The sequence below is a fragment of the Streptomyces sp. NPDC038707 genome, assembly GCF_040636485.1.
Taxonomy (GTDB): domain Bacteria; phylum Actinomycetota; class Actinomycetes; order Streptomycetales; family Streptomycetaceae; genus Streptomyces.
Map to the genome: position 1 here is coordinate 171,523 of NZ_JBEZUP010000002.1, position 95,270 is coordinate 266,792.

Consider the following 95,270-nt stretch of genomic DNA (forward strand, 5'->3'; position numbering starts at 1 on the left):
CGTCGTCGGGTCGAGCGCCATCATGCTGATCGCCCTGTACCTGTGTCACGGCCTGTCGGCCCGTACGTCGGTGGCGGTGCTCGGCACGCTGACATCGCTGGCGCTGATCGGTGTGCTCGGCTCCCTGTTCATCGGCTGGGCCGCGCTGACCGGCAACACGGACGACAACACCGGCCTGATCCACGGCCTGTATCCGTCGATCGACATGAGCGGTCTGCTGCTGGCCGGGGTCATCATCGGTTCGCTCGGTGTCCTGGACGATGTGACGGTGACCCAGACGTCCGCGGTCTGGGAGCTGCACGAGGCGAATCCGTCGATGGGCTGGCGCGGGCTGTACCGGGCGGGCATCCGGATCGGCCGCGACCACATCGCGTCCGTGGTCAACACCCTGGTGCTGGCCTACGCCGGCGCCGCGCTGCCGTTGCTGCTGCTGTTCTCGATCGCGCAGAGCAGCGTCGGTACCGTGGCCAACAGCGAGCTGGTGGCCGAGGAGATCGTGCGCACGCTGGTGGGTTCGATCGGCCTGGTCGCCTCGGTCCCGGTCACCACGGCGCTGGCCGCGCTGGTCGTGTCCGCCGACCGGACCGCCCCGGGCGCCGGGGCGGCCGGGGCTCCCCTCGGGGTCCGCGCCTCGCCGGTGCGCGGCGGCCGGGGCCGGCGCCGGAAGCGGTGAGCGCCGACGGGACCGGCGCCCGTCGCGCAGAAGCGTTCCTGCGCAGCCCCGCCCGGGACCGGCGGAGCACCCCCGTGCCGTGACACCTCAGCCGGCGCTCTGCTCCTCGGCGAGGATGCGGTCCAGCGCCTCGTCCAGATGCGCGTCGAAGTCGGCGAGTGCGCCTTCCTGACCGAGTGGCACCAGCTTGTCCGTGCGGTCGAGGAAGGCCACGAGCGGGGGCGTCGACGAGCGGAAGAGGGCGTGGTCGCCGCCGACCTGAAGACGGATCAGCACCTCGCCCAGCACCTCGGAATCGGCGGGGGAGATGCGCACGTCTCCCTCCCCGCACGGACGGCCGACTCCGTCGACCAGCAGCTCGCGCCCGAAGGCCCAGGTCACGGGGGCGTCGCCGGGCAGATGAAAGGTGAGCCGCACGGCATACGGATCACTGGTCTCGTAGCGCAACTCCACCGGGATGCGGAAGGAGAGCTCCTCGGACACGAGAAAACTCATCATGACTTCTGCCTGTACGGACTCGCGCATTGACTACCCCGTCATATGACGTCGACTGGCCGGGATCGATCCCTCTGACCGTGCTCAAATCTTGCTGAACGTACACGATGAATTACAAGGAGTGAGTTTTCAGATACTGATAGAGAGTGTGAGCGACCCCAGATGGCGCCCCATCTCCGTCTGCAGCCGACGGGCCGCGGGCAGCAGCCGGTCGGCCTGGTCGGCGGGGAGTGAGATGGCCAGGGTGGCCGCGGTGGTGCCGACCGTGATCGGGACCGCCGCGCAGACCGTCCCGACGGCGTACTCCTGGCGTTCCACCGTCGGTGCCATCCGGCGGGTCCGGGCCAGCCGCCGCAGCAGCGCGTCGTCGTCCCGCACGGTGTACGGCGTGACGGGCCGCACCGGGTACCGGGCGAGATGGTCGCGGCGCGCGTCCTCGTCCAGCTGGGCGAGCAGACACTGCCCGATGGCGTGCGCATGGCCGGTCTCGCGGAAGTCCGCCCATTCCTCGACCGCCGGGGCCTGTGGGGAGGCGGAGACGCACATGACCTCGATCTCGCCGTCCCGGTACATCGCGTAGTACACCGGAACACCGATGGAATCGCGCCAGTGCGCGAGAGTGTCCGTCACCATGCTGCGACGTTTCTGCTGGGCTCCACCTCGCGCCAGGCGTTCCGCTGCGTCACCGAGGAAGAACAGCCCCTTGTCCCGGTGCAGGTAGCCCTCGTGCACCAGGGTGCGCAGCAGGTGGTAGGTGGTGGGCAGGGCGAGCCCGGTCTCGCGGGCGAGTTGTTTGGCGGGGGCGCCGTAGGCGTGCGAGGCGACGGTCTCCAGCAGGCGCATGGCGCGCTGGACGGAGCCGATGAGGGTCGCGGTGGACGCGGCGTCGGACCGCGGTGCCGGCCGGCCGGCGAAGGACGGTGGCCCGCAGGCGTCCGCGGCGGAGGGGAGGCCGGGGCCGGCCGCCGTAGGTGCGGAGACCTGGCCGGGGACGAGCGGGGCCGGTGGCCGCTGGAGAGGGGCTGCGCAGGGGCGCGGGGCGACGGCGGGTGCGTGCGGTGCCGCCGGTGCGGTGTCGACGATGGCCAAGGGGTCACTCCCGAAGCGCGAGGGGAGCCCGTGCGAGGGGGAAGGGCACGGGGAGGGGACGCCGCCCACGGAGCCGGAGCCTGTGGGGGGTTCCGGACTTTAACCGTCCGCCACCGCGCCGGAACCGCCCCGGGCCGAAACTTCCCTCCCCCGAGGGAACCGCCCCCGTCACTGCTGACCGGCGGCCGGGTGGCTCACCAACCGCCGCGCGACGAGGAACTGCCCGTGAACTTCCGCACGATGTAGATCAGTCCGCCCACCAGCGCGACGAACACCAGCAGCTTGAAGAGGAGGCCGATCACGAATCCGACCACACTCGCTATCAGGCCGCCGAACACGACCAGGGCGATGACCGGCACCGCGACCCACTTCACCCACCACGGCAGCCCCGCGAAGATCTTTCGCATCGCCTCGTCCTTTGCGTTCTCATGCGTTGTCTGTAGTACGCACTCGATGCTAGGGCCGCGAGGGGTCCGAGCGGGGCCCTCGCATCCCTTGTCCTGCCCTGACCTGTCCCCTAGGGAACGCGGGGGCCGGCTCACGCCTCGGGGGGAGAGAACACGACGAGCACCCTGAGGTCCTCGCTGATGTGGTGGAACTTGTGCGGCACCCCGGCGGGCACGTACACCACGCTGCCCCGCGCCACCTGGGTCGTCTCCAGACCGACCGTGAGCGAGGCCCGGCCGCTGACCACGAAGTACACCTCGTCCTGGTGGTGCGGCTTCTGCGGGTCGTGGTCGCCCGCGTCGAGGGCGTACAGACCGACCGACATGTTCCGCTCGCGCAGGAACTGCAGGTAAGCACCCTCGTTGGCGGCGCGTTCCGCCTCCAGGTCGTCCAGCCGGAATGCCTTCATCGCCGCCGCCGTCCTCGCCTCACTGCTCGCCGTTCCCCTGCTCCTCGCGGTCCGCTCACCGCCGACCGGGCCGGGCCCGGCCCGGTCTGCCACGATCAGACACATGAGGAATTTCCTAGTCAAGACGATCGCCAACGCGGGGGCCCTGGCGGTCGCGGTATGGGCACTCGACAAGATCACCCTGACCGGTGACGGCACCGCCAAGAAGGCCGGCACGCTGATCGTCGTCGCGTTGATCTTCGGCTTGGTCAACTGGCTGGTCAAGCCGATCGTGAAGGTGCTCACCTTCCCGCTGTTCATCCTGACCCTCGGCCTGATCACCCTGGTGGTGAACGCGCTGATGCTGCTGCTCACGTCCTGGGTGTGCGGGAAGCTCGATCTCAGCTTCCACGTGCAGGGTTTCTGGACGGCCGTCATCGGCGGCCTGATCATCTCCGTCGTCTCCTGGGCGCTGCATGTCGTCCTGCCCGACGAGGACTGAGCGCGCCATGACCTACCGCGTCTGTTTCGTGTGCACCGGCAACATCTGCCGCTCCCCGATGGCCGAATCCGTCTTTCGCGCGCGCGTGGCGGAGGCCGGTCTGGACGACCTGGTGGTGGTCGACAGCGCCGGCACCGGCGGCTGGCACGAGGGGGAGCCGGCCGACCCGCGCACCGTCTCCGTCCTCGAGGAACGCGGCTACGACAGCGAGCACACGGCCCGCCGGTTCCTGCCGTCGTGGTTCGCCCGGCTCGACCTCGTGATCGCCCTCGACACCGAGCACCTCAGGGCCCTGCGCCGGCTCGCGCCCACCGAGGAGGACGCGCGCAAGATCCGCCTGCTGCGCTCCTACGACCCTGGTGCCGGCGCCGGTCTCGACGTACCCGACCCGTACTACGGGGGCCGGGACGGCTTCGAGGAGTGCCTTGAGATGGTGGAGGCGGCGAGCACCGGGCTGCTCGCCGCGGTACAGGACGAACTGGAAGGACGGGCCGCATGAGCGAGGACACGAAGGACGAGGGCCGCACGGGCGATGGCACGCGCGCGGTACGGGCGGGCCTGCCCGAGCCGGTCAAGCACGAGCCGACCCTGCCCGGCCCGGTGTTCGCGGCGCACTTCCACCTGCCCGGCGAGGTGACGGGACCGTACTCGTACGGCCGGGACGACAATCCGACCTGGACCCTGCTGGAGAGGGCCATAGGCGAGCTGGAGGCGCCCGGACGGGAGGAGCACGTCGAGACGCTGGTGTTCGCCTCCGGCATGGCGGCGATCTCCGCCGTGCTGTTCTCGCAGCTGCGCGCCGGTGACGCGGTCGTGCTGCCTTCCGACGGCTACCAGGTGCTGCCCCTGGTCCGTGCCCAGCTGGAGGCCTACGGCATCGAGGTGCGTACCGCGCCGACCGGAGGCGACGCCCAGCTGGAGCTGCTCGACGGGGCGCGGCTGCTGTGGATCGAGTCCCCGTCGAACCCCGGGCTCGACGTCTGCGACATCCGGCGGCTGGCCGAGGCGGCACACGCGCGTGGCGCGCTGGTCGCCGTGGACAACACCCTCGCCACCCCGCTCGGGCAGCGCCCGCTGGAGCTGGGCGCCGACTTCTCCGTGGCCAGCGGCACCAAGCAGCTCACCGGGCACGGTGATGTCCTGCTGGGCTATGTCGCCGGCCGCGACGCCGAGGCGATGGCCGCCGTACGCCGCTGGCGCAAGATCGTCGGCGCGATCTCCGGGCCCATGGAGGCGTGGCTCGCGCACCGGTCCATCGCCACGCTCCAGCTGCGCGTCGACCGGCAGAACGCCACCGCCCTCGCGGTCGCCGAGGCCCTGCGACAGCGGCCCGAGGTCTCCGGTCTGCGCTACCCGGGCCTGCCCGATGACCCCTCGCACCCGGTCGCGGCGCGGCAGATGCGCCGCTACGGCTGTGTCGTGTCCTTCACGCTGCCCACGCGCGCACGGGCCGAGCGTTTTCTCGAGGCCCTGCGCCTGGTGGAGGACGCGACGAGCTTCGGCGGGGTACGGTCCACGGCCGAACGCCGCCGCCGCTGGGGCGGGGACGACGTCCCGGAGGGGTTCATCCGGATGTCCGTCGGTGCCGAGGACCCGGATGACCTGGTGGCCGACATCCTGCGGGCTCTGGACGAGTCCGCCGAGTAGGTCCTTCCCGGCGGCCGCCGAGTTCCGGGACGGTCCGAGCCTCCCCCCCTCGCGGCTCGGACCGCCTGCGGTCCTGAGTGAAGGTCCGCCCTGGCAAGGCTAGTTGGCTCCGCGTCAGTGTCCAGTCACGGTAGCGCCAGAGATCTGTCGGCATTTCTCCGGTTGGCGCTTGTCCGACGGCCGGCGAACGGCGCGGTCCTTCGCCCCCGTGCGCGGGGCGCCGCTCGGGTGGGGTGCACGCACAGCGGTCCGCCCGTGGCGCTTTGTGATGTTTCACGTGGAACCAGCGGGGCCACATTTCTCCCATGACCGTCCGACCCGTGGTCAAGCGCACCGCCCGCGCCGTTCTCCTGGACGGTGACGACCTGATCCTGATCAAGCGCACGAAGCCCGGCATCGATCCCTACTGGGTCACTCCCGGTGGCGGGGTCGAGCCCGGGGATTCGACCGTCGTTGACGCCCTGCACCGGGAGGTGCACGAGGAACTCGGCGCCAAGATCACCGACGTGGTGCCGTGTTTCGTGGACACGGTGGAGCACATCGGCGAGGACGGCGGCGCGACCGGCGTGAAGGTCCAGCACTTCTTCGTCTGCCGACTGGAATCCATGGACCCGGCCCTCCGGCACGGTCCCGAGGTGGACGAACCGGTCGGCGAGTACGAGATCGTCCGTGTCCCGTTCACCCGTGTCGGGATCGCCTCCGTGCACCTCGTCCCGCTGTCCCTGCGTCACTACCTGGACGGGAACATCGAGGGCGTCCGTGCCATGCACGCCCCCGACCTCGGGTGAGAGGGACGTACGCGCCTACGAGCAGAACCTCCACCGAGTCGCGCGGTCCGCGCACTACTGTGCCGGCCCGACCAGTTCATAGGCTTCCCACAGGTCCCGTCCCGCGTAGGAGTGGGTGGCGAGGCCGGCCACGTGGGCATCGGCGTTGACCGCCACGGACACCGGCACGACGGCGAACAGCTCCTTGTCCGACGCCGAGTCGCCGTACGCCACGCAGTCCGCGCGGGTCACTCCGAACTCCGCGCAGAGCCGTTCCGCGATGGTCACCTTGGCGGTGGCGTTGAGCACTCCTGACGGGTCGACGGGCTCGGTGAACGGCACGGCCGGGAATCGCGAGCCGTGGGCCGCGTGGGCACCCCAGTCCAGGAGGCGTTCGACGAAGAAGGACGGCGAGAGGGACACCACCGCGCAGTACTCACCCGCACTCCTGATCTCCGCCCACACCTCACGGATCCGGGCCAGCCAGGGAGCTGCCTCGAACGCGGCCCGTACATGCGCGTCGGTCAGACCGGCCCACAGGTCGTACACCTGCGCGGCATACTCCGGCGGACCGATCCGCCCGTCCGCGATCGCCCGCTCCAATGCCACCGTCTCGGCCTCCAGGCCCAGCTGGCGCGATATCTCCAGGGGAGCGGTCGTCCCGTGCAGCAACGTACCGTCCATGTCGAAGAGGTGGAGTCTGGTCATGGCGCTGAGGCTAGTGCGCTTGCGGTGTTTCACGTGAAACACCGGACAGCTGTCCGATGGTTGTACGGATGGCCATCAGATGGCCAAAAGCACGTGCGTCTGCATCGAAACAGGTGGACGGCAGGGGCGCCGTTCGGACAGCCTGACCTGCGTGCCGACTCCTTCCCTCACCACTCTGCCCATCCGCCGTCTGACGCTTCGCGATCTCACCGCCTGCGCCGACCTGTCCGAAGACCGGGGGTGGCCACGCGAGGAACACAAGTGGGGCTTCCTCCTCACCGCCGGAAAGGGGTACGGCATCGACGACCCGGAGGGCGGTCTCGTCGCCGCGTGCGTCGTCACGGAGTACGGCGGGTGGGGGCGGCCGGATCTCGGTGCCATCGGCATGGTCCTGGTGGCGGAACGGCATGCCCGCCAAGGGGTCGGACGCCGTCTGATGCGGCACGTCGTCTCCGCCATGGGGACGACCCCGCTGACCCTGCACGCCACACCCAATGGCCGGCCCCTCTACGAGGAACTGGGCTTCAAGGTGACGGGCCGGGCCGAGATGCTGATGGGCCGCTTCGCTTCCGGCGGCCCGGAGTCGGGGGTCGTCACGCGCGCCGCCACCGCGGAGGACCTCCCGGCGATCGTGCGCCTCGACGAGGAGGTGTTCGGTGCCGATCGGACGCCTCTCATCACCCGGTTGCCCGCCTTCGCCGATCAGTTGCGGGTGGCGGAGGAGGCCGGCCGGCTCATCGGTTACACCGCCGCGTGGCCCAACATGGACACCTATGTCGTCGGCCCGCTGATCGCCCGGGACACGGAGACCGCCAAGGCACTCATCGCCTCGCTGGCGGCCCGTACCGAGCGTCCGCTGCGCACCGACATCGACGTGCGCCACGAGGAACTGCTGGCCTGGGCGAAGGAGCGGGGGCTGGCCTCCGTGGCGTTCAACTCGGTGATGACCTACGGCATCCCGGACCTGCCGGGGGACTGGACCCGGCGCTTCGCACCGTTGACCGTCGCCGCGGGCTGACCGCGTACGAACGCCCGCAGGCCCCGCCGTTCTGAACGGCGGGGCCTGCGTCACCGGATCGGTTGCCCGGTCAGACGAGCGCCTGTACGGCCGCGGTGGCGAAGCCGTGATCCTGCTCCGGCGCTCCCCCGCCGACGCCGATGGCGCCGATCAGCCGGCCGTCCCGGTGGACGGGGAGGCCGCCCGCGATGAACAGCAGGGGCCGGTCGAGGGCGGTGGGCAGGGTGTGGAAGAGGCCGCCGGGCTGGACGGCGTCGACGAGATCGGCGGTGGGCGCGTTCAGCTGGAGGGCGGTGTAGGCCTTGCGGGTGCTGGTCTCGCCAGAGATCAGCACGGCCCGGTCGTCCCGGCGGAACGCGAGCAGGTGGCCACCGGCGTCCAGGACGGTGACGCTGACGGTGACTCCGGCGTCCTCGGCCGCCCGACGGGCCGAGGCGACGAGCAGTTCAGCGTCCTCGGTGGTGAGCGGGGCGACGGCGGTGGTGCTCATGGAGCTGTCTCCTTGGATGGTGCTGGGGTGAGTACTTGCCGTGCCGGGACGGCGTCCCGGCACGGACGTCTGAGGGTGGGAGCGCCCGGAGTGCGGGGGCTCAGTGGTGGACGGGGGCCCGCCGCCCGGCGGGCGCACCGGAGGCGACCACGGTGCCGTGGGTACCGTCCCGGCGTTCCAGGGCGGCCGAGAGAACGGCGAGGAGGAGGGCGGCGGCGGCGAGGGCGGCACCGACCCAGTTGGGGGACGTGTAGCCGAATCCGGCCGAGATCACGACGCCGCCGAGCCAGGCGGACAGGGCGTTGCCCAGGTTGAAGGCGCCGATGTTCACCGCCGAGGCGAGCGTCGGGGCGCCGTGGGCCTGGTCGAGGACGCGCTTCTGCAGCGGCGGCACGGTGGCGAAGCCCAGGGCGCCGATCAGCGCGATGGTCACCGCTGCCGCGATCTTGTTGTGGGCGGTGAGCGTGAACAGTGCCAGGACGACGGCCAGGGCGCCCAGGGAGATGTACAGCATCGGCATCAGGGCCCGGTCGGCGAACTTGCCGCCGACGAGGTTGCCGCCGACCATGCCGAGGCCGAACAGGACCAGCAGCCAGGTGACCGATCCGTCGGAGAACCCGGCGATGTGGGTCATCATCGGCGCGATGTAGGTGATGGCCGCGAAGACTCCGCCGAAGCCCAGGACGGTCATCGCCATGGCGAGCAGGACCTGGGCGTTCTTGAAGGCGGCCAGCTCGTGGCGCAGCCGCACGCCCTGCGGGCGGGGCAGCTCGGGAACGAGCTTGGCGATACCGGCGAGACCGACGACGCCGAGCGAGGCGACGATGCCGAAGGTGACGCGCCAGCCGACGCTCTGGCCGATGAGCGTGCCCAGCGGCACGCCGATGACGTTGGCGACGGTCAGGCCCGTGAACATCATGGAGATGGCGCCGGCCTTCTTGTCCGGTGCGACCAGCTCGGCGGCGACGACCGAGCCGATGCCGAAGAAGGCGCCGTGGGCGAGGGAGGCGATCACTCGTCCGAGAAGCATGATCGCGAAAGCGGGGGCCAGGGCGGAGAGCAGGTTCCCGGCGATGAAGAGGCCCATCAGCAGCATCAGCATGCGCTTGCGCGAGATCTTGGTGCCGAGCACGGTCATGATCGGGGCACCGATGACCACGCCGAGCGCGTAGCCGGTCACCAACAGGCCCGCCGTGGGGATGGAGACCCCGAAGTCGCCCGCGACCTCGGGCAGCAAACCCATGATCACGAACTCGGTCGTTCCGATGCCGAAGGCCCCGATCGCGAGGGCCAGAAGCGCGAGAGGCATGTGGGGGTACACCTTCCCAAACGATTGCAGGAGCGCTTTGCGTGCGTCCACAATAGTTGCACACGCGGGGTACTGGCAAACGCCGACTATTGCGCTGGTGCTCTACTCTGGTGTGAGCCGCTCCGGGACGGAGGAAACGCCAATGACAGCGACGGACCCAGCGCTCACCGCCCTCGCGCAGGGCTGGTGCGCCCTTTCTGCGCTGCACGGAAGGATCGAGGCGCACATCGAGCGCGCCCTGCAGGCCAAGCACGATCTGAGCGTGCGCGAGTACTCGCTGCTGGATGTGCTCAGCAGGCAGCACGCCGGCGAGGGCGGACATCTGCAGATGAAGCAGGTCGCCGACGCGGTCGTGCTCAGCCAGAGCGCCACCACCCGCCTGGTGAGCCGGCTGGAGGACCGCGGCCTGCTGGAGCGCTACCTCTGCCCCACCGACCGGCGCGGCATCTACACCAACGTCACCGAGGCGGGTCTGCGCCTGCTGGAAGAGGCGCGGCCCACCAATGACGCCGCCCTGCGCGAGGCCCTGGACGACGCCGCGAGGAACCCCGAACTGGTGCCGCTGGTCCGGGTGGTGGAGTCGCTGAACATGCCCGCATAGGGTGCGCGTATGGGAGATCTCGAGATACGCGCCGCGGCCGCCGGCGACCTTCCGGCGATCGTCGCGATGCTCGCCGACGATCCGCTCGGGGCCCAGCGCGAGTCGCCCGACGACCTGACGCCGTACCGGGCCGCGCTGGCACGCCTCGTCGCCGACCCGAACCAGCACTTGGTCGTCGCCGTGCGCGAGGGCCGGGTCATCGGCACCCTGCAACTCACGATCATCCCCGGGCTCTCGCACCAGGGGGCCACCCGCGCGCTCATCGAGGCCGTGCGCATCCACGCCGACGAGCGGGGCAGCGGGCTGGGCAGCCATCTGATCGAGTGGGCGGTCGACACCGCCCGGCGGCTCGGCTGCCGGATGGTGCAACTGACGTCCGACAAGACCCGCACCGACGCCCACCGCTTCTACGAACGGCTGGGCTTCACCGCCTCGCACGAGGGCTTCAAGCTGCCGCTCTGAACACGCTCCGGAGCGCCATAACGGCCAGAGGGGTGTGTTTCACGTGAAACACACCCCTGACCGGCTCGCAACTAGCCGATGCCCCGCCATCCCTCCGGGTCCACTCCTCCGGGCACCGTGGCCTGAGGGTCGTACGGCTGCCGAGTGAACACGAACGAGCCGAGGTCGAGATGGCTCACGGCCCCGTCCGGGCGCCGTACGGGCCGCAGCAGCTCACCCGCGTAGTAGCCCTCCAGCCCGGTCCAGGTGCCGTCACCGTTGGGTCGGAAGCGGGCCCTGCGGCCTCCTCCGGTCAGCGGCGCCAGGAGAAGCAGGCCGTCGGCGGTCGCGCGCAGGCCGACGCCGTGGGTGCCCCAGTACCACTGCCCCACCAGTTCCAGCACCGCCGGGCCGACCTCACGCAGGGGTCGCCAGGGTTCGGGGATACGGGGTTCCGTCTCGGCGACGATCCGGACCAGGTCCGCCGCCACGGCACCCAGGAGCGGTCCGCTGGTGCAGTTGGCGAGCACCACCGCGGCGACGTCGTCCGCGACGCTGATGGTGAGGTTCGCCAGGAATCCCGGCAGCGAACCCGAGTGCCCGACGAGCAGCCGGCCGTCCCGGTGCTGGATCTGCAATCCGAGGCCGTACGTGACCCCGTCCACCACGTCCGCGCTCTCGGCCGGTGCGGCCGGCGTCCGCATCTCCTCCAGCGACCGAGCGCTCAGGACCCGGTCGTCTCCCCGGGCCAGAAACGCGGCGAACCGCGCCAAGTCACCGCTGGTCGACCAGAGCTGGCCGGCCGGCGCCATCCGGCCCAGGTCCTCCATCGGCTCGGGCAGCATCGCGTCGGCCCATGGGTGCACGGCCCAGCCGCCCGCGTGCGGAGCCTGGGGGTGCGTACTCGTCCGGTGCAGGCCGAGCGGGTCCAGGATCTCCTCGCGCAGCACCTCCTCCCAGGGAGCACCGCGCACCTCCTCCACCAGGGCGCCCAACAGGGTGTACCCCGGATTGGAGTAGTGGTGCCGTCGCCCGGCGGGATGCAACAGCGGCTGCTCGCCCAGCACATCGCTCAGCCCCGGCCGCAGCGAGCCGGGCGTCCGCTCCCACCAGGGCGCGGGTGACTCGGCCGCCAGCCCCGCGGTGTGGGCGAGCAGTTCCGCGATGGTCGCCTCCCCCACGCCGGTGCCCGGCAGATGCTTCTCCAGCGGATCGCCGAGGTCGACCAGGCCCTCGTCCCGCAGGCGCAGCACCAGTACGGCGGTGAAGGTCTTGGTGATGGACCCGATCCGGTACTGCACGGTCTCGTCCGGCCCGTGACCGTCCACCGAGGTCCGCGCCCCGTGCCACACTGCCCGCCCGTCCCGTACGACGGCGGCCACCAGCGACGGGGCCCGCCCCTCCGCCTGCGCGACGGCGATCCGGTGCAGCAACGCCCTTTGCGTGCCGGGCAGCAGCGATTCCTGATGTGTCGTCATGCGCCCAGTCCACCCCGTGACCACGACGGCCGTCGAATCCATTTGCCCGCGCCGGGCATCAGCGGCCCGTCAGTCGAGGCAGAACTCGTTGCCCTCGATGTCCTGCATCACGATGCACGAGTCATGGCCGTCGTACAACAGCCGCACGCGGACCGCGCCGAGCGGGATCAGCCGTGCGCACTCGTCTTCGAGCGCGGCCAGGCGCTCTTCCCCCACGAGTCCGGTGCCGACCCGCACGCACAGGTGCACCCGGTTCTTGACGACCTTCTCCTCGGGGACACGCTGAAAGAACAGCCGCGGGCCCACTCCCGAGGGATCCACGCACGCGAACCGCGACCCCTGGGCCTCGGGCGGCAGCGAGCGATCGAAATCGTCCCAGGAAGCGAACCCCTCCGGCGGTGGCGGCACGACATACCCCAGCACCTCGCACCAGAAACGGGCAACACGCTCCGGTTCCGCGCAGTCGAAAGTGACCTGGAACTGCTTGATCGACGACATCGGCCCACCATAGTGGCGCGTGCCGTGCGCCGGAACCCTGGAACCATCACCGGATCAGGGCTCACATGACCAGCTGTAGGTTCTCACTTTCGGTGTCCTGCGCCGACGCTGTGACCTGAACGTTCCCCCTCAGTCTCACAACGTGTCGGCAGGCGGCTGTCTCAGATCGATGTCATTGCCTCAGACTGCCCAGTCGACTGCGCCGGACCTCCTGAACCTGCATCGGTGACCGTCCGTTCCATCCACTCCCGCACCTTCACCGCTTGCTCGATGCGATTGACGATGTCCTTCTCGGACTCCGTGTCCAAGGTCTCCGGGATCTTGCCGAAGGTGTCGGGAAGGACGTCGAGGAGGCCCCAGATCTGCTCACCGGTGCTGACGGTCAGCAGTTGCTGGCACCTCCACTGCAGCGGCACCTCGGGACGGTGCGTGAGCCGCTGCACGAGGGTCGGGAACAGGTAGTGCGTCGCTTCTGCGGCGAGGTGCTCTCGCAGCCAGTCGACCGGGAGCCGCTGGCTGAAGCCATGCATGGCGGCCTCCTGGGCCAGGTCCAGAAGCTGAGCGGTGTCGACGGCTCGGACGGTGCGAGGAAGGGGCGGGGTCATGTCGCGATGATGCCAAGAAGCCGGTGCGGCGCCGAGAGGTCAGCTGGGCCGGGATGCGATCTGCTGTCGGGCAGGGCCCCAGACATCCTCGAACTCCTCGAAGGTGAGTTGTTCGGGGTCGTGGCCTTCCCATTCCGGGACGGGCAGCTCGGCAGTGATCCCGAATCTGCTGTCGTAATCACCGAGGCGGCCCGCGTCGCGGTCCCGCTGCCACTCGGCGAGGGAGGCTGCTGCGATCGGGTTCAGCTCAGGCCCTTCGAGTTCGACCTGCCGGATCACCCAGCCTTCGGCGTCGACCTCGAAGTAGAACCAGGTGTCTTCCTCGTCCCAGTAGCAACGCATCCATGTGGTCACCAGGCCATGATGCCGGGCCAGTCTCACAGCGATGTCGTATCCGGCATTCATCCGACATCGACCGTGAGACTCCGACACGAGATATGAGGCCCTGAACCAGCAGGGCGTCAGGTCTGGGCCATGTCCACGAAGCGGGAGTAGTGGCCCTGGAAGGCGACCGTGATGGTGGCCGTGGGGCCGTTTCGGTGCTTGGCGACGATCAGGTCGGCCTCGCCCGCACGCGGGGACTCCTTCTCGTACGCGTCCTCGCGGTGCAGCAGGATGACCATGTCGGCGTCCTGCTCGATGGAGCCGGACTCACGCAGGTCGGAGACCATCGGCTTCTTGTCGGTGCGCTGCTCGGGGCCGCGGTTGAGCTGGGAGAGCGCGATGACCGGGATCTCCAGCTCCTTGGCGAGCAGCTTGAGGTTACGGGACATGTCCGACACCTCCTGCTGACGGCTCTCGGCGCGCTTGGAGCCGCCGGACTGCATCAGCTGGAGGTAGTCGATGACGACGAGCTTCAGGTCGTTGCGCTGCTTCAGACGCCGGCACTTGGCCCGGATCTCCATCATCGAGAGATTCGGGGAGTCGTCGATGTAGAGCGGTGCGGCGGACACGTCCGGCATCCGCCGGGCGAGCCGCGTCCAGTCCTCGTCCGTCATCGTGCCGGACCGCATGTGGTGCAGGGCGACCCGGGCCTCGGCGGACAGCAGACGCATCGCGATCTCGTTGCGGCCCATTTCGAGCGAGAAGATCACGCTCGGCAGGTTGTGCTTGATGGACGCGGCGCGCGCGAAGTCCAGCGCGAGGGTCGACTTACCCATGGCGGGACGGGCCGCGATGACGATCATCTGCCCGGGGTGGAGGCCGTTCGTGAGGGAGTCGAAGTCGGTGAACCCGGTGGGTACGCCCGTCATCTCGCCGCTGCGCGAGCCGATCGCCTCGATCTCGTCGAGGGCGCCCTCCATGATGTCGCCCAGCGGTAGGTAGTCCTCGCTGGTGCGCTGCTCGGTGACGGCGTAGATCTCGGCCTGGGCGCGGTTGACGATCTCGTCCACGTCGCCGTCGGCCGCGTACCCCATCTGTGTGATGCGCGTACCGGCTTCGACCAGGCGGCGCAGGACGGCACGCTCGTGGACGATCTCGGCGTAGTACTCGGCGTTGGCCGCCGTCGGCACCGTCTGGACCAGGCTGTGCAGGTACGCGGCCCCGCCGACCTTGTTGATCTCGCCGCGTTTGGTCAGCTCGGCGGCGATGGTGATCGGGTCGGCCGGCTCGCCCTTGGCGTAGACGTCCAGGATGGCCTGGTAGATCGTCTCGTGCGCGGGCTTGTAGAAGTCGTGGCCCTTGAGGATCTCCACGACGTCGGCGATGGCGTCCTTGGAGAGCAGCATGCCGCCCAGCACGGACTGCTCGGCGTCCAGGTCCTGCGGCGGCACCCGCTCGAAGGCCGAGGCTCCGCCGTCCCAGGTGCCGTTCTCCCGGCCCCGGTCGTGCTGCTCGTCCCGCCCCCGGCCGCCGTCACCCCGCCGGCGGGAGGCCGGCAGACGATCGCTGGGCCCGCTGTCGGCCCACGGATCGTCCAAGGGCTCGGAAATGCTCACCGAGCCACCTCCTCCCGTCCGCACGGCGGACCTCGCCGTGGCCTCTTTTGTACGGCACGACACTGACAAATCGAGAAGCCCGACTCCGGTTCTCGCGCGTCGGATTTGTGACGGTTCCCGAGCCGGAAGAGGGTCACTCGCCGGCCCGTGGGAAGGAGCGGGCGCCGCACCACGGTAGGCCCGTCGGCACCGTCAGCCAATCTGGTTATCCACAGGCCATGTGGACGACCGCCCCGATGCTGTGGAGAACTCGCCGAAACCTGTGCACGACCCGGTGGACAGCCCTGTGAACAAGCCCTCGATCTTGCCGGCGACACACCCCTGACCTGGTCATTTGCGATCCACCGGCTGTGCAGAAGAAAAACTTGCCCGGTAGGGCCAAGATCGCTTCGAACGGTGCCCGAAAGGACACGGCCCGAGACGAAAGGTAAGGATCACAAGGCAGTTGTATCACTTACCTGTGGACGATTAGATTGATGCGCATGACACAGGCTCCCGACATCCCCCAGGCCACCCGGCGGCGGCACGACCGAGAAATCGTCGCGCTCGCCGTCCCGGCCTTCGGCGCGCTCGTCGCCGAGCCCCTTTTCGTCATGGCCGACAGTGCGATCATCGGCCACCTCGGGACCGCCCAACTGGCCGGTCTCGGCGTCGCCTCGGCGCTCCTCACCACCGCCGTGAGCGTGTTCGTCTTCCTCGCCTACGCCACCACCGCCGCCGTGGCCCGCCGGGTCGGCGCCGGTGATCTCCCGGCGGCGATCCGGCAGGGCATGGACGGCATCTGGCTGGCCCTGCTGCTCGGCACCGCCGTCATCGCCGTCGTCCTGCCCCTGGCCCCCGGCATCGTGGACCTCTTCGGTGCCTCGCCCACCGCGGCCCCTTACGCCACCAGCTATCTGCGCATCTCCGCGCTGGGCATCCCCCCGATGCTCATCGTGCTGGCCGCGACCGGAGTCCTGCGCGGTCTCCAGGACACCAGGACACCGCTCTACGTCGCCATCGCCGGCTTCGTCGCCAATGCCGCCCTCAACGCCGGACTCGTCTACGGCGCCGGACTCGGCATCGCCGGTTCGGCCTGGGGCACGGTCATCGCGCAGTGCGGCATGGCCGCCGTATATCTGACGGTGGTCGTCCGCGGGGCACGCCGGCACGGCGCCTCCCTCCGGCCCGACGCCGCCGGTATCCGCGCCTCGGCCCAGGCCGGCGTTCCCCTCCTGGTCCGTACGCTCTCCCTGCGCGCGATGATCATGATTGCCACGGCGGTCGCGGCCGGGCTCGGGGATGCCGACATCGCCGCGCACCAGATCGTCCTCTCGCTGTGGAACCTGCTGTCGTTCGCGCTCGACGCGATAGCGATCGCGGGACAGGCCATCATCGGCCGCTACCTGGGCGCGGACGACGCCCAGGGGGCCCGCCAGGCCTGCCGTCGCATGGTCCAGTGGGGCGTCGCGACCGGAGTCGTTCTGGGCGTGCTCGTAGTGGTCGCGCGGCCGATCTTCCTCCCGCTGTTCACCGGCGACTCCGGGGTGAAGGAGGCGGCGCTGCCGGCCCTGCTGCTCGTGGCGCTTGCGCAGCCCGTCTGCGGGATCGTCTTCATCCTCGACGGGGTGCTGATGGGCGCGGGCGACGGCCCCTATCTGGCCTGGGCCATGGTCGGCACCCTGGCGGTGTTCGCCCCGGTGGCCCTGCTGGTGCCCACGCTCGGCGGCGGGCTCACCGCGGTCTGGGCGGCGATGGCCCTGATGATGACGGTCCGCATGCTGACGCTGTGGCTGCGGACCCGGTCCGGCCGCTGGATCGTCACCGGCGCGACCCGCTGACGTCGCGCGTCACCGGACACGTGATCACCCGGCCGATCCGCCGGCCACATCGTTCCCGTTGACCGTTTCACGTGAAACATGCCGCGGTGACCGCCCTGGCAAGGGACGCGCCGACATGCCGAAGGGGCCGCATCCTGCACAGATGCGGCCCCTCTCAACGACTCCGACGAGCGTTGCGATCACGCGGCGGTCAGGCCGCGACGACCTCGATGTTGACCTTGGCGGCAACCTCGGGGTGCAGACGCACGGACGTCTGGTGGGCGCCCAGGGTCTTGATCGGAGCGCCCAGCTCGATGCGGCGCTTGTCGACCTCGGGGCCACCGGAAGCCTTGATCGCGGACGCGATGTCGGCCGGGGTGACGGAACCGAAGAGACGGCCGGCGTCGCCGGAGCGGACGGCCAGGCGGACCTTGACGCCCTCGAGCTGGGCCTTGACCTGGTTGGCCTGCTCGATGGTCTGGATCTCGTGGATCTTACGGGCGCGACGGATCTGCTCGACGTCCTTCTCGCCACCCTTGGTCCAGCGGATAGCGAACTTCCGCGGGATCAGGTAGTTGCGAGCGTAACCGTCCTTGACGTCGACGACGTCGCCCGCGGCACCGAGGCCGGAGACCTCGTGGGTGAGGATGATCTTCATGAGTCGGTCACCCTTCCCTTATCGCGCGGTGGAGGTGTAGGGCAGCAGCGCCATCTCACGGCTGTTCTTGACGGCCGTGGCGACGTCACGCTGGTGCTGCGTGCAGTTGCCGGTCACGCGGCGGGCACGGATCTTGCCGCGGTCGGAAATGAACTTCCGCAGCATGTTCGTGTCCTTGTAGTCCACGTACGTGACCTTGTCCTTGCAGAAAGCGCAGACCTTCTTCTTCGGCTTGCGCACAGGCGGCTTCGCCATGGTGATTCTCCTGTGTGATCAAGAAGTGGGGGTACGACCCGCCCTCGGCCCGGACCGGCCCGGAAGGCCTGGCCCGAAGGCTTAGAAGGGGGGTTCGTCCGAGTAGCCGCCACCGCCGCCGGAGCCGCCGCCCCAGCCGCCGCCACCCTGGTTGCCGCCACCGGCGGGAGCGCCGGTGGCCCACGGGTCGTCGGCCGGAGCGCCGCCCTGACCGCCGCCGGGGCCACCGCCCCAGCCGCCGCCCTGGCCGCCACCGCCGCCGTAACCGCCCTGGCCACCGCGGGCACCGCCACCGCCACCGGCGGTCTTGGTGACCTTGGCCGTGGCGTTGCGCAGGCTGGGGCCGACCTCGTCGACGTCCAGCTCATAGACCGTGCGCTTGACGCCCTCGCGGTCCTCGTAGGACCGCTGCTTCAGCCGGCCCTGCACGATGACGCGCATGCCTCGCTGAAGCGACTCGGCGACGTTCTCCGCCGCCTGGCGCCAGACCGAGCAGGTCAGGAAGAGGCTTTCGCCGTCCTTCCACTCGTTCGTCTGGCGGTCGAAGGTGCGGGGAGTGGACGCGACGCGGAACTTCGCGACCGCCGCACCGGACGGGGTGAAGCGCAGCTCGGGGTCGTCGACAAGATTGCCGATGACCGTGATGACGGTCTCGCCTGCCATGGGGGAACCTCTCGGCGGGTTTGCTGCTCTGGCTGCTTGGTTGCTGCTACTCGAATCCCGGGATCAGCTGAGCGCGGGGCTCAGTGGGTCTCGGGGCGGAGGACCTTGGTCCGGAGGACCGACTCGTTCAGGTTCATCTGGCGGTCGAGCTCCTTGACGACCGCAGGCTCGGCCTGCAGGTCGATGACCGAGTAGATGCCCTCGGGCTTCTTCTTGATCTCGTAGGCGAGACGACGACGGCCCCAGGTGTCGACCTTCTCAACCTTGCCGCCGCCGTCACGGACGACGGACAGGAAGTTCTCGATCAGCGGGGAGACAGCGCGCTCCTCGAGATCGGGGTCGAGGATGACCATCACCTCGTAGTGACGCATGTGGAACCCACCTCCTTTGGACTCAGCGGCCACGGTCGTTCCGTGGCAGGAGGGTTGTGATGCGTACGCAACGGTATCGGCCGCCACTGACAATCGGGATTCCCCCGAGGGGGGCCGGTCAGTGTGACCCGGACAGGCCTGGGCAGACACCAGTGCAGACGGTACAGACTACCCGCACACCCGCTTCCGGTTGAAATCCGGCCGTCGGGCCGGACAATCTGTACACAACGGGTGTGTGCGGCGCTACGACGCGCCGCCTTCCGCAGGAGGTGCCCATGGCACAGGCATTGCAGCCCAACACAGCCGGTTCCCTCTTCGCTTCGGACGGCAAGCCTCATCCGCTGCAGGACGCCCTGATGGCGGTGACGCTGGCCCTGGGCGTGCTGTCCTTCGTCACGGCCTTCTTCCACAGCCTCCACCTGCTGACCTCGTGGGCGGGCCTGGTGGCGCTGTGCACCGGCGTGTACGGCCAGTGGATCTCGGTGACCACGCGGCAGCGCTTCGGCCTGATCTTGGGCCTCGGTGCCGCGGGGGTCGGTTTCCTGATCGGCATGGCGCACGGTGGTCTGTTCGGCGGTGTCGTCGGCTGACTCCCCGGGCTGAAGGCCCGTATGCCCAGTCGGGGCGCTCGCGAGGCGCAGTAGGCTTCGGCGCGAGAGCCGGAGCCCCTGAACCCATGGGGACACACCAGCCCGAGGAGCGCCCCGAATGACCCTGACCCTGAGGACCATCAGTCGCGAGCAGCATCTGGCCTTCATCCAGAGCCTGCCGGCGGCGAGCCACATGCAGGTCCCGGCCTGGGCCGATGTCAAGGCGGAGTGGCGCTCGGAGAACCTCGGCTGGTTCGACAAGAGCGGACACCTGGTCGGCGTCGGTCTGGTCCTCTACCGCCAGCTGCCCAAGATCAAGCGGTACCTCGCCTACCTGCCCGAGGGCCCGGTCATCAACTGGTACGCGCCGAACCTGGACGACTGGATCCAGCCGATGCTCGCGCACCTGAAGCAGCAGGGCGCCTTCTCGGTGAAGATGGGTCCGCCGGTGATCATCCGTCGCTGGAACGCGGACACCATCAAGCGGGGCATCCAGGACCCGGACGTCAAGCGGCTGCGCGACCTCCAGGCCGACTACATCGAGCCGCGCGCCTTCGAGGTGGCGGACAAGCTGCGACGCATGGGCTGGCAGCAGGGCGAGGACGGCGGTGCCGGCTTCGGTGACGTGCAGCCCCGCTACGTCTACCAGGTGCCACTGGCCAACCGCTCCCTGGAAGAGGTCCACAAGAACTTCAACCAGCTGTGGCGCCGCAACATCAAGAAGGCGGAGAAGGCCGGCGTCGAGGTCGTCCAGGGCGGCTACCAGGACCTGCCCGAGTGGCAGCGGCTGTACGAGATCACGGCGGTCCGTGACCAGTTCCGGCCGCGCCCGCTGTCGTACTTCCAGCGCATGTGGACCGCCCTCAACACCGAGGACCCCAACCGCATGCGGCTGTACTTCGCGCGCCACAACGGCGTGAATCTCTCCGCGGCGACGATGCTGATCGTCGGCGGGCACGTCTGGTACTCCTACGGCGCCTCCGACAACATCGGACGCGAGGTCCGGCCGTCGAACGCGATGCAGTGGCGGATGCTGCGCGACGCCTACGCGATGGGCGCCACCGTGTACGACCTGCGGGGCATCTCCGACTCCCTGGACGAGACCGATCACCTCTTCGGTCTGATCCAGTTCAAGGTGGGTACCGGCGGTCAGGCTGCCGAGTACCTCGGCGAATGGGACTTCCCGCTGAACAAGCTGCTCCACAAGGCGCTCGACATCTACATGTCGCGCCGCTGAGTCGCGTGGGCGTTTGATTCCATAGCCTTCACAGCTTTTCCCTCTCTGATCCACCCCAGCCACGAGAAAGGTCCCGGGTCCGGCCATGGCGCTCACGCTCTACGTCGACACCGCGCGCTGGCGGGCGCACCACAAGCATGTGCAGGAGCAGTTCCCGGGGCTCGTCCCGGTCTGCAAGGGCAACGGCTACGGCTTCGGACACGAACGGCTGTCGGAGGAAGCCACTCGGCTCGGTGCCGACCTGCTCGCCGTCGGCACCACGTACGAGGCCGCGCGCATCAAGGACTTCTTCAGCGGTGATCTGCTGGTGCTGACGCCGTACCGGCGCGGCGAGGAGCCCGTCCCGCTGCCCGACCGGGTCGTCCGCTCGGTGTCGTCCGTCGACGGCGTCTACGGCCTCGTGGGCGCCCGGGTCGTCATCGAGGTGATGTCCTCGATGAAGCGGCACGGCGTCAGCGAGCACGAACTGCCGCAGCTGCACCAGGCCATAGAGAACGTCCGGCTGGAGGGCTTCGCCATCCATCTGCCGCTGGACCGCACCGACGGCTCGGACGCCGTCGAGGAGGTCATCGGCTGGATGGACCGGCTGCGCGCGGCCCGGCTGCCGCTGCACACGATGTTCGTCAGCCACCTCAAGGCGGAGGAGCTGATCCGGCTCCAGCAGCAGTTCCCGCAGACCCGCTTCCGCGCGCGTATCGGCACGCGGCTGTGGCTGGGGGACCACGAGGCCACCGAGTACCGCGGTGCGGTCCTCGACGTCACGCGTGTGGCGAAGGGCGACCGGTTCGGCTACCGGCAGCAGAAGGCGGCCTCGGACGGCTATCTGGTGGTGGTCGCTGGAGGGACGTCGCACGGTGTGGGCCTGGAGGCCCCGAAGGCCCTGCACGGCGTCATGCCGCGCGCCAAGGGGGTCGCCCGGGCCGGCCTCGCCACGGTCAACCGGAACCTCTCCCCGTTCGTCTGGGGCGGCAAGCAGCGCTGGTTCGCCGAGCCGCCGCACATGCAGGTGTCGATCCTGTTCGTGCCCTCGGACGCCCCCGAGCCGCACGTGGGCGACGAGCTGGTGGCCCATCTGCGGCACACCACGACCCAGTTCGACCGCATCGTGGACCGCTGAGGCGGTCCCGGCAGCGCGAAGGCCGTATCCGCAGTGCGGATACGGCCTTCCGTGTGCCCGCGCGCCGTCGGGTGCGCGGGGCTCTCAGAGCGAGCGGTCGCCGGGGGACGGTGTTCCGGGGCGGCCCCAGTCCACCGGCGGCGTCCCGAACCGGGCGTCCTGCTCCGGCGGACCGACCGCCGCCGCGCCGGGCGCGAAGACGTCCGGCGCCCCGTCGAGCACCCCGCCCGAGGGGTCGTCGTCCCCGGACCGGCGCACCACGTCCCGTTCCGGCATGAGGATGTCCCGTACGACGACGGCACACAGGTACAGCGTGCCCAGCAGGTGCACCGCGATCGCCCAGTGGTAGCCCTGCGTGGGCAGTCCTTTGTGGGCGTCCCCGCTGGTCGTGTAGGCGAGGTACATCCAGATGCCCAGGAAGTACGCCACCTCGCACGCCTGCCAGACCAGGAAGTCCCGCCACTTGGGACGGGCGAGGACCGCCAGCGGTACCAGCCACAGGACGTACTGCGGCGAGTAGACCTTGTTGGTGAGGATGAAGGCGGCCACGATCAGGAAGGCCAGCTGGGCGAAGCGCGGCCGGCGCGGTGCGGTGAACGTCAGGGCGGCGATGCCGAGGAAGCACAGCACCACGAGCACGGTGGCCGCGTTGTTGACGAACCCGGTGGTGGGCGGGTCGCTGGAGTTCTGCGCCCAGATCAGCCAGAAGGAGCCGAAGTCGACACCGCGCTCCTTGCTGAAGGTGTAGAACTTCGCCCATCCCTCGCGGATGTGGAAGCCCGTCGCGTCGTGCGTGAGCATCACGGGCAGGTTCACCACCAGCCAGGCACCCACCGCGCCCGCCAGGGCCTGGAAGAACGCGCGCCACTTGCCGGCCCGCCAGCACAGCACCAGCAGCGGGCCGAGCAGCAGGAAGGGATACAGCTTGGCGGCCGTGGCGAGACCCAGGAGGACGCCGAAGGCCAGCGCACGCCCCCGCGCCCACATCAGCATCGCGGCGGCCGTCAGCGCCACCGCGAGCAGGTCCCAGTTGATCGTCGCGGTGAGGGCGAAGGCGGGCGCCAGGGCGACCAGCAGGGCGTCCCAGGGGCGCCGGCGATGGGTGCGGGCCACGCACACGGCGATGACGGCGGCGCACGCCATCAGCATCCCGGCGTTGACGAACCAGTACCACCGCTCCTGGTGCTGGATGGAACCGCTGTGCGGGGTCAGCCAGGAGGCCACCTCCATGAACAGCCCGGTGAGCACCGGGTATTCGAGGTAGTCCATGTCGCCGGGGAGTTTGTCGAAGTACGGCACGAGATCATCGGCGAATCCGCGGCCCTGGTAGAGGTGCGGGATGTCCGAGTAGCAGGCGTGCGTGTACTGGCTGCTCGCGCCGAAGAACCAGGCGCCGTTGTAGCAGGGCGCCTTCTGGACCAGGCCGAGGGCGAACATGCCGATCGCCACGAGCGCAACGACCCGCACCGGAGTCCACCAGGAGGTCCCGAGCAGGGCGCGCCGCCCCAGGGGGCCGCCGATCAGCTCACTGCCGGCGGCGGCGACCTCGTCCTCCCGCGTCGGCTGCACCGGTTCTGCCGCGGCGGGCCGCACGGGCTCGGGCTCGTGCTGGCTCGCGGGCGTCGTCTCTGCACTGGGCATGGGGCACATCCTGCCGTACGTGTCTGAGAAGCCGTACCCGTCCAGGGATACGCCAAGGGCCGCCGCACCTCGTGGGTGCGACGGCCCATGTTTCACGTGAAACACTCCTGGCGCCCCATACCGCGCCAATCAACGGGAACCGGGCTAACCCTCCTGGCCCGCGAACCAGCCTCCGCCGTTGTTGCCGTTGCCATTGCCGTTGCCGTTGCCCCGGCTGTTCCCGGATCCGGGGCTCTCCGTGCCGGAGGGCGTCGGAATGGTGCCTCCGTCGGTGGTGCCGCCCGTTTCCGTGCCTCCGATGCCGTCGCCGCCACCGCCGTCGTTGCCGCCGCCGATACCGCCGTCGTTGCCGCCACCGGTTCCGTTGCCGTTGCCGTTGTCCTCACAGTGGTCGCCCGACCCGACGCCGCAGGTATCGCTCGCCGAGGGGGACGGCGTGGTCGATTCCTTGCTGGGGGTCGGGGTCGGCGTGTCGCTCGCGGACCGGCTCGGCGTCGGGATGACGCTCGGAGTCGGCGAGGGAGCCCCCGCCTGGTCCTGGACCGTGCCGATCGGGGAGGCCTTCGGGAAGCCCGGGTCGCTCATGCCCTTGAGGGCCGCCTTCATGTAGTCGGTCCACACCTGCGTCGGGATGTCACCGCCGTGAATGGAGTCCGTGTGCGCGGTGCCGTTCATGGACAGGAGCTTGTGGTCCTTGGGGTTCTCACGGAACATCGCCACCGAGGTCGACAGCTGCTGGGTGTAGCCGACGAACCAGGCCGACTTGTTCTTGTCGGTGGTACCGGTCTTGCCCGCCGCCGTGCGACCGAGCTCGAGGGCCTTCTTTCCCGTGCCGTTCTGGATGACGTTCTCCAGGACGTCAGTGATGTTGTTGGCGATGTTGGGGTCCATCGCCTCCTTGGGCGCGGGCTTCGGCTTCACGAAGCTGGGCGCGTCCGAGCCGTTGTACTTGACGGCGGTCACGGAGTAGGGGTCCGTCTGCCGGCCGGACGCGGCGAAGGTCGCGTAGGCGTCGGCCATGCGGATCGCGCTGGGCGTGGAGGTACCGATGGCGAAGGACGGGTTGAGGTCCGGCGACATGCTCTGCTCGAGGATGCCGGCCCGCCGGGCGACATCCCGGACCTTGGACATCCCCACGTCGACACCGAGCTGCACGAAGGGAGTGTTGATGGACTGCTCCATCGCCTTGCGCAGGGTGATGTAGCCCCAGGGGCGAGGGCCTTCGTTGTTCTGGAAGAAGAAAGAGTTGTCCTTGTTGAGGTAGTACGTCCCGTCCGGCTTGCGGACCTTGAGGTGGTCGTTGCCGTTGTACTTGCTCAGCGGGGAGATCCCCTGCCCATCGGACTTGTACGTGCCGTACTCCATGGCGGCGGCGAGCACGAAGGGCTTCCAGGTCGAGCCCACGGGGACACCGGAGGAGTCCGCGTTGTTGGTGAAGTGCCCGTTCTCGTAGCCGTCCCCGCCGTACAGCGCGACGATCGCGCCGTCCTTGGGCTTCACCGAGGCCGCGCCGAACTGGACGTACTTGTCCCGTTCCCAGTGCTCCGGATCGAGCTTCTCGTCCCGCACCCTCTTCACGGCCTTGGCCAGCGCGCTGACCTTGTCCTTCTCGAAGGTCGTGTAGATCTGGTAGCCGCCCCGGTCGAACTGCGCCTCGGTGATGTCGGAGTGGGCGAGGACGTACTTCTTCGCCGTGTCGACCAGATAGCTGACCTGGCCGGTCATGCCCCTGGTCGCCTTGCGTCCGTCGGGCTTGGGGTACTGGGCGATGGCCTTCTGGTAGTCGGCGTCGCTGAGGTGCTTGTCCTTGTGCATCTCGCCGAGGATCCAGGCCCAGCGCTCCCTGGAGCGCTTCTCGTTGGCCTGCGGGGACGCTGCCTTGTCGAGGTCCTGGTTGCCCGCCGGGTCGTAGTACGTCGGGCCCTTGAGCAGCGCGGCGAGGACGGCACACTCGCTCGGCTTGAGGTCGACCGCGTCCTTGCCGTAGTAGGTCTGTGCCGCGGCCTGGATGCCGTACGCGCCCCGGCCGAAGTACGAGGTGTTGAGGTAGCCCCGGAGGATCTCGTTCTTTTTGAGCTTCGTCCCCACCTTTATGGAGATGAACATCTCCTTGAACTTGCGGGTGACGGTCTGCTCCTGGCTCAGGTACGTGTTCTTCACGTACTGCTGGGTGATCGTCGAGCCACCCTGCGTCTGACCGCCCCGGGCCATGTTGGCCATGGCGCGCGCGATGCCCATGGGGTCGACGCCGGAGTCTTCGTAGAACGACTTGTTCTCGGCCGAGATCACCGCCCACCGCATCGCGTGGGGGATCTGGTCGATGCTGACGTTCTGCCGGTTGACGCCGGTGCCCGTGGCCACCATCTGGGTGCCGTCGGCCCAGTAGTACACGTTGTTCTGCGACTTCGCCGCGTCGTTCTCGTTCGGGATCGAGACCATCGCGTAGCCGACGCCGACCATCACCACCAGGGCGCCGACGAATCCGACGAACAGCCCGCTGACCAGCTTCCAGGACGGCACCCAGCGCCGCCAGCCGTCCTTGCCGGCCCGGGGGTAGTCGATGAACCGCTTCTTGCCGGGTGCCGTCGACGCGCGGCCCTTGCCGCGTCCGGGACCGGTCGCCCCGCCCGGTCCGCCGGAACCCGGGCGGTCGGCCCCTCTGCGCCGGCCGCCTCTCTGCGCGGCGCGGCGTGCCTCGGCCCGGCCGCCGTAGGGTCGCTCCTCGCCCCCCGGGCCAGGGGGCGCCGGCTCATAGGAACGGGACCCATAGGAGTCGGCAGGAGACCCGGTGGCGCCTCGCGGTGCCGCACGGCGACCGGAGGACGAGCCGGACTGGCCGCGTCGGGCCGCGGCACGTCCGCCTTCCTGCGGCTGCGGCGGTTTGCGACGGTGCTCGCTCATCGAACGATTACTCCTCGGGCAGGCGCACCCGTGCGCGCCTGGAACGGCGGCTGGTTTCCGGTCCCCCCGAAGTACGGATGTGGTCGGTTCCGCATCCACCCGTACTGCACCGGGGAGGTGGACGCTCCCCAGGCGTCACGCGGTTCCCGGTGGTGTCCATGCCGCACAGACTACGCATCGCCAAAACCTGCTGAGCCCCGAAGTTCACCCCAAAACAGGCAACTTGCCTCCTACGAATCGGTGATGTGATCCCGTTCACCGCCGTCCCCCTTGTCGCATGTGACGAGCCGTTCTATCGTCGTGATGTATCGAACCGATACATCAGCGCGAGATAAGACGCTGACAGGCACGGCGAGACCTGCGGGACTGCCCCGCGGGGCCGGGAGGAGGCGACGATGAGCCGACGTTCCGGCATCCTCGAGTTCGCCGTGCTCGGCCTGCTGCGGGAGTCCCCGATGCACGGCTATGAGCTGCGCAAACGGCTGAACACGTCGCTGGGTGTGTTCCGTGCGTTCAGCTACGGGACGCTCTATCCCTGCCTCAAGACGCTGGTCGCCAGCGGCTGGCTGGTCGAGGAGCCCGGGAACACGCATGACGACGCCCTCGCCGCTCCCCTCGCCGGACGCCGCGCCAAGATCGTTTACCGGCTGACGGCGGAAGGCAAGGAACACTTCGAGGAACTGCTCTCGCAGACCGGCCCCGACGCCTACGAGGACGAGCACTTCGCCGCGCGGTTCGCCTTCTTCGGGCAGACCTCCCGCGATGTGCGCATGCGCGTCCTGGAGGGCCGGCGCAGTCGCCTGGAGGAGCGCCTGGAGAAGATGCGCGCCTCACTGGTGCGCACCCGGGAGCGCCTCGACGACTACACGCTCGAGCTCCAGCGCCACGGGATGGAGTCCGTGGAGCGCGAAGTGCGCTGGCTGAACGAGCTCATCGAGAGCGAGCGGGCCGGGCGGGACCTGAGGGGTTCCGCGTCCGGGGGGGCCGCTCAGCAGGACACCACCACTGGATCGACGGGCGGCCTGCCCCGTCGCGGGGAGGCCCCCCGCACGGATACGCCCGACGACACCGCCACGTGAGACCCAGTCAGGGCCTCACTCGTACACACAGGGAGCAACCGGAATGGGTTCGGTTCGCGTAGCCATCGTCGGCGTGGGCAACTGCGCCGCGTCGCTGGTGCAGGGCGTCGAGTACTACAAGGACGCCGACCCGGCGTCCAAGGTGCCCGGCCTGATGCACGTGCAGTTCGGTGACTACCACGTGCGCGACGTCGAGTTCGTCGCGGCGTTCGACGTCGACGCCAAGAAGGTCGGTCTGGACCTCGCGGACGCCATCGGCGCCTCCGAGAACAACACCATCAAGATCTGCGACGTGCCCAGCACCGGTGTCACCGTCCAGCGCGGCCACACCCTCGACGGCCTCGGCAAGTACTACCGCGAGACCATCGAGGAGTCCGCCGAGGAGCCGGTCGACGTCGTCCAGGTCCTGAAGGACAAGCAGGTCGACGTCCTGGTCTGCTACCTGCCCGTGGGTTCCGAGGACGCGGCGAAGTTCTACGCCCAGTGCGCCATCGACGCCAAGGTCGCCTTCGTCAACGCCCTTCCGGTCTTCATCGCCGGCACCAAGGAGTGGGCGGACAAGTTCACCGAGGCGGGCGTCCCGATCGTCGGTGACGACATCAAGTCCCAGGTCGGCGCCACCATCACGCACCGCGTCATGGCGAAGCTGTTCGAGGACCGCGGTGTCATCCTCGACCGCACGATGCAGCTGAACGTCGGCGGCAACATGGACTTCAAGAACATGCTCGAGCGCGAGCGCCTGGAGTCCAAGAAGATCTCCAAGACCCAGGCCGTCACCTCTCAGATCCCCGACCGGGACCTCGGCGAGAAGAACGTCCACATCGGCCCGTCCGACTACGTGGCCTGGCTGGACGACCGCAAGTGGGCCTACGTCCGCCTGGAGGGCCGCGCCTTCGGTGACGTCCCGCTGAACCTGGAGTACAAGCTGGAGGTCTGGGACTCCCCGAACTCCGCCGGTGTCATCATCGACGCCCTGCGCGCCGCGAAGATCGCCAAGGACCGCGGCATCGGCGGCCCGATCCTGTCGGCCTCCTCGTACTTCATGAAGTCCCCGCCGGTCCAGTACTTCGATGACGAGGCCCGCGAGAACGTCGAGAAGTTCATCCGCGGCGAGGTCGAGCGCTGAGGCGCTGAGAACCGCTCGCACGAAACGCTCCTGCCAGGGCTGTGAAGGTCCCCGGGCCACGTGACCCGGGGACCTTCCGCGTGTGTGAGGCTGTCGCCCATGCCCGTCGTACGTGACCTGCGCCTGCTGTGGGGCCTGCGGAACTTCCGGCGCCTGCTGTGCGTCCGCCTCCTGTCCCAGGGCGCCGACGGTGTCTACCAGGTCGCGCTCGCCGCGTACGTCGTCTTCTCCCCCGAGAAACAGACCTCGGCCGCGGCCATCGCCTCGGCCATGGCCGTGCTGCTGCTTCCGTACTCCCTGGTCGGCCCGTTCGCCGGTGCCCTGCTGGACCGCTGGCGGCGCCGGCAGGTCTTCGTCCACGGCAATCTGCTGCGGGCCCTGCTGGCGGCGGCCACCGCGGTGCTGATCACCAGCCGTGCCCCCGACTGGCTGTTCTACGGCTCCGCGCTGTGCGTCACGGCCGTCAACCGCTTCGTGCTCGCCGGGCTCTCCGCCGCCCTGCCCCGGGTCGTCGACGCCCCGCGCCTGGTGCTGGCCAACTCGCTCTCCCCGACGGCCGGCACCCTCGCCGCCACCGCCGGAGGCGGCCTCGCCTTCGGCGTACGGATGGTGGCGGCGGATTCGGACGCGGCGGTGGTCCTGTGCGGAGCCCTTCTGTATCTGGCCGCGAGCCTCGCGTCCCTGCGCCTGGCCCCCGGCCTCCTCGGTCCCGACCGGCGCCCGGCCCGTCCCCGTCTCGGCACGGCGCTCGCCGGCACCGCGCGCGAGTTGCCGGCGGCCCTCCGCCACCTGACGGCCCCCCGTCGCCGCGAGGCGGCCTGGGCCCTGGCCGCGATGACGTTGATGCGCTTCTGCTACGGGGCGCTCCTCGTGCTGCTGCTCATGCTCTGCCGGTACGCCCTGGCCGACAACCCCAGCGAGGGACTGCGCCTACTGGGGGTCGCACTGGCGCTGTCCGGTGCCGGGTTCTTCGCGGCGGCCGTGGTGACGCCCTGGGCGGCGGGACGGCTCGGCCCCCGTCGCTGGATCGTCGTGTGCTCCGGCGCGGCCATGGTGCTGGAACCCGTCCTGGGGCTCCCGTTCGCCACCGCACCGCTCATGATCGCCGCCTTCGTCCTGGGGCTGATCACCCAGGGAGCCAAGATCGCCACGGACACGATCGTCCAGGCGTGTGTGGAGGACGGCTTCCGCGGTCGCGTCTTCGCCGTGTACGACGTCCTCTTCAACGTCGCCTTCGTCGGCGCGGCGGGGGTGGCGGCGCTGATGCTTCCACCGGACGGCCGCTCAGCGGTGCTGGTGGTGCTGGTCGCCGTCGTCTACGGCGTGATCGCCGCGTCCCTGGCCCGCTCCGGTCGCCACTGAGCCGACGGGCCCGTCCGGACACCGCGAGAGGACAGCGAAAGGGCCGATGTTTCACGTGAAACATCGGCCCTCGGTGTTCCGTCCCGGACGGACGTTTCACGTGAAACATCGCCGGGGCCCGGCTCAGCTCTGTGCGGCCCACCATTCCTTGAGGGCCGCCACCGCGGCGCCGTGTTCCATGGGGCCGTGCTCCAGGCGCAGCTCCAGCATGTGCTTGTACGCCTTGCCGACGGCCGGGCCCGGGCCGACCCCCAGGATCTCCATGATCTGGTTGCCGTCGAGGTCGGGCCGGATGGCGTCCAGCTCCTCCTTCTCCTTCAGCTGGGCGATGCGCTCCTCCAGGCCGTCGTAGGCCCGGGAGAGCGCCACCGCCTTGCGCTTGTTGCGCGTGGTGCAGTCGGAGCGGGTCAGCTTGTGCAGACGGTCCAGCAGCGGGCCCGCGTCACGGACATAGCGGCGGACCGCCGAGTCCGTCCACTCCCCGGTGCCGTAGCCATGGAACCGCAGATGCAGTTCGACCAGCCGGGAGACGTCCTTCACCAGCTCGTTGGAGTACTTCAGAGCGGTCATGCGCTTCTTGGTCATCTTGGCGCCGACCACCTCGTGGTGGTGGAAGGAGACCCGGCCGTCCTTCTCGAAACGGCGGGTGCGCGGCTTGCCGATGTCGTGCAGCAGCGCGGCCAGCCGGAGCGTGAGGTCCGGACCGCCCTCCTCCAGCGCGATGGCCTGCTCCAGGACGATCAGCGTGTGCTCGTAGACGTCCTTGTGCCGGTGGTGCTCGTCGCTCTCCAGCCGCAGCGCCGGCAGCTCGGGCAGGACGTACTCGGCGATCCCGGTGTCGACCAGCAGCGTCAGCCCCTTGCGCGGGTGCGTGGACAGAAGGAGCTTGTTGAGCTCGTCCCGGACCCGCTCCGCCGAGACGATCTCGATCCGTCCGGCCATCTCCGTCATGGCGGTCACGACCTCGGGAGCCACCGCGAAGTCCAGCTGGGCGGCGAACCGGGCGGCCCGCATCATGCGCAGGGGATCGTCCGAGAAGGACTCCTCGGGCGTGCCCGGGGTCCTCAGCACACGGGCGGCGAGGTCCTCCAGGCCCCCGTGCGGATCGATGAACGTCTTCTCCGGCAGCGCCACGGCCATCGCGTTGACCGTGAAGTCGCGGCGGACCAGGTCCTCCTCGATGGAGTCGCCGTACGACACCTCCGGCTTGCGGGAGGTGCGGTCGTAGGCCTCCGACCGGTAGGTGGTGATCTCGATCTGGTAGCCGCCCTTCTGCGCACCGACCGTGCCGAAGGCGATTCCCACCTCCCAGACGGCGTCCGCCCATGGCCGGACGATCTTCAGTACGTCCTCGGGGCGGGCGTCAGTGGTGAAGTCCAGGTCGTTGCCGAGCCGGCCGAGCAGCGCGTCACGGACGGATCCGCCGACCAGGGCGAGCGAGAACCCGGCTTCCTGGAATCGGCGGGCGAGGTCGTCGGCCACGGGGGCCACCCGCAGCAGCTCGGCGACCGCGCGCTGCTGCGCCTGGCTCAGGGCGGAGGGAGTGTCTTCGTTGGGGTTCGGCACAACAGAAGAGGGTACGTGCCCGGGCGCCGGGGGGCGGCGTGACCGGTGCCGGTCATCGCCGGGCGGGCGCTCCGGGGCACCCCGTCGAAACGGTGGGACAGCTCCCGGCATACCCCCCACAAGCGCAGCTCTTGCGGCGTACGACCGCTCTCCCCTCGATACTGGATATAGAGGACGGGTCACGGCCCTTGGCCGATCTTGTGAAGGAGACCGCGGCACTTCCCTTCAGCGCGCATCGTTACCATGCGTGGACGCACATTCCGACGACCACTGACGACGAGGGACGGGCGAGCGCGTGGCCGAGGCGGCTGACTTCCAGGGGACCAGTGCCTCACCTGCCCGCCGGTGGCTGCGGCGCGCCGGAGCACTGCTCACCGGCGCGCCCCTGCTGGCCGGTCTGCTCCAGCTGCCCGCCGCCGCCCCGGCACAGGCCGCCTCTTCGGACACAGTGTCCGTCTCCCTGGACTCGTTCAGCCCCAGTGCCCCCACGGACGGTGACACGCTGACCGTGTCCGGCACGGTGACCAACGACGGCAAGCAGGCCGTCACCGACGCCCATGTGGGCCTTCGGGTCGGCCCCCAGCTGACCACCCGCTCGGACATCGACTCCGTCGCCCGGCACTCCGACGACCCGCAGGCCGGCACCGGCGCCGAAGTCGGCGACAAGTACGAGGAGAAGTTCGACAAGCTCGCTCCGGGCGTCACCGAGCACTTCAGCATCTCCGTCCCCGTCGACAAGCTCGACCTCGGCGACGACGGGGTCTACGAGCTCGGGGTCGCCCTCTCCGGCGAGACCTCCGCCCAGCCCTGGTCCCGGGTGCTCGGCATCCAGCGGACCTTCCTGCCGTGGCAGCCGTCGAACGCCGACACGAAGACGAAGACGACGTTCCTGTGGCCGCTGCTCTCCACGGTCCACATGACGGCCAAGACCGGCGCGGGTGATCTCCAGACACCGGAGTTCCTCGACGACGACCTGGCGAAGGACCTGGTGCCCGGCGGCCGCCTGGCCCAGATGGTGGACCTGGGCAAGGACCTCGATGTCACCTGGGTGATCGACCCGGACCTGCTGGCCTCGGTCGACGCGATGGCCGTGGGCAACTACCGGATCCAGGCCGCGGACGGCACGAGCACGCCCGGCCCGCGCGAGCACCAGGCGGCCGCGAAGCAGTGGCTGGCCGCCCTGCAGAAGGCGGTGGCCGGCAAGGAGGTCGTCGCGCTGCCCTTCGCCGACCCCGACCTGGCCTCCCTCGCGCACCACGGCACGAGCGTCACCGGCTCGCTCAGCCACCTCAAGGACGCCACCGACGTCGCCGCGACCACCGTCAAGACCGTGCTCCACGTCACACCGAGCACCGACTTCGCCTGGCCGGTCGAGGGCGCCGTGGACCGGTCGATCATGAAGGTCGCGACCTCCGCCGGAGCGGACCGGGTGATCGCCCGCAGCGACAGCCTCCAGGAGACCGCCGGGCTGCCGTACACGCCGTCCGCAGCCCGCCCGGTCGGCGGGGGCACCACGGTGGTGGTCGCCGACAGCCGGCTGTCCACCGCGTTCGAGGGCGACCTGACGAAGGCGGGCGCGACCACTCTGGCCGTGCAGCGGTTCCTGGCCCAGAGCCTGGAAGTGAACACACAGACCGACAAGCAGCGCAGCATTCTCGTCGCCCCGCAGCGCATGCCCACGGCGAGCCAGGCGCAGGCGATGGCGGCAGCCGTGAAGGCCCTCCAGGGCGGCACCTGGGCCCAGCCCCAGGACCTCACCGCGACCTCGAAGGACAAGCCCGACCCGGCCGCCACCACCCGTATCCCCCCGGCGTCCGCCTACCCCTCCTCGCTGCGCCGGCAGGAGCTGCCCCGCACGGCCTTCGAGCAGATCACCCGCACCCAGGCCAAGCTCGACAACTTCCGTGTGATCCTCAGCGACCAGTCCCGCGTCGTCACCCCGTTCGGACGGGCCATAAACCGGGACATGTCCACCTCCTGGCGGGGCGAGCGAGGCGCGGCCGAGGACTATCGCGACGGCGTGAAGGCGTGGCTCGACGAGCTGGCCGTCCAGGTGAAGCTGATCGACAAGTCCGAGACCAAGCTCTCGGGCCGCAGCGCCACCATCCCGGTCACGGTCCAGAACAACCTGGTCCAGCCCGTCGGCCATCTGGTGCTGCGCCTGGAGTCGACCATGCCCACCCGACTGGAGATCGGCGGCAAGGCCTACTACGAGCAGCCCGTGGAGATCTCCGGCGGGCACAGCCAGTCGGTGAAGTTCACCACCTCGGCCAACGCCAACGGCCGCGTCGCGGTCGTCGCCCAGCTGTACACCGAGGACGGCCGCGCCTACGGCGAGCCTGTCACCTTCGATGTGAAGGTCACCGAGGTCACCCCCACCGTGATGCTGGTCATCGGCGGCGGCGTCCTGCTCCTCGTCCTCGCGGGCTTCCGGATGTACACCCAGCGCAAGCGCGCCGCCGCCCGGCAGCCCGAGGACGACGGCCCCGACACGGCCGCGAAGGACCCGGCCGATCCCGGGAACCCCGGGGCACCCGAGGGCCGTCTCCCGCAGGAGTCCGACTCCGCCTCCGGGGCAGACGACCCGGAGCAGCCGAGTGACCCTGCGCCGGACACCGCACCGGAAAGCGCCGACCCGTCCGGGACGGGTGAGAGAGTGGACCGTTGAGCGATGTCGTGGCCGGTGTGGCCCGGGACGATGAGGTGGGGTAAGCATGAACGCGCCGTACGACGGTGACCGCGGCCAGGGCGCGGCCGGCTCGGGCTACCCCGAGCCGCCGCCCGAGCCCGGCCAGGTGCCGCCGCAGCACGCGGCGGACATGTATCTCCAGGACGCCTACGAACAGGACCCCTACCGGGCGCACGACCTGTCCGCCCAGGACCCGGTCGCCGAGGCGCTCTACGACCGTGCCGCGCACCCGCCGCCGCCCCCGGGCTCGTACGACCCCCAGCAGCCGCCGTACGCACCGCCCGCCCAGTCGCCGTACGCGCCCGACCCCCGCGTGTGGGCGCAGCCGCCCGCGCCGGAGCCGGGAGGCGCCACCCAGTACCTGCCGTACGGCGAGGACCCGCGCACGACCCAGTTCGTGGGTGTGGACGATCTGGTCACCCACTCCGGCGAGGAGTACCACGAACCGGACGCCTTCGCGCATCTCTTCAAGGACCAGCAGCAGAGCGGCGGGCACGCGCCGCTTGATCCCCCGGCCGCCGCCTACGGGGGCGGTCCGTACCCGCAGCAGTACGGGCAGGGCCAGGCGTACGCGGACGGCGGCTACCCGACTGCTCCCTCCGCCCCCGGACACCCGGCCCACTCCCCGGTGCCCGCGCCCGCCGTCGCCGCGGACCCCGGCTCCGTGCAGCAGGAGGTCCCCGCGGCCGGCGACACCCCCGCCGCCGTGACCCCCGTGGCACCCGCGGCCCCCGCGAAGAAGGGCGGGAAGGCCGCCGGGCTGCTCAAGTCCAGCGCCGTCATGGCGGCGGGCACGATGGTCTCCCGCCTGACCGGCTTCATCCGCTCCGCGCTGATCGCCGCCGCGCTCGGCCTCGGCTTCCTCGCCGACTCCTTCCAGGTGGCCTACCAGCTGCCGACGATGATCTACATCCTCACCGTCGGCGGCGGTCTGAACTCCGTGTTCGTGCCCCAGCTCGTACGCTCCATGAAGGAGGACGAGGACGGCGGCGAGGCCTTCGCCAACCGGCTCCTGACGCTGGTGATGGTCGCGCTGGCCGCGCTGACCGGACTCGCGATGTTCGCCGCGCCCCTGCTGGTGCGGCTGCTGGCCAACCCCGTGGCCAGCAACCCGGCGGCCAACGACGTCGCGGTCACCTTCACCCGCTACTTCCTGCCCTCGATCTTCTTCATGGGCATTCACGTGGTGATGGGGCAGATCCTCAACGCGCGCGGGAAGTTCGGCGCGATGATGTGGACGCCGGTCCTGAACAACATCGTCATCATCGTGACGCTCGGCATGTTCATCTGGGTCTACGGCACCGCCGCCAACTCGCACATGGACGTCACCAGCATCCCGCCGGAGGGCCAGCGGCTGCTCGGCGTCGGTGTGCTGCTCGGCCTGGTCGTCCAGGCCCTGGCGATGATCCCCTACCTGCGCGAGACCGGCTTCCGGATCCGGCTGCGCTTCGACTGGAAGGGCCACGGCCTGGGCAAGGCCGCGATGCTCGCCAAGTGGACGGTCCTGTTCGTCCTCGCCAACCAGGCGGGCGCCATGGTGGTGACCCAGCTGTCGACCGCCGCCGGCGCGGACTCCGGCATCAAGGGCGCCGGCTTCGCCGCCTACGCCAACGCCCAGCTGATCTGGGGCCTGCCGCAGGCGATCATCACCGTGTCCCTGATGGCGGCGCTGCTGCCGCGCATCTCGCGCTCGGCCTCCGAGAACGACACGGGCGCCGTCCGTGACGACATCTCCCAGGGCCTGCGCACCACCGCCGTCGCCATCGTGCCCATCGCGTTCGGGTTCGTCTCGCTCGGCGTCCCGATGTGCACGCTGATCTTCGGTTCCGCCGGCACGGGCGCGGCCACCAACATGGGCTACATGCTGATGGCCTTCGGCCTCGGCCTGATCCCGTACTCGGTGCAGTACGTCGTCCTGCGCGCCTTCTATGCGTACGAGGACACCCGCACCCCCTTCTACAACACGGTCATCGTGGCCGCCGTGAACGCCGGCGCCTCGGCGCTGTGCTACTTCCTGCTGCCGGCCCGCTGGGCGGTCGCGGGCATGGCCGCCGCCTACGGTCTCGCCTATGCCATCGGGGTGGGCGTCGCCTGGCGCCGGCTGCGCAAGCGGCTGGGCGGGGACCTGGACGGCTCCCGGGTGCTGCGCACGTACGCGCGCCTGGGCATCGCCTCGGTGCCGGCCGCCCTGCTCAGCGGTGCGGCCTGCTACGGCGTCGGGCACACACTGGGCCTGGGCGTCCTCGGCTCCTTCGCCGCGCTGATCGCCGGCGGTGCCGTCCTGTTCGGCGTCTTCTTCGTCGCCGCCCGGCGGATGCGCATCGAGGAACTCAACTCGCTCGTCGGAATGGTGCGGGGACGTCTGGGGCGCTGAGGCAAGGGTAGGCGCACAACCATCGTCCGCCGCCGCGTGTCGTGCATAGCGGCGGACTGTGGGCACAATTGGTTTCGGCGTCGGACAGCGTGCAACGGATGGGGAGGCAGGGACGACGGTGGCGGAACGGAGCACAGCTGCCGTCGACGTGGCAGACAACAGCGGTGAGCAGCCGCTGACCGCCCAGGCGGACCAGTCCACGGCCGACGGGGTGGCCAAGAACCCGGAGCGGGACACGGACAGCGACGAGGCACAGGGCAGCGGCGGTACCGAAGGACCCGGACGGAAGGCCTCCCCGCCGGAGTTGCACAGCGGTCACAAGCTCGCCAGGCGCTACCGGCTGGAGGAGTGCGTCACCCGTCTGGACGGGTTCAGCAGTTGGCGGGCGGTCGACGAGAAGCTCCGCCGGGCCGTCGGCGTCCATGTCCTGCCCGCGCACCACACCCGGGCCCGCTCCGTCCTCGCCGCCGCCCGTTCCTCCGCACTCCTCGGCGACCCCCGCTTCGTCCAGGTCCTCGACGCCGTCGAGGAGAACGACCTCGTCTACGTCGTCCACGAGTGGCTGCCCGACGCCATCGAGCTGTCCACTCTCCTCACCGGCGGCCCGCTGGAGCCGCACGACGCCTACCAGATGGTCCATCAGGTCGCGGCGGCCATGGCCGCCGCGCACCGGGAGGGCCTCGCCCATCTGCGGCTGAACCCGAACGCCGTCCTGCGCACCTCCACCGGCCAGTGGCGCATCCGCGGCCTCGCCGTGAACGCGGCGCTGCGCGGCGTCAGTTCCGCCACCCCGCAGCGCGCCGACACCGAAGCGATCGGTGCCCTGCTGTACGCGGCACTGACCCAGCGCTGGCCGTACGAGAACGACGCCTACGGCCTGGCCGGCCTGCCCAAGGACATCGGTCTCATCCCCCCGGACCAGGTGCGGGCCGGGGTGCACCGCGGGCTGTCCGAGCTGTCCATGCGTGCCCTGGTCAACGACGGGGCCACGGCGTCCCGGCACGAGGCACCGTGCACCACGCCGGAAGAACTCGTGAAGGCGATCGGCGAGATGCCGCGCATCCGCCCGCCCGAGCCGGCGTTCACCACTCCGGCGGACTACCAGCGCACGACCTACCAGCAGGGCAGCTACGGTCACCCGGCCCCGCACGCCGGTGTCACCGCCCCCATCGTGCCTCCGCCGCCCCCGCTGCAGAGCCGTACCGGCAAGGCCCTGAAGTGGGCGGTGTCGGCCCTGCTCATCGCCGCGCTGGGCCTGGGCAGCTGGCAGCTGGCGGACGCCCTGATGGACCGGGGCGACAAGTCGGACGACACCAACAAGAGCCAGACGACGGACGGCGGCGGCAAGGACGCCGTGAAGCCGAAGCCGGTTCCGATAAAGATCCAGAACGGCCAGGAGTTCGTCGCCAAGGGCGACCCCCAGAGCCCCGGGAAGGTCCCCAACACCTACGACGGTGACGCATCGACGTACTGGAAGACCAAGAGCTTCAACGAGGGCCCGCCGATCGCGCCGTTCAAGCCCGGCGTCGGCATCGTGTACGACCTCGGCTCGGCCAGGAAGCTCAGCACGGCCACCCTCGATCTGCGCTACGGCGGCGACCACACGACGGTCGAGCTGTACGCCACGGACTCTCTGACCCCGGTCTCGATGGACTCCATGACGAAGATCGGCAGCGTGACGACCACGGGCACCAGCGCCACGGTGAAGGTGACCAAGCAGATCAAGACGCAGTACGTCCTCGTCTGGCTGACGGCCGTACCGAATTCGGGCTACGACTCCACCCTGTATTCCAGGGCGGGTTACAAGCAGGCCATCGGCGAAGTGAAGTTCACGGGCTGACGTCTCGCCGGGACCGGAGGGGGCAGATGGCGGAGGGCGCCGGATACGACGGGGTGGACGACCGGGACCTGCTCGCCCGCCACGTGGAAGGCGACCCGGAGGCCTTCGGTGAGATCGTGCGACGGCACCGGGACCGGCTCTGGGCCGTGGCCCTGCGGACGCTGGGGGACCGGGAAGAGGCGGCGGACGCCGTTCAGGACGCCCTGGTGTCGGCCTACCGGGCCGCCCACACCTTCCGGGGCCAGTCGGCCGTCACGACCTGGCTGCACCGGATCACGGTGAATGCCTGCCTGGACCGGGCGCGGAAGGCCGCATCCCGGAAGACCGCCCCGGTCGACGACACCGAACGGCTGGAGCAACTGCTGGAGCCGCACGAGTCCGCCTCGGCGCCGGCCGAGCGCAAGGACGTGCACCGTCAGCTTGTCGAAGCGCTCGGCACCCTTCCTCCGGAACAGCGCGCGGCCCTGGTCCTGGTGGACATGCAGGGCTATCCCGTGGCGGAGGCCGCGCGAATCCTGGAGGTGCCGACGGGGACGGTGAAGAGCCGGTGCGCCCGCGGCCGGGCCAGGCTGCTGCCCCTGCTCACCCACCTGCGGATCGGAGGCACCGAAGACCCGGGGCCGGGCGGTGCCGGGACCGGGACCGGGAAGGAAAACGGTCCGGGACGGAACCGGCGGCAGAAGCCATCCGTCCCACCGGCGACGGGATCACCGAGCGAACCCCCCAAGGGCGCGGGGCCGAGCGATGCAGCCGTAGTGAAGGGCGGAGGTGGGCGAGCATGACCTCGATGACGGACACCGCCGGGCACCCGGACATCGCGGAGATCTCCGACCTCACCGAGGGCCTGCTCGCACCGGACCGGGTCAGGGACGTGCGGCGCCACCTGGACGTGTGCGCCTCGTGTGCGGACGTGTACGCCTCGCTGGAGGAGATCCGGGGTCTGCTCGGCTCTCTGCCCGTGCCGGAGCGCATGCCGGATGATGTCGCGGCGCGTCTCGAGGCCGTCCTCGCCGCCGAGGCCACGCCCAGCGTGAGCACCGAGGACATCGCGAGCGATGTTTCACGTGAAACATCGCTCGCTGCGGATCACCACGCTGACCGCTCAGCCGGGCGTCCCGCCGATCGCCCCACCGACCGCCCCGCAGGACGCCCCCGTGCCACGGCCGGACCGGGACGCAAGGGGGCCGGGCGCGGCCGGCGACGTGGCCGGTTCGTCCTGGGTGCCGTTCTCACGGCCGCGGTCCTGGGTGCCGGAAGCCTGCTCATGACGTCCCTCTCCGGTTCCTCCGACCACTCGTCGGCCCATGGCACCCCCAGCGCCTCGGCCAGTGCCTTCTCCGGCGACAGCGTGGAGAATCAGGTCCACTCCCTTCTCGCCGCCCAGAAGATGCTGCCGCACGGCGGCGACGGGCCTCGGCAGCGCCCGGACGACGGGTCACGCTCATCCGGAACCACCGAGGGGCCGAGCACCTTCCTCCGGACCGCGGTCCCCGTCCCCGACTGTGTCCGGCAGACGCTCCGGCAGGACGTCGATGTGCTCGGCGCCAAGACGGGAACCTACGCGGGCAGGTCCGCCTATCTCGTCGTGGTGGCCGACATCCATGACAACGAGCGGGTCACGGCCTATGTGGTCGACGCGTCCTGCGTACAGCGCCAGCCCTCGTCGGCCGGCACGGTTCTGCTGAAGCAGTCCCTCGCGCGTCCCTGAGGCCGCTGGGCCACCCCTTCGGCCGCTCTGGGGCGGGCGTGTGCCCGGACACACCGGGAATGCGCGCCCCGTAGGATCCGTTGGGTGGGGTGAGAGTCCCGAAAGGGTCTTTCACCGGTCGACTGACGCAGACCAGAGACGAGGAATCAAGCCGTGAGCGATGTCCGTAATGTGATCATCATCGGCTCCGGGCCCGCAGGCTACACGGCGGCGCTGTACACCGCCCGTGCATCGCTGAAGCCCCTGGTGTTCGAAGGCGCCGTCACCGCGGGCGGCGCGCTGATGAACACCACCGAGGTGGAGAACTTCCCGGGCTTCCGCGACGGCATCATGGGGCCGGACCTCATGGACAACATGCGCGCCCAGGCCGAACGCTTCGGCGCGGAGCTCGTCCCGGACGACATCGTCTCCGTCGATCTGACCGGTGAGATCAAGACCGTCACCGACACCGCGGGCACCGTCCACCGGGCGAAGGCCGTCATCGTGACCACCGGCTCCCAGCACCGCAAGCTGGGCCTGCCGAACGAGGACGCGCTCTCGGGCCGTGGCGTCTCCTGGTGCGCCACCTGTGACGGGTTCTTCTTCAAGGACCACGACATCGCCGTGATCGGCGGCGGTGACACCGCGATGGAGGAGGCCACGTTCCTCTCGCGGTTCGCCAAGTCGGTGACCATCGTCCACCGCCGGGACACCCTGCGCGCCTCCAAGGCGATGCAGGAGCGTGCCTTCGGTGACCCGAAGATCAAGTTCGTCTGGGACAGCGAGGTCGCCGAGATCCAGGGCGACCAGAAGCTCTCCGGCCTGAAGCTGCGGAACCTCAAGACCGGTGAGCTGTCCGAGCTGCCGGTGACGGGCCTGTTCATCGCGATCGGTCACGACCCGCGCACCGAGCTGTTCAAGGGCCAGCTGGACCTGGACGAGGACGGCTACCTGAAGGTCGCCTCGCCGTCCACCCGTACCAACGTGACCGGTGTCTTCGCCGCGGGTGATGTGGTCGACCACACCTACCGCCAGGCGATCACCGCGGCCGGTACCGGCTGCTCCGCCGCTCTGGACGCCGAGCGGTTCCTCGCCGCCCTCGCGGACGAGGACCAGGCGGAGCCCGAGAAGACGGCTGTCTGAACCTCCCCCTTTCCCCGCCCCACTGCCTAACCGAGGTAAGGAGCCCACTGTGGCCGGCAACGTGAAGACTGTGACCGACGCGACCTTCGAGGAGGAGGTCCTCAAGAGCGACAAGCCCGTTCTGGTGGACTTCTGGGCCGAGTGGTGCGGCCCCTGCCGCATGATCGCCCCGTCCCTGGAGGCGATTGCCGCAGAGCACGGTGACAAGATCCAGATCGTCAAGCTCAACATCGACGAGAACCCGGACACGGCCGCCAAGTACGGCGTCATGTCCATCCCCACCCTGAACGTCTACCAGGGTGGCGATGTCGCCAAGACCATCGTGGGCGCCAAGCCCAAGGCGGCGCTCCTGCGTGACCTCGACGAGTTCATCACCAAGTGACGTTTCACGTGAAACACGAGGGGGCCGACCCGAGCGGGTCGGCCCCCTCGTGTTTCACGGCCTCTCTTCAGAGCGGCCTCAGCGCGGGTTCCTTCTGGACCGCGCCCAGGAGCCGGTCGAGTGCCATCTCCACGTCTTCCTTCCAGGAGAGCGTGGACCGCAGGTCCAGCCGCAGCCGGGGGTGCGTGGGATGCTGCCGGACCGTCTTGAAGCCCACGGCCAGCAGATGGTCGGCCGGCAGCAGACAGGCGGGTTGTTCCCAGCGGGCGTCGCCGAACGCCTCGATCGCCTTGAAGCCCCGCCGCAACAGGTCCTTGGCGACCGTCTGCACCAGCACCCGCCCCAGACCCTGCCCCTGATAGCCGGGCAGAACGAAGCCGGTGATCAACTGGACGGCGTCCGGCGACAGCGGGCTGGTCGGGAAGGCCGTCGAACGCGGTACATAGGCCGGCGGGGCGTAGAGCGCGAAGCCCGCCGGGACATCGTCGACGTACACCAACCGCCCGCACGATCCCCAGTCCAGCAGAACGGCGGAGATCCAGGCCTCCTTCTCCACCGCGGCGGTGCCCGCCGTCACCGCCGCTTCGCCGCTGACGGGATCCAGCTCCCAGAAGACACAGGAGCGGCAGCGATGGGGGAGATCCTGAAGGTTGTCCAGCGTGAGCGGCACGAGCCGACGCCCCATGAAGGCTGATCCTCGCTTCCTTCGCCCGTCGCATCGCGAGCGACTGTCAGCTGCTGACCGGTGGATATGCCCTAGCTGATCGCATCGTATCCACGATCGGATTCGCTCGATACCGTGCCAAAGCAAAGAGCGGGCCGTGTTCCGGTACACACCGGACACGACCCGCTCCACTGCCCCGGCAGGCGCGCACGCCCGGGGATCAGTCCTGCGACTCCTCGCTGCCGTCCTGGAGACTCTTCTGGAGAGCCAGCTTCTCACCCGGGGCGAGCGTGCTGAGGATCCTTTCGAGATCCTCGGCGGAGGCGAACTCGACGGTGATCTTGCCCTTCTTCTGCCCCAACTCGACCTTCACCCGGGTCTCGAAGCGGTCCGAGAGCCGGGTGGCCAGCTCGTTGAACGCCGGGGAGGGCACGGAACCGGCCCGGGGTCCCCGGGAGCGCGGAGCCTTCTGAGGCCGTGACTCCATCAGCTTCACGATCTCTTCCACGGACCGCACCGACAGCCCCTCGGCCACGATCCGGTGCGCGAGCCGGTCCTGCTCCTCGGAGTCCTCCACGCCGAGCAGCGCCCGTGCATGGCCGGCCGACAGCACCCCTGCGGCCAGTCGCTTCTGAACGGCCGGGGACAGTCTCAACAGACGCAGCGTGTTGGAAACCTGAGGGCGGGAGCGCCCGATCCGGTCGGCCAGCTGGTCATGGGTGCAGTCGAAGTCCTTCAGCAGCTGGTCGTAGGCAGCGGCCTCTTCGATCGGGTTGAGTTGCGCACGGTGCAGGTTCTCCAGCAGTGCGTCCAGGAGAAGTTTCTCGTCCTCCGTGGCCCGCACGATGGCCGGGATGGCCTCCAGACCGGCCTCGCGGCACGCGCGCCAACGGCGCTCACCCATGATCAGCTCATAGCGCCCGGGGCCCAGCTGCCGCACCACGACGGGCTGCAGGAGACCGACCTCCTTGATGGAGGTGACCAGTTCCTGCAGCGCTTCCTCGTCGAAGATCTCGCGCGGCTGGCGCGGGTTCGGCGTGATGGCGTCCAGGGGGATCTCGGCGAAGTGCGCCCCCATCGGCGGCGCGGGCACCTCGTCGGCGGGGCTCGCCGGAACCACCTCGATGTCCTGGGCGGCGGGCGCCAACGAGGCCACCTTGGCCGCGGCCACTCCACGGTCGCCGGTCAGCACCGGGACGGCCGCGGGGGAGGTGGACCCTCCGCCCAGCGCCGGCGAGGCCGGCGTCCTCTCGGTCGGGGCAGCGGGGATCAGTGCGCCGAGACCACGGCCCAGCCCCCTCCGTCGCTCACTCACTGAATCCCCTCCACCATGCTCTGGTCTTTCTGGGCGCCGATGTGGGCCTGGCTCGCGTCGTAGCTGATGCCGACGCCCCTCAGCGCGATTTCCCGGGCCGCCTCGAGGTACGAAAGGGCACCGCTCGATCCTGGATCGTAAGTCAGCACCGTCTGCCCGTAACTCGGCGCCTCCGAGATACGGACCGAGCGGGGGATGCTCGTCCGCAGCACCTCGTCGCCGAAGTGGCTGCGCACCTCTTCCGCGACCTGGGAGGCGAGACGCGTCCGGCCGTCGTACATGGTGAGCAGGATGGTCGACACATGCAGGGCGGGGTTGAGGTGCCCCCGCACCAGATCGACGTTGCGCAGAAGCTGACCGAGACCCTCCAGCGCGTAGTACTCGCACTGAATCGGGATCAGCACCTCGGCCCCCGCGACGAGAGCGTTGACCGTCAGCAGGCCCAGCGAGGGCGGGCAGTCGATGAGGATGTAGTCCAGCGGCTGCTCGTACGCCTGGATGGCCCGTTGCAGCCGGCTCTCCCGGGCCACCAGGGACACCAGCTCGATCTCCGCACCTGCGAGATCGATGGTGGCCGGGGCACAGAAGAGTCCCTCGACGTCGGTGACGGGCTGGACCACCCCGGCGAGCGGCTTGCTCTCCACCAGGACGTCGTAGATGGAGGGGACTTCCGCGTGGTGGTCGATCCCGAGGGCAGTGGACGCGTTGCCCTGGGGGTCGAGGTCGATCACCAGGACCCGGGCGCCGTGCAGAGCCAGCGAGGCGGCGAGGTTGACGGTCGTGGTCGTCTTGCCCACGCCGCCCTTCTGGTTGGCGACCACGATGACTCGGGTCTGCTCCGGTCTCGGCAGGCCGGCGCCGGCGCGGCCGAGAGCCTCCACCGCCAGTTGGGCCGCTCGACCGATCGGTGTGTCGTCCATCGGAGGCGGTGTTTCACGTGAAACATCCGCCCCCATCGACTCGGTACGGGGACCGGGGACCGGATCGGTCATCGGTCCCGCGATGTTGGCGTCGGACCGCAAGGATTCACTCTCCTCGACTTCAGGCTCGCGATGAACAGAGCCTCCCATGTCTTCGGGGTCGTGAACCAGTGAGGCCTGGCGATCTGTGGAGAAATCCACCTCTGTGGACAACTCCGTGCCCCTGGAGAGGGACAGGCCCTCCAGGAGGAGGGCCGGCCCTTCCGAGGAGAGGGACGGGGCCTCCGGGGAAACGGGATCCTCTCCGAGTGCGCCGAGAGGCTTCCGGTCGCGCGGTTCGGCCGCAGCGCGGCCACGACTGATGATGCCGTGCAGCAGTGAGCGACGTTTCACGTGAAACACGATGCACAGGGGCTGCGACCGGACCTTTGCGACACTCCGGCTTGCCGGGGCCGGCAGCTTGTGTGGAGTACGTTCCGTCGTCAGGACGGGTCAGCGACCGCCTGCCTCACGGCACACGGACGCACACCCGCCCTCCGGCTCACCGGCGTCGACGGGCCCGGCCGGTGCGGGCCGCCTTGGCTCGCTTGGCGGCGAAGCGCACACCGCCCGGACTCTCTCCGACCTCCACGCGCACCACGGTGGACGGCGGATCCACCACGTTCTCACCCACATGCAGGATGGATGTCTCCACTGCCCCCAGCTTGCTCAGCGCGGTGGCCGCCGCCTTCAGTTCCTCCTCGGCCGTGTCGCCCTTGAGCGCGAGCATCTCGCCGTACGGGCGCAGCAGCGGGATGCCCCAGGTGGCCAGGCGGTCCAGCGGGGCCACGGCCCGTGCCGTCACCACATGGACCGGTGGCAGCTTGCCCATGACCTCCTCGGCCCGGCCCCGCACCACGGTGACATGGTCCAGGCCGAGCAGCTCGACGACCTCAGTGAGGAAGTTGGTGCGCCGCAGCAGGGGCTCCAGCAGGGTGATGTTCAGGTCGTCGCGGACCAGGGCCAGCGGGATGCCCGGCAGCCCCGCGCCGGAGCCGACGTCGCAGACCGTCACCCCCTCTGGAACGGCCTCGGAGAGCACCGCGCAGTTCAGCAGGTGCCGCTCCCACAAGCGGGGCACTTCCCGCGGGCCGATCAGGCCGCGCTGCACGCCTGCCTCGGCGAGCAGCTCCGCATAGCGGACCGCATCGGCGAAGCGCTCACCAAACACTTCCCGCGCCTGCTCGGGTGCGGGGGGAAGCTCCGCTGCCTCCGTCACGGGGACCGTCCTTCCGTACAGCGCCGGCGCTTCGCGCACCGGCCACCAGAACTACCAGGCTGACAAAGTTCGGCCCCGCCTGCTCAACAGACGGGGCCGGTGGAACGGGGGCCGATCAGGCGGGCAGCACGACGACGAAGCGCTGCGGCTCCTCGCCCTCGGACTCGCTGCGCAGCCCCGCGGCCTTGACCGCGTCGTGCACGACCTTGCGCTCGAACGGGGTCATCGGCTTGAGCTTCACGGGCTCGCCGGTGCTCTTCACCTCGGCGGCGGCCTTGGCGCCCAGCTCGGACAGCTCGGAGCGCTTCTTGGCGCGGTAGCCCGCGATGTCCAGCATCAGGCGGCTGCGGTCACCGGTTTCACGGTGCACGGCCAGCCGCGTCAGCTCCTGCAGGGCCTCCAGCACCTCGCCGTCCCGGCCGACCAGCTTCTGCAGGTCGCGGCTGCCGGTGTCGCTGACGATCGACACGGAGGCGCGGTCGGCCTCGACGTCCATGTCGATGTCACCGTCGAGGTCGGCGATGTCGAGCAGACCCTCCAGGTAGTCCGCCGCGATCTCGCCCTCCTGCTCCAGGCGGGTGAGGGTGTCTGCACCCTCGGCAGCGGCGGAGGTGGTGCCTTCCGTCACGGGATGGGCTCCTTCTTACTTCTTGGACGGGGACTTGGGCCGCTGCGGGCCACCCTTGCGCTGGCCGGACTGGGCCTTGCTGCGGGTGCCGGAGCCGGGCTTCTGGGGCTGCTTGGCAGCCGCGGGCTTGGTGTCCTGCGGTGCGTCGGACTTCTCCAGCGACGGGGAGTCACCCGCCTTGGTCCCGCCCGTCTGCCGCTGGGACTTGCTCTGGCGCTTGGGCTGCTGGCGCCGGGCGGTGGCGGCGGTCGTGGCGGTGCCGGCGTCCGTGCCCTCCTCGGCCTGCGCCGCGGCCTGGGCCGCGCTCTTCGTGACGGTGCCGTCGGCCTGCGCGGCGAGGCCGGCCTTGGTCAGCGCGTTGACGAACTTGCGCTCGAACTCGTTGCGGTCGCGGCCCTTGGCGACGATCGCCTTGACGATGGCCTTCTCGCTGCGGCGGCGGACCTTGCCGTGCTGCGTGACGTGCTTGGTCAGCCGCTCCAGGTAGGCCGCCTGGGCCTTCGAACCCGGGGTCGGGTTGTTGCGGATGACGTACATCTGCTGGCCCATGGTCCACACGTTGGTGGTCAGCCAGTAGATGAGGACACCGACCGGGAAGTTCACACCGAGGACGGCGAACATGATCGGGAAGACGTACATCAGCATCTTCTGCTGCTGCATGAACGGCGTCTTCACGGTGGTGTCGACGTTCTTCGTCATCAGCTGGCGCTGCGTGTAGAACTGCGACGCCGACATCAGCACGATCATGATGGCGGTCACGACACGGACGTCGGTCAGCGAGGCGTGCAGGGCGCTGACCTGGCTGTCGCTGCTGAAGAACTTGGCGGCCAGCGGGGCGCCGAAGATGTGCGCGTTCCGGGCGCTCTCGAGCAGATCGGCGTTGATGACGCCGATCTTCTTGCCCGACGCGATGGCGGCGAGCACGTGGTACAGGGCGAAGAAGAACGGGGACTGCGCCAGGATGGGAAGGCACGAGGAGAGCGGGTTGGTGCCCGACTCCTTGTACAGCTTCATCATCTCTTCGGACTGACGCTGCCGGTCGTTCTTGTAGCGCTCCTGGATCTTCTTCATCTCCGGCTGGAGCGTCTGCATCGCGCGGGTCGCCTTGATCTGCTTCACGAAGAGCGGGATCAGGCAGATGCGGATCAAGATCACCAGGGACACGATGGACAGGCCCCAGGCCCACCCCGTGTCAGGTCCGAAGATCGCCCCGTACACCCTGTGGAACTGGACGATGACCCAGGAGACGGGCCAGGTGATGAAACTGAAAAGGCTGGCAATCTTGTCCACTAATCATGCTCCTTGGGCATGGGACGAGGTCTCTGCGGCCGGGCTCGAAGGAGACTCCGTTGGTGGCTTCGCTTCGGTGGCCGCTTCGGCGGCGGAGGACCCGCCCCTGCGTGCGCGCCAGGCGTCGCGCAGCATTTCGTGCCACCGCGGACGCTTGCGCGGCGGAACATGGTCCACGCCACCCAGCGACCACGGATTGCACCGGAGGATGCGCCAGGCGGTCAGCGCGGTCCCCTTGACCGCACCGTGCCGGTCGATGGCCGTGTAGCCGTAGTGGGAGCACGACGGGTAGTACTTGCATACCGGCCCCAGCAGCGGACTGATCGTCCACTGGTACAGCTTGATCAGAGCCAGTAGCGGGTACTTCATCGCGCGCCCCCTCCCAGCAGCCGCTGCAGGGCGGCGTCCAGGTCTTGGGCCAGCTGTGCGTGGTCCGCGTCGCCCGATCCGGGCAGCGCTCGTACGACTACCAGGCTACCGGGAGGAAACAGGCCGACTCGGTCACGCATCAGGTGACGCAGTCTGCGCTTCACTTTGTTGCGCACGACCGCACCACCCACGGCCTTGCTCACGACGAAACCCGCACGCGTCGGGGGAGCGCTCTCCCCAGGCGCGTGCGGGTCCGTGGCACCGCTACGAAGGTGGACGACGAGAGTCGGGCGACCTGCCCGGCGACCTCGTCGTACCGCGGTCGCGAAGTCCTCGCGCCGCCTCAGCCGGTTCTCGGTGGGCAGCACGATGTCATGACCTGACCGGGATCAGGCGGACAGACGGGCGCGACCCTTGCTACGGCGGGACGCGAGAATCGCGCGGCCGGCACGGGTGCGCATACGCAGCCGGAAGCCGTGGGTCTTCGCGCGACGACGGTTGTTCGGCTGGAAGGTGCGCTTGCTCACTCGGGGGCTCCAGAAAATCGGTAGTGGCGGGGTGCCGTCCTGGCTGTCACCGTGCGCCCACGAGTAGCTCTCGTCACGCCCGAGTGCACCGCTTCCCGATCACCTGACGTGACCTGTGCCCATCGGAGGCAGGCGGCAGCAGCCATCGACAACTCGACCTGGTTACGGTACGCGGGGCTGCGCCATCCGGTCAAACCGAGGGTCGCCGGGAGAGACTGTCCACAGGCTGGGGACAAAACTTGAACCGCACCCGCCGCGCTGACTACCGTGGCTGGACTCCGATTCGTTCCCTTATCCCCGCCCGACCCGATTTTCATCCCGACCCGTCCCTGAACCACACGTTCGTGGGACCTGTGAGAGAGCGTGCCCTGTGGCTGACGTACCTGCCGATCTTGCCGCAGTGTGGCCGCGCGTACTGGAACAGCTGCTCGGTGAGGACCGCGGTCAGGGTGTGGAGGCCAAGGACGAGCACTGGATCCGGCGCTGCCAGCCGCTCGCGCTGGTCGCGGACACCGCCCTTCTCGCCGTGCCGAACGAATTCGCGAAGGGCGTACTGGAGGGGCGTCTGGCGCCCGTCGTCAGCGAGACCCTGAGCCGGGAGTGCGGCCGTCCCATCCGGATCGCGATCACCGTGGACGACTCCGCGGGCGAGCCTCCGGCGCCTCCCGTCCAGCAGCCGGCGAAGCCGCGCTACGAGGAACCCGAGCTGCCCTCCGGACCGTACGAGGGGTACGGGCGGTCCCGTGGCGGCGAGCCGCGCTCCGAGCAGCCCCCGGCCGCCCGCCCCGACCAGCTCCCCACGGTCCGCCCGGTCTACCCGGCCGAGTACCAGCGGCCCGAGCCCGGCGCCTGGCCGCGCCCCGGGCAGGACGAGTACGGCTGGCAGCAGCCCCGGCTCGGCTTCCCCGAGCGGGACCCGTACGCCTCGCCGTCCTCCCAGGACGGCTACGGCTCCGGCGCGGACGCGTACGGCGCACCGTCCCAGGACTACCGCCCGCAGGGCATGGACCGGCCGCCGTACGAGCAGCAGCGCGGCGAGTACGACTCCGCGCGCCAGGACTACGACTCCGCGCGGGGCGAGTACGACCCGTCCCGCACCGAGTACGACCAGCGCGACCCGGTCCGCCGGGAGCGGCCCGACCCGGCGGCGCACCGCGGCGGCCCCGGCCGCCCGGACGGGCCGTCCACCGGCGCCCCCGGCCCGCTGGCGGCACAGCCGGCGCCGGCGAGCGGACCGGGCGAGCCGACCGCGCGGCTGAACCCCAAGTACCTGTTCGACACGTTCGTCATCGGCGCCTCCAACCGCTTCGCGCACGCGGCGGCGGTCGCGGTCGCCGAGGCGCCGGCGAAGGCGTACAACCCGCTGTTCATCTACGGGGAGTCCGGGCTCGGCAAGACCCATCTGCTGCACGCCATCGGGCACTACGCGCGCAGCCTGTACCCGGGCACGCGCGTGCGGTACGTCAGCTCGGAGGAGTTCACCAACGAGTTCATCAACTCCATCCGCGACGGCAAGGGCGACAGTTTCCGCAAGCGCTACCGCGAGATGGACATCCTGCTCGTCGACGACATCCAGTTCCTCGCGGACAAGGAGTCGACGCAGGAGGAGTTCTTCCACACCTTCAACACGCTCCACAACGCCAACAAGCAGATCGTGCTCTCCAGCGACCGGCCGCCCAAGCAGCTGGTCACGCTGGAGGACCGGCTGCGCAACCGTTTCGAGTGGGGCCTGATCACCGACGTCCAGCCGCCCGAGCTGGAGACGCGGATCGCGATCCTGCGCAAGAAGGCGGTGCAGGAGCAGCTGAACGCGCCCCCGGAGGTGCTCGAGTTCATCGCCTCCCGGATCTCGCGGAACATCCGTGAGCTGGAGGGCGCGCTGATCCGGGTGACGGCGTTCGCGTCGCTCAACCGGCAGCCGGTGGACCTGGGCCTGACCGAGATCGTCCTGAAGGACCTCATCCCCGGCGGGGAGGACAGCGCGCCGGAGATCACCGCCACGGCCATCATGGCGGCCACCGCGGACTACTTCGGGCTGACGGTGGAGGACCTGTGCGGCACCTCGCGCGGGCGCGCGCTGGTGACCGCGCGGCAGATCGCGATGTACCTGTGCCGCGAGCTGACGGATCTGTCCCTGCCGAAGATCGGCGCGCAGTTCGGCGGCCGCGACCACACCACCGTGATGCACGCCGACCGCAAGATCCGTGCGCTGATGGCCGAGCGGCGCTCGATCTACAACCAGGTCACGGAGCTGACCAACCGCATCAAGAACGGCTGAGCCGGCCGTACGCCGGCGCGGAGGGCGCTCCGGGGCACACACCGCCCCGGGGCGCCCTCCGGCGTCTGCGGGCGCACCCGGCACACCGGCCGGGCCAACTGCGTCCTGGTCCGCTCCGCCCGGACGGATCTCCGCCGCGACGACCGCCCTTCCGGCCGCCCGGAGAGGCACCCTGGCCGGCGCCCCCGCGTTCCCCTCGGCGTTCCCTCACGGTGCCCGGCATCCCCATGCGTTCAGAGGGCGTCTCCGGACGTACCCGCACGCGCCCTGGGCCGCGGGCGCTCCACGGTCGGCCCCTCGCCGCGCTCACAAGGGGCTTGGGCGGCTCCATCGGGCCCTTCTCCGGCCCTCATCGGCCCCGCATCCGGCGTCCCGGGCGCCCGCGACGCCGGTTGAGGTGCCTGTGGGCCGTTTCCTCCCCGTCACCCCTTGTTCGATTAGCTGCCTGGTTACGGCCTTCCTCCACAGATTCGGCGACTTTCTTCCGTCCACAGACTGGGGACTGCGGAGTTGTCCCGAACTGCGTCCACAGGGAGGCTGGCCTCTTGGCGTCTGCCCAGCTCAGGGGCCTGTGGATTCGTGGACGAACGATCTCCACAGACTGTGGACAACCGCATCGTCCCCAAGCCGGGCGTCGCGTTTTCCACCGGTGCCCCACAGGCTGGGGGCGGTTGTCCCCAGCGAACCGGGGCTTCTCCACATGGCTGTCCACTGTTCGGCAACCCGACGCCCCCGCTCACCGCGTCGAGTGAAAGGCGTCACAGGAAGCTGCCGGATTGGGCTGTGGGAAACGTGGGTATTCCTGGGGACACAGCTGGGGAGAACTGCCCCCAGCCTGTGGGCGGTGTGTGCAGAACTTTCCGTTCTCCACAGACGGCCCTGGTTGTCCACCGCCTCCACCCACAGGACCGGTGGATAAAAAACCCGTGCTGAGCTGGGCAAACGTGGTTATCCACGGTATCCACAGGCCCTACTACTACTCCCGACTAGAGAGAGCTCGGCAATCGTTTGGAAGCGGGGCCTGTGCACAACTCGCCCTCTCGCGCCCGGCTGCCCCTCGGACCGACTTGACCCCGACGGGCACCTACTGTCAGTGCCGTGCGTCAGACTGGTCCCCGGTGTCCTTCCCGTCGCAGAGGGCGGTGACACCGAGTCGGAGGACTCAGTAGCAACAGCAGGAGGCGGCTTACGGTGAAGATCCGGGTGGAACGCGACGTACTCGCGGAGGCAGTGGCCTGGGCGGCACGCAGCCTCCCGGCCCGTCCGCCGGCGCCTGTCCTCGCCGGCCTGCTGCTCAAGGCCGAGGACGGCCAGCTGAGCCTGTCGAGCTTCGACTACGAGGTCTCCGCGCGGGTGAACGTCGAGGCGGAGATCGAGGAGGAGGGCACCGTCCTGGTCTCCGGCCGGCTGCTCGCCGACATCTCGCGCGCCCTGCCCAACCGCCCGGTGGAGATTTCCACAGACGGTGTACGGGCGACCGTGGTCTGCGGCACCTCCCGGTTCACCCTCCACACCCTGCCGGTGGAGGAGTACCCGGCCCTGCCGCAGATGCCGAACGCGACCGGCACCGTCCCCGGAGAGGTCTTCGCCGCGGCCGTCTCCCAGGTGGCCATCGCCGCCGGCCGTGACGACACGCTGCCGGTGCTCACCGGTGTGCGCATCGAGATCGAGGGCGACACGGTCACCCTGGCCTCCACCGACCGCTACCGCTTCGCCGTCCGCGAGTTCCTGTGGAAGCCGGAGAACCCGGACGCCTCCGCCGTCGCCCTGGTCCCCGCCAAGACGCTGCTGGACACCGCCAAGTCGCTGGGCGCAGGGGACAGCGTCACGCTGGCGCTGGCCGGTGCGGGCGCCGGTGAGGGCCTGATCGGTTTCGAGGGCGCCGGGCGGCGTACGACCACGCGGCTGCTGGAGGGCGACCTGCCCAAGTACCGCACGCTGTTCCCGACCGAGTTCAACTCCGTCGCCGTGATCGAGACCGCGCCGTTCGTCGAGGCGGTCAAGCGTGTGGCCCTGGTCGCCGAGCGGAACACCCCGGTGCGGCTGAGCTTCGAGCAGGGCGTGCTGATCCTGGAGGCCGGCTCGAGCGATGACGCACAGGCTGTGGAAAGGGTCGACGCCCAGCTGGAGGGCGACGACATCTCGATCGCCTTCAACCCGACGTTCCTGCTGGACGGCCTGAGCGCGATCGACTCGCCGGTGGCGCAGCTGTCGTTCACCACGTCCACGAAGCCGGCGCTGCTCAGCGGGAAGCCCGCGGTGGACGCCGAGGCCGACGACGCGTACAAGTACCTGATCATGCCGGTCCGCCTCAGCGGCTGACGTTTTCCACAGCTGTGCACGGTGCCGGGCACCCCTGTGGGTATCCGGCACCGTGGACGCGGGTGGCGGCTGCATCACCGCAGGTCAGCGGGGTCCTCGCATGAGCGCGTATGCCCACAGCTGTGCGTGAGCGCCCGGGTTTAGGCTCGGCTCGGCACCTCGGTGCCTCTCACGCCACACAGCGACCTAAGGAACACAACTGATGGAGCTCGGTCTCGTCGGCCTCGGCAAGATGGGCGGCAACATGCGCGAGCGGATCCGCCGCGCGGGCCACACCGTCATCGGGTACGACCGCAACGCGGACGTCGCGGATGTCCACAGCCTGGAAGAGCTTGTGGACAGGCTCAGCGGCCCGCGCGTGGTCTGGGTGATGGTCCCGGCGGGCGAGCCCACCCAGTCGACCATCGACCGGCTGGCCGAGCTGCTGGAGCCCGGCGACGTGGTCGTGGACGGCGGCAACTCCCGCTGGACCGACGACGAGCGGCACGCCGGGGAGCTGGCCGCCAAGGGCATAGGCTTCGTCGACTGCGGCGTCTCCGGCGGCGTGTGGGGCCTGGAGAACGGGTACGCGCTGATGTACGGCGGCGACGCCGAGAACGTCGCCAAGGTGCAGCCGGTCTTCGACGCGCTCAAGCCGGAGGGCGACTTCGGCGCGGTGCACGCGGGCAAGGTCGGCGCGGGCCACTTCGCGAAGATGGTCCACAACGGCATCGAGTACGCCATGATGCAGGCCTACGCCGAGGGCTGGGAGCTGCTGGAGAAGGTCGACTCCGTGGAGAACGTCCGCGAGGTCTTCCGCTCCTGGCAGGAGGGCACGGTCATCCGGTCCTGGCTGCTGGACCTCGCGGTCAACGCCCTCGACGAGGACGAGCACCTGGACGACCTGCGCGGTTACGCACAGGACTCCGGTGAGGGACGCTGGACGGTGGAGGCGGCCATCGACAACGCCGTGCCGCTGCCGGCGATCACCGCCTCGCTGTTCGCGCGGTTCGCCTCCCGGCAGGAGGACTCGCCGCAGATGAAGATGATCGCCGCGCTGCGCAACCAGTTCGGCGGGCACGCCGTAGCGAAGAAGTAAGCCGCAGCACAAGCAGGGAGGTCGGCGGACGACCATGCACGTCACGCATCTTTCGCTGGCCGACTTCCGCTCGTACGCCCGGGCCGAGGTCCCGCTCGACCCGGGTGTCACCGCCTTCGTCGGCCCCAACGGGCAGGGCAAGACCAACCTGGTGGAGGCGGTCGGCTACCTGGCCACGCTCGGCAGCCACCGGGTCGCCTCCGACGCTCCGCTGGTGCGCATGGGCGCCGAGCGGGCGATCGTGCGGGCCCAGGTCCGCCAGGGCGACCGGCAGCAGCTGATCGAGCTGGAGCTGAACCCGGGCAAGGCCAACCGCGCCCGCGTCAACCGGTCCTCGCAGGTCAGACCGCGGGACGTGCTGGGGATCGTACGGACCGTGCTGTTCGCACCCGAGGACCTCGCCCTCGTCAAGGGCGACCCGGGCGAGCGGCGGCGGTTCCTCGACGAGCTGGTCACCGCGCGGTCCCCGCGGATGGCGGGCGTGCGCTCCGACTACGAGCGGGTGCTCAAGCAGCGCAACACCCTGCTGAAGTCGGCCGCCCTCGCGCGCCGGCACGGCGGGCGCTCCATGGACCTGTCCACGCTCGACGTGTGGGACCAGCACCTCGCGCGCGCGGGTGCCGAGGTGCTCGTCCAGCGTCTGGACCTCGTCGCCGCCCTCCAGCCGCTGGCCGACAAGGCCTACGAGCAACTGGCTCCCGGCGGCGGGCCGGTCGCGCTGGAGTACAAGCCGTCGGCGCCGGGCGAGGCCCACACGCGCGAGGAACTGTACGCCCAGCTGACGGCGGCCCTCGCGGAGGCGCGCAAGCAGGAGATCGAGCGCGGCGTCACCCTCGTCGGCCCGCACCGCGACGACCTGGTGCTCAGACTCGGTCAGCTGCCCGCCAAGGGCTACGCCTCGCACGGCGAGTCCTGGTCCTACGCCCTCGCCCTCCGGCTGGCCTCCTACGACCTGCTGCGCGCGGAGGGCAACGAGCCGGTGCTGATCCTGGACGACGTCTTCGCCGAACTGGACGCCCGCCGCCGGGAACGGCTCGCGGAACTGGTCGCCCCCGGCGAGCAGGTGCTGGTCACCGCCGCCGTGGACGACGACGTACCCCCTGTGCTGGCCGGCGCCCGGTACGCGGTGGCCGGCGGGACGGTGGAGCGCGTATGAACTTCGACGACTCCGTACCGGACATCCCGAAGGCCCCCGGCACCCCCAGGGCGGCGAACTCCAAGGAGCCCTCCGGCGTCGACCTCGCGCGCGTGGCGTTGCGCGCCGCGAAGGAGCAGGCCCGCGCGCGCGGGGACGCGGCCCGGCAGAAGAAGCAGGCCCGGCGCGGCGGCGGTCTGCGCTCCGGCGCGCGCGCCGACGGACGCGACCCGCTCGCGCTGGGCGCGGCGATCAACCGGCTGATCACCGAGCGCGGCTGGGAGACGCCCGCCGCGGTGGGCGGGGTGATGGGCCGCTGGCCGCAGATCGTCGGCGAGGACCTGGCGAAGCACTGTGTGCCGCAGCGGTACGACGAGGACGAGCGGGTGCTGGTCGTGGGGTGCGACTCCACGGCCTGGGCGACCCAGCTGCGCCACCTCGCGCCCGCGCTGGTGGCCCGGCTCAACGAGGACCTGGGGCACGGCAGCGTACGGATGATCAAGGTGCTCAACCCGGGCGGCCCGGCCCGCCGCTACGGCCCGCTGCGGGCGCCGGGCAGCACCGGACCCGGCGATACGTACGGGTGACGTACCTCACGTCCGCGCGGGCGCGGGAGAGGGCCGTCACCGCCGTGCGAGCCGGGCGGGAACGCGTCCGGATCGTCCCCGGACGCCCTTCTGACCCGCCGGTAGCCACGGGTTGACGACGCGAAGCGCTGAGTGCCGCTGTGAGCCCCTTGGAGCCCCCATCCGTATATCGGGACCCGGCCGAGACCGGTTCAGGGCGGCACATGGGAGCTGAGGTGCCCGCAAACCCCCATCGATGTCAGTGCTACCGGTAGACTGGAAGACAATCCCGCCCCAACGTGGGGACCGCCCGGGAAAAGCTGAGCAACGCTGATCAAGGCTTACCAACGCAACATGCCGCAGCCGCTCCGGCAACCTGCCGACGAGCCCGGCTCGTGCTGTGCCAGAAAGGGCGCTTCGTGGCCGATTCCGGCAACCCCAACGAGAACATCCCGTCCACCGACGCCGGCGTGAACGGCGAGGCCACCGAGTCCGGCGCGGCCTCAGCCTCGTACGACGCCAGCGCCATCACCGTGCTCGAAGGGCTGGACGCGGTCCGCAAGCGGCCCGGCATGTACATCGGCTCCACGGGCGAGCGCGGTCTGCACCACCTGGTGTACGAGGTCGTCGACAACTCGGTCGACGAGGCGCTGGCCGGTTACGCGGACACCATCGACGTCACGATCCTCGCCGACGGCGGAGTGCGCGTCGTCGACAACGGCCGTGGCATCCCGGTGGGCATCGTGCCCTCCGAGGGCAAGCCGGCCGTCGAGGTCGTGCTGACCGTGCTGCACGCGGGCGGCAAGTTCGGCGGCGGCGGCTACGCCGTCTCCGGCGGTCTGCACGGTGTCGGCGTGTCCGTGGTGAACGCGCTGTCCACGAAGGTCGCCGTCGAGGTGAAGACCGACGGCCACCGCTGGACGCAGGACTACAAGATGGGCGTGCCGACGGCCCCGCTGGTCAAGCACGAGGCGACCGAGGAGACCGGCACGTCGGTCACCTTCTGGGCCGACCCGGAGATCTTCGAGACCACCGAGTACTCCTTCGAGACGCTGTCCCGGCGCTTCCAGGAGATGGCGTTCCTCAACAAGGGCCTGACGATCCGGCTCACCGACGAGCGCGAGTCGGCGAAGGCCACCAGCGGCGCGGACGAGGCGGGCGCCGACGAGAAGGCCGAGGTCAAGACCGTCACGTACCACTACGAGGGCGGCATCGTCGACTTCGTGAAGTACCTCAACTCCCGCAAGGGGGACGCGGTGCACCCGACGGTCGTCTCGCTGGAGGCCGAGGACAAGGACAAGAGCCTGTCCCTCGAGGTCGCCATGCAGTGGAACAGCGGCTACAGCGAGGGCGTGTACTCCTTCGCGAACATCATCCACACGCACGAGGGCGGCACCCACGAAGAGGGCTTCCGCGCGGCGCTGACCAGCCTGATCAACAAGTACGCGCGCGACAAGAAGCTGCTGCGCGAGAAGGACGACAACCTCACCGGCGACGACATCCGCGAGGGTCTGACCGCGATCATCTCGGTCAAGCTGAGCGAGCCGCAGTTCGAGGGCCAGACGAAGACCAAGCTGGGCAACACGGAGGCCAAGACCTTCGTGCAGAAGGCGGTCTACGAACACCTCAACGACTGGCTGGACCGCAACCCGGTCGAGGCCGCGGACATCATCCGCAAGGGCATCCAGGCGGCCACCGCGCGCGTGGCGGCCCGCAAGGCCCGCGACCTGACCCGCCGCAAGGGCCTGCTGGAGACCGCGTCGCTGCCGGGCAAGCTGGCCGACTGCCAGTCCAACGACCCGGCCAAGTGCGAGATCTTCATCGTCGAGGGTGACTCCGCCGGCGGCTCGGCCAAGTCCGGCCGGAACCCGCAGTACCAGGCGATCCTCCCGATCCGCGGCAAGATCCTGAACGTGGAGAAGGCGCGGATCGACAAGATCCTGCAGAACCAGGAGATCCAGGCGCTGATCTCGGCCTTCGGCACGGGTGTGCACGAGGACTTCGACATCGAGAAGCTCCGCTATCACAAGATCATCCTGATGGCGGACGCCGACGTCGACGGCCAGCACATCAGCACCCTGCTGCTGACCTTCCTGTTCCGCTTCATGCGGCCGCTGGTCGAGGCCGGGCACGTGTACCTGTCCCGCCCGCCGCTGTACAAGATCAAGTGGGGCCGGGACGACGTGGAGTACGCCTACTCGGACCGCGAGCGCGACGCGCTGATCGAGATGGGCCGCCAGCGGGGCAAGCGCGTGCGCGAGGACTCCATCCAGCGCTTCAAGGGTCTCGGCGAGATGAACGCCGAGGAGCTGCGTGTGACCACCATGGACCAGGAGCACCGGGTCCTCGGCCAGGTCACCCTCGACGACGCCGCCCAGGCCGACGACCTGTTCTCGGTCCTCATGGGCGAGGACGTGGAGGCCCGCCGCCAGTTCATCCAGCGCAACGCCAAGGACGTCCGCTTCCTCGACATCTGAGTCGGTCTCAGCTGACCGCACCAGGAAGGATCTTCACCAGCAATGGCCGACGAGAACACCCCCGTCACCCCGGAAGAGGGCGGCGAACTCGCGATGCGTGTCGAGCCCGTCGGGCTCGAGACGGAGATGCAGCGCTCGTACCTCGACTACGCGATGTCCGTCATCGTCTCCCGCGCGCTGCCGGACGTCCGGGACGGTCTCAAGCCCGTCCACCGCCGTGTGCTGTACGCGATGTACGACGGCGGTTACCGCCCCGAGCGCGGCTTCTACAAGTGCGCCCGCGTCGTCGGCGACGTCATGGGCAACTACCACCCGCACGGCGACTCCTCCATCTACGACGCCCTGGTGCGCCTCGCCCAGCCGTGGTCGATGCGGATGCCGCTGGTGGACTCCAACGGCAACTTCGGCTCCCCGGGCAACGACCCGGCGGCGGCCATGCGGTACACCGAGTGCAAGATGGCGCCGCTGTCGATGGAGATGGTCCGCGACATCGACGAGGAGACCGTCGACTTCACGGACAACTACGACGGCCGCTCCCAGGAGCCGACGGTCCTGCCAGCCCGCTTCCCGAACCTGCTGATCAACGGCTCGGCCGGCATCGCGGTCGGCATGGCGACCAACATCCCGCCGCACAACCTGCGCGAGGTCGCGGCCGGCGCCCAGTGGTACCTGGAGAACCCCGAGGTCTCCCACGAGGAGCTGCTGGACGCGCTCATGGAGCGCATCAAGGGCCCGGACTTCCCGACCGGCGCCCTGGTCGTGGGCCGCAAGGGCATCGAGGAGGCGTACCGCACCGGGCGCGGCTCCATCACGATGCGCGCGGTGGTCGAGGTCGAGGAGATCCAGGGCCGCCAGTGCCTGGTGGTCACCGAGCTGCCGTACCAGGTGAACCCGGACAACCTGGCGCAGAAGATCGCCGACCTGGTGAAGGACGGCAAGATCGGCGGCATCGCGGACGTCCGCGACGAGACGTCGTCCCGTACGGGCCAGCGCCTGGTGATCGTGCTCAAGCGCGACGCGGTCGCCAAGGTGGTCCTGAACAACCTGTACAAGCACACCGACCTGCAGACCAACTTCGGCGCCAACATGCTGGCGCTGGTGGACGGCGTGCCGCGCACCCTCTCGCTGGACGCGTTCATCCGGCACTGGGTGACGCACCAGATCGAGGTCATCGTCCGCCGGACCAAGTTCCGGCTGCGCAAGGCCGAGGAGCGGGCGCACATCCTGCGCGGCCTGCTGAAGGCGCTGGACGCCATCGACGAGGTCATCGCGCTGATCCGGCGCAGCGACACCGTCGAGATCGCGCGCGGCGGCCTGATGGACCTGCTGGAGATCGACGAGATCCAGGCCAACGCGATCCTGGAGATGCAGCTGCGGCGCCTGGCGGCCCTGGAGCGGCAGAAGATCGTCCAGGAGCACGACGAGCTCCAGGCGAAGATCAACGAGTACAACCAGATCCTGGCCTCGCCGGTCCGCCAGCGCGGGATCGTCAGCGAGGAGCTGGCCGCGATCGTCGAGAAGTACGGCGACGACCGCCAGACCAAGCTGATCCCGTACGAGGGCGACATGTCCATCGAGGACCTGATCGCCGAGGAGGACATCGTCGTCACCGTCACGCGCGGCGGCTACGTCAAGCGGACGAAGACGGACGACTACCGGGCGCAGAAGCGCGGCGGCAAGGGCGTGCGCGGCGCGAAGCTGAAGGAAGACGACATCGTCGACCACTTCTTCGTCTCCACGACGCACCACTGGCTGCTGTTCTTCACGAACAAGGGCCGGGTGTACCGGGCGAAGGCGTACGAACTGCCCGAGGCCGGCCGGGACGCGCGCGGCCAGCACGTGGCGAACCTGCTGGCCTTCCAGCCGGACGAGGCGATCGCGGAGATCCTGGCGATCCGGGACTACGAGGCGGCGCCGTACCTGGTCCTGGCGACCAAGTCCGGTCTGGTCAAGAAGACGCCACTGAAGGATTACGATTCGCCCCGCTCCGGCGGTGTCATCGCGATCAACCTGCGCGAGCGGGAGGACGGCGGCGACGACGAGCTGATCGGTGCCGAGCTGGTCTCCGCCGCGGACGATCTGCTGCTGATCAGCAAGAAGGCGCAGTCGATCCGGTTCACCGCGTCGGACGAGTCCCTTCGCCCGATGGGCCGCGCCACCTCCGGCGTCAAGGGGATGAGTTTCCGCGAGGGCGACGAGCTTCTCTCGATGAATGTCGTCCGACCCGGTACGTTCGTGTTCACTGCCACCGACGGTGGGTACGCGAAGCGGACCGCCGTCGACGAGTACCGCGTCCAGGGCCGCGGCGGCCTCGGCATCAAGGCCGCCAAGATCGTGGAAGACCGCGGTTCGCTCGTCGGCGCGCTGATTGTCGAGGAGCACGACGAGATCCTCGCGATCACCCTCTCCGGCGGTGTGATTCGTACGCGAGTCAGCGAGGTCAGGGAGACGGGCCGTGACACCATGGGCGTCCAACTGATCAACCTGGGCAAGCGCGATGCCGTGGTCGGCATCGCACGTAACGCCGAGGCCGGGCGCGAGGCGGAGGAAGTCGACGGCGACGTGGCCGTGGACGAGACCGCCGAGGATGCCGCGACCACCGGCACGGACGAGGGTGAGGCACCCTCGGCCGAGTAGCACGAGGAGTGAGTCATCGTGAGCGGAGCCACGGGCGCCGGATCGGCCGGTACCTCCACGGGTACGGAAACGGACGGCGGCGGCCGTGGCTCCGCCGCGCGTACGGCAAGTGCGAGCGACCCGCACACGACGAACCTGAAGCCGGTGAAGGGCTCCGAGGCGGACCTTTCCCGTACGTCTGCATCCCAGGGGGGAACGGTGACGGACACCCGAGGCCCGGCCGCGTCCGGCGAGACACGGGCGGCGTCGCCGCTGCCCGGCGAGCGGCACTCCGAGCAGCCCGCCGGCCCGTACCACCCGCCGCAGGCCTATCCGGCGCAGGGCGCGACGCGCAAGCCGCGCACGGGCCTGCGGCCGACGGCGCCGCGCACCCGCAAGGCCCGGCTGCGGGTGGCCAAGGCCGACCCGTGGTCGGTGATGAAGGTCAGCTTCCTGCTGTCCATCGCGTTCGGCATCTGCACGATCGTCGCCTCGGCGGTGCTGTGGATGGTCATGGACGCGATGGGCGTGTTCTCGACGGTCGGCGGCACGATCTCGGAGGCGACCGGCTCCAACGAGGCCAACGGCTTCGACCTCCAGGCGTTCCTGTCCCTCCCGCACGTCCTGACGTTCACGTCGGTCATCGCGGTCATCGACGTCGTCCTGGCGACCGCGCTGGCGACGCTCGGCGCGTTCATCTACAACCTCTCCGCGGGCTTCGTGGGCGGCATCGAGCTGACCCTCGCGGAGGACGAGTGACACGCCGGCCAGCGCTGTCCTGACGGTCCCCCGCCAACCGATTTTGGGACTGACGGTGTCGTGCGCTAATCTTCAGGAGTCAGCGCGCGGGACACACACCGCAGAGCGCGGCGGGGCTATAGCTCAGTTGGTTAGAGCGCATCCCTGATAAGGATGAGGCCACAGGTTCAAATCCTGTTAGCCCCACCAGCGAGAAGACCCCCGGTCCGATGGGCCGGGGGTCTTCTGGCATCCATCCTTGACACCAACAGCGGCGATCAGCCGATGAGCGGGTCCTCCAGCAGTTCGGCGAGCATCGCGGCCGGGGACTGGGCATGGGGCAGCGCCCTCGCCCACCGGGTCGTCGTCCACGACACCGACCAGGGCCGGACCGGCATCAGACGAGCCCTGCCGCGGGCCGAGTCCTGCACGGCTGATCTCAAAACCGGCCAGTCGTGCCAAGATGCTCAGATGGAGTCTCGATCTGTTGATCAGTTCATCTATATCGGAACTGCTGTTCGATATTTAGTCGATGTTCGAGAAGGGTGGAATGCCAAGAACAAGGGGGGCGTTCTCGTGAATTATCACAACCTCCTGAAGTGGCTGGAAGAAAACCGGATGCATGTCAGTCATCGGGCGGCGCGGTTGTACCTGGGGAAGGTGATGCGGTCCCTTGAGCGGTCGCCTGAAGGTGACCCGATACCTGAGGGAGGTTCCAGGCTAATTTCGAAGGACGAGGCGAGTGAAATCAAGGACGGTGCCAGTAAACTTCGCGACACCATGCTCGTGGAGACTAAGGGGTTCGAGTCGTTCGTGGTCACGGACAAAAGGTATCCGGTGGCTACCTTGCTCGACAGGCCTAGCGATCTCATGGCCCCTGGCGTCTACGATGCGCTGCCCGTGATCGCGCAGCACGACTTCAAGGAGGCGGGGCGCTGTATTGCTTTCGAGCTTCCCACTGCCGCGGCCTTCCATCTGATGAGGGGGACCGAAGATGTCTTGAAGTACTTCTATTGTAAAATTGTCAGGCAGAAGCGTGCCGCTCTGATGTGGGGCCCCATGGTCAAGTCCTTGAGGGAAAGGAAGCGTAACGCCCCGCCGTCTGTCCTTCTGAATAATCTGGACAATCTTCGAGTTGAGTTCAGAAATCCGACTCAGCACCCCGAAAAGGTTTACGACATTCATGAAGTGCAAGACCTCTTGAGTCTCAGCATCGATGTCGTGAACCGCATGATGAAGCATCTGGGTGAAGCGTGATGTGGTTGGTCGTGTGACCATGGCGCATCTCGTGGCCGGTCAGCGCGCCCGCCTGACACCAACAGCCCCGGACGGGAAAGACCCGACCGCTGGCGACGGGGGATGCACCAGCGATCGGGCTATGGCCAAGGGTAACAAGGTTGGCGGTTGCGTGGGGCCAAGTCCAGGGGAAATCAGGCAGGTTGGCCGATCATCGACCGCACGGAGGGTCGTAGGAGAGGCGGGACAGGTACTCCTGCCAGCGCTGCTTCGTCAGGACGCCCCGGGTGACCGAACAGATGTGGCGGATCGCCGTGCCGGCGTCCAGGCTCCACAGGCGGACCGTGTCGGTGCCGCTGGAGACGCCGAGGACGTGACTGTTGGGGCTGAAGGAGAGGAAGTGGCCGGTCTTGGCGTTGGGGCTCATGGACTGGCCGATCGGGGTCGCCCTGGCGGGGTCGGCGACGTTCCACAGGCGGACCGTGTTGTCGTTGCCGCCGCTGGCCAGGGTGTTGCCGACGGTGCTGAACGTCAGGGAGGTCACCGCCTCGGTGTGGCCGGTGAGGGGCCGGCCGAGCGGCTCGGCGCGGGCCGGGTCGGTGACGTTCCACAGGCGGACGGTGTCGTCGTCGCTGCCGCTGGCAAGGGTGTCCCCGTCCGCGCTGTAGGCGAGCGCGTTCACGGGGCCCGAGTGCTCGGTCAGCGGGGAGCCCACAGGGGTGACGTGCGCGGGGTCGGTGACGTCCCACAGCCGGATCTCGCTGTCCGCGCTGCCGCTGGCCAGGGTGTGCCCGTCGGGACTGAACGTCAGCGCGTTGACGTAGCCGCGGTGGCCGGTGAGCGGCCGGCCGAGCGGTACGGCGTGCGCGGGGTCGGTGACGTTCCACAACTGGACGGTGCGGTCGTCGTAGGCGGTGGCCAGGGTGTGCCCGTCCGGGCTGTAGGCCAGCGCGTCCGGTCCCATGAAGCGGGTCCGCAGGGCCAGCGGGGGGCCCGCGGCGACCGGGTGGGCGGGGTCGGAGACGTTCCACAGGTGCACCGTGCGCACCCCGGTGAGGACGGCCAGGACGCGGCCGTCGGGTGAGAACACCATGGAGCGCTGGTCGCCGTCGGCCCGCATGAACGGCCTGCCCAGCGGCACGGGCCGGCCGGGCCGCGTCACGTCCCACAGCCGCAGGCGGCCGTCCCGGGCGGCGGTGGCCAGTACCCGGCCGTCCTGCCGGAACGCCCCGCTCCGGCCGACCATGTCGGAGGTCGGAACCGACCACAGCCGCACCTTGCCGTCCCCGCTGCCGGTCGCGAGGGTACGGCCGTCCGGGCGGAACCCCAGGGCGTACATCTCCCCGCTGCTGCCCGCGAGCGGCTCGCCGACCTGGGACGGGCTCGCCGGGTCGGAGACGTTCCACAGGCTCGCCGTGCTGTCGGCGCTCGCGGCGGCCAGCCGGCCCCCGTCGGGGCTGAACGCCACCGACCAGATCGGCCCGGTGTGCCCGGTCAGCGGGGAGCCGAGCGCCGCCGCGCGGCGGGGCAGGCGGACGTTCCACAGCCGGATGGTGTCGTCCGCGCTGCCGCTGGCCAGGGTGGAGCCGTCGGGGCTGAAGGCCACCGAGTGCACCAGGTCCGTGTGCCCGCGCAGGGGCTCCAGCGGGACGGGCCGGCGCGGGTCGGCCACGTTCCACAGGCGGATCGACTTGTCGTCACCGCCGCTGGCGAGGGTGCGCCCGTCCGGGGCGAAGGCCACGCAGCGCACCGCGGCCGAGTGCCCGCGCAGCGTGGTCAGCGGCGCGGGCCGGCGCGGGTCGGTCACGTCCCACAGCCGTACGGTGCGGTCCTCGCCGGCCGTGGCGAGGGTGCGGCCGTCCGGGCTGAACGCCACCAGGTAGATCGTGCCGCGGTGGCCGGTGAGCGGCCGGCCGAGCGGTACGGCGTGCGCGGGGTCGCCGACGTTCCACAGCCGGACCGTGCCGTCGTCGCCCGCGCTGGCCAGGGTGCGGCCGTCCGGGCTGAACACGGCGCTGCTCACCCAGCTGGCGTGGCCGGTCAGCGGTCTGCCGAGCGGGGCCGGGCGGTGCGGGTCGGCGACGTTCCACAGCCGGACCGTGCGGTCGTAGCTGGCCGTGGCGAGGGTGCGGCCGTCCGGGCTGAAGGAGGTGAGGTAGACCGCGCCGGTGTGGCCGGACAGCGGGGTGGCCAGCGGCGCGTTCACGATCGACAGCAGGCGGCTGTACGTGCCCTCGTCCCCGGGGCGCAGCTGGTGCGCGACCAGGTCGAGCTGGGCGGCCAGCGACGGATCGGTGTGCTGGACCCGGTCGGCCTCGGCGAGGACCTGCGCGAACACGGCGTCGTCGCGCTGCTTCCAGGCGATCACGGCCGAACCGGCGGCCAGTACGGCCAGCACCACCAGCGCGGCCACCGCGGCCCGGCTCAGCCACACCGTCCGCTTGCGCAGCCGCACCGAGGCGGCCAGGAACTCCATCGCGCTGCGGGTCAGATAGGTGTCCCCGGCCGACCGGGCCCAGCTGCGGGCCTGTTCCAGCCGCGATCCCCGGTACAGCAGCGAGCTGTCCCGGCCCGAGCCCTCCCAGGCCCGGCCGTCCTCCTCCAGCCGCTGGCGCAGCAGATGATCGCCCCGGCCCTCGTCGATCCAGTGCCGCAGCCGGGGCCAGGCGTGCAGCAGCGCCTCGTGGGTGATCTCCACGGTGTCCGCGTCCAGCGTCACCAGCCGGGCCCGCACCAGGGCCTCCAGCGACTCCTCCGTCTTGCCGGGGTCCGCCGACTCCTCGGCCAGCTGCCGCCGGGTGCCGCGCCGCCGGGTGGCCTGGGTGTCCTCGCCCAGCCGGACCAGCCGCAGCAGCAGCAGCCGGGCGGCGGTGCGGGCCGCCGGGTCCAGCCCGGACCAGGCCCGTTCGGCGGTCGCCGCCACCGCGCCCTGGATGCCGCCCGCCGCGCGGTAGCCGGCCAGCGTCAGCTTCCCGGCCTTGCGGCGCTGCCAGGTGGCCAGCAGGGCGTGCGACAGCAGCGGGAGCACGCCCGCGTCGTGCGCCCCGCGCGGGCCGTCGGCGCTCACCTCGCGGACGATCAGCTCGGTGAGCCCCGGCTCCAGTTCCAGGCCCACCGCCTTGGCCGGCCCGGTCACCGCCTCGCGCAGCTCGGAGCTGGTCAGCGGGCCGAGCACCATGTGCCGGTGCTGGAGGGCGTCGGCCAGGTCCGGGTAGCCGAGGCACTGCTCGTAGAAGTCGGCCCGTATGCCGAGGACGACCCGGACGGGCGCGGGCCCGGCGGAGCCGGCCGGCGGGGTGCAGGCGGCGTGCAGGAACTGGATGAAGGTGCGCCGGTCCGCCTCGTCGGCGCAGAGGGTGAACGCCTCCTCGAACTGGTCCACGATGACCACCGGCCGGGTGTCCGGGGCCGCCGCCCGGCGCGCCCAGGCGGTGACCGCCGCCCGCACGGCCCGGGTGATGTGCGGGGCGTCGCTGCCCGGCAGCGCCGGGTTCCGTGCCGCCTCCCGTTCGGCCCGGCGTGCCTCGGCGGCGACGGGAGCCAGCTCGGGGATCCGGCGGACCAGCTCGCCCAGCGGATCGGCGCCGGGGACGAGCTGGAGGACGGGGTCGGGGGATGCCGCGGGCTCGGCGGGGGGTTCGGGGGACTCGCCGGCCGCCGGTGCGGTCCCTGTGCCCGGTGTGCCCGGCGCCGCGGGGTCCGTGCCGTCGTCGAGGGCGCCGCCGCGGAGGGCGGGGACGAGGCCGGCGTTGAGCAGCGAGGACTTTCCCGCTCCCGAGGCGCCGACCAGCATGACCAGGCCGCCCGACCGCTCGGCCGCGCGGAGCTGGCCGACGAGGGCCTTGGTGCTGCGCTCACGGCCGAAGAACCAGCGGGCGTCCTCCCGCCGGTACGGGGCCAGGCCCCGGTAGGGGCACACGCCCCCGGCGACCGGCGGGGCCTGGGCCGGTGGCCGCCGGTTCTCCTCCGCGGGCGGCGCGGCCCGGTCGCCGGCCGGACCGGCCACGGCCAGCTCCCACAGCCGCTGCCAGTGGGCGAGGTCGTACAGGCCGGCCGAGACCGGGGTGGGACGCAGCCGCCGGGCCTCCGGGATCAGGATGTGGAGGACGGCCGCGAGGGCGGTGAACTGGGCCGGTACGTTCCGGGCCCGCCGCCAGTCGCTGATCCGCTGCGCGGACACCCGCACGGGCCGGCCGCGCTCGTCGACCCGCTGGAGCCGGACGACCGCCTGGGAGACGCTCTTGAGGGGAGGATTTCCGGCCTCCTTGTAGAGCAGCGCGAGCCGCTCGGCGAAGGCTGTGCGTGCCCCTGAGTCGGAACTCAAGGTTCCACCCCTTACTTCCCCCGCGTGTCGGACGTCCGGACCGGAAAACTCACCCTATACGTCTGACCTGCGGTTAAGGGGGGGATCGAGGTCCGGAACCTCCCCCTCGGTGACGACAAATGGCAGGATCCGAACCCGGTAGCGGACTCGTCACACACCGTCCGGACAGGCCACCGGCTCAGTGCTCGGAAAGACAGCCCATGGCGCCGAACGTTCTCGGTCAATTTCGGCCACCCTGTGCCGCGCCCGGCGGATGAGTCCGCCGGGACCCCGGAAACCGTCCTCGCACTTCGACCCGCGCCGCGCCGACATGGCGTGGGTCGACGTTCCCGCACCGTTCGGCACCGGTCCCCGCGAGGGGAGGGACCGGTGCCGGGCGGGCGGGAAGCGGAACCGGACGCTCCCTGTGCCGCGGCTCGGCCGGATGCGCCCACCGGGCACCGGACGTGTGCGCCTTCGAGGACGGCTGCGGCGCCGTACGCCGTGAGGGCGCCGGGCCGTCGGGGACGCGCGGACACGGGCGGCGATCGCGGAGGACGCACTGAGCACGCGCGCTCAGGAGGGTTGAGTACGCGACAGGATCGCCGGGTGCGGGTCGGCCCGCTGGGATGGGGACATGAACACCGCCCCGCAGCCCGCCGCAGCCCGCACTGTCACCGGATGGTCCGTCGCCGGCCTCGTCCTGCTCGTGCCGACCGTCGTCGTCGCTTGGATCGCCGTACTCGCCACCTACCGCGGCAGCCGCTGCCTGACCTACGGCGAACAGTGCTCGACGGTCCCGGGCGAGGCTCTCTACGGTTGCTTCTGGGTCGCTCTCGCGGCCGGTCTCCTGGCACTGATGTGGCCCCGAGCCCGGTGGACGGGCGCCAGGACCGGGGTCGTACTCCTGCAGTGGGGTGCTCAGCTCACGCTGGGCGCGCTGATCCTCAGCGGCGCGTGATGCCGGCCCTCCGCAGGCCACGCCGCCAGAGAGGCCACCTGCCGCAGCGGACAGGCCGGCGGGTCCGGGGAGCGGGGTGCCGGTCCGGCGCCGGGGCAGTACGGGCCGTCACGCGGACGCGGGAGGCGGGGGCGCCGTCGGCGGGCAGGTCCAGCCGAGGGCGGCGAGCGCGCGGGCGCGGGCCTCGGCGACCGTCGTACGGGCCGCCCGCTCGGCGGGGTCCACATGGGCCGCCTGGCCCGTGACCTGTCCGTCCCACTTGCGGTACAGCAGCCCGGCCCGCGCCGAGAACCAGCCGCGGCTCACCGCGTCCAGCGCCAGCAGCAGCCCAGTGTCCTCGGAGGCCGGCAGCGCCATCCAGCCGCCCAGCGCGAGCAGCAGTTCCCGGCGCACGCACAGGGTCGCCGGGTGGACCGGCAGGCGGAAGTCGTTCCGCTTCCAGTGGCCGAGGACGGTGCCGCGTTCCAGCGGGCCCTCGTCGGGGTCGCCCGGGAAGCCGGCCGTGGAGCCGTCGGGCAGCAGGTCCAGCACGCGCGAGGTCGTCCAGCCGACCGCGGGATGCGCCTCCAGCACGGCCAGGTCGCGGGCGAGCGTGCCCGGGGTGAGCTGGTCGTCGGCGTCCAGCACCTTGACGTAGGCCCCCCGGGCGCGGGACAGCGCGATCGTCCGGGCCACGCCGGGGCCGCCCGGCCGCCCCTGACGGAAGGACACCCGCGCGTCGTCCGGGAGGTACGGGCGGACCTCGTCCGTCGTACCGTCCTCCTGTACGACCCACTCCCACTCCCACCCGGCGGGCAACTGCTGTGCGCACAGCGATGCGTACGCGTCCGGCAGGAACCGGGCGGACGGGCCGTGGACAGCGGTGACTACGGTGACGCGCCGGCTCACGGCAGCGCTCACCACCTTTCCGTGCGGTCGGGGCGTGTGTCGCTGCCAGCATGGCGCACGGCGGGCCCGGCCATCCGGCGGGCCCCGCGGCGGCGCGGGAGCCGCGGGCACCCGGCAGGCCCCGGAACAGCGCGAGACCCCCGGCCGGGGCGGCCGGGGGTCTTCCGTGTCGACTGGTGCGTACGCAAGTCGCCTTGTCGTCGAGACGTTGCGGTACTGCGTGCGGGGCGGGGGCTCAGCAGTCGAGCGCGGCCGGGGCGTGGTCGGGGCTCTGCGCCTGGGCCTCGGCCCGCGTCCGGGGCCGGGTCTGCTTCTGGAGTTCCGTCTCGCTCTGCTGGGTCTCGTCCGTCGGCCGGTGCCGGCAACTGGGGGACTTGCCGTGGGCCTCGGCCCGGATCCGCTGCTTCATCGTGGGGGGCAGGGCCCTGGCGTGGGACCAGGCCCAGTGGCGGGGCGCCGGGATCGTCGGGAGCGTGCGGTGCGCGGTGCCGGTGCTCGGGCTCTCGGTCCGGGGTCCGGCCGGAGCGGCGGCGGCGGTGGCGGCGCCGGCGGAGACGAGTCCGAGCGCCGTGCACAGCGCGAGGAAGGCGGTGACGATGGCGGTCCACAGCTTCATGACCTTGGTCCGGGTCATGGTCCCCTCACTTTCGGGTCGGGCGATTTGCGTACTTTGTTCATGATGTGTATGAGGGTCGCGATGTGGTGGACCGACGCCCGTGGCGCGTCGATGTTCCGATGAACACCACTCGGATGGACGCAAGAGCGGAGAAAAGCCTCTAAAAGCTGATGAAGGCGAGCGGAAGGGGAGCAAGGTAACGGACTGTGGGTGCGCGGTCACGCTCCGGCCGCTACGGGGTCCGGCCCGGCGACTGCGCCCTCGGGGGCGGGAGTTGGGCGCCGACGCAGGTCACCGACCGATATCGGGCGGTGTGTATAGTCGGGCGCCAGAGGTCCCCTACGTCAAGGAAAGACGAGGTCGCGCGGTGAAGAAGCTGCTCCTGGTCGCACTGGCCGCCATCGGCGGGCTCCTCGTGTACCGCCAGATCCAGGCGGATCGCGCCGAGCAGGACCTGTGGACGGAGGCGACTGACTCCGTGCCCACGGGTTCGTGAGCCCCCCTGCCGAAGCCGATACCGAATCTGTACAGACCCCGGTCGCCCGAGCGGCCGGGGTTCTGCGTTCTCCGGGGACGTTCCGGGTTGCGGGAAGCCGCGGGGCGGGGTAGCCGGGGCGGGGCGCGGTGCCGCGGGGGCCGGACGTTTCGGACGGGTGACCGCGTTGCCCGGATGGCGCAGGGCCGGCCGGGGCAGGATGGAGCCCGCGGCGCGGTGCGGTGATCCGACGAGTGGGGGTGGGCGCGTGCCGGGGCGAGGGGGTACGGCGTGGCGGCGGACGGGTGCCGCCCGGTGGGCGGCGGTCGTGCCGGCGGTGCTGTGGGCGGTCCTCGGTCTGCCGGCCGGCGCACGGGCCGGGGGACCGCCGGCCGGGGAGTCGTCGGCCTGGGGGTCGTCGGCCTGGGGGTCGTCGGCCGGGGGGTCGTACGGCTTCACGCCCGGCGCCCGCGCCGTCGCGGGCGCGCCGGACACCGCGGGCGCCGTCCCGCTGGACGCCCGCCACACCTACCGCAGCTCCCTCCCCCGGAACGGCAGGCTCTACTACCGCCTCCGGCTCACCGCCGCGGACACCGCCTACGTCCCCGTCACCGCCGTACCGCCCTCCGGCGCCGCCGTCGCCGCCACCGACGGCATCCGTGTCTCGCTCCGGAACGCGAGCGGCACCTCCTGCTCCTACGCCTCCGCCCGCTTCGGCGCCGGGATCAGCCCGCGCCCGGTCACGGCCCTGGGCCAGCGGGAGACCGGCAAGGCGCTGTGCCAGGGCGGGGGCACGTACTACCTGCTCGTCGAACGTCTCGACACCGGGCGCCCGGGCGCGACGGCGGGGACGGACGGGGCGTGGGAGCTGGAGATCGCGCCCGTCACGGAACCGGGACTGGTCCGGGCCGGCTCCACCACCCCCCCGCGCACCTGGGACTCCGCCACCCCCGAGCCCCCCGCGGGCCCGCCCCGTGAACGCCCCGGCGGCACCGGCTTCGCGACCGCGCGCCCCCTGGGCCAGGGCGTCTGGCGGACGGCGCTCGCACCCGGCGAGACCCGGTTCTACAAGGTTCCGGTGGACTGGGGCCGGCGGCTGCACGCCTCCGCCGAGCTGGGCGGCGCCGAGGGCCACGGCTACGTCGGCGGTGCCCTGACCCTCTCCCTCTACAATCCCGTCCGCGGTGCCGTCGACGACGCCTCGGCCGGTTACACCGGCACCGCCAGGCCCACCGCCCTCGCCCCGCTGCCGCCGGTGGAGTACGCCAACCGGTACGCCGTCCCGGCGAGGGTGACCTCCGTACGGTTCGCCGGGGACTACTACCTCGCCGTGCACCTCAGCACCCGGCTGGCCGAGCCGTTCGGGCGGGGGCCGTACGAGGTGACCCTGCGGGTGCGGCTCGACGGGCGGGCGCACGCGGGCCCCGCCTACGACGGCGGGCCGGTGCCGGCGGACGTCTTCACGATCACCGCCGCGGACCGTGCCGCCGCGCTGGCCGGGGGCTTCGGGAACGCGGCCGGCGGGGCCGCGCGGGAGGAGCCGGACGGTGCCGGGGACGGGACGATGCTGCTGGTCGCCGTCGGCGGGATCGGCTCGGGGACCGCGTTGCTGCTGGTCCTCGGCGGCTGGACGGTGGCGGCCCGGCGGGCGCACGCGCGGACCCGGTGACGGCCCGCCGGAGCCGCGAGAGGGCCGGCCGGCGACCCCTCGCGGTGGGGCCGGGTCTCAGAGCCGGGTGAAGGCCCAGATCCCGACGGCGTAACAGACGAGCGCCAGCAGCAGCATCGGGACCACGGCCTTCGCCGGCGGACCCGGGCGCCGGGGCGCCCGGCGCGCCCGGTGGCGGCGGCCGGCCGGGGGTGACGGTGCCGACTGGGGCGGGACGGTGGGCGCGGGGTGCGCGGCGCGGGCGGTGTAGGCGGCGGTGGTGGTGTCGACGGGCGGTGCCGGCAGGGGGTCCGGCAGCGGCCCGGGCACCTGGAGCGGGGACGGGGGTAAGGGTGCCGGCGGAAGGGGACGAGGGTCCGGAGTCGGGGTCGGGGGCTGCTCGGGCGGGGGCAGCCGGAAGCTCCCGGTGTCCGACAGGGAGCCGGTGGGGGAGGCGGAGGCACCGGAAACCGGGTCCGCGCTCGCGCCCGTACCGGTGGGCGTGCCCTCCTCCGGGGCTTGCCCGGCGCCCGGTGCCGGCTCGCCGTCCGGCACCGGGTCCAACGCCACGCCGGGGGCCTTGCGGAGGGGGCCGGCGGGGGCGAAACCGGGGGGCAGCGGGCCGAGTTGGTCGAAGATCTCGATGAGTTCGTCGTCGACGCCGGGTTCGGGAAGGAGTTCCGCGGCGGCGGCGAGCGCCTTGCGCGCCCCCGTGGCCGTACGGAAACGGTCCGCGGGATCGGGCTGGAGGAGGGAGGCGACGACCTGCCAGAGCGGTTCCGGGATGCCCTTGGGCGGGCCGGGCGTGCCGTGCTCCTCGAAGTACCGCACCAGTTCCCTGGCGTCCGGCTTGGCGCCCTCCAGGAGGTAGAGGGCGACCAGGCCGACCGCGAACAGGTCGGCCGGGAAGCCGGGTTCGGCGCCCAGCAGCTGTTCGGGGGCGAGGTAACCGGGCGTCCCCACCACGAGGTTGGTCTCCGTCAGGCGGGGCTCGCCGAGCCGCATGGCGATGCCGAAGTCGGACAGCCTCAGCCGGGGACGGCCGGTGCCGGTGGCCTCCAGGAGCACGTTGGCGGGCTTGATGTCCCGGTGGACGACGCCCTCGGCGTGGACGGCGGCGAGCCCGGACAGCAGCTGGTCGAGCAGGGTGCACACGAAGGCGGGCGGAAGGGGGCCGTAGTCGTTGACGAGGTGGACCAGGGAGCCGCCGGTGACCAGGTCCATGGTGAACAGCACCTTGTCGTCGTCGGCGGCCCAGCTGGCCGGTGCGACGACGTGCGGATGGTCGATGCGCAGCCCCTGCTCCCGGACGAAGCGGAGCAGGGAGTGGGCGTCGCGCTGCTGGAGGACCTTGGCGGCCACGTAACGCCGCCGGCGGTGGTCCCAGGCCCGCCACACCGCGCCCACGCCACCGCGTCCGATCGGGTCGGCCAGCTCGTACCGGCCGGCGAAGACCTCACCCATGGCAGCCGCGCTCCTCCTCCTGGCCCGCTGTGCGCCCCGCTGGTGAACCCTGTGGCCCGCGTGCCCCGTGCCCCGGCCGGTCCCCCCCCGGTGAACCGGCCGGGGATCAGCTCTGGTGGGACTGGTAGTGCGCGACGGCGTCGGCCGTGCGGCCGGCGCCGTAGACGCGGAGGAACTCGGCGAGTTCGGGGTGGCTCGGCGCGAGGGCGTCGGCGGCGTCGATGATGTCCCCGGCGGCGGCCACCGAGCGGAGCAGCGACTGGATCTCCCGGACCACGCGCTTGACCGTGGGCGCGCCCGAGCTGCTGGTGGTGTGGGTGGTGTTGCTGAGCACGGAGCCCCCTTGCGACTTCTTGATCTCCTCCATGCGCTCGGTCGCCTCGGCGGCGCTGACGCTGCCGTCCGCGACCTGGGAGGCCAACTCCTGCAGCAACTGGACGCGCTGGACGACGGCGGGATTGCCGATCTTGGCGCGCTGGCCGCTCATCAACTGGGACAGCATGGGGGCGGACAGGCCGAGGACCGCCGCGAGCCGCGCCTGGTTCAGCCCGAGATCGTCGATGAGCTTACGGAAAAGCGCCCCCAGCGGCTCCCCGTACCAGTTCCGCTGGAGCTCCCGCGCTCTGGCGGTGGCTTCCTGCTGTGCGGCGTCCATTGCGTCTCCCCATCGCTTCCCCTGAAAACCGCGGTTCGCTGTAGCGAACCACGTCGAGCATCTTACGGAGAGTGGTCATCCGCGGGGACCCCCAATCTTTTTGCGGGATACGGGGGGTGACCCGGTACTCTGGTCTGCGGCACCGCCGGAGCACGACCCGTCCGGCCGGCCGCCGCCTTCCCGGGGCCTTAGCTCAGTTGGTAGAGCGCCGTCTTTGCATGGCGGATGTCAGGGGTTCGACTCCCCTAGGCTCCACCCCGGATGCACCCCTCTGACCTGCGGAAACGCGGTCAGGGGGGTGTTCTTGTCCCGTCTGTCGCGGCAGGCGTTCGTACACGGTCACCCTGCGGCCGCGGTGCTGCAGGTCGGTCACCGGTGTGAAGTGCTTCTTCAGCACGGCGGCCTTCGTCCTGTCCGGTTCGGCCGTCACCGCCCGGGCGACCTGATCCGCGTCCGTCACCAGCAGGATCCGTCGCTGGGCGAGCATCGCGACGCGTATCCGGTCCGGGCTCGCCTCGGTGCCCTTGAGGTTCCCGGACTCTTCCGGGCTCCGCACAAGGGCGATGTCCCGGAGGCCGGCGAAGGCGTGCGGGGAGACGATCGCGGTGTCCCGGCGGTCCGCCGGGAGGAAGATCACCGCGCTCCCGGTCTCCTTCATCCGCTGGACGTCCGACGCGATCGCCAGTACGTCGTCCACCCTGCTGGCCGGGGAACGCTTGGCCAGCGACTGCGGCAGCAGCGCCACCGTCCCCGCCGCGAGAACGGCGGGGAGCAGCCACTTCGACGCCCCCGGCGCCCGGCGCCCGGCCGTCTGTACCGCGGTGCCGATGGCGGTGCCGATGAGCAGCGCCAGGCCGAGCATGCTGAAGAGGACGTACCGGTCCAGGAACAGCGGCCGGTACAGGGACAGCGCGGCGAGGCCGGTCTGCGGCACCGCCAGCAGCGGCAGCCCGACGGACGCGGCCGACAGCCGGCCGGTCCGGGGCCGGTCCAGCAGGGCGCAGGCGCCGCCGGCCGCCAGCAGGACGGCGGGCCCGATCATCATGTGCCAGGACAGCGGCGGGATCCACGCCACCTGCGCGGACTGGCCGCGGCTGAAGAGGACCAACGGCAGCGCACCGGCCGTGGCGGTGGTGGCGGCCGTCAGCCAGCGGGCCCACACTCCGCGTCCGGCCCGGGTCCACAGCAGGGTCACCAGGTGCGCCGGCAGCAGCATGAGGGACAGCCAGTTCAGCAGGGCGCTCACCAGGACGGTACCGCCGTACGCGGCCCAGCACGCCGTCCGGGCGGGCTCCCGGAGCACGGTGACGAGGAGCAGGGTGGAGATCCCGGCGCCGGCCGCGACCAGGGCGTACGGCCGGCCCTCCTGGAGGTGGAACTGGACGGCCGGCAGCAGCCCGAACGCCATCCCGCCCACCAGACCCGCCCGGGCCCCGGCCAGCCGGTGGCCCGTGACCGCCACGCAGGCCGCCGCCACCGCCATGGCGAGTACCGAGGGCAGCCGCAGTGTCGTGGTGCCGGGGCCGAAGCACTCGAACAGCACGTGCATCAGCAGGTAGTAGAGCCCGTGGACGGCGTCGATGTTTCCCAGCATGTGCCAGATCCCGGCCGGGGAGCGCTGGGCCGCCTGCCAGGTCGCGGCCTCGTCCCGCCACAGACTGTGCTGCCGGGACAAGCCCCACAGGCCGAGCGCCACGGTCCACAGGACCGGGACGAGCCAGACGGGCACGCGCCGGGGGAAGGGCCCCGGCCGGCGGTCGGTCGACATGAAGGGGGACTCCCGGGGTGGCCGCGGCGTGCAGAGAGCTGGTCGTCCTCTAGGACGGGGGGAAAGCGCCTTCGGTCACATGTCCGGGGCCGGCGGTCAGGTGCGGACCACCGGGGCCTGGAGTTCCGTCACCCAGTCGTCGCGGTTCTCCGGGCACTCCAGGCCGACCTCACGCGGGTGACCCGTCGCGCGGTACCCGTGTGCCTCGGTCCAGTGGGCCAGGGCCTGCTCCGTGGGCAGGACGGTGTCCATGGAACCGCGGTGCACGATGGTCGCCGCCCGGGCGAGGGGCGGCAGGTCCAGGACGCGGACGGTGCCGTCCTGGAGCGGGGCGCGGACCTGGACGGCGGCGTGGACGGTGATCCGGCCGCCGCCCTCCGGGGCGTCCTCGTAGGAGGCGATGCCGGGGCCCGTCGGGGCGATGCCCGCGGCGCGCAGGCGGCGGAACAGTTCGTCGTAGAGGGGGCCGATGACGGGACCGATGTCCTCGGGCCGGTAACTCGCGGCGGTCGCGGTCAGCTCCGCCACCCGGACGCTGGGAACGCTCTTGAGGACGACGTCGTTCGTGGGCATGTGCCCCTCGCTCTCGATGGCTCGGAGCCTCGCCTCGACCTGGACCAGCCGGGCCTCCGTGGCGGCCATGGCGGCCTCCAGCTCGGCCCGCCGCAGCCGCAGCATGCCGCGCAGTTCCCCGGCACCGACCTTCTCGTCCACGATGTCCCGCACCTGCCGGAGCGTGAACCCGAGGTCCTTGAGCGCGATGATCCGGTTGAGGCGCGCGAGTTGGGCGGCGGTGTAGTGGCGGTAGCCGCTGGCGGGGTCGACGTGGGCCGGGCGCAGCAGGCCGGTCGCGTCGTAGTGACGCAGCATCCGGACCGAGACGCGGCCGTGCCGGGCGAAGTCTCCGATGGTGAACATGACGTCTCCGAGTCGACCGCCTGACACGGTGTGAGGGTCAAGGAGGGGCGGGGCCGGTGGCAGGGGCACCGGCCGGCACCTATGATCACCCGACCATGGACGAACTCGGCAGGGACGAACTCCTGTCCGCCGCCGTGCGGTTGCGGGAGCAGGGGGAACCGGGACGCGCGCGGTCGCGGCTGCTGGAGCTGGGCGAGCGGTACCCGGACGACCCCGAGGTGGCCTATCAGACCGCCTGGGCCCATGACGTGCTCGGCATGGAGGCCGAGGCCGTTCCCTTCTACGAGCGCTGTCTGCGCGGGACCGGGCTGTCGGCTGAGGACCGGCGCGGGGCCCTGCTGGGGCTCGGCAGCACCTACCGTGTCCTGGGCCGGTACCCGGAGGCGGTCGCCACGCTGCGCCGGGGCGTGGCGGAGTTCCCCGACGACGGTGCCCTGCGGACCTTCCTCGCCATGGCGCTGTACAACACCGGCCGGCACGAGGAGGCCATGCGCCTGACGCTCACCCTGCTGGCCACGAGCAGCGAGGACCCCGGGGTACGGCGGTACCGGCGGGCCATCGAGGAGTACGCGCGCGATCTGGACGCCACCCTCTGACGGCAGCGGGTCACCGGCGGACGCCCTCCAGTGCCGGGGCCGCCTCGCGCAGGGCCTGTTCGGGGGTCAGACCGCTGCCGTGGCCGAAGGACCGGGTGAAGGCCGCGTCGCCCAGGACGGCGCGGGCCGCCCGTTCGATGCGGTCCACGTCGGTGCGCTCGGCCGGGGGCAGCGGCGCGCCCACGCTGCGCCGGGCCGCGTCCGCCGCGCCGAGCAGCAGGGCCGCGCAGGCCGCCGCGGACTCGGTGCCGCGCAGGGCCGCCGCGCCGGCCAGGCCCTCCAGGGACAGCGCGAGCGCCCGCGGCTCGTCTATCGCGCGGGCCACGTCCAGGCCGCGCAGATGGTGGGCCGCCGCCAGGTCGGCGTCGCCGCGCAGTTCGGCGACGAAGCCCAGTTCGGCGAGCAGCAGATGGTCGCCCGCCTGCGAGGACACATCGGCGTAGCCCTCGCGCAGCCGCCGCAGGTGCGCCTCGGCGGCGTCCAGGTCGCCGGAGCGGCGGGCGCCGAGCGCGAGGCCCATCCCGGCGTGGATCTCGCCGTACTTGTAGCCCTGCTCGGCGGCGCTGCGCAGGGCCTGTTCGTGCAGATCGCGGGCGCGGTCCCAGTCGTGGGCCAGCAGCGCGAGCCGGCCCAGGCCGGACAGCCGGGCCGACACCTCGGCCGCGAGGCCCAGTTCGCGGGCCATCCGCAGCCCCTCGTACTGGCGGTTCACGGCCTCCTCGTACTCGCCCTTGATCTCCGCGAGCGCCGCCAGCGGTGACACGGTCTGGAGTTCGCCCCAGCGGTCGCCCAGTTCGCTGAAGAGCGCCGCGCTGCGCCGGCCGTCGCGGCCCAGCCCGGCGAGGTCGCCGCGGACCAGCGCGAGCGTGGCCCGCAGGCCGAGCGCGGCGGCGGTGCCCCACTGGTCGCCCGCGGTGGTGAACAGCGTCAGCGCCCGGTCGTTCAGCTCCCCGCTGTCGGCCACCGCGCCCGCGCTGAACAGGCCGTACGCGCACAGCCACAGCGACCGGGCATGCCGTACCGGGTCGGGCACGGCGGTGTCGTCGGGCCCGGCGGTGTCGTCGGCCCCGGCACCCCCGCCGGCGAGGGCGGTGGCCGGGTCGCGGTCACCGGTGAGCAGGGCGAACGCGGTGTGCAGCAGGGCGAGTTCGCCGTGGCCGGCGGACGGAGCGGTGTCCAGGACCGCGCGCAGGCTGCGGCGGGCCTGGGCGAGCCGGCCGCGCAGCAGCCACCACCAGGCCAGCGCCGTGGCCAGCCGTGCCGCCTGGTCCGGGTCGCCCGCGGCGGCCCGGCGCACGGCCTCGTCCAGGGCCGCGCGGAGGTTGCCGGACTCGGCGTCGAGCCGGGCGAGCCAGGACCGCTGGCCGGGGCCGCGCAGCTCGGGCTCGGCGCGCTCGGCCAGCGCGAGGTAGTGGCGCAGATGCCGGTCGCGTACGGCGGCGAGGTCCTCCATCTCGTGCAACCGCTCGGTGGCGTACGCGGCGACGGACTCCAGGAGCCGGTAGCGCGGCCCGGCCGGCCCGGCCACGACCACCACCAGGGACCGGTCGACCAGCCGGGTGACCAGGTCGGGCACCTCGGGGCCGGCCACGCCGTCGCCCGCGCACACCGCCTCGGCCGCCCGGAGGTCGCAGCCGTCACTGAACGCGGCCAGCCGGCGCAGCACGATGCGCTCGGGCGCGCTGAGCAGCTCCCAGCTCCAGTCGATCACCGCGCGCAGGGTCTGCTGGCGCTCTGGTGCGCCGCGCCGCCCGGAGGTCAGCAGCTGGAACCGGTCGCCGAGCCGGGCCGCCAGCTCGCGTACGCCCAGCGCGCGGACCCGGGTCGCGGCCAGTTCCAGGGCGAGCGGGATGCCGTCCAGGCGGCGGCAGATCTCCGTGACGGCGGCCCGGTCCGCGTCGTCGCAGGCGTCCGGGGCGAGGGAGAAGCCGGGGGCCGCGGCGGCGGCGCGCTGGGTGAACAGCCGTACCGCGTCGTCGGTGGGCAGCGGCTCGACCAGGAACACCTCCTCGCCCGGCAGGCCCAGCGGCTCCTGGCTGGTGGCGAGCACGCGCAGCCCGGGCGCGGTGCGCAGGAGCAGGGTGGCCAGCTCGGCGGCGGCGTCGACCACGTGCTCGCAGTTGTCCAGGACGAGCAGGGTGCGGCGGTCGCGCAGGACGGCGGCCAGGTGGTGCGCGGGGGAGCGGGTGCCGGTGCCGGAGACCGGTACGGCGGAGGGCGCGTGGTCGCTGATGCCGAGGGAGGCGGCGACGACCTGGGCGAGGTCGGCGGCCGCCCCGCCGCGGACGCCGGAGAACTCCACGAACCAGGCGCCGTCGGGCAGTTCGGCGGCGGACGGCCCGCCGACCAGGGCGTCGGCGGCCGCCACCGCCAGCCGTGTCTTGCCCACGCCGCCGGGGCCGGTGAGGGTCACCAGGCGGGTGGCGCGCAGGAGGGCCGCGACCCCGTCGAGCGCGTCGCGGCGGCCGATGAGGGGGGTGAGGGACGCGGGCAGGTTGGACGGGGCGGGGGCGGGGGGTGCCGTGGCCTCCGGCGGTGCGGCGGGTGCCCCGGACCGGCCGGGGCCGGCGTCCGTGGGGCGGGGCGCGGCCGTCAGCGCGGGGTCCTGGCGGAGCACCGCCTGGTGCAGCGCGGCGAGTTCGGGGCTCGGCTCGACCCCCAGTTCGGCCACGAGCCGGGCGCGCAGGTCCTCGTAGGCCGCGAGGGCCTCGCTCTGCCGGCCCGCCGCGTACAGCGCGCGCATCTGGAGGGCGCGCAGGCGTTCGCGCAGCGGGTGCCGGGTCACCAGGTCGGCCAGTTCACCGGCGAGCAGCGCGTGTTCGCCGGCCGCCAGGCGGGCCTCGGCCTGTTCCTCCAGCACCGACAGCCGCTGGTCGGTCAGGCGCTGCGCCGCCGCGCGGACGAAGCCCTGGTCGGCGAAGTCGGCGTAGGCCGGCCCGCGCCACAGCCCGAGGGCCTCGGTGAGCAGCGCGGCCCGGTCCTGCGGGGACGCCGCGGAGCGGGCCCGGTCCACCAGGTCGCGGAAGCGTACGGCGTCCACCTCGTCGGTGTCGTCCAGCCGCAGCCGGTAGCCGGCCGGCTGGAGTTGCACCCGGTCCCGGCCCAGCACCCGGCGCAGCTGGGAGACCTTGGCCTGGAGGGCACCGGCGGGGCGGCCCGGCGGGCGATCGCCCCAGAGGTCGTCGATCAGGCGGTCCGCGGAGACCGGTCCGCCGTCGTGTGCGAGCAGGTCGGCGAGCAGCGCCCGGACCTTCGCCTCCGGAACCCTGACGGCCGCCCCCTCGTCGTCCCACACCGTCAGTGGGCCGAGCACCCCAAACCGCATGTGCGGCACTGTACGTCACGGCACCGATCCGACGGGGAGTCCACCGGGACCGACGCCGCCGGCCTGTGGATTCTTCCGGCACCGGCCGGCCGTGACCGGCGGCGGCGAGTCATAGGCCCTGGGCGTGAGCCGCCCGCCGGGGGTGCGCGATGGCCTCCGCTGCGGCGGACCGGCGTTCCCGGTGGTCTCCGGCAGGCCCGCGTTCCCGGTGGTCTCCGGCTGCCGGGTGTCGGCCAGGGGCTTGCGGAGCCTCACGTCCCGACAGCCACCGGATCGATCCCGGGCGCGCTCCGGCCGCCGGCCCGCTCGTCAGCGGTTTCGGCAGTCCGCCCGCCGTGGCCGTAAGCCCTTCGTCAGTCCGGCCCGGTGCCTCTGGGCCGGGCGTAAGCCGTTCGTCAGCCGGGGCCGTTCGCCCGTGAGGCGTCCGTAAGCCGTTCCGAAGGTTTTCCGAAGCGGGTGGGCGCAAGGTCGGTTCCACCGGGCCGTTGTGGCAGGTGCGGCGAAGGAAGAGGAAGCAGCATGACCAAGTACGCGGGCCGGACGGCCGTAGTCGTCGGGGAGGCCACCGCCATCGGGCTGGCCGTGGCCAAGCGTCTGGTGGAGGGCGGCGCCCACGTCGTGCTGACCGCCCGCACCACGGAGGAGCGGGACCGCCTGGGCGGGGAACTGGGCTCCGCCGCCAGGGTCGTCGCGCCCTCCGACGTGACCGCCTGCCTGGGGCCCGGCGGTGTCGTCGACCTGCTGTTCGCGGATGTCGTGGCCACCGCACGGCCGCTGCTGCCGCGCCTGCGGGACGGTGGCGCGGTCGTGCTGATGACCCCGGCGCCGTCCCCCGCCGCCGTGCACGCGCTGGCCGGCGAGCTGGTCTCCCGGGGCATCCGCGTCAACGCCGTGGCGCCGGGCTGTATCGAGGCGCCGGGCGGCGGGGTGCCCCTGCCGCCCCTGGGCCGCCTCGGCGCCGCCGAGGAGGTCGCCCGGGCCGCGCTCTTCCTGGCCACCGACGCCACCTTCACCACCGGGGCCCGGCTGCCGGTCGACGGAGGTCTGAGCCGGCCATGACGGCGTACCGGCGGACCCGGCCGACGCGCCCGGGGCCTCCCGGTCCCCCGGGCTCCCCGGCCCCACCCCGAGCGTTCACCCACCTCGTCCCCGAAACCCTGGAGCACATCCCATGAGCACCACACCCGATACCGCGGCCGGTTCGCCCGTGCGGACCGGCGCCGAGACGAGCCGGGCGGGCGCCGGCGAGCAGCAGAAGCTGCCCATGTTCGCCCTGCTGGCCCTCGCCACCGCCGTGTTCATCACGAGCCTCACCGAGACCCTGCCCGCCGGTCTGCTCCCGTCCATGAGCGACGACCTGAACGTGAGCGAGTCCGCGACCGGCCAGACGGTCACCATCTACGCCCTCGGCACCGCGCTGACCGCGATCCCGCTGACGGCGGCGACCGCCGGCTGGCACCGCAAGCGGCTGCTGCTGACCTCCATGGCCGGCTTCGCCGTCGCCAACACCGTCACCGCGCTGTCCTCCGTGTACGGGCTGACGATGGTGGCGCGCTTCGTCGCCGGTGTCGCGGCGGGCCTGGCCTGGGCGCTGCTCGCCGGGTACGCGCGCCGGCTGGCCCCGGTGCCGCTGCAGGGCCGGGCCATCGCGGTGGCGATGGCGGGCATCCCGGTCGCGCTCTCCCTCGGTGTGCCCGCCGGCACCTTCCTGGGCAAGGTGACCGACTGGCGCGTGGCGTTCCTCGCGATGACCGCGCTGACCGTCGTCCTGCTGGCGTGGATCGCCGCCGCCGTACCGGACTACCCGGGCCAGGAGCGCGGCGAGCGGCCGAAGATGCTGCACGCCCTGCGGGTCCCCGGTGTCGTGCCGGTGCTGTTCGTGACGCTGGTCTTCGTCCTGGCGCACACCATCATCTACGCCTACATCGCCACGTTCCTCGACGACCTCGGCATGGGCGGCAACACCGACCTGGTGCTGCTGGTGTTCGGCATCGCCTCGCTGGCCAGCATCTGGATCGTCGGCGCGCAGATCCACCACCGGCTGCGCGTGCTGACGATCGCCAGCTCGCTGCTGGTCGCGGTGGCCGCCGCGGTGCTGGCGGTGTTCGCGGACCAGACCGCGCTCGTCTACCTCGCGGCCGTGCTGTGGGGTCTGGGCTGGGGCGGGGTGCCGACCCTGCTGCAGACCGCGGCCGGTGACGCGGGCGGCGAGAAGGCGGCCGACGCGGCCCAGGCCATGCTGGTGACGCTGTGGAACGTGGCCATGGCGGGCGGCGGTGTCATCGGCGGTGTGCTGCTCGACCTGAGCGGCAGCGACTCGCTGCCGTGGAGCGTGCTGCTGCTGATGCTGCCGGTGATCGCCGTCATCGTGCTCGCCCGCGGCCACGGCTTCCCCGCCAAGCGCCCGGTGGCGTAGGCGCGGCGTACGGCGGCGGGGACGGTCACCTCCCCGCCGTGCCGCCGTACCCGCTGTCCCGTCTGCCCGGCGCGCCCGTTTGCCGACCTCACCACCCCTGTCCTCATCGAAGTGGAGCCATGACCGAAGAGACTGGACCGACCGAGACCGCCGTGAGGCCGAAGCCGGCGCGGCAGTTGCTGCACCACGTCGAGTTCGGCTCCGGCACGCCCGTGGTGCTGCTGCACGGTTACACCGTCGACCACCGGCTCCTGCTGCCGCTGGAACCCGTGTTCGCCGCGCGCCGCGGCTGGCGGCGGCTCTACGTCGACCTGCCCGGCTCCGGCCGCTCGCCCCGGCTGTCCGGGCCGGTCACGGCGGAGGCCATGGGCGAGGCGGTGCTGCGGTTCGTGGACAAGACCGTCGGCGACGAGCCGTTCGCGGTGGTGGGCATCTCCTACGGCGGCCAGCTCGCCCGTCACCTGATCGCCGAGCGCGGCGGGCGGGTGCTGGGCGCCGCGCTGCTGGCACCGCTGGTCAGGCCGGCCGGGGAGCGGACGCTGCCCGAGCGGCAGGTGCTCGCCCGGGACGAGGCGCTGCTGGCGGCGCTGGACCCGGCCGACCGCGAGGTGTTCACGAGCATCGCGCTGTACCAGGACGACGCCGGCTGGAACGCCTTCCGCGACCACGTGCTGCCCGGCTTCCGCGCCCATCACCGCGGGGACGCCGCCGAGCTGCTCAAGGCGTACCTGTTCCGGCAGGCTCCGGAGTCCCGTTCCGGCCCGCACGACGGCACGCACCTGGTGGTGACCGGCCGCCAGGACCACATGGTCGGCTGGCGGGACCAGCTGGAGCTGCTGGACCACTATCCGCGCGCCACCTACGCGGTCGTGGACGGCGCCGGGCACAACGTCCATCTCGACCAGCCGGACGCCGTGCACGGGCTGCTGGGCGACTGGCTCGACACCCTGGCGGCGCAACGCGACTGATCAGGCGCCGTACCGGCCTCCCGAACGGACCGCCGAAGGTATCCCCCGGCCTTCGGCGGTCATCGGCATGCCCGTCGCCAATGTTTTGTTCATAAGATTTTGACAAGCCCCCGATGTTGATCCACCGGGCGTATCAGGATTGGGTCAACCGGTATTTTCCGACCCCTGGCCAGGGTCCTCCACGCCCCTCGCCCCGCCATGTTTCCGCAGCTCAGCACGGGAAGTAGCGAAGTACGGTACGGACGACGGACAGAATTGTGGATCCGAGGGTATTTTGTGGCTCGGGCACATGCACGATGCACCGGCCTCAGTCTGAGCGTTACGAAATACGAGGGGACGTAGCGTTTATGTCGTCGAGTGAGACGCGCATGGCAACGAGTGACGGTCCGCGTATCCAGACGTTTGTGGAGGACGTATTCAGATCACTTCACAGAGTGGAACAGCACCGTTGGGCCCGGGCCTATCTGCGGGCCCTGCTCCAGGGCTCCGGAAAGAAGACACCGCGGCGCATGGCCCAGGAGGACTTCTTACCCACGGCGGCGCTGCGCGGTCTGCACCAGTTCATCAACGCCAGCTCCTGGGACTGGCGTCCGGTGCGCCGTGAACTCGCCCGGCGGGTGGCCGCGACGGCGGCGCCCTACGCCTGGACGGTCGCCGAGCTGGTCATCCCGAAGAACGGTGCGCACTCGGTGGGCGTGCACCGCCGGGTGGACCCCGCGACCCGGCAGACCGTCAACTGCCAGCGGGCGCTGGGCCTGTTCCTGGCCGGTGCCCAGGGCGCCTTCCCGGTCGACTGGAGCCTGATGCTCAGCGGCCCGTGGGACGGCGACCCGCAGCGCCGGCGGCGGGCCCGGATACCGGAGGGGGAGCGGGAGCGCCCGGTCGGCACCTACCTCCTCGAGTACGCGGCGGACGCGGTCACGCTGCCGCACGGCGCCGGGCTGCCCTGGGTCCTGGACCTGAGCCGGTGCCAGGAGGCGGCCGCGGTGCTGGGGGGCCTGGGCCGGGAACGGCTGGACGTGGTGGCCGAGGTCGATCCCGGCCAGGCCGTGCTCGTCGGCCGGCACACGCCGACCGTGCGCACGGTCGGCGGCCTGATGGGGGTCCGGCACGCCCGGCAGCCGCACGTGATGATGCGGCAGGCCCCCGACGGCCGCACCAAGGCCGTGACCATCCACACCTACACCGGCACGGTCCGGCTGCCGCGGCTGGCGGGCGCCGACGGCGGTTCGCGCGCCTACCGGATCCTGGAGCGGCCGGCCCTGGACGGCCGGCTGCCCGCCCGGTACTGGCTCACCAGCCTCACCGACCGGCCGGTGGACGAGGTGCTGTGCCTGGTGCGGGGCCGCACCGCCGCCCTGTCGGCCGTCTCCGTCCTGCAGAACCGTCTCGGCGTGCTGGACTTCGAGGGCCGCTCCTTCCCGGGCTGGCACCACCACATGACCATGGCTTCGGCCGCGTACGCCTACCAGTACCTCGACCCCGTCCCGGAGCACGCCTTCGCCCCGCCGCCGGCCGCCCGCGCGGCCGAGCCGAGCGGGGCCGGGGCGAGCTGACGGCACGAGGAGCGGAGGCAGAGCGATGAAGAGGGGACGGCAGGGGTGACGAACGTACTCGTGGTGGAACGGGACGCCGCCGCGGCCGAGGCGACCGAGCGCGATCTGCGCAGACAGGGCTACACCACGCGGAGCGTGCACACCGGGGCCGGGGCGCTGCGCGCGTACCACGACGCGGACCTGGTGCTGCTCTCGCTGGACCTGGCCGACATGGACGGACTGGAGGTGTGCCGGACGGTGCGCGGCGACGGCGACGTCCCGCTGATCGCCGTGACCGACGACGGCGAAGAACTGGAGCGGGTCCTCGCGCTGCGCGCCGGGGCCGACGACTGTGTGGTCAAGTCCTGGGGATTCCGGGAGATAGGCGCCCGCATAGAGGCCGTACTGCGCCGGGCGCACCGCGAACCGGGCCCGGAGAAGACGATTTCCCTGCGCCCGTTGCATATCGATCCGCGTACCCGGGAGGTACGTCTGCACGACCGGCTGGTGCCCGTCACCTCGAAGGAATTCGAGCTGCTGTACGTATTGGCGCGGAATTCCGAGACGGTGGTGTCGCGGAAGGAACTGATGGCGAAGGTGTGGGGCAGCAACTGGGCCTGCACCAGCCGCACCATCGACACCCATGTGAGCAGTCTGCGGTCGAAACTGGGCTCCAGCCGGTGGATCACCACCGTCCGGGGCGTGGGCTACCGGATGGGGTACGGCGACTGCCGTGCCGCCGAGCGTCCGCGGGAGTCCGGGTGGCCGGAGGTGACCGAGCTGTCCGAGGCGTCGTAGAGCCGAGGCGCCGGGCGGTCGCCGGTCCGGCGTGGGACGGGGCCCCGGCGCGCGTCGGCGGGTACGCGCCGGGGCCCCGTCGCGCCGGTCAGACCCGCACCGGCGTCAGCCGGCGCAGCAGCGGGTGCGCCGCGCCCTCGTCCCCGTCGGCCAGGGCGCGCAGGGCCCACCACGCCGACGCCAGGTTGGACGTGAGCAGGGTGCGGCCGGGCTCCCGCCGGGCCAGCTCACCGAGCGCCGCGAGGGTGCCCATGCCGGTGCCGGTGAACAGCAGGGCGGTGTCCGCGGGCAGGTCGGAGGCGGCCGTGCGGTCGAGTATCCGCGCGGTCGTGACCTGGTACGGATCGTGGTGCGGCTCCTCCCCGGGCGCCTCGCGCGCCGGGACCGTCACGACCCCGTCGACGGTGAGGCCGGCCTCCTCCCAGAAGGCGCGCGAGGTGTCGGTGAGCCAGGGCTGGTACGGCGAGACCAGGGTCAGCCGGCGTACGCCCAGGGCCGCGCAGGTGTTCAGGATCGCCTGGGTGGAGGACCACACGGGGTAGCCCGCGCGCGCGGACAGCTCGGCGCAGAAGGCGCGGTCGCCGTCCGGGCCGAGCAGGTAGTGGGAGGCGCTGCACGCCACCACGGCCCCGTCCAGCCGCATCCCCCCGAACCGGCCGAGGGTGTCGGGCAGGACCCGGTTGTAGGTCTCCAGCATGTCCTTCAGGCCGGCCCCGGGCGTGGTGGGGAAACGGGCCGTGTACACGTTCACCCGGCTGCCGAGCAGCGCGGCGAACTCCGGTTCAGCGGTCGGGTTCTCCGGCGGGACGACAAGCCCCAGCCGGGGCAGTGAGAGAAGGTCCATGCCTGGCACGGTAGGCGCCCCGCGCGCGCCCGGGGACCGTATTCCGGCGTCTCTTGCACACGCCGACACCCTTCTTGCAGACCCTGTACTTCTTGACATTCCCTGACACTTTTCCACGGCCTTCTGACGCGGAATTCGTTGCTCTGTGCCCCGGCGGCGCGGAAGCTATTGGGCAGCGCCAGCCGCAATCGTTCCCCGGATTGCGGTTCACCGAACTCGTCCGGAATGCAGGCCGTACCCCCTTTCCGGAACAAGGAGTGAACTGGAATGGCAGCAGCGGAAAACCACGAGAAACTTCCGAACCCGCCCCTGATATCCGACGCCACCCTGCGCGACTCCGCGCACATGGCGGGCGTCGAGTTCGGCCCGAAGGACGCGGCGGCCATCGCCGGCCTGCTGGTGCGCACCGGCGTCGAACTGGTCGAGGTGGGCATGGTCTCCGGCCCCGGCACCAAGGACGCGCCGCTGATCGAGGCCGTGCACGAGGCGGTGGGCCCCGAGCGCAGCATGACACTGCTGGTGGTGCGCGACCGCCAGCAGGTGGCCCGGGCCCTCGACGAGGCCGAGCGGCTGGGCGTGCGCCACGTCATGTACTCCATCCCCACCTCGGAGGAGCACGCCGTCCTCAAGCTGGGCACGCCCAGCGCCAAGTTCCTGAACGCCCTGGCCCGTTCGGCGGTCTCGCAGGCCAAGGAGCGCGGCTTCCACGTCACCTTCAGCGGCGAGGACGGCGCCCGCACCCCCCGGGAGCGGCTCGTCCCGTACGTCACCAACGGTTTCGAGGCCGGGGCCGACCGGTTCCGGCTCGCCGAGACCGTCGCCTACCTCTCGCCCTGGCAGATGGAGGCGAAGATCGCGGACCTCACCGCGATCGACGGCTCCGAGATCGAGATCCACTCGCACAACATGCTGGGCATGGCGGTCGCCAACTCGCTCGCCGCCGTCCGGGCCGGCGCCCGGTGGATCTCGGCGACCGTCGGCGGCATCGGCGAGCGCGGCGGCAACGCCCCGCTGGCCGAGCTGCTCACCTCGCTGCGGGTCGTGCACGGCGACACCCGCTTCGACCTGACCCACCTCACCGAGCTGTCCCGGACCGCCCTGAAGGGCTCCGGCCTCGGCACCGCCTTCCAGTCCGGCCCGACCACCCCGCACGCCTTCGCCTACGAGCTGCCCGGCCAGCTCAGCCACCCGGAGGCCTACGAGACCCTGCCGGCCGAACTCGTCGGCGGCTCCCGCGAGCTGCGGGTGCGCACCCGGCTGACCCCGGCCCTCGTGAAGTGGGCGCTGGCCGACTCCGGGGTCGAGGTCGACGTCGACGCCTTCACCGCCTGGCTGACCGAGCGCCAGGTGGCGGCCGGCGGACCGGTCCTGGACCGGGACGCGGTCCGCAAGGCCGCGGTCGACTTCCAGGCCGCCTGAACCATCCCTTCCCCTCCATCCCTCCTCCTGGAAACGGAGTCCACCATGACCACCGCCGCCACCCTCTCCGGCACCTGCCCCGAGTGCGAGACCGACCTGACCGTGCCGCCGGTCGTCCAGGGCGAGACCCTGTCCTGCCCCGAGTGCCTGCTCACGCTGCGGGTCGAGGACGTCTCCGACGGGCGGCTGACCCTGGAGACGGTCGAGGTCCAGCTGCGCGACTGGGGCCAGTGATGGGCAGCAGAGTCGCCGTCGTCGCCGACCGGATCGCCTGGGAGGAGCGCGAGCTGATCCAGCGGGCCGACGCCTTCGGGCTCACGGTCGACTGGGTCAACGACGAGTCGCTGTGCCTCGGCGATCCGGGCGCCCCCTCCGTGCGGGACCACGACGTCCTGCTGGTCCGCAGCCGCAGCTACACCCGCGGCGGCCTCGTCGCGAGCCTCGCCGAGGCCGCCGGGGCCCGCACCGTCAACACCTCCCGGGCGATCCACGCCTGCGAGAACAAGGCCGCGCTGCGCACCGTGCTGCGCGCCGCGGGCGTCCCGGTGCCGGACTTCCGGCTGGTGCTGTCCCGCAGGGACTTCACCCAGGCCCTCGCCGAGCTGGAGACCCCCGTCGTGCTCAAGCCGGTCTTCGGCGGCATGGGCAAGCGGGTCACCCTGATCCGGCACACCGACACCGCCCAGTCCGTGTACGACTACGTCGAGGACCTCGGCCACGCCTTCGAACAGGCCTGCCTGGTGGAGCCGTACATCGGCGGCGGCACCTCGGTGCGCTGCCTGGTCGTGGGCCACGAACTGGTCGGCGCCGCGGAGTTCGCGAGCGGCGGCACCGACTGGCGCAACAACGCCGCCCTCGGCAACGACAGCCGCGCCCTCGCCCACGACCCCGACATCGTCAAGATCACCGACGCGGTGACCGCGGAGCTGGGGCCCGGCATCTACGGCATCGACCTGTTCCGCACCGACGACGGCTATGTCGTCAACGAGGTCAACCACGCCCCCGGCTTCCGGGCCGTGGCCTCGGCCACCGGTGCCGACGTCCCCTCGGCCATCGCCCGCTACGTGCAGGAGCTGCTCGCATGATCCGCGCAGGAGTCGTCGGCGCCTCCGGGCTGGCCGGCGGCGATCTCATCCGACTGATCACCCAGCACCCCGACCTGGAGCTGACCTTCCTCGGCGGCTCCTCCAACATCGGCAAGCGCCCCGCCGAGCTGCACCCCGGCCTGCGCATCGACACCGGCCTGACCGTGCAGCCGGTCACCGACGACGTCGCCGACCGGGTCGACGTCCTGCTGCTGGCCACCCCCGCACCGGTCTCCGCCGAGCTGGCCGAGCGGTTCGCCGACCGGGTCCCGGCCGTCGTGGACCTCAGCGGCGCCTTCCGCATCCGCACCCCCGAGCGGCACGCCCGCTGGTACCCGAAGGTCGAGCGCCGCACCGACCTGGCCGACCGGTTCGTCTACGGCGTGCCGGAGCTGATCGGCGACCAGCTCGCCGACGCGGCGCTGATCTCGCTGCCGGGCTGCTACGCCACCGCGATCACCCTGGGCCTGGCCCCGCTCACCCTCGGCCTCGGCCTGGACCTGAAGACCGTGGTGGTGGACGGCAAGAGCGGCTCCAGCGGCGGCGGACTGCACCTGCGCACCGCCGACCTGCACCCCTTCCGCAACGGCGCCATCGCCCCGTACGCGCCCACCGGGCACCGGCACGCGGCCGAGGTCAGCGACTTCCTGGAGCGCAGCAAGCCCGGCTCGGTCGGCTCGCTGAGCATGTCGGCGTACGGCGTCTCGCACGTGCGCGGCCTGCTCACCAGCAGCTACGTCTTCACCGACGGCGAGATCGACCAGCGCACGCTGCAACGGGCGTACCTGCGCTTCTACAAGGAGCACCGGTTCGTGCGGGTGCGGCGGCACACCGAGACCCTGATCCCGGTGCCCGACCCGCAGGCCGTCCTCGGCTCCAACTACTGCGACGTGACGGCCCTGTACGACGAGGAGAGCGGCCGGATCGTCGTCCTCGCCGCGCTGGACAACCTGGTCAAGGGCGCCGCCGGCCAGGCCGTCCAGGCGGTCAACCTCCGGTTCGGACTGCCCGAGGAGACGGGCCTGACGATGCACCCGGTGATGCCCGCATGAGCGCCGCACAGCAGCCCGTGGACGCCCTGGCCGCCCCGGCCGTCGTCAAGCTCGGCGGCAGCGCGGTCGACGACCTCGACGGGGCCTGGTGGGACGACCTGGCCCGGCTGGGCCACCAGCGCCCGCTGGTCCTGGTGCACGGCTGGTCGAAGCCGCTGAAGAAGCTCAGCGCCCGCTACCGCGAGCCGTCCGCGGTCCTGCGCGACCGGTACGGCAACCAGAGCCGCTGGACCACTCCCGAGGTCATCGAGGACATCAAGACCGTCAGCACCCGGCTCGGCGAGGAGGTGCTCCAGCGGCTGCGCGACCGCGGCCTGGACGCCGGACGCCTCCTCGGCAGCGACGGAATCCTCGCGGCCGGGCAGGCCGAGCGCTGGTGGTGGCGGGACAAGCAGCTGGTCGAGCTGGAGAACCTGGTCGGCCCGGTCACGGACGCCGACCCGGCCCAGCTGAAGGACCTGGAGCCCGGCCGGGCCCGGCTCGTCACCCCGCTGGCCCGCAACCCCGAGGGCCGCGAGGTGAACACCGACGCCGACCGGGCCGCCGCCGCCCTCGCCGGTGCCGTCGGCGCACCCGACCTGGTGCTGGTCACCGACGTCAGCCATCTGCTGATCGACGGCGAGCCGGTGCGCGAGATCGGTGCCGAGGCCGCCGCCGCGTTCCGCGACAAGGGCGCCACCGGCGGCATGCGCAAGAAGCTGCGGGCGGCCGGCGAGGCCCTGGAACGCGGGGTGGACCGGGTCGTCATCGGCAGCGCGCCGGTCTCCGACCTGCTCGCCGCCCGCACCGGCACCGTCATCACGCGAACGTGAGGAGGACGCACATGGCGCAGCCCCGTGTCCTGGTCGTCAACAACGGAACCCTGTCCCTGCCCCAGCTGCGCCGCCGCTTCGAGGAGCTGGGCTCGGCCACCGACGCGGTCGACGCGGTGTCCGTCCCCGCCCGGCTCGACGGCCGCTACCAGGCGATCGTGCTGAGCGGCACCAAGGTGCGGGCGTACGACCAGGAACACTACAAGCCGCTCATCGACCTGGTCATGACCTCCGACGTGCCGGTGTTCGGCATCTGCGGCGGCATGCAGATCCTCGCCGTCGCGGCCGGCGGCGAGCTCGCCGAGGGCCCGCAGCGGGTCGGCGGCCACGAGGCCCAGGTCGACACGGAAGACCCGCTGTTCACCTACGTCAAGCCGACCGTGACGGTGTTCCACCGGCACACCCTCTACCTCCGTCAGGCGCCGGCCGGTTACCGCTCCATCGGCCGCTCCGAGCACGCGCCCGTGGAGTTCCTGCGCTCCGACGACGGACGCGTCTACGGCTCCCAGGCCCACCTGGAGTTCCGCAGCGACGGCCGGGAGATCCTGCGCGGTTTCACCCAGCTCTACCAGTGATCCACGATGTGAGGAGTTGGCAGTTGCCATGAGTTTCACGGAAGACAGCCAAGAGCCCGCGTTCGTCACCCACCTGAACGGCAGCGGGGGCGGCATCAAGGGCTGGGTGGTCGTCGACACCCTGGTCGACGGCCTGGCCATGGGCGGCGTGCGGATGACCCCCCACGTCACCGAGGAGGAAGTGCGCGGCCTGGCCCGCGACATGACCGACAAGTTCACCCTGGCCGGCCTGCGCATCGGCGGCGCCAAGGGCGGCATCGTCTCCGACGGAAGCGACCGCGAGCGGACGTTCCGCACCTTCGGCCGCACCGTCAAGCCCCTGCTGCACGGCGGAATCCACCTCGGCATCGACATGGGCGTCACCCCCGCCGACCGGGCCGTGTTCTTCGCCGAGGCCGGCTACGACCCGCGCTACCGCCCGGGCGCCCCGGACATGCCCGTCGACTGGCGTACGTACTACGAACCGCTCATCGATGTCACCGGGCACGGGGTCGGCGTCGCCGCGCTGACCGCGCTGGAGTCACGCGGCCGCGGCGAGGCCGCCCGGGTCGTGGTGCAGGGCTTCGGCGCGGTGGGCCGCGCGGTCGCCCGGTTCCTGGAGGACCGCGGCCATGCCGTCGTGGCCGTCGCCGACGTCCAGGGCACCATCAGCGCCGACCGGCTGCCGGTGGCCGGCCTCGTCGCGATCACCGACGAGTTCGGGCGGATCGACCGCACCCGGCTGCCGCAGCACGTCACCACCTCCGCCGAGCCGGACGCCTGGCTCGACATCGACGCCGACGTGCTGGTCCTCGCCGCCCAGAAGCACGCGCTGAACGCCGGCAACGTCCACCGGCTGCGCGCCGGCCTGGTCGTCGAGGGCGCCAACCTCGCCTCCGACTCCGAGGCGCGGGAGAAGGCCCGGGCCGCCGGTGCCACGCTGGTGCCGGGGGTCATCGCCAACATCGGCGGGGCCGGCGCGGCCGCCCTGGCCGTCACCCGGGTCGTCCCCTTCGACCTGGCCGCCGACGCCCGCAAGGCGTGGGTCTTCGACTGGATCGGCGACCGGGTACGGGAGAACACCCGGGCCCTGCTGGAGATCGCGGCCGGCCGGGCGGGCGACCCGCTGCCCGAGCTGCTCGCCACCCGCCGCAAGGAGCTGCAGCGATGACCGCCCCGGCCGAGACCCGGCGCCCGGCCGTCACGCCCGAGGAAGCCGCCGAGTACCTGCGCCGCGGCTGGTGGCGCACCGAGACCTTCCTCGACGACCTGCGCCGCCAGGTCCGCGAGCGCCCGCACCGGCTGGCCGTCGCGGGCCGGCGGGTCGCCGAGTCGCGCACCGACACCCTGGACTACGCCGAACTGACCCGGCTCACCGACCGGTTCGCGCTGGCCCTGCTCCGGCTCGGGGTGCGCCGCGGGGACGTCGTCGCCGTCCAGCTGCCCAACCGGTGGGAGATGGTGCCGCTGATGTTCGCGTGCATGCGCGTCGGCGCCGTCGTCTGCCCGATCTCCCCGGTCTGCCCCGAGGAGGAACTGCGGCACCGGCTCGGGCTGACCGAGGCCCGGGTGGCGATCACGCTCCCCGAGTGGACGGGCACCCCGCTGGCGAAGATCGTCACCGGACTGCGCGCGGAACTGCCCGCGCTCGCCCACGTCGCGGTGGTGGACGGGCCGGTGCCGGAGGGCGCGATGTCCTTCCACGACCACTTCGTGGCCGTGCCCCGCGAGGAGGAGCCGGGCGCCGGGCAGCGGCTGGAGGGGCTGGCCCTCGGACCCGACGAGCCGTTCGTGGTGCTGTTCACCTCCGGCACCACCGGCGAGTCCAAGGGCGTGCTGCACAGCCAGAACACCGTCCACTCGGCCGTGCGCGGCTACGTCGACGCGTTCCGGTCCGACGAGGACTGGGTGGCCGCGGTGTCCACCCCGCTGGTGCACTACTCCGGCTTCGCGCAGGGCGTCCTCGGGAGCGTCCTGCTCGGCGGCACCGTCGCCTTCCAGGATGTCCGCAGGAACGAGGCGCTGCTGGACCTGGTGGAGCGCTACGGCGCCACGCTGCTGTACGGCCCGCCGGCCACGCTCGCCGACGTGGCCGCGTCCCAGCGCGTGGAGAAACGGGACACCGGCACCCTGCGGCACGTCGTCATCGGCTCCGCGCCGGTGCTGAAGGAGCTGGCCGACGAGGTGCACGCGGCGCTGGGCGCCCGGACCTACTCGCTGTGGGGCATGTCCGAGAACGGCCCGGTGACGATGACCCGGCCCGCCGACCCCGAGGACTGGGCCGCGTACAGCAACGGCGGCCCCATCGACGCCATGCGGTTCCGCATCGAGTCGCCCGGCGCCGACGGCACGGGCCGGCTGAAGGTGCGCGGCGCCTCCCTCGCCCTCGGCTACTACCGGCGCGAGGAGGTCTTCGCCGCCGAGTTCGACGCGGAGGGCTGGTTCGACACCGGGGACCTGGCGCGGGACGACGGGCGCGGCGGCATCCGCATCGTCGGCCGGGCCCGGGACGCCATCGTCCGGGACGGGCTGGTGGCCCCCATGACCGAGCTGGAGGCGGTCATCGGCAGCCACCCCGATGCCGTCGAGGCCGCGCTGGTCGGCCTCCCGCCCGCCGGCGCCGGCGCCGGGCCGGTCATCTGCGCGGTCGTGGTCCCGCGCGCCGGGCAGGCCCCGGACCTGAACGGGATACGCGACCGGGTCCGCGCCTGTGGCCACGACGAGCGCTTCCTGCCGGACCGCCTCGAACTGGTCCCCGCCCTCCCCAAGACCCTGACCGGCAAGGTCCGCAAGGCCGAACTGCGCGCCCGCTACGGAACGGGGTGACCGGCATGCCGACCACTCCCGACACGGCGACGCCGCCGGTTCCGCCGACGGCCACTCCACCGGCCACGGAGCCGGTCCCGCACCCGGCTCCGCCGGCGGCGGCGCAGTCGGTCACGGAGGCGGGTCCTTCCGCGGCACCGCGGGCGGCCGGTTCCGTGGCTTCCCAGCCGCTCCGGCAGGCGGCGGCGCAGTCGGTCACGGAGGCGGGTCCTTCCGTGGCACCGCGGGCGGCCGGTTCCGTGGCTTCCCAGCCGGTCCGGCAGGCGGCGGCGCAGTCGGTCACGGAGGCGGGTCCTTCCGTGGCACCGCGGGCGGCCGGTTCCGTGGCTTCCCAGCCGGTCCGGCAGGCGG

General features: G+C 71.3%; 85 protein-coding genes, 2 tRNA genes and 1 pseudogene (1 of these 88 running past the window's edge). 50 read left to right on the forward strand and 38 right to left on the reverse strand.

The window, feature by feature from the left end:
* On the forward strand, positions 1-673 hold the final stretch of the coding sequence (locus AB0E62_RS03380; protein WP_362187325.1) for a YibE/F family protein. 773 nt of this gene lie to the left of the window's left edge; only the last 673 of its 1,446 coding nucleotides appear in the window; its start codon lies beyond the left edge, outside the window; its stop codon occupies positions 671-673.
* A gap of 87 nt (positions 674-760) precedes the next feature.
* Here the strand turns inward: AB0E62_RS03380 and AB0E62_RS03385 are convergent, their stop codons facing one another.
* The 4 genes from AB0E62_RS03385 to AB0E62_RS03400 all read right to left on the reverse strand — a co-directional run bounded on the left by AB0E62_RS03385 (position 761) and on the right by AB0E62_RS03400 (position 3,113).
* Positions 761-1,198 (reverse strand): SsgA family sporulation/cell division regulator, encoded by a 438-nt coding sequence (locus AB0E62_RS03385; RefSeq protein WP_362187327.1) that lies wholly within the window; start codon positions 1,196-1,198, stop codon positions 761-763.
* Positions 1,199-1,297: 99 nt separating this feature from the next.
* Positions 1,298-2,251 carry an IclR family transcriptional regulator C-terminal domain-containing protein gene (locus AB0E62_RS03390; RefSeq protein ID WP_362188082.1) on the reverse strand — a complete coding sequence of 318 codons (954 nt, stop codon included), beginning with the start codon at positions 2,249-2,251 and terminating at the stop codon, positions 1,298-1,300.
* 200 nt (positions 2,252-2,451) lie between these two features.
* A complete protein-coding gene (locus AB0E62_RS03395) occupies positions 2,452-2,664 on the reverse strand; it encodes a DUF5326 family protein (protein WP_362187329.1) in 213 nt (70 codons plus the stop codon).
* 131 nt (positions 2,665-2,795) lie between these two features.
* On the reverse strand, positions 2,796-3,113 hold the full coding sequence (locus AB0E62_RS03400; RefSeq protein ID WP_362187332.1) for a cupin domain-containing protein: 318 nt from the start codon (positions 3,111-3,113) through the stop codon (positions 2,796-2,798).
* Positions 3,114-3,216: 103 nt separating this feature from the next.
* On the opposite strand from AB0E62_RS03400, the gene AB0E62_RS03405 reads away from it, so the two are divergent.
* The 4 genes from AB0E62_RS03405 (at position 3,217) to AB0E62_RS03420 (ending at position 6,029) form a co-directional block, all read left to right on the forward strand.
* A complete protein-coding gene (locus AB0E62_RS03405) occupies positions 3,217-3,594 on the forward strand; it encodes a phage holin family protein (RefSeq protein WP_362187335.1) in 378 nt (125 codons plus the stop codon).
* A gap of 7 nt (positions 3,595-3,601) precedes the next feature.
* Positions 3,602-4,093 (forward strand): low molecular weight protein-tyrosine-phosphatase, encoded by a 492-nt coding sequence (locus AB0E62_RS03410; RefSeq protein ID WP_362187338.1) that lies wholly within the window; start codon positions 3,602-3,604, stop codon positions 4,091-4,093.
* A complete protein-coding gene (locus tag AB0E62_RS03415; RefSeq protein WP_362187341.1) occupies positions 4,090-5,241 on the forward strand; it encodes a cystathionine gamma-lyase in 1,152 nt (383 codons plus the stop codon). The genes AB0E62_RS03410 and AB0E62_RS03415 overlap by 4 nt, the downstream gene beginning before the upstream one ends.
* A 305-nt stretch (positions 5,242-5,546) precedes the next feature.
* A complete protein-coding gene (locus tag AB0E62_RS03420) occupies positions 5,547-6,029 on the forward strand; it encodes an NUDIX hydrolase (protein WP_362187344.1) in 483 nt (160 codons plus the stop codon).
* 54 nt (positions 6,030-6,083) lie between these two features.
* Here AB0E62_RS03420 and AB0E62_RS03425 read toward each other — a convergent pair whose 3' ends face one another.
* A complete protein-coding gene (locus tag AB0E62_RS03425) occupies positions 6,084-6,716 on the reverse strand; it encodes an HAD-IB family phosphatase (RefSeq protein ID WP_362187347.1) in 633 nt (210 codons plus the stop codon).
* A gap of 151 nt (positions 6,717-6,867) precedes the next feature.
* Between AB0E62_RS03425 and AB0E62_RS03430 the strand changes: the two genes are divergently transcribed.
* Positions 6,868-7,734, forward strand: coding sequence for a GNAT family N-acetyltransferase (locus AB0E62_RS03430; protein ID WP_362187350.1), 867 nt, complete (start codon positions 6,868-6,870; stop codon positions 7,732-7,734).
* 70 nt (positions 7,735-7,804) lie between these two features.
* Here AB0E62_RS03430 and AB0E62_RS03435 read toward each other — a convergent pair whose 3' ends face one another.
* Together AB0E62_RS03435 and AB0E62_RS03440 are read right to left on the reverse strand one after the other, a co-directional pair.
* On the reverse strand, positions 7,805-8,224 hold the full coding sequence (locus AB0E62_RS03435) for a heme-binding protein (RefSeq protein WP_362187353.1): 420 nt from the start codon (positions 8,222-8,224) through the stop codon (positions 7,805-7,807).
* A 100-nt stretch (positions 8,225-8,324) separates the two neighbouring features.
* Positions 8,325-9,533, reverse strand: coding sequence for an MFS transporter (locus tag AB0E62_RS03440; protein WP_362187356.1), 1,209 nt, complete (start codon positions 9,531-9,533; stop codon positions 8,325-8,327).
* A gap of 142 nt (positions 9,534-9,675) precedes the next feature.
* Here AB0E62_RS03440 and AB0E62_RS03445 point away from each other — a divergent pair, with 142 nt between their 5' ends.
* Both AB0E62_RS03445 and AB0E62_RS03450 read left to right on the forward strand, forming a co-directional pair.
* Positions 9,676-10,134 carry a MarR family transcriptional regulator gene (locus tag AB0E62_RS03445; protein ID WP_362187359.1) on the forward strand — a complete coding sequence of 153 codons (459 nt, stop codon included), beginning with the start codon at positions 9,676-9,678 and terminating at the stop codon, positions 10,132-10,134.
* Between the two features lie 9 nt (positions 10,135-10,143).
* The gene (locus AB0E62_RS03450; RefSeq protein WP_362187362.1) at positions 10,144-10,596 is read left to right on the forward strand and encodes a GNAT family N-acetyltransferase; all 453 of its coding nucleotides are present in this window, start codon (positions 10,144-10,146) and stop codon (positions 10,594-10,596) included.
* Positions 10,597-10,667: 71 nt separating this feature from the next.
* Here AB0E62_RS03450 and AB0E62_RS03455 read toward each other — a convergent pair whose 3' ends face one another.
* The 5 genes from AB0E62_RS03455 to dnaB form a co-directional block, all read right to left on the reverse strand.
* Positions 10,668-12,053, reverse strand: coding sequence for a serine hydrolase domain-containing protein (locus AB0E62_RS03455; protein ID WP_362187365.1), 1,386 nt, complete (start codon positions 12,051-12,053; stop codon positions 10,668-10,670).
* Between the two features lie 69 nt (positions 12,054-12,122).
* Positions 12,123-12,551, reverse strand: a complete 429-nt coding sequence (locus AB0E62_RS03460; protein WP_362187368.1) for a VOC family protein — start codon at positions 12,549-12,551, stop codon at positions 12,123-12,125.
* A 161-nt stretch (positions 12,552-12,712) separates the two neighbouring features.
* Positions 12,713-13,156 (reverse strand): hypothetical protein, encoded by a 444-nt coding sequence (locus tag AB0E62_RS03465; RefSeq protein ID WP_362187371.1) that lies wholly within the window; start codon positions 13,154-13,156, stop codon positions 12,713-12,715.
* Positions 13,157-13,195: 39 nt separating this feature from the next.
* Positions 13,196-13,510, reverse strand: a complete 315-nt coding sequence (locus tag AB0E62_RS03470; protein ID WP_362187373.1) for a hypothetical protein — start codon at positions 13,508-13,510, stop codon at positions 13,196-13,198.
* A 107-nt stretch (positions 13,511-13,617) separates the two neighbouring features.
* Positions 13,618-15,096 (reverse strand): replicative DNA helicase, encoded by a 1,479-nt coding sequence (gene dnaB, locus AB0E62_RS03475; protein WP_362187376.1) that lies wholly within the window; start codon positions 15,094-15,096, stop codon positions 13,618-13,620.
* A 449-nt stretch (positions 15,097-15,545) separates the two neighbouring features.
* Here dnaB and AB0E62_RS03480 point away from each other — a divergent pair, with 449 nt between their 5' ends.
* Positions 15,546-16,916, forward strand: coding sequence for an MATE family efflux transporter (locus AB0E62_RS03480; protein ID WP_362188085.1), 1,371 nt, complete (start codon positions 15,546-15,548; stop codon positions 16,914-16,916).
* A 190-nt stretch (positions 16,917-17,106) separates the two neighbouring features.
* On the opposite strand, the gene rplI is transcribed toward AB0E62_RS03480, so the two are convergent.
* The 4 genes from rplI to rpsF all read right to left on the reverse strand — a co-directional run bounded on the left by rplI (position 17,107) and on the right by rpsF (position 18,842).
* Positions 17,107-17,553 carry a 50S ribosomal protein L9 gene (gene rplI / locus AB0E62_RS03485; protein WP_362187379.1) on the reverse strand — a complete coding sequence of 149 codons (447 nt, stop codon included), beginning with the start codon at positions 17,551-17,553 and terminating at the stop codon, positions 17,107-17,109.
* Positions 17,554-17,571: 18 nt separating this feature from the next.
* The gene (gene rpsR, locus AB0E62_RS03490) at positions 17,572-17,808 is read right to left on the reverse strand and encodes a 30S ribosomal protein S18 (RefSeq protein WP_003949403.1); all 237 of its coding nucleotides are present in this window, start codon (positions 17,806-17,808) and stop codon (positions 17,572-17,574) included.
* 81 nt (positions 17,809-17,889) lie between these two features.
* Positions 17,890-18,471 (reverse strand): single-stranded DNA-binding protein, encoded by a 582-nt coding sequence (locus tag AB0E62_RS03495; RefSeq protein WP_362187382.1) that lies wholly within the window; start codon positions 18,469-18,471, stop codon positions 17,890-17,892.
* An 80-nt stretch (positions 18,472-18,551) separates the two neighbouring features.
* Positions 18,552-18,842, reverse strand: coding sequence for a 30S ribosomal protein S6 (rpsF, locus tag AB0E62_RS03500; protein ID WP_014673750.1), 291 nt, complete (start codon positions 18,840-18,842; stop codon positions 18,552-18,554).
* A 275-nt stretch (positions 18,843-19,117) separates the two neighbouring features.
* Between rpsF and AB0E62_RS03505 the strand changes: the two genes are divergently transcribed.
* The 3 genes from AB0E62_RS03505 (at position 19,118) to AB0E62_RS03515 (ending at position 21,786) form a co-directional block, all read left to right on the forward strand.
* Positions 19,118-19,432, forward strand: coding sequence for a hypothetical protein (locus tag AB0E62_RS03505; protein ID WP_362187385.1), 315 nt, complete (start codon positions 19,118-19,120; stop codon positions 19,430-19,432).
* A 118-nt stretch (positions 19,433-19,550) separates the two neighbouring features.
* Entirely contained in the window at positions 19,551-20,669 is a 1,119-nt protein-coding gene (locus AB0E62_RS03510; RefSeq protein WP_030615112.1) for a peptidoglycan bridge formation glycyltransferase FemA/FemB family protein, read from the forward strand.
* 85 nt (positions 20,670-20,754) lie between these two features.
* On the forward strand, positions 20,755-21,786 hold the full coding sequence (locus AB0E62_RS03515; protein WP_362187388.1) for an alanine racemase: 1,032 nt from the start codon (positions 20,755-20,757) through the stop codon (positions 21,784-21,786).
* Between the two features lie 84 nt (positions 21,787-21,870).
* Here AB0E62_RS03515 and AB0E62_RS03520 read toward each other — a convergent pair whose 3' ends face one another.
* Positions 21,871-23,436, reverse strand: coding sequence for a glycosyltransferase 87 family protein (locus tag AB0E62_RS03520; protein ID WP_362187391.1), 1,566 nt, complete (start codon positions 23,434-23,436; stop codon positions 21,871-21,873).
* Positions 23,437-23,571: 135 nt separating this feature from the next.
* Complete coding sequence (locus tag AB0E62_RS03525; RefSeq protein WP_362187393.1) at positions 23,572-26,328, reverse strand: transglycosylase domain-containing protein; 2,757 nt, start codon at positions 26,326-26,328, stop codon at positions 23,572-23,574.
* Between the two features lie 395 nt (positions 26,329-26,723).
* Between AB0E62_RS03525 and AB0E62_RS03530 the strand changes: the two genes are divergently transcribed.
* The 3 genes from AB0E62_RS03530 (at position 26,724) to AB0E62_RS03540 (ending at position 29,895) form a co-directional block, all read left to right on the forward strand.
* Positions 26,724-27,407 (forward strand): PadR family transcriptional regulator, encoded by a 684-nt coding sequence (locus AB0E62_RS03530; RefSeq protein WP_362187396.1) that lies wholly within the window; start codon positions 26,724-26,726, stop codon positions 27,405-27,407.
* Between the two features lie 43 nt (positions 27,408-27,450).
* Positions 27,451-28,533, forward strand: a complete 1,083-nt coding sequence (locus AB0E62_RS03535; protein ID WP_030615128.1) for an inositol-3-phosphate synthase — start codon at positions 27,451-27,453, stop codon at positions 28,531-28,533.
* Between the two features lie 99 nt (positions 28,534-28,632).
* Positions 28,633-29,895, forward strand: coding sequence for an MFS transporter (locus AB0E62_RS03540; RefSeq protein WP_362187399.1), 1,263 nt, complete (start codon positions 28,633-28,635; stop codon positions 29,893-29,895).
* A 123-nt stretch (positions 29,896-30,018) separates the two neighbouring features.
* Here AB0E62_RS03540 and AB0E62_RS03545 read toward each other — a convergent pair whose 3' ends face one another.
* On the reverse strand, positions 30,019-31,461 hold the full coding sequence (locus tag AB0E62_RS03545) for a CCA tRNA nucleotidyltransferase (protein WP_362187402.1): 1,443 nt from the start codon (positions 31,459-31,461) through the stop codon (positions 30,019-30,021).
* Positions 31,462-31,756: 295 nt separating this feature from the next.
* On the opposite strand from AB0E62_RS03545, the gene AB0E62_RS03550 reads away from it, so the two are divergent.
* The 7 genes from AB0E62_RS03550 (at position 31,757) to trxA (ending at position 41,576) form a co-directional block, all read left to right on the forward strand.
* Positions 31,757-34,129 carry a DUF6049 family protein gene (locus tag AB0E62_RS03550; RefSeq protein ID WP_362187405.1) on the forward strand — a complete coding sequence of 791 codons (2,373 nt, stop codon included), beginning with the start codon at positions 31,757-31,759 and terminating at the stop codon, positions 34,127-34,129.
* A gap of 46 nt (positions 34,130-34,175) precedes the next feature.
* A complete protein-coding gene (murJ, locus tag AB0E62_RS03555) occupies positions 34,176-36,524 on the forward strand; it encodes a murein biosynthesis integral membrane protein MurJ (RefSeq protein ID WP_362187408.1) in 2,349 nt (782 codons plus the stop codon).
* Between the two features lie 118 nt (positions 36,525-36,642).
* A complete protein-coding gene (locus tag AB0E62_RS03560; protein WP_362187410.1) occupies positions 36,643-38,364 on the forward strand; it encodes a protein kinase family protein in 1,722 nt (573 codons plus the stop codon).
* A 26-nt stretch (positions 38,365-38,390) separates the two neighbouring features.
* The gene (gene sigM / locus AB0E62_RS03565) at positions 38,391-39,146 is read left to right on the forward strand and encodes an RNA polymerase sigma factor SigM (RefSeq protein ID WP_362187413.1); all 756 of its coding nucleotides are present in this window, start codon (positions 38,391-38,393) and stop codon (positions 39,144-39,146) included.
* Entirely contained in the window at positions 39,143-40,072 is a 930-nt protein-coding gene (locus AB0E62_RS03570; protein ID WP_362187416.1) for a hypothetical protein, read from the forward strand. The genes sigM and AB0E62_RS03570 overlap by 4 nt, the downstream gene beginning before the upstream one ends.
* Positions 40,073-40,225: 153 nt before the next feature.
* Positions 40,226-41,194, forward strand: a complete 969-nt coding sequence (gene trxB / locus AB0E62_RS03575) for a thioredoxin-disulfide reductase (RefSeq protein WP_362187419.1) — start codon at positions 40,226-40,228, stop codon at positions 41,192-41,194.
* Positions 41,195-41,243: 49 nt separating this feature from the next.
* Positions 41,244-41,576 (forward strand): thioredoxin, encoded by a 333-nt coding sequence (gene trxA, locus AB0E62_RS03580; protein ID WP_362187422.1) that lies wholly within the window; start codon positions 41,244-41,246, stop codon positions 41,574-41,576.
* A 67-nt stretch (positions 41,577-41,643) separates the two neighbouring features.
* On the opposite strand, the gene AB0E62_RS03585 is transcribed toward trxA, so the two are convergent.
* From AB0E62_RS03585 to rpmH, 9 genes are all read right to left on the reverse strand, one after another.
* Positions 41,644-42,261, reverse strand: a complete 618-nt coding sequence (locus AB0E62_RS03585; RefSeq protein ID WP_362187425.1) for a GNAT family N-acetyltransferase — start codon at positions 42,259-42,261, stop codon at positions 41,644-41,646.
* A gap of 199 nt (positions 42,262-42,460) precedes the next feature.
* Positions 42,461-43,555, reverse strand: coding sequence for a ParB/RepB/Spo0J family partition protein (locus AB0E62_RS03590; RefSeq protein WP_362187428.1), 1,095 nt, complete (start codon positions 43,553-43,555; stop codon positions 42,461-42,463).
* Positions 43,552-44,625, reverse strand: a complete 1,074-nt coding sequence (locus AB0E62_RS03595) for a ParA family protein (RefSeq protein ID WP_362188088.1) — start codon at positions 44,623-44,625, stop codon at positions 43,552-43,554. Before AB0E62_RS03595 ends, AB0E62_RS03590 begins: the two co-directional genes overlap by 4 nt.
* 391 nt (positions 44,626-45,016) lie before the next feature.
* Positions 45,017-45,733 carry a 16S rRNA (guanine(527)-N(7))-methyltransferase RsmG gene (gene rsmG, locus AB0E62_RS03600; RefSeq protein ID WP_362187431.1) on the reverse strand — a complete coding sequence of 239 codons (717 nt, stop codon included), beginning with the start codon at positions 45,731-45,733 and terminating at the stop codon, positions 45,017-45,019.
* Positions 45,734-45,848: 115 nt separating this feature from the next.
* Positions 45,849-46,361, reverse strand: coding sequence for a R3H domain-containing nucleic acid-binding protein (locus AB0E62_RS03605; RefSeq protein ID WP_362187434.1), 513 nt, complete (start codon positions 46,359-46,361; stop codon positions 45,849-45,851).
* 15 nt (positions 46,362-46,376) lie between these two features.
* Positions 46,377-47,651 (reverse strand): membrane protein insertase YidC, encoded by a 1,275-nt coding sequence (gene yidC, locus AB0E62_RS03610; protein WP_362187437.1) that lies wholly within the window; start codon positions 47,649-47,651, stop codon positions 46,377-46,379.
* Between the two features lie 3 nt (positions 47,652-47,654).
* On the reverse strand, positions 47,655-48,020 hold the full coding sequence (gene yidD, locus AB0E62_RS03615; RefSeq protein WP_362187440.1) for a membrane protein insertion efficiency factor YidD: 366 nt from the start codon (positions 48,018-48,020) through the stop codon (positions 47,655-47,657).
* Complete coding sequence (gene rnpA / locus AB0E62_RS03620; RefSeq protein WP_362187442.1) at positions 48,017-48,388, reverse strand: ribonuclease P protein component; 372 nt, start codon at positions 48,386-48,388, stop codon at positions 48,017-48,019. Before rnpA ends, yidD begins: the two co-directional genes overlap by 4 nt.
* A gap of 21 nt (positions 48,389-48,409) precedes the next feature.
* Entirely contained in the window at positions 48,410-48,547 is a 138-nt protein-coding gene (gene rpmH / locus AB0E62_RS03625; RefSeq protein WP_003956500.1) for a 50S ribosomal protein L34, read from the reverse strand.
* A 370-nt stretch (positions 48,548-48,917) separates the two neighbouring features.
* Between rpmH and dnaA the strand changes: the two genes are divergently transcribed.
* The 9 genes from dnaA to AB0E62_RS03670 all read left to right on the forward strand — a co-directional run bounded on the left by dnaA (position 48,918) and on the right by AB0E62_RS03670 (position 61,967).
* Positions 48,918-50,825 (forward strand): chromosomal replication initiator protein DnaA, encoded by a 1,908-nt coding sequence (gene dnaA / locus AB0E62_RS03630; RefSeq protein WP_362187445.1) that lies wholly within the window; start codon positions 48,918-48,920, stop codon positions 50,823-50,825.
* Positions 50,826-52,016: 1,191 nt separating this feature from the next.
* Positions 52,017-53,147 (forward strand): DNA polymerase III subunit beta, encoded by a 1,131-nt coding sequence (gene dnaN, locus AB0E62_RS03635; protein WP_362187448.1) that lies wholly within the window; start codon positions 52,017-52,019, stop codon positions 53,145-53,147.
* A 202-nt stretch (positions 53,148-53,349) separates the two neighbouring features.
* On the forward strand, positions 53,350-54,225 hold the full coding sequence (gene gnd / locus AB0E62_RS03640) for a phosphogluconate dehydrogenase (NAD(+)-dependent, decarboxylating) (protein WP_362187451.1): 876 nt from the start codon (positions 53,350-53,352) through the stop codon (positions 54,223-54,225).
* A gap of 34 nt (positions 54,226-54,259) precedes the next feature.
* Entirely contained in the window at positions 54,260-55,381 is a 1,122-nt protein-coding gene (gene recF, locus AB0E62_RS03645; protein WP_362187454.1) for a DNA replication/repair protein RecF, read from the forward strand.
* Entirely contained in the window at positions 55,378-55,947 is a 570-nt protein-coding gene (locus tag AB0E62_RS03650; RefSeq protein ID WP_362187457.1) for a DciA family protein, read from the forward strand. The genes recF and AB0E62_RS03650 overlap by 4 nt, the downstream gene beginning before the upstream one ends.
* A gap of 374 nt (positions 55,948-56,321) precedes the next feature.
* Positions 56,322-58,403: a DNA topoisomerase (ATP-hydrolyzing) subunit B gene (gene gyrB, locus AB0E62_RS03655; RefSeq protein ID WP_362187460.1), complete on the forward strand. Its 2,082-nt coding sequence runs from the start codon at positions 56,322-56,324 to the stop codon at positions 58,401-58,403.
* A gap of 42 nt (positions 58,404-58,445) precedes the next feature.
* Positions 58,446-61,040, forward strand: coding sequence for a DNA gyrase subunit A (gyrA, locus tag AB0E62_RS03660; protein ID WP_362187463.1), 2,595 nt, complete (start codon positions 58,446-58,448; stop codon positions 61,038-61,040).
* Between the two features lie 18 nt (positions 61,041-61,058).
* Positions 61,059-61,778, forward strand: coding sequence for a DUF3566 domain-containing protein (locus AB0E62_RS03665; RefSeq protein ID WP_362187466.1), 720 nt, complete (start codon positions 61,059-61,061; stop codon positions 61,776-61,778).
* Between the two features lie 112 nt (positions 61,779-61,890).
* Positions 61,891-61,967, forward strand: a tRNA-Ile gene (locus AB0E62_RS03670).
* A 68-nt stretch (positions 61,968-62,035) separates the two neighbouring features.
* Here AB0E62_RS03670 and AB0E62_RS03675 read toward each other — a convergent pair.
* Complete coding sequence (locus tag AB0E62_RS03675; RefSeq protein ID WP_362187469.1) at positions 62,036-62,188, reverse strand: hypothetical protein; 153 nt, start codon at positions 62,186-62,188, stop codon at positions 62,036-62,038.
* Between the two features lie 40 nt (positions 62,189-62,228).
* Here AB0E62_RS03675 and AB0E62_RS03680 point away from each other — a divergent pair, with 40 nt between their 5' ends.
* Positions 62,229-63,014 carry a hypothetical protein gene (locus tag AB0E62_RS03680; RefSeq protein ID WP_362187472.1) on the forward strand — a complete coding sequence of 262 codons (786 nt, stop codon included), beginning with the start codon at positions 62,229-62,231 and terminating at the stop codon, positions 63,012-63,014.
* Between the two features lie 190 nt (positions 63,015-63,204).
* On the opposite strand, the gene AB0E62_RS03685 is transcribed toward AB0E62_RS03680, so the two are convergent.
* Positions 63,205-67,317 carry an AAA family ATPase gene (locus tag AB0E62_RS03685; RefSeq protein WP_362187475.1) on the reverse strand — a complete coding sequence of 1,371 codons (4,113 nt, stop codon included), beginning with the start codon at positions 67,315-67,317 and terminating at the stop codon, positions 63,205-63,207.
* 616 nt (positions 67,318-67,933) lie between these two features.
* Between AB0E62_RS03685 and AB0E62_RS03690 the strand changes: the two genes are divergently transcribed.
* Positions 67,934-68,257, forward strand: a complete 324-nt coding sequence (locus AB0E62_RS03690; protein WP_362187478.1) for a hypothetical protein — start codon at positions 67,934-67,936, stop codon at positions 68,255-68,257.
* Positions 68,258-68,365: 108 nt separating this feature from the next.
* Here AB0E62_RS03690 and AB0E62_RS03695 read toward each other — a convergent pair whose 3' ends face one another.
* Both AB0E62_RS03695 and AB0E62_RS03700 read right to left on the reverse strand, forming a co-directional pair.
* Positions 68,366-69,157 carry a glycosyltransferase gene (locus tag AB0E62_RS03695; protein ID WP_362187481.1) on the reverse strand — a complete coding sequence of 264 codons (792 nt, stop codon included), beginning with the start codon at positions 69,155-69,157 and terminating at the stop codon, positions 68,366-68,368.
* A gap of 223 nt (positions 69,158-69,380) precedes the next feature.
* Complete coding sequence (locus AB0E62_RS03700) at positions 69,381-69,779, reverse strand: DUF6344 domain-containing protein (protein ID WP_362187484.1); 399 nt, start codon at positions 69,777-69,779, stop codon at positions 69,381-69,383.
* A gap of 349 nt (positions 69,780-70,128) precedes the next feature.
* Between AB0E62_RS03700 and AB0E62_RS03705 the strand changes: the two genes are divergently transcribed.
* Both AB0E62_RS03705 and AB0E62_RS03710 read left to right on the forward strand, forming a co-directional pair.
* The gene (locus AB0E62_RS03705) at positions 70,129-70,257 is read left to right on the forward strand and encodes a DLW-39 family protein (RefSeq protein WP_003999697.1); all 129 of its coding nucleotides are present in this window, start codon (positions 70,129-70,131) and stop codon (positions 70,255-70,257) included.
* A 247-nt stretch (positions 70,258-70,504) separates the two neighbouring features.
* Positions 70,505-71,905, forward strand: coding sequence for a hypothetical protein (locus AB0E62_RS03710; RefSeq protein ID WP_362187487.1), 1,401 nt, complete (start codon positions 70,505-70,507; stop codon positions 71,903-71,905).
* A 57-nt stretch (positions 71,906-71,962) separates the two neighbouring features.
* Here the strand turns inward: AB0E62_RS03710 and AB0E62_RS03715 are convergent, their stop codons facing one another.
* Positions 71,963-73,348 carry a serine/threonine-protein kinase gene (locus tag AB0E62_RS03715; protein WP_362187490.1) on the reverse strand — a complete coding sequence of 462 codons (1,386 nt, stop codon included), beginning with the start codon at positions 73,346-73,348 and terminating at the stop codon, positions 71,963-71,965.
* Positions 73,349-73,454: 106 nt separating this feature from the next.
* Entirely contained in the window at positions 73,455-74,003 is a 549-nt protein-coding gene (locus tag AB0E62_RS03720; protein WP_362187492.1) for a DNA-binding protein, read from the reverse strand.
* Between the two features lie 182 nt (positions 74,004-74,185).
* On the opposite strand from AB0E62_RS03720, the gene AB0E62_RS03725 reads away from it, so the two are divergent.
* Positions 74,186-74,258: transfer RNA gene (locus AB0E62_RS03725), tRNA-Ala, on the forward strand.
* Between the two features lie 70 nt (positions 74,259-74,328).
* Here the strand turns inward: AB0E62_RS03725 and AB0E62_RS03730 are convergent.
* Positions 74,329-75,771, reverse strand: a pseudogene (locus tag AB0E62_RS03730) (glycosyltransferase family 39 protein); the annotation flags it as partial.
* Between the two features lie 96 nt (positions 75,772-75,867).
* Complete coding sequence (locus AB0E62_RS03735) at positions 75,868-76,689, reverse strand: MerR family transcriptional regulator (RefSeq protein ID WP_362187495.1); 822 nt, start codon at positions 76,687-76,689, stop codon at positions 75,868-75,870.
* Positions 76,690-76,784: 95 nt separating this feature from the next.
* On the opposite strand from AB0E62_RS03735, the gene AB0E62_RS03740 reads away from it, so the two are divergent.
* Positions 76,785-77,285 carry a tetratricopeptide repeat protein gene (locus AB0E62_RS03740; protein ID WP_362188091.1) on the forward strand — a complete coding sequence of 167 codons (501 nt, stop codon included), beginning with the start codon at positions 76,785-76,787 and terminating at the stop codon, positions 77,283-77,285.
* A gap of 10 nt (positions 77,286-77,295) precedes the next feature.
* Here the strand turns inward: AB0E62_RS03740 and AB0E62_RS03745 are convergent, their stop codons facing one another.
* On the reverse strand, positions 77,296-80,610 hold the full coding sequence (locus AB0E62_RS03745) for a BTAD domain-containing putative transcriptional regulator (RefSeq protein ID WP_362187498.1): 3,315 nt from the start codon (positions 80,608-80,610) through the stop codon (positions 77,296-77,298).
* 519 nt (positions 80,611-81,129) lie between these two features.
* Between AB0E62_RS03745 and AB0E62_RS03750 the strand changes: the two genes are divergently transcribed.
* The 5 genes from AB0E62_RS03750 (at position 81,130) to AB0E62_RS03770 (ending at position 86,327) form a co-directional block, all read left to right on the forward strand.
* Entirely contained in the window at positions 81,130-81,669 is a 540-nt protein-coding gene (locus AB0E62_RS03750; protein ID WP_362187501.1) for an SDR family oxidoreductase, read from the forward strand.
* A gap of 112 nt (positions 81,670-81,781) precedes the next feature.
* Positions 81,782-83,026, forward strand: a complete 1,245-nt coding sequence (locus AB0E62_RS03755) for an MFS transporter (protein WP_362187504.1) — start codon at positions 81,782-81,784, stop codon at positions 83,024-83,026.
* Positions 83,027-83,145: 119 nt separating this feature from the next.
* Positions 83,146-83,994, forward strand: coding sequence for an alpha/beta hydrolase (locus AB0E62_RS03760; protein WP_362187507.1), 849 nt, complete (start codon positions 83,146-83,148; stop codon positions 83,992-83,994).
* 368 nt (positions 83,995-84,362) lie between these two features.
* Positions 84,363-85,550, forward strand: a complete 1,188-nt coding sequence (locus AB0E62_RS03765) for a transposase (RefSeq protein WP_362187510.1) — start codon at positions 84,363-84,365, stop codon at positions 85,548-85,550.
* A 45-nt stretch (positions 85,551-85,595) separates the two neighbouring features.
* Positions 85,596-86,327, forward strand: a complete 732-nt coding sequence (locus AB0E62_RS03770; RefSeq protein WP_362187513.1) for a response regulator transcription factor — start codon at positions 85,596-85,598, stop codon at positions 86,325-86,327.
* An 88-nt stretch (positions 86,328-86,415) separates the two neighbouring features.
* Here the strand turns inward: AB0E62_RS03770 and AB0E62_RS03775 are convergent, their stop codons facing one another.
* The gene (locus AB0E62_RS03775; protein ID WP_362187516.1) at positions 86,416-87,171 is read right to left on the reverse strand and encodes an arylmalonate decarboxylase; all 756 of its coding nucleotides are present in this window, start codon (positions 87,169-87,171) and stop codon (positions 86,416-86,418) included.
* Positions 87,172-87,438: 267 nt separating this feature from the next.
* Here AB0E62_RS03775 and AB0E62_RS03780 point away from each other — a divergent pair, with 267 nt between their 5' ends.
* The 8 genes from AB0E62_RS03780 to AB0E62_RS03815 are packed head-to-tail and all read left to right on the forward strand — an operon-like array spanning position 87,439 to position 94,919.
* On the forward strand, positions 87,439-88,590 hold the full coding sequence (locus AB0E62_RS03780) for an isopropylmalate synthase (RefSeq protein WP_362187519.1): 1,152 nt from the start codon (positions 87,439-87,441) through the stop codon (positions 88,588-88,590).
* A gap of 45 nt (positions 88,591-88,635) precedes the next feature.
* Positions 88,636-88,824: a lysine biosynthesis protein LysW gene (locus AB0E62_RS03785; protein WP_362187521.1), complete on the forward strand. Its 189-nt coding sequence runs from the start codon at positions 88,636-88,638 to the stop codon at positions 88,822-88,824.
* Positions 88,824-89,675: a RimK family alpha-L-glutamate ligase gene (locus AB0E62_RS03790; RefSeq protein ID WP_362187524.1), complete on the forward strand. Its 852-nt coding sequence runs from the start codon at positions 88,824-88,826 to the stop codon at positions 89,673-89,675. Before AB0E62_RS03785 ends, AB0E62_RS03790 begins: the two co-directional genes overlap by 1 nt.
* Entirely contained in the window at positions 89,672-90,727 is a 1,056-nt protein-coding gene (gene argC / locus AB0E62_RS03795; RefSeq protein WP_362187527.1) for an N-acetyl-gamma-glutamyl-phosphate reductase, read from the forward strand. Before AB0E62_RS03790 ends, argC begins: the two co-directional genes overlap by 4 nt.
* Positions 90,724-91,539, forward strand: a complete 816-nt coding sequence (locus tag AB0E62_RS03800) for an acetylglutamate kinase (RefSeq protein ID WP_362187530.1) — start codon at positions 90,724-90,726, stop codon at positions 91,537-91,539. The genes argC and AB0E62_RS03800 overlap by 4 nt, the downstream gene beginning before the upstream one ends.
* Before the next feature lie 11 nt (positions 91,540-91,550).
* Positions 91,551-92,114 (forward strand): gamma-glutamyl-gamma-aminobutyrate hydrolase family protein, encoded by a 564-nt coding sequence (locus tag AB0E62_RS03805; RefSeq protein WP_362187533.1) that lies wholly within the window; start codon positions 91,551-91,553, stop codon positions 92,112-92,114.
* 28 nt (positions 92,115-92,142) lie between these two features.
* Positions 92,143-93,264 (forward strand): Glu/Leu/Phe/Val dehydrogenase dimerization domain-containing protein, encoded by a 1,122-nt coding sequence (locus AB0E62_RS03810; RefSeq protein ID WP_362187536.1) that lies wholly within the window; start codon positions 92,143-92,145, stop codon positions 93,262-93,264.
* Entirely contained in the window at positions 93,261-94,919 is a 1,659-nt protein-coding gene (locus AB0E62_RS03815) for an AMP-binding protein (RefSeq protein ID WP_362187539.1), read from the forward strand. The genes AB0E62_RS03810 and AB0E62_RS03815 overlap by 4 nt, the downstream gene beginning before the upstream one ends.
* Positions 94,920-95,270: the final 351 nt, after the last annotated feature.

Excerpts from the sequence above, each read along its gene's own strand:
- AB0E62_RS03385 (WP_362187327.1), bottom strand. The coding sequence starts at position 1,198 with ATGCGCGAGTCCGTACAGGCAGAAGTCATGATGAGTTTTCTCGTGTCC.
- AB0E62_RS03425 (WP_362187347.1), bottom strand. The coding sequence starts at position 6,716 with ATGACCAGACTCCACCTCTTCGACATGGACGGTACGTTGCTGCACGGG.
- murJ (WP_362187408.1), top strand. The coding sequence starts at position 34,176 with ATGAACGCGCCGTACGACGGTGACCGCGGCCAGGGCGCGGCCGGCTCG.
- argC (WP_362187527.1), top strand. The coding sequence starts at position 89,672 with ATGATCCGCGCAGGAGTCGTCGGCGCCTCCGGGCTGGCCGGCGGCGAT.
- AB0E62_RS03415 (WP_362187341.1), top strand. The coding sequence starts at position 4,090 with ATGAGCGAGGACACGAAGGACGAGGGCCGCACGGGCGATGGCACGCGC.
- rpsF (WP_014673750.1), bottom strand. The coding sequence starts at position 18,842 with ATGCGTCACTACGAGGTGATGGTCATCCTCGACCCCGATCTCGAGGAG.
- AB0E62_RS03495 (WP_362187382.1), bottom strand. The coding sequence starts at position 18,471 with ATGGCAGGCGAGACCGTCATCACGGTCATCGGCAATCTTGTCGACGAC.
- AB0E62_RS03405 (WP_362187335.1), top strand. The coding sequence starts at position 3,217 with ATGAGGAATTTCCTAGTCAAGACGATCGCCAACGCGGGGGCCCTGGCG.
- AB0E62_RS03410 (WP_362187338.1), top strand. The coding sequence starts at position 3,602 with ATGACCTACCGCGTCTGTTTCGTGTGCACCGGCAACATCTGCCGCTCC.
- AB0E62_RS03570 (WP_362187416.1), top strand. The coding sequence starts at position 39,143 with ATGACCTCGATGACGGACACCGCCGGGCACCCGGACATCGCGGAGATC.
- AB0E62_RS03585 (WP_362187425.1), bottom strand. The coding sequence starts at position 42,261 with ATGGGGCGTCGGCTCGTGCCGCTCACGCTGGACAACCTTCAGGATCTC.
- AB0E62_RS03650 (WP_362187457.1), top strand. The coding sequence starts at position 55,378 with ATGAACTTCGACGACTCCGTACCGGACATCCCGAAGGCCCCCGGCACC.
- AB0E62_RS03680 (WP_362187472.1), top strand. The coding sequence starts at position 62,229 with ATGGAGTCTCGATCTGTTGATCAGTTCATCTATATCGGAACTGCTGTT.
- AB0E62_RS03395 (WP_362187329.1), bottom strand. The coding sequence starts at position 2,664 with ATGCGAAAGATCTTCGCGGGGCTGCCGTGGTGGGTGAAGTGGGTCGCG.
- AB0E62_RS03505 (WP_362187385.1), top strand. The coding sequence starts at position 19,118 with ATGGCACAGGCATTGCAGCCCAACACAGCCGGTTCCCTCTTCGCTTCG.
- AB0E62_RS03435 (WP_362187353.1), bottom strand. The coding sequence starts at position 8,224 with ATGAGCACCACCGCCGTCGCCCCGCTCACCACCGAGGACGCTGAACTG.
- AB0E62_RS03810 (WP_362187536.1), top strand. The coding sequence starts at position 92,143 with ATGAGTTTCACGGAAGACAGCCAAGAGCCCGCGTTCGTCACCCACCTG.
- AB0E62_RS03420 (WP_362187344.1), top strand. The coding sequence starts at position 5,547 with ATGACCGTCCGACCCGTGGTCAAGCGCACCGCCCGCGCCGTTCTCCTG.
- AB0E62_RS03445 (WP_362187359.1), top strand. The coding sequence starts at position 9,676 with ATGACAGCGACGGACCCAGCGCTCACCGCCCTCGCGCAGGGCTGGTGC.
- recF (WP_362187454.1), top strand. The coding sequence starts at position 54,260 with ATGCACGTCACGCATCTTTCGCTGGCCGACTTCCGCTCGTACGCCCGG.
- AB0E62_RS03515 (WP_362187388.1), top strand. The coding sequence starts at position 20,755 with ATGGCGCTCACGCTCTACGTCGACACCGCGCGCTGGCGGGCGCACCAC.
- AB0E62_RS03510 (WP_030615112.1), top strand. The coding sequence starts at position 19,551 with ATGACCCTGACCCTGAGGACCATCAGTCGCGAGCAGCATCTGGCCTTC.
- AB0E62_RS03760 (WP_362187507.1), top strand. The coding sequence starts at position 83,146 with ATGACCGAAGAGACTGGACCGACCGAGACCGCCGTGAGGCCGAAGCCG.
- rpsR (WP_003949403.1), bottom strand. The coding sequence starts at position 17,808 with ATGGCGAAGCCGCCTGTGCGCAAGCCGAAGAAGAAGGTCTGCGCTTTC.
- AB0E62_RS03750 (WP_362187501.1), top strand. The coding sequence starts at position 81,130 with ATGACCAAGTACGCGGGCCGGACGGCCGTAGTCGTCGGGGAGGCCACC.
- AB0E62_RS03460 (WP_362187368.1), bottom strand. The coding sequence starts at position 12,551 with ATGTCGTCGATCAAGCAGTTCCAGGTCACTTTCGACTGCGCGGAACCG.
- AB0E62_RS03780 (WP_362187519.1), top strand. The coding sequence starts at position 87,439 with ATGGCAGCAGCGGAAAACCACGAGAAACTTCCGAACCCGCCCCTGATA.
- AB0E62_RS03450 (WP_362187362.1), top strand. The coding sequence starts at position 10,144 with ATGGGAGATCTCGAGATACGCGCCGCGGCCGCCGGCGACCTTCCGGCG.
- AB0E62_RS03775 (WP_362187516.1), bottom strand. The coding sequence starts at position 87,171 with ATGGACCTTCTCTCACTGCCCCGGCTGGGGCTTGTCGTCCCGCCGGAG.
- AB0E62_RS03440 (WP_362187356.1), bottom strand. The coding sequence starts at position 9,533 with ATGCCTCTCGCGCTTCTGGCCCTCGCGATCGGGGCCTTCGGCATCGGA.
- AB0E62_RS03805 (WP_362187533.1), top strand. The coding sequence starts at position 91,551 with ATGGCGCAGCCCCGTGTCCTGGTCGTCAACAACGGAACCCTGTCCCTG.
- sigM (WP_362187413.1), top strand. The coding sequence starts at position 38,391 with ATGGCGGAGGGCGCCGGATACGACGGGGTGGACGACCGGGACCTGCTC.
- AB0E62_RS03790 (WP_362187524.1), top strand. The coding sequence starts at position 88,824 with ATGGGCAGCAGAGTCGCCGTCGTCGCCGACCGGATCGCCTGGGAGGAG.
- AB0E62_RS03530 (WP_362187396.1), top strand. The coding sequence starts at position 26,724 with ATGAGCCGACGTTCCGGCATCCTCGAGTTCGCCGTGCTCGGCCTGCTG.
- AB0E62_RS03520 (WP_362187391.1), bottom strand. The coding sequence starts at position 23,436 with ATGTGCCCCATGCCCAGTGCAGAGACGACGCCCGCGAGCCAGCACGAG.
- AB0E62_RS03720 (WP_362187492.1), bottom strand. The coding sequence starts at position 74,003 with ATGGACGCCGCACAGCAGGAAGCCACCGCCAGAGCGCGGGAGCTCCAG.
- AB0E62_RS03815 (WP_362187539.1), top strand. The coding sequence starts at position 93,261 with ATGACCGCCCCGGCCGAGACCCGGCGCCCGGCCGTCACGCCCGAGGAA.
- AB0E62_RS03455 (WP_362187365.1), bottom strand. The coding sequence starts at position 12,053 with ATGACGACACATCAGGAATCGCTGCTGCCCGGCACGCAAAGGGCGTTG.
- yidD (WP_362187440.1), bottom strand. The coding sequence starts at position 48,020 with ATGAAGTACCCGCTACTGGCTCTGATCAAGCTGTACCAGTGGACGATC.
- AB0E62_RS03735 (WP_362187495.1), bottom strand. The coding sequence starts at position 76,689 with ATGTTCACCATCGGAGACTTCGCCCGGCACGGCCGCGTCTCGGTCCGG.
- AB0E62_RS03540 (WP_362187399.1), top strand. The coding sequence starts at position 28,633 with ATGCCCGTCGTACGTGACCTGCGCCTGCTGTGGGGCCTGCGGAACTTC.
- AB0E62_RS03785 (WP_362187521.1), top strand. The coding sequence starts at position 88,636 with ATGACCACCGCCGCCACCCTCTCCGGCACCTGCCCCGAGTGCGAGACC.
- AB0E62_RS03400 (WP_362187332.1), bottom strand. The coding sequence starts at position 3,113 with ATGAAGGCATTCCGGCTGGACGACCTGGAGGCGGAACGCGCCGCCAAC.
- AB0E62_RS03765 (WP_362187510.1), top strand. The coding sequence starts at position 84,363 with ATGGCAACGAGTGACGGTCCGCGTATCCAGACGTTTGTGGAGGACGTA.
- AB0E62_RS03525 (WP_362187393.1), bottom strand. The coding sequence starts at position 26,328 with ATGAGCGAGCACCGTCGCAAACCGCCGCAGCCGCAGGAAGGCGGACGT.
- AB0E62_RS03535 (WP_030615128.1), top strand. The coding sequence starts at position 27,451 with ATGGGTTCGGTTCGCGTAGCCATCGTCGGCGTGGGCAACTGCGCCGCG.
- AB0E62_RS03755 (WP_362187504.1), top strand. The coding sequence starts at position 81,782 with ATGAGCACCACACCCGATACCGCGGCCGGTTCGCCCGTGCGGACCGGC.
- AB0E62_RS03700 (WP_362187484.1), bottom strand. The coding sequence starts at position 69,779 with ATGACCCGGACCAAGGTCATGAAGCTGTGGACCGCCATCGTCACCGCC.
- AB0E62_RS03465 (WP_362187371.1), bottom strand. The coding sequence starts at position 13,156 with ATGACCCCGCCCCTTCCTCGCACCGTCCGAGCCGTCGACACCGCTCAG.
- AB0E62_RS03800 (WP_362187530.1), top strand. The coding sequence starts at position 90,724 with ATGAGCGCCGCACAGCAGCCCGTGGACGCCCTGGCCGCCCCGGCCGTC.
- AB0E62_RS03740 (WP_362188091.1), top strand. The coding sequence starts at position 76,785 with ATGGACGAACTCGGCAGGGACGAACTCCTGTCCGCCGCCGTGCGGTTG.
- AB0E62_RS03690 (WP_362187478.1), top strand. The coding sequence starts at position 67,934 with ATGAACACCGCCCCGCAGCCCGCCGCAGCCCGCACTGTCACCGGATGG.
- rplI (WP_362187379.1), bottom strand. The coding sequence starts at position 17,553 with ATGAAGATCATCCTCACCCACGAGGTCTCCGGCCTCGGTGCCGCGGGC.
- AB0E62_RS03715 (WP_362187490.1), bottom strand. The coding sequence starts at position 73,348 with ATGGGTGAGGTCTTCGCCGGCCGGTACGAGCTGGCCGACCCGATCGGA.
- gnd (WP_362187451.1), top strand. The coding sequence starts at position 53,350 with ATGGAGCTCGGTCTCGTCGGCCTCGGCAAGATGGGCGGCAACATGCGC.
- AB0E62_RS03745 (WP_362187498.1), bottom strand. The coding sequence starts at position 80,610 with ATGCGGTTTGGGGTGCTCGGCCCACTGACGGTGTGGGACGACGAGGGG.
- AB0E62_RS03595 (WP_362188088.1), bottom strand. The coding sequence starts at position 44,625 with ATGGGAGGCTCTGTTCATCGCGAGCCTGAAGTCGAGGAGAGTGAATCC.
- gyrA (WP_362187463.1), top strand. The coding sequence starts at position 58,446 with ATGGCCGACGAGAACACCCCCGTCACCCCGGAAGAGGGCGGCGAACTC.